At 53.1% G+C, this 115,343-nt stretch carries 101 protein-coding genes, 1 tRNA gene and 5 other RNA genes (2 of these 107 cut by a window edge); 44 read left to right on the top strand and 63 right to left on the bottom strand.

Annotated elements, in window-relative coordinates; all coding sequences use genetic code 11:
- From hmsP to GBC03_03310, 7 genes are all read right to left on the bottom strand, one after another.
- A protein-coding gene (hmsP, locus tag GBC03_03280) for a biofilm formation regulator HmsP (protein ID QFS69302.1) crosses the window boundary here: on the bottom strand, positions 1 to 925 show its 5' portion. 1,064 nt of this gene lie to the left of the window's left edge; 925 of the gene's 1,989 nt are visible here — the first part of the coding sequence; its start codon is at positions 923 to 925; its stop codon lies off the left edge, out of view.
- A 144-nt stretch (positions 926 to 1,069) separates the two neighbouring features.
- The gene (bcsC, locus tag GBC03_03285) at positions 1,070 to 4,567 is read right to left on the bottom strand and encodes a cellulose biosynthesis protein BcsC (GenBank protein ID QFS69303.1); all 3,498 of its coding nucleotides are present in this window, start codon (positions 4,565 to 4,567) and stop codon (positions 1,070 to 1,072) included.
- Positions 4,549 to 5,658, bottom strand: coding sequence for a cellulase (bcsZ, locus tag GBC03_03290; protein QFS69304.1), 1,110 nt, complete (start codon positions 5,656 to 5,658; stop codon positions 4,549 to 4,551). The genes bcsC and bcsZ overlap by 19 nt, the downstream gene beginning before the upstream one ends.
- Positions 5,659 to 5,661: 3 nt before the next feature.
- A complete protein-coding gene (bcsB, locus tag GBC03_03295) occupies positions 5,662 to 8,019 on the bottom strand; it encodes a cellulose biosynthesis cyclic di-GMP-binding regulatory protein BcsB (protein QFS69305.1) in 2,358 nt (785 codons plus the stop codon).
- A gap of 10 nt (positions 8,020 to 8,029) precedes the next feature.
- Positions 8,030 to 10,651 (bottom strand): UDP-forming cellulose synthase catalytic subunit, encoded by a 2,622-nt coding sequence (gene bcsA / locus GBC03_03300; GenBank protein QFS69306.1) that lies wholly within the window; start codon positions 10,649 to 10,651, stop codon positions 8,030 to 8,032.
- On the bottom strand, positions 10,648 to 11,400 hold the full coding sequence (gene bcsQ, locus GBC03_03305; GenBank protein ID QFS69307.1) for a cellulose biosynthesis protein BcsQ: 753 nt from the start codon (positions 11,398 to 11,400) through the stop codon (positions 10,648 to 10,650). Before bcsQ ends, bcsA begins: the two co-directional genes overlap by 4 nt.
- 11 nt (positions 11,401 to 11,411) lie before the next feature.
- Positions 11,412 to 11,600, bottom strand: coding sequence for a hypothetical protein (locus GBC03_03310; GenBank protein ID QFS69308.1), 189 nt, complete (start codon positions 11,598 to 11,600; stop codon positions 11,412 to 11,414).
- A gap of 288 nt (positions 11,601 to 11,888) precedes the next feature.
- On the opposite strand from GBC03_03310, the gene bcsE reads away from it, so the two are divergent.
- Genes bcsE through bcsG form a run of 3 tightly spaced genes read left to right on the top strand, consistent with a single transcriptional unit; the run spans position 11,889 to position 15,312 of the window.
- On the top strand, positions 11,889 to 13,448 hold the full coding sequence (gene bcsE / locus GBC03_03315; protein QFS69309.1) for a cellulose biosynthesis protein BcsE: 1,560 nt from the start codon (positions 11,889 to 11,891) through the stop codon (positions 13,446 to 13,448).
- A complete protein-coding gene (gene bcsF / locus GBC03_03320) occupies positions 13,445 to 13,636 on the top strand; it encodes a cellulose biosynthesis protein BcsF (protein ID QFS69310.1) in 192 nt (63 codons plus the stop codon). Before bcsE ends, bcsF begins: the two co-directional genes overlap by 4 nt.
- Entirely contained in the window at positions 13,633 to 15,312 is a 1,680-nt protein-coding gene (bcsG, locus tag GBC03_03325) for a cellulose biosynthesis protein BcsG (protein QFS69311.1), read from the top strand. The genes bcsF and bcsG overlap by 4 nt, the downstream gene beginning before the upstream one ends.
- Positions 15,313 to 15,393: 81 nt before the next feature.
- Here bcsG and GBC03_03330 read toward each other — a convergent pair whose 3' ends face one another.
- Positions 15,394 to 15,501 (bottom strand): type I toxin-antitoxin system toxin Ldr family protein, encoded by a 108-nt coding sequence (locus GBC03_03330; protein QFS69312.1) that lies wholly within the window; start codon positions 15,499 to 15,501, stop codon positions 15,394 to 15,396.
- A gap of 341 nt (positions 15,502 to 15,842) precedes the next feature.
- On the opposite strand from GBC03_03330, the gene GBC03_03335 reads away from it, so the two are divergent.
- Complete coding sequence (locus GBC03_03335) at positions 15,843 to 17,141, top strand: transporter (GenBank protein QFS69313.1); 1,299 nt, start codon at positions 15,843 to 15,845, stop codon at positions 17,139 to 17,141.
- Between the two features lie 55 nt (positions 17,142 to 17,196).
- Here the strand turns inward: GBC03_03335 and dppF are convergent, their stop codons facing one another.
- From dppF to GBC03_03405, 14 genes are all read right to left on the bottom strand, one after another.
- Positions 17,197 to 18,210 carry a dipeptide ABC transporter ATP binding subunit DppF gene (gene dppF / locus GBC03_03340; protein ID QFS69314.1) on the bottom strand — a complete coding sequence of 338 codons (1,014 nt, stop codon included), beginning with the start codon at positions 18,208 to 18,210 and terminating at the stop codon, positions 17,197 to 17,199.
- Positions 18,207 to 19,190, bottom strand: coding sequence for a dipeptide ABC transporter ATP-binding protein (gene dppD, locus GBC03_03345; protein QFS69315.1), 984 nt, complete (start codon positions 19,188 to 19,190; stop codon positions 18,207 to 18,209). Before dppD ends, dppF begins: the two co-directional genes overlap by 4 nt.
- A 10-nt stretch (positions 19,191 to 19,200) precedes the next feature.
- Positions 19,201 to 20,103, bottom strand: a complete 903-nt coding sequence (dppC, locus tag GBC03_03350) for a dipeptide ABC transporter permease DppC (protein ID QFS69316.1) — start codon at positions 20,101 to 20,103, stop codon at positions 19,201 to 19,203.
- Positions 20,104 to 20,112: 9 nt separating this feature from the next.
- The gene (gene dppB, locus GBC03_03355; GenBank protein ID QFS69317.1) at positions 20,113 to 21,132 is read right to left on the bottom strand and encodes a dipeptide ABC transporter permease DppB; all 1,020 of its coding nucleotides are present in this window, start codon (positions 21,130 to 21,132) and stop codon (positions 20,113 to 20,115) included.
- A 158-nt stretch (positions 21,133 to 21,290) separates the two neighbouring features.
- Entirely contained in the window at positions 21,291 to 22,898 is a 1,608-nt protein-coding gene (locus tag GBC03_03360; GenBank protein ID QFS69318.1) for an ABC transporter substrate-binding protein, read from the bottom strand.
- A 697-nt stretch (positions 22,899 to 23,595) separates the two neighbouring features.
- A non-coding RNA gene (locus GBC03_03365) (RtT sRNA) lies at positions 23,596 to 23,728 on the bottom strand.
- A gap of 31 nt (positions 23,729 to 23,759) precedes the next feature.
- A non-coding RNA gene (locus tag GBC03_03370) (RtT sRNA) lies at positions 23,760 to 23,892 on the bottom strand.
- Positions 23,893 to 23,923: 31 nt separating this feature from the next.
- A non-coding RNA gene (locus GBC03_03375) (RtT sRNA) lies at positions 23,924 to 24,056 on the bottom strand.
- 31 nt (positions 24,057 to 24,087) lie between these two features.
- A non-coding RNA gene (locus GBC03_03380) (RtT sRNA) lies at positions 24,088 to 24,220 on the bottom strand.
- Between the two features lie 31 nt (positions 24,221 to 24,251).
- A non-coding RNA gene (locus tag GBC03_03385) (RtT sRNA) lies at positions 24,252 to 24,384 on the bottom strand.
- 31 nt (positions 24,385 to 24,415) lie between these two features.
- Positions 24,416 to 24,492 (bottom strand) — tRNA-Pro (locus GBC03_03390).
- 91 nt (positions 24,493 to 24,583) lie between these two features.
- Positions 24,584 to 26,275, bottom strand: coding sequence for a kdo(2)-lipid A phosphoethanolamine 7''-transferase (eptB, locus tag GBC03_03395; GenBank protein ID QFS69319.1), 1,692 nt, complete (start codon positions 26,273 to 26,275; stop codon positions 24,584 to 24,586).
- A gap of 262 nt (positions 26,276 to 26,537) precedes the next feature.
- The gene (locus GBC03_03400) at positions 26,538 to 27,740 is read right to left on the bottom strand and encodes an oxalate/formate antiport family MFS transporter (protein QFS69320.1); all 1,203 of its coding nucleotides are present in this window, start codon (positions 27,738 to 27,740) and stop codon (positions 26,538 to 26,540) included.
- Between the two features lie 230 nt (positions 27,741 to 27,970).
- Positions 27,971 to 28,672, bottom strand: a complete 702-nt coding sequence (locus GBC03_03405; GenBank protein QFS69321.1) for an autotransporter domain-containing protein — start codon at positions 28,670 to 28,672, stop codon at positions 27,971 to 27,973.
- Between the two features lie 158 nt (positions 28,673 to 28,830).
- Here GBC03_03405 and tag point away from each other — a divergent pair, with 158 nt between their 5' ends.
- Both tag and GBC03_03415 read left to right on the top strand, forming a co-directional pair.
- On the top strand, positions 28,831 to 29,409 hold the full coding sequence (gene tag / locus GBC03_03410; GenBank protein ID QFS73902.1) for a DNA-3-methyladenine glycosylase I: 579 nt from the start codon (positions 28,831 to 28,833) through the stop codon (positions 29,407 to 29,409).
- Complete coding sequence (locus GBC03_03415) at positions 29,390 to 29,830, top strand: N-acetyltransferase (protein ID QFS69322.1); 441 nt, start codon at positions 29,390 to 29,392, stop codon at positions 29,828 to 29,830. Before tag ends, GBC03_03415 begins: the two co-directional genes overlap by 20 nt.
- Here the strand turns inward: GBC03_03415 and GBC03_03420 are convergent.
- Positions 29,799 to 32,132: a molybdopterin guanine dinucleotide-containing S/N-oxide reductase gene (locus tag GBC03_03420; GenBank protein ID QFS69323.1), complete on the bottom strand. Its 2,334-nt coding sequence runs from the start codon at positions 32,130 to 32,132 to the stop codon at positions 29,799 to 29,801. The genes GBC03_03415 and GBC03_03420 overlap by 32 nt on opposite strands.
- Before the next feature lie 145 nt (positions 32,133 to 32,277).
- Here GBC03_03420 and GBC03_03425 point away from each other — a divergent pair, with 145 nt between their 5' ends.
- From GBC03_03425 to ghrB, 6 genes are all read left to right on the top strand, one after another.
- Entirely contained in the window at positions 32,278 to 32,940 is a 663-nt protein-coding gene (locus tag GBC03_03425) for an OmpA family lipoprotein (GenBank protein QFS69324.1), read from the top strand.
- Positions 32,941 to 33,064: 124 nt separating this feature from the next.
- Positions 33,065 to 34,081, top strand: coding sequence for a substrate-binding domain-containing protein (locus GBC03_03430; GenBank protein ID QFS69325.1), 1,017 nt, complete (start codon positions 33,065 to 33,067; stop codon positions 34,079 to 34,081).
- A gap of 100 nt (positions 34,082 to 34,181) precedes the next feature.
- Entirely contained in the window at positions 34,182 to 34,931 is a 750-nt protein-coding gene (locus GBC03_03435) for a sugar phosphate isomerase/epimerase (protein ID QFS69326.1), read from the top strand.
- Between the two features lie 3 nt (positions 34,932 to 34,934).
- Entirely contained in the window at positions 34,935 to 35,873 is a 939-nt protein-coding gene (locus GBC03_03440) for a sugar kinase (GenBank protein QFS69327.1), read from the top strand.
- A gap of 69 nt (positions 35,874 to 35,942) precedes the next feature.
- Entirely contained in the window at positions 35,943 to 37,223 is a 1,281-nt protein-coding gene (locus tag GBC03_03445; GenBank protein ID QFS69328.1) for an MFS transporter, read from the top strand.
- Between the two features lie 22 nt (positions 37,224 to 37,245).
- Positions 37,246 to 38,220 (top strand): glyoxylate/hydroxypyruvate reductase GhrB, encoded by a 975-nt coding sequence (gene ghrB, locus GBC03_03450; GenBank protein QFS69329.1) that lies wholly within the window; start codon positions 37,246 to 37,248, stop codon positions 38,218 to 38,220.
- Positions 38,221 to 38,261: 41 nt separating this feature from the next.
- Here the strand turns inward: ghrB and GBC03_03455 are convergent, their stop codons facing one another.
- The gene (locus tag GBC03_03455) at positions 38,262 to 38,972 is read right to left on the bottom strand and encodes a DUF3053 family protein (protein QFS69330.1); all 711 of its coding nucleotides are present in this window, start codon (positions 38,970 to 38,972) and stop codon (positions 38,262 to 38,264) included.
- A gap of 443 nt (positions 38,973 to 39,415) precedes the next feature.
- On the opposite strand from GBC03_03455, the gene GBC03_03460 reads away from it, so the two are divergent.
- The 4 genes from GBC03_03460 to GBC03_03475 all read left to right on the top strand — a co-directional run bounded on the left by GBC03_03460 (position 39,416) and on the right by GBC03_03475 (position 42,538).
- Positions 39,416 to 40,786: an aromatic acid/H+ symport family MFS transporter gene (locus tag GBC03_03460; protein ID QFS69331.1), complete on the top strand. Its 1,371-nt coding sequence runs from the start codon at positions 39,416 to 39,418 to the stop codon at positions 40,784 to 40,786.
- A gap of 257 nt (positions 40,787 to 41,043) precedes the next feature.
- Positions 41,044 to 41,334 carry an HTH-type transcriptional regulator gene (locus GBC03_03465; protein QFS69332.1) on the top strand — a complete coding sequence of 97 codons (291 nt, stop codon included), beginning with the start codon at positions 41,044 to 41,046 and terminating at the stop codon, positions 41,332 to 41,334.
- A 272-nt stretch (positions 41,335 to 41,606) separates the two neighbouring features.
- A complete protein-coding gene (cspA, locus tag GBC03_03470) occupies positions 41,607 to 41,819 on the top strand; it encodes an RNA chaperone/antiterminator CspA (GenBank protein QFS69333.1) in 213 nt (70 codons plus the stop codon).
- A gap of 179 nt (positions 41,820 to 41,998) precedes the next feature.
- Positions 41,999 to 42,538, top strand: a complete 540-nt coding sequence (locus GBC03_03475; GenBank protein ID QFS69334.1) for a hypothetical protein — start codon at positions 41,999 to 42,001, stop codon at positions 42,536 to 42,538.
- A gap of 77 nt (positions 42,539 to 42,615) precedes the next feature.
- Here the strand turns inward: GBC03_03475 and glyS are convergent, their stop codons facing one another.
- From glyS to GBC03_03490, 3 genes are all read right to left on the bottom strand, one after another.
- The gene (glyS, locus tag GBC03_03480) at positions 42,616 to 44,685 is read right to left on the bottom strand and encodes a glycine--tRNA ligase subunit beta (protein QFS69335.1); all 2,070 of its coding nucleotides are present in this window, start codon (positions 44,683 to 44,685) and stop codon (positions 42,616 to 42,618) included.
- Positions 44,686 to 44,694: 9 nt separating this feature from the next.
- Positions 44,695 to 45,606 carry a glycine--tRNA ligase subunit alpha gene (glyQ, locus tag GBC03_03485; GenBank protein QFS69336.1) on the bottom strand — a complete coding sequence of 304 codons (912 nt, stop codon included), beginning with the start codon at positions 45,604 to 45,606 and terminating at the stop codon, positions 44,695 to 44,697.
- 96 nt (positions 45,607 to 45,702) lie between these two features.
- Positions 45,703 to 46,008, bottom strand: a complete 306-nt coding sequence (locus GBC03_03490; GenBank protein ID QFS69337.1) for a hypothetical protein — start codon at positions 46,006 to 46,008, stop codon at positions 45,703 to 45,705.
- 177 nt (positions 46,009 to 46,185) lie between these two features.
- Here GBC03_03490 and GBC03_03495 point away from each other — a divergent pair, with 177 nt between their 5' ends.
- Positions 46,186 to 47,181, top strand: coding sequence for an acyltransferase family protein (locus GBC03_03495; GenBank protein QFS69338.1), 996 nt, complete (start codon positions 46,186 to 46,188; stop codon positions 47,179 to 47,181).
- A gap of 113 nt (positions 47,182 to 47,294) precedes the next feature.
- Here GBC03_03495 and GBC03_03500 read toward each other — a convergent pair whose 3' ends face one another.
- The 3 genes from GBC03_03500 to xylA form a co-directional block, all read right to left on the bottom strand.
- A complete protein-coding gene (locus tag GBC03_03500) occupies positions 47,295 to 47,636 on the bottom strand; it encodes a hypothetical protein (GenBank protein QFS69339.1) in 342 nt (113 codons plus the stop codon).
- A gap of 167 nt (positions 47,637 to 47,803) precedes the next feature.
- Positions 47,804 to 49,258 carry a xylulokinase gene (gene xylB / locus GBC03_03505; protein ID QFS69340.1) on the bottom strand — a complete coding sequence of 485 codons (1,455 nt, stop codon included), beginning with the start codon at positions 49,256 to 49,258 and terminating at the stop codon, positions 47,804 to 47,806.
- A 101-nt stretch (positions 49,259 to 49,359) separates the two neighbouring features.
- Positions 49,360 to 50,682, bottom strand: coding sequence for a xylose isomerase (xylA, locus tag GBC03_03510; protein ID QFS69341.1), 1,323 nt, complete (start codon positions 50,680 to 50,682; stop codon positions 49,360 to 49,362).
- A 363-nt stretch (positions 50,683 to 51,045) separates the two neighbouring features.
- On the opposite strand from xylA, the gene xylF reads away from it, so the two are divergent.
- From xylF to GBC03_03530, 4 genes are all read left to right on the top strand, one after another.
- Positions 51,046 to 52,038 (top strand): D-xylose ABC transporter substrate-binding protein, encoded by a 993-nt coding sequence (gene xylF / locus GBC03_03515; protein ID QFS69342.1) that lies wholly within the window; start codon positions 51,046 to 51,048, stop codon positions 52,036 to 52,038.
- 78 nt (positions 52,039 to 52,116) lie between these two features.
- Positions 52,117 to 53,658 (top strand): xylose ABC transporter ATP-binding protein, encoded by a 1,542-nt coding sequence (locus GBC03_03520; GenBank protein ID QFS69343.1) that lies wholly within the window; start codon positions 52,117 to 52,119, stop codon positions 53,656 to 53,658.
- Complete coding sequence (locus tag GBC03_03525; protein ID QFS69344.1) at positions 53,636 to 54,817, top strand: sugar ABC transporter permease; 1,182 nt, start codon at positions 53,636 to 53,638, stop codon at positions 54,815 to 54,817. The genes GBC03_03520 and GBC03_03525 overlap by 23 nt, the downstream gene beginning before the upstream one ends.
- An 83-nt stretch (positions 54,818 to 54,900) precedes the next feature.
- Positions 54,901 to 56,079 (top strand): AraC family transcriptional regulator, encoded by a 1,179-nt coding sequence (locus tag GBC03_03530; protein ID QFS69345.1) that lies wholly within the window; start codon positions 54,901 to 54,903, stop codon positions 56,077 to 56,079.
- Between the two features lie 49 nt (positions 56,080 to 56,128).
- Here the strand turns inward: GBC03_03530 and GBC03_03535 are convergent, their stop codons facing one another.
- Positions 56,129 to 56,953 carry a protein bax gene (locus GBC03_03535; protein QFS69346.1) on the bottom strand — a complete coding sequence of 275 codons (825 nt, stop codon included), beginning with the start codon at positions 56,951 to 56,953 and terminating at the stop codon, positions 56,129 to 56,131.
- 316 nt (positions 56,954 to 57,269) lie between these two features.
- Between GBC03_03535 and malS the strand changes: the two genes are divergently transcribed.
- Together malS and avtA are read left to right on the top strand one after the other, a co-directional pair.
- Positions 57,270 to 59,300 (top strand): alpha-amylase, encoded by a 2,031-nt coding sequence (gene malS, locus GBC03_03540; GenBank protein QFS69347.1) that lies wholly within the window; start codon positions 57,270 to 57,272, stop codon positions 59,298 to 59,300.
- A gap of 172 nt (positions 59,301 to 59,472) precedes the next feature.
- Complete coding sequence (avtA, locus tag GBC03_03545) at positions 59,473 to 60,726, top strand: valine--pyruvate transaminase (protein ID QFS69348.1); 1,254 nt, start codon at positions 59,473 to 59,475, stop codon at positions 60,724 to 60,726.
- Positions 60,727 to 60,760: 34 nt separating this feature from the next.
- Here the strand turns inward: avtA and GBC03_03550 are convergent, their stop codons facing one another.
- The 3 genes from GBC03_03550 to GBC03_03560 form a co-directional block, all read right to left on the bottom strand.
- The gene (locus GBC03_03550; GenBank protein QFS69349.1) at positions 60,761 to 61,234 is read right to left on the bottom strand and encodes a 4Fe-4S dicluster domain-containing protein; all 474 of its coding nucleotides are present in this window, start codon (positions 61,232 to 61,234) and stop codon (positions 60,761 to 60,763) included.
- 241 nt (positions 61,235 to 61,475) lie between these two features.
- Positions 61,476 to 61,880, bottom strand: coding sequence for a helix-turn-helix domain-containing protein (locus GBC03_03555; GenBank protein ID QFS73903.1), 405 nt, complete (start codon positions 61,878 to 61,880; stop codon positions 61,476 to 61,478).
- Positions 61,881 to 62,361: 481 nt separating this feature from the next.
- Positions 62,362 to 63,102, bottom strand: coding sequence for a MipA/OmpV family protein (locus GBC03_03560; protein ID QFS69350.1), 741 nt, complete (start codon positions 63,100 to 63,102; stop codon positions 62,362 to 62,364).
- 123 nt (positions 63,103 to 63,225) lie between these two features.
- Here GBC03_03560 and GBC03_03565 point away from each other — a divergent pair, with 123 nt between their 5' ends.
- A complete protein-coding gene (locus GBC03_03565; protein ID QFS69351.1) occupies positions 63,226 to 64,200 on the top strand; it encodes a LysR family transcriptional regulator in 975 nt (324 codons plus the stop codon).
- Here GBC03_03565 and GBC03_03570 read toward each other — a convergent pair.
- Both GBC03_03570 and GBC03_03575 read right to left on the bottom strand, forming a co-directional pair.
- Positions 64,197 to 65,333, bottom strand: coding sequence for an HlyD family efflux transporter periplasmic adaptor subunit (locus tag GBC03_03570; GenBank protein QFS69352.1), 1,137 nt, complete (start codon positions 65,331 to 65,333; stop codon positions 64,197 to 64,199). The genes GBC03_03565 and GBC03_03570 overlap by 4 nt on opposite strands.
- A 2-nt stretch (positions 65,334 to 65,335) precedes the next feature.
- The gene (locus tag GBC03_03575; GenBank protein QFS69353.1) at positions 65,336 to 65,662 is read right to left on the bottom strand and encodes a DUF3302 domain-containing protein; all 327 of its coding nucleotides are present in this window, start codon (positions 65,660 to 65,662) and stop codon (positions 65,336 to 65,338) included.
- A 188-nt stretch (positions 65,663 to 65,850) separates the two neighbouring features.
- Here GBC03_03575 and GBC03_03580 point away from each other — a divergent pair, with 188 nt between their 5' ends.
- Both GBC03_03580 and GBC03_03585 read left to right on the top strand, forming a co-directional pair.
- A complete protein-coding gene (locus GBC03_03580; GenBank protein QFS69354.1) occupies positions 65,851 to 66,165 on the top strand; it encodes a hypothetical protein in 315 nt (104 codons plus the stop codon).
- Positions 66,166 to 66,491: 326 nt separating this feature from the next.
- Positions 66,492 to 67,559, top strand: a complete 1,068-nt coding sequence (locus GBC03_03585; protein ID QFS73904.1) for a restriction endonuclease — start codon at positions 66,492 to 66,494, stop codon at positions 67,557 to 67,559.
- 96 nt (positions 67,560 to 67,655) lie between these two features.
- Here GBC03_03585 and GBC03_03590 read toward each other — a convergent pair whose 3' ends face one another.
- The 7 genes from GBC03_03590 to GBC03_03620 all read right to left on the bottom strand — a co-directional run bounded on the left by GBC03_03590 (position 67,656) and on the right by GBC03_03620 (position 76,209).
- A complete protein-coding gene (locus GBC03_03590) occupies positions 67,656 to 69,188 on the bottom strand; it encodes an aldehyde dehydrogenase family protein (GenBank protein QFS69355.1) in 1,533 nt (510 codons plus the stop codon).
- 145 nt (positions 69,189 to 69,333) lie between these two features.
- Positions 69,334 to 70,485 (bottom strand): L-threonine dehydrogenase, encoded by a 1,152-nt coding sequence (gene yiaY, locus GBC03_03595; GenBank protein ID QFS69356.1) that lies wholly within the window; start codon positions 70,483 to 70,485, stop codon positions 69,334 to 69,336.
- Between the two features lie 185 nt (positions 70,486 to 70,670).
- A complete protein-coding gene (selB, locus tag GBC03_03600) occupies positions 70,671 to 72,518 on the bottom strand; it encodes a selenocysteine-specific translation elongation factor (protein ID QFS69357.1) in 1,848 nt (615 codons plus the stop codon).
- Positions 72,515 to 73,906: an L-seryl-tRNA(Sec) selenium transferase gene (locus GBC03_03605; protein QFS69358.1), complete on the bottom strand. Its 1,392-nt coding sequence runs from the start codon at positions 73,904 to 73,906 to the stop codon at positions 72,515 to 72,517. The genes selB and GBC03_03605 overlap by 4 nt, the downstream gene beginning before the upstream one ends.
- Before the next feature lie 120 nt (positions 73,907 to 74,026).
- Positions 74,027 to 74,635, bottom strand: a complete 609-nt coding sequence (locus GBC03_03610) for a glutathione S-transferase (GenBank protein QFS69359.1) — start codon at positions 74,633 to 74,635, stop codon at positions 74,027 to 74,029.
- A 72-nt stretch (positions 74,636 to 74,707) separates the two neighbouring features.
- Positions 74,708 to 75,844 carry a biotin/lipoyl-binding protein gene (locus GBC03_03615; protein ID QFS69360.1) on the bottom strand — a complete coding sequence of 379 codons (1,137 nt, stop codon included), beginning with the start codon at positions 75,842 to 75,844 and terminating at the stop codon, positions 74,708 to 74,710.
- A gap of 2 nt (positions 75,845 to 75,846) precedes the next feature.
- Positions 75,847 to 76,209 (bottom strand): DUF3302 domain-containing protein, encoded by a 363-nt coding sequence (locus GBC03_03620; protein ID QFS69361.1) that lies wholly within the window; start codon positions 76,207 to 76,209, stop codon positions 75,847 to 75,849.
- A 532-nt stretch (positions 76,210 to 76,741) separates the two neighbouring features.
- On the opposite strand from GBC03_03620, the gene GBC03_03625 reads away from it, so the two are divergent.
- The 3 genes from GBC03_03625 to GBC03_03635 all read left to right on the top strand — a co-directional run bounded on the left by GBC03_03625 (position 76,742) and on the right by GBC03_03635 (position 80,520).
- Complete coding sequence (locus GBC03_03625; protein QFS69362.1) at positions 76,742 to 78,655, top strand: PTS mannitol transporter subunit IICBA; 1,914 nt, start codon at positions 76,742 to 76,744, stop codon at positions 78,653 to 78,655.
- Between the two features lie 129 nt (positions 78,656 to 78,784).
- Complete coding sequence (gene mtlD / locus GBC03_03630; GenBank protein ID QFS69363.1) at positions 78,785 to 79,930, top strand: mannitol-1-phosphate 5-dehydrogenase; 1,146 nt, start codon at positions 78,785 to 78,787, stop codon at positions 79,928 to 79,930.
- Positions 79,930 to 80,520, top strand: a complete 591-nt coding sequence (locus GBC03_03635) for an MltR family transcriptional regulator (protein ID QFS69364.1) — start codon at positions 79,930 to 79,932, stop codon at positions 80,518 to 80,520. Before mtlD ends, GBC03_03635 begins: the two co-directional genes overlap by 1 nt.
- A gap of 15 nt (positions 80,521 to 80,535) precedes the next feature.
- Here GBC03_03635 and GBC03_03640 read toward each other — a convergent pair whose 3' ends face one another.
- The gene (locus tag GBC03_03640) at positions 80,536 to 80,742 is read right to left on the bottom strand and encodes a hypothetical protein (protein ID QFS69365.1); all 207 of its coding nucleotides are present in this window, start codon (positions 80,740 to 80,742) and stop codon (positions 80,536 to 80,538) included.
- Positions 80,743 to 81,029: 287 nt separating this feature from the next.
- Here GBC03_03640 and GBC03_03645 point away from each other — a divergent pair, with 287 nt between their 5' ends.
- The 6 genes from GBC03_03645 to trmL all read left to right on the top strand — a co-directional run bounded on the left by GBC03_03645 (position 81,030) and on the right by trmL (position 87,316).
- Complete coding sequence (locus GBC03_03645) at positions 81,030 to 81,392, top strand: YibL family ribosome-associated protein (GenBank protein QFS69366.1); 363 nt, start codon at positions 81,030 to 81,032, stop codon at positions 81,390 to 81,392.
- Between the two features lie 252 nt (positions 81,393 to 81,644).
- On the top strand, positions 81,645 to 83,300 hold the full coding sequence (gene lldP, locus GBC03_03650) for an L-lactate permease (GenBank protein QFS69367.1): 1,656 nt from the start codon (positions 81,645 to 81,647) through the stop codon (positions 83,298 to 83,300).
- Entirely contained in the window at positions 83,297 to 84,073 is a 777-nt protein-coding gene (gene lldR / locus GBC03_03655; GenBank protein QFS69368.1) for a transcriptional regulator LldR, read from the top strand. Before lldP ends, lldR begins: the two co-directional genes overlap by 4 nt.
- On the top strand, positions 84,070 to 85,260 hold the full coding sequence (lldD, locus tag GBC03_03660; GenBank protein QFS69369.1) for an FMN-dependent L-lactate dehydrogenase LldD: 1,191 nt from the start codon (positions 84,070 to 84,072) through the stop codon (positions 85,258 to 85,260). Before lldR ends, lldD begins: the two co-directional genes overlap by 4 nt.
- A gap of 192 nt (positions 85,261 to 85,452) precedes the next feature.
- Positions 85,453 to 86,793, top strand: coding sequence for an MFS transporter (locus tag GBC03_03665; GenBank protein ID QFS69370.1), 1,341 nt, complete (start codon positions 85,453 to 85,455; stop codon positions 86,791 to 86,793).
- 46 nt (positions 86,794 to 86,839) lie between these two features.
- A complete protein-coding gene (gene trmL / locus GBC03_03670) occupies positions 86,840 to 87,316 on the top strand; it encodes a tRNA (uridine(34)/cytosine(34)/5-carboxymethylaminomethyluridine(34)-2'-O)-methyltransferase TrmL (protein QFS69371.1) in 477 nt (158 codons plus the stop codon).
- Positions 87,317 to 87,394: 78 nt separating this feature from the next.
- Here trmL and cysE read toward each other — a convergent pair whose 3' ends face one another.
- The 5 genes from cysE to GBC03_03695 form a co-directional block, all read right to left on the bottom strand.
- Complete coding sequence (gene cysE, locus GBC03_03675) at positions 87,395 to 88,216, bottom strand: serine O-acetyltransferase (protein QFS69372.1); 822 nt, start codon at positions 88,214 to 88,216, stop codon at positions 87,395 to 87,397.
- A 78-nt stretch (positions 88,217 to 88,294) separates the two neighbouring features.
- Positions 88,295 to 89,314: an NAD(P)H-dependent glycerol-3-phosphate dehydrogenase gene (gene gpsA, locus GBC03_03680; GenBank protein QFS69373.1), complete on the bottom strand. Its 1,020-nt coding sequence runs from the start codon at positions 89,312 to 89,314 to the stop codon at positions 88,295 to 88,297.
- Positions 89,314 to 89,781 (bottom strand): protein-export chaperone SecB, encoded by a 468-nt coding sequence (gene secB / locus GBC03_03685; GenBank protein QFS69374.1) that lies wholly within the window; start codon positions 89,779 to 89,781, stop codon positions 89,314 to 89,316. Before secB ends, gpsA begins: the two co-directional genes overlap by 1 nt.
- A 62-nt stretch (positions 89,782 to 89,843) precedes the next feature.
- Complete coding sequence (gene grxC, locus GBC03_03690) at positions 89,844 to 90,095, bottom strand: glutaredoxin 3 (protein ID QFS69375.1); 252 nt, start codon at positions 90,093 to 90,095, stop codon at positions 89,844 to 89,846.
- A 76-nt stretch (positions 90,096 to 90,171) separates the two neighbouring features.
- Positions 90,172 to 90,603 (bottom strand): rhodanese-like domain-containing protein, encoded by a 432-nt coding sequence (locus tag GBC03_03695; protein QFS69376.1) that lies wholly within the window; start codon positions 90,601 to 90,603, stop codon positions 90,172 to 90,174.
- Positions 90,604 to 90,849: 246 nt separating this feature from the next.
- On the opposite strand from GBC03_03695, the gene gpmM reads away from it, so the two are divergent.
- From gpmM to GBC03_03710, 3 genes are read left to right on the top strand one after another with little or no spacing between them, the layout of a single operon-like run.
- Positions 90,850 to 92,394: a 2,3-bisphosphoglycerate-independent phosphoglycerate mutase gene (gene gpmM / locus GBC03_03700; GenBank protein ID QFS69377.1), complete on the top strand. Its 1,545-nt coding sequence runs from the start codon at positions 90,850 to 90,852 to the stop codon at positions 92,392 to 92,394.
- Between the two features lie 9 nt (positions 92,395 to 92,403).
- Positions 92,404 to 93,687: a murein hydrolase activator EnvC gene (gene envC / locus GBC03_03705; GenBank protein ID QFS69378.1), complete on the top strand. Its 1,284-nt coding sequence runs from the start codon at positions 92,404 to 92,406 to the stop codon at positions 93,685 to 93,687.
- Positions 93,688 to 93,690: 3 nt separating this feature from the next.
- Positions 93,691 to 94,650: a divergent polysaccharide deacetylase family protein gene (locus tag GBC03_03710; protein QFS69379.1), complete on the top strand. Its 960-nt coding sequence runs from the start codon at positions 93,691 to 93,693 to the stop codon at positions 94,648 to 94,650.
- Here GBC03_03710 and GBC03_03715 read toward each other — a convergent pair.
- The 3 genes from GBC03_03715 to kbl form a co-directional block, all read right to left on the bottom strand.
- Entirely contained in the window at positions 94,637 to 95,671 is a 1,035-nt protein-coding gene (locus GBC03_03715; protein ID QFS69380.1) for a glycosyltransferase, read from the bottom strand. The genes GBC03_03710 and GBC03_03715 overlap by 14 nt on opposite strands.
- A gap of 236 nt (positions 95,672 to 95,907) precedes the next feature.
- Positions 95,908 to 96,933 carry an L-threonine 3-dehydrogenase gene (locus GBC03_03720; GenBank protein ID QFS69381.1) on the bottom strand — a complete coding sequence of 342 codons (1,026 nt, stop codon included), beginning with the start codon at positions 96,931 to 96,933 and terminating at the stop codon, positions 95,908 to 95,910.
- Positions 96,934 to 96,942: 9 nt separating this feature from the next.
- Complete coding sequence (gene kbl / locus GBC03_03725; protein ID QFS69382.1) at positions 96,943 to 98,139, bottom strand: glycine C-acetyltransferase; 1,197 nt, start codon at positions 98,137 to 98,139, stop codon at positions 96,943 to 96,945.
- 215 nt (positions 98,140 to 98,354) lie between these two features.
- Here kbl and rfaD point away from each other — a divergent pair, with 215 nt between their 5' ends.
- Genes rfaD through GBC03_03745 form a run of 4 tightly spaced genes read left to right on the top strand, consistent with a single transcriptional unit; the run spans position 98,355 to position 102,585 of the window.
- Positions 98,355 to 99,287 carry an ADP-glyceromanno-heptose 6-epimerase gene (gene rfaD / locus GBC03_03730; protein ID QFS69383.1) on the top strand — a complete coding sequence of 311 codons (933 nt, stop codon included), beginning with the start codon at positions 98,355 to 98,357 and terminating at the stop codon, positions 99,285 to 99,287.
- Between the two features lie 2 nt (positions 99,288 to 99,289).
- Positions 99,290 to 100,336: an ADP-heptose--LPS heptosyltransferase RfaF gene (gene rfaF, locus GBC03_03735; GenBank protein ID QFS69384.1), complete on the top strand. Its 1,047-nt coding sequence runs from the start codon at positions 99,290 to 99,292 to the stop codon at positions 100,334 to 100,336.
- Positions 100,337 to 100,339: 3 nt separating this feature from the next.
- Positions 100,340 to 101,302 carry a lipopolysaccharide heptosyltransferase RfaC gene (rfaC, locus tag GBC03_03740; protein QFS69385.1) on the top strand — a complete coding sequence of 321 codons (963 nt, stop codon included), beginning with the start codon at positions 100,340 to 100,342 and terminating at the stop codon, positions 101,300 to 101,302.
- 11 nt (positions 101,303 to 101,313) lie between these two features.
- A complete protein-coding gene (locus GBC03_03745) occupies positions 101,314 to 102,585 on the top strand; it encodes an O-antigen ligase family protein (GenBank protein ID QFS69386.1) in 1,272 nt (423 codons plus the stop codon).
- A 26-nt stretch (positions 102,586 to 102,611) separates the two neighbouring features.
- Here the strand turns inward: GBC03_03745 and GBC03_03750 are convergent, their stop codons facing one another.
- The 10 genes from GBC03_03750 to rfaQ all read right to left on the bottom strand — a co-directional run bounded on the left by GBC03_03750 (position 102,612) and on the right by rfaQ (position 112,634).
- Positions 102,612 to 103,688 (bottom strand): lipopolysaccharide 1,2-N-acetylglucosaminetransferase, encoded by a 1,077-nt coding sequence (locus GBC03_03750; protein ID QFS69387.1) that lies wholly within the window; start codon positions 103,686 to 103,688, stop codon positions 102,612 to 102,614.
- Positions 103,689 to 103,724: 36 nt separating this feature from the next.
- Positions 103,725 to 104,579: a 3-deoxy-D-manno-oct-2-ulosonate III transferase WaaZ gene (waaZ, locus tag GBC03_03755; GenBank protein QFS69388.1), complete on the bottom strand. Its 855-nt coding sequence runs from the start codon at positions 104,577 to 104,579 to the stop codon at positions 103,725 to 103,727.
- A gap of 180 nt (positions 104,580 to 104,759) precedes the next feature.
- Positions 104,760 to 105,458: a lipopolysaccharide core heptose(II) kinase RfaY gene (gene rfaY, locus GBC03_03760; GenBank protein ID QFS69389.1), complete on the bottom strand. Its 699-nt coding sequence runs from the start codon at positions 105,456 to 105,458 to the stop codon at positions 104,760 to 104,762.
- A gap of 13 nt (positions 105,459 to 105,471) precedes the next feature.
- Complete coding sequence (locus GBC03_03765) at positions 105,472 to 106,488, bottom strand: lipopolysaccharide 1,2-glucosyltransferase (GenBank protein ID QFS69390.1); 1,017 nt, start codon at positions 106,486 to 106,488, stop codon at positions 105,472 to 105,474.
- A 20-nt stretch (positions 106,489 to 106,508) separates the two neighbouring features.
- Positions 106,509 to 107,522 carry a lipopolysaccharide 3-alpha-galactosyltransferase gene (waaO, locus tag GBC03_03770; GenBank protein QFS69391.1) on the bottom strand — a complete coding sequence of 338 codons (1,014 nt, stop codon included), beginning with the start codon at positions 107,520 to 107,522 and terminating at the stop codon, positions 106,509 to 106,511.
- A 5-nt stretch (positions 107,523 to 107,527) separates the two neighbouring features.
- Positions 107,528 to 108,607 carry a lipopolysaccharide 1,6-galactosyltransferase gene (waaB, locus tag GBC03_03775; protein QFS69392.1) on the bottom strand — a complete coding sequence of 360 codons (1,080 nt, stop codon included), beginning with the start codon at positions 108,605 to 108,607 and terminating at the stop codon, positions 107,528 to 107,530.
- Between the two features lie 19 nt (positions 108,608 to 108,626).
- Entirely contained in the window at positions 108,627 to 109,607 is a 981-nt protein-coding gene (locus tag GBC03_03780) for a glycosyltransferase family 8 protein (protein ID QFS69393.1), read from the bottom strand.
- Between the two features lie 45 nt (positions 109,608 to 109,652).
- A complete protein-coding gene (gene rfaP, locus GBC03_03785) occupies positions 109,653 to 110,450 on the bottom strand; it encodes a lipopolysaccharide core heptose(I) kinase RfaP (protein QFS69394.1) in 798 nt (265 codons plus the stop codon).
- Complete coding sequence (locus GBC03_03790; GenBank protein ID QFS69395.1) at positions 110,443 to 111,567, bottom strand: glycosyltransferase; 1,125 nt, start codon at positions 111,565 to 111,567, stop codon at positions 110,443 to 110,445. Before GBC03_03790 ends, rfaP begins: the two co-directional genes overlap by 8 nt.
- Positions 111,564 to 112,634, bottom strand: coding sequence for a lipopolysaccharide core heptosyltransferase RfaQ (gene rfaQ / locus GBC03_03795; GenBank protein ID QFS69396.1), 1,071 nt, complete (start codon positions 112,632 to 112,634; stop codon positions 111,564 to 111,566). Before rfaQ ends, GBC03_03790 begins: the two co-directional genes overlap by 4 nt.
- Positions 112,635 to 113,044: 410 nt before the next feature.
- On the opposite strand from rfaQ, the gene GBC03_03800 reads away from it, so the two are divergent.
- Together GBC03_03800 and coaD are read left to right on the top strand one after the other, a co-directional pair.
- Positions 113,045 to 114,322, top strand: a complete 1,278-nt coding sequence (locus GBC03_03800) for a 3-deoxy-D-manno-octulosonic acid transferase (GenBank protein QFS69397.1) — start codon at positions 113,045 to 113,047, stop codon at positions 114,320 to 114,322.
- An 8-nt stretch (positions 114,323 to 114,330) separates the two neighbouring features.
- Positions 114,331 to 114,810, top strand: coding sequence for a pantetheine-phosphate adenylyltransferase (gene coaD, locus GBC03_03805; GenBank protein QFS69398.1), 480 nt, complete (start codon positions 114,331 to 114,333; stop codon positions 114,808 to 114,810).
- A gap of 25 nt (positions 114,811 to 114,835) precedes the next feature.
- On the opposite strand, the gene mutM is transcribed toward coaD, so the two are convergent.
- On the bottom strand, positions 114,836 to 115,343 hold the 3' portion of the coding sequence (gene mutM / locus GBC03_03810) for a bifunctional DNA-formamidopyrimidine glycosylase/DNA-(apurinic or apyrimidinic site) lyase (GenBank protein ID QFS69399.1). It continues 302 nt past the right edge of the window; the window shows 508 of its 810 coding nt (coding positions 303-810); its start codon lies beyond the right edge, outside the window — the gene reads right to left on this strand; its stop codon occupies positions 114,836 to 114,838.

A 115,343-nucleotide genomic window follows, 5' to 3' on the forward strand; every position in this document is an offset into this window, starting at 1 on the left:
GCGACAGCACCGATTTTAGCTTCTCCACCAGCGTCAGTAGCAGGATTTCCCGCTGCGCCTCTTTCAGCACGCCCGCCGTGTCGCGCAGCGTTTCACAGGTGACAATCATCAGCGCCGTGGTTTGCTGACGCGCCACAACCTGTTCAAGCAGCCCCATCAGGAACGCTTTGTTCGGCAGTTCGGAGACCGGAAAACGCATCGCGTTGTCCGTCTGCTCTTCGCTGTGGCGCTGAACCAGCTGCTGATTGAGGTTGTAACTGCGCACCAGCAGGCCAATCTCATCGTCATGATGCAGACGCGGCAACGCCAGCTGATGTCCAATCAAATCCTGCTGCGGAATGTTATTCAGCTCGCGGGCAATTTTGCGCAGCGGGTGCAAAATCAGGCGATTCACACACCAGCTAATGGCCACCGTCAGCATCAGGGACAAAAGTAAGTAAATGGTCACTAACGTAGACAGCGTACTCATCACAAACTTATACATGCGGAAGGAGTCGGCCTGGAGCACCAGATACGCCAGCGGCTGTGGATTCGCAGGACGCTCAAGCGAATAGACGGGAAGCGAGATCTGCACCGGCAGTTCGAAGAGCCGGGTCACCATCACCGGCACGGGCCGTTCAGGGATAAAGCTCATGCGCAGCGCCTGAAACTGATTCGGCAGCACCACATCGGCCCGTTGCACCACCCCGGCCGGTTTGATACTAGCGAGAATCGCTTCGGCTCCGGGAATATCGGCTTTTAAAATTGAGGAAGAGAGAGGTTCACGTACAGAACGGGCAATACTTTCCAGTTGCGTCGCCGTGTTATAGCGGTTCTGCTGTACCAGATGAAACAGCAAAACGGTGCAAAACAAAAATACAAACACCATGACAACGGCAGCCACCATTGCCATCTGCTTAATTGTTAACGAGCGACTGACGCGCAATATTGTCTCCCCCCCGGATATCCCAGATTGCCGCCCGAGTATACCCGATCGCAGCGACATTGAGAGAGGCTGTGTCGGAAAAGGACTTTTCTGATTATTGACTGCCGGATAGCACAGCGCTTATCCGGCCTGCGATCATAACCCTTACCAGTCCGCGTAAGGCACCAGCGGCTGCGGCGGTAAATCCATATCGCCCTGCCATCCTGCGGCGGAATAGCGAACGTACAGCAGAAAATGGCTTGGCGCGTAGTCTTTAGCCTGTTGAATATCCACGGCAGTCCCGATAAACCAGTTAGAGGTCACCCGACGCTCGATCAGCGCCCGCGCGGTATAACCAAAGCCCTGGCTGCTACCGCCACCGTTGGTTTGTTCGCTGGCTTCCTGACGGTAATCCGATGGAATCAAATTCAGCAACGGATAACGTGGCATCGTTTTGGTGCGCGAATGCGACCAGGACACCGAACCGCCCAATTCCCAGGACCAGTTTTCCGTCCGCTGACGCCACATCACCGGCACGGCGAAGGACAGGTATTCCTGCGGACTGTAGTAACCGCCGTGGCCCAGTGAATAACCGCTCAGATCTTTGTCGTAGTGCCAGATCATATTGTTCAGGCCCACGGTCACGCGACGGTTGTTCTCGTTGATGATTTTGTAGTAGTAACCGGTCATCCCCCGGACGCGCCAGTTATCCTCAACGTTCTTCCCGGTCAACTGATCGGCACCAAGAGAGGCCCAGACGCCGTTGGCTTCACCTTTGTCGTAGCTGAGACTAATCCCGCCGCCGTCAGCGCGAACGCCGCCCCATTTTTTGCCCGTATTAATGTCGTTGCTGTCGCCGTTGTGGCTCTGCGCATCCTTTTGTCCGCCAAAGGCCAGCAGAGAACTGGAAATGGGGCGACGATGCGCGTTCAGGGTATAACCCAACGGCCCAATGTCATTGCTGTAACTGACGCCGCCGACAACATCGACGACATTGAAGCCCATCGGCGTGGTGCCGATATCCCAGCTCCAGGTGTCATTCTTCCAGCCGACGGCGACGCTCGCCCCCGTATCCGACTGGCTGCGGCTGCCGCTACAGTCTTCCAGCGTACAGGTGCCCCAGTTATTGTCGTAGCGGCCATTCGCATCGGTTGAGAAGCTGCCTGCATTCATGTTGACCAGATCGGTACGGAAGAACATGCGACCGTCCGAATATGGCGCATCCACATGCAGCATGGTGGTATGCGCTTTCAGATCGGAATAGCCGCCGGTGCCGCTCGATCCCCAGTAGTCATGCTCCAGCGTGACGTTCAGATCCTGCTGGCGATATAAATCCGCCGCGTCGCTGCGCACGCCGCGCTTCAGCCAGTCATCTTTCTCATCGTTACGGGTCAGACGAGTAAAGGTGTCGTTATCCTGCGGACGCGTTGGCGTGATGCCGGACGCCACCATCGCGTCTTTATAGGTATCAAGCGCCTGCTGCGGCTCGCCGCTCTGCGCCTGGAAATTCGCGGCGTCACGCAGCACCATTGCGCTTTCCATTGACGGCGGCTGCGCTTTGGCCTGCGGAATCAGAGTGTTGAAGGTCTGCGTTGCGGCAGCGGTGTCGCCAAGCTGCATCTGCGCCAGCGCAATCCGCCGCTGCATGTTGATCGACGGGGTCTGCGTTGCGGGCAGTTTTGCCAGTTGCGCTCGCGCGGCGGGCTTGTCGCCCTGGGCGATGTACACTTCTGTCAGACCCAACATCGCATCGACGTTGTCCGGTTCGCGCGCCAGCACGGCGTCGTAAGCGCCTCGCGCCGCATTGTATTCCCCGCGCTGCTGCGCCCAGTCGGCCAGCGTTAAGTCGAGACGGGTCGAAGCAGGCTGTTGACGTAACAGCGCTTCGGCCTCGGCTTCCCGGCCGCTGTCGCGCAGGCGGTTAGCCGTTTCCAGCACCTGGTTGCTCTGCAACCGTTCTGCCAGTTCCTGAATGTTGCTGTTCCACTGACTGCGCGGCAGGCTGTTGATATGCGCCAGCGCCGCCCGATCCTGATTATTGCCGGACAGGTACAGTCCGTACGCGTAAACCTGTTCCGGGTCGTTGGGTTTCTGGCGCGCCAGCGCACTCATCTGTGCGTCAGCCTGGCTGCGCTGCCCGGCCTGCCACAGGTCGCGTGACAGACGATAGGTTATCCAGACGCTGCCCGGATCCAGCGCCAGTCGACGGCGTTGCAGTTCCGCCGCCTGCGCCCAGTTGCCCTGGTTTTCCAGCGTTTCAGCCTGCTGCGCCAGGCGATCGTTTTCCAGACCGCGTTCAATGTCATCAATGCTGCGACGCTGACTGGCAGAGAGCGTGGCGATAAACGCGGAGGCTTTCTCCGGCGACTGCGCGCGATAAAGGTTTGCCAGACCGCGTACGGCATTGGTGTTGCCGCTGTCCATGCGCAGCGTCTGCTGATAGTAGCGTTCGGCAGCCGGATAATCTTTCCGCGCCATTGCCGCATCGCCCAGTCCCAGAACCGCATAGCTGTCGGTATTGTCGATGTTTCTGGCCTGCTGATAGAGGCGTTCAGCCTGGTCAACATTGTTGGCTTTCAACGCGGCGTCGCCCTGCTGAATCGCCAGCCAGTAGCTGTTCACTTTCAACAGGCTTTCCCACTTGCTGCGGCTCCCGCTTTGCGGATCCATCGCCAGTGCTTTCTTAAACTGCGCAACGGCGCTGGCGCGATCGCCACGCTGAGAATAGGCCTGCCCCAGCGCGCCCACGACCTCGCTGTCGCTTTGGTTCGCTTTCACCGCCTGCTGCAGTTCAGAGACCGCCCGTCCGCCCTGTCCGGCTTCAACTGCCGCCAGGCCCTGCGCACGCGCGCGGAATGTAGGATCGGAGAGCTGTTTTTGCTGTTCGCTAAGCTTACTGCGCGCAGCGGCCACGCTGTCCCCTTCACTGAATACCATGAGGTATTTTTGCAGCGCCTTCACGCTGGCGTCGCTGACCGGCATATCCTTGATCTGGGTGTACCAGATATTGGCTGCGGCATTCCGCCCGGAGTTGGATTTCGCCATCTGCTCCAGAATCACAAAGCCTTCCGCTGGACGATCGTTATCAAACAGCAACTGCGCCAGCGTATTTTGCAGCGTGTTATTGCCTGGACTGCGGGCGTTAATTGCCTTCAACTGATTGATCGCCTGATTGCGGCGGGCAGGAATTTTTGCCACCGCACTCCAGTATTCCACTTCCAGGTCGCCTTCCGGCGGGCTGCCTTTGAACAGCTTATCGTAGGCGGCAACCGCTTCCTCAGCATGCCCGGTCGTCGCCTGTAGACGCGCCTGCTGCAAAGACTGGCGCCCTTCTGGCGTCGCTAACAGCATGGTCGTGCGGGAAGATTGATAGGCGTTAGAACTCGGCGCTAACTGAGAAAGTCTTTCAAGCTGCTTCTGCGCGCCGTCGTTATCGCCCTGACGCAGCATGTAGCGAAAACGGGCAGCGACCACGTCCGGATTATTCGGGTCAATCAGTTCGAGGCGATAGAGCGACTGACGCACCAGATCTTCACGGTGCGTGGCTTCGCCTAACCGCACCTGCTCCAGCAACTGCTGTTGCGCCGACGGCGCCGCGTCGGCAAAAGGCATCAGGGCAATGCCGAGTGAGACCCCGAGTAAACTTAATTTGAACTTGCGCATTCCTGGCCCCAGTCAGGTAGTAGCTCACCTTTAACGGTGAAGCGATAACGATGCTGATCCCACCCTTGTCCGAAGAGGGTTAGCACGTAGCTATAGTAGGCATCGCTGCCAGGGAAATGGTCCGTCACGCGCTGTCGCTGCACCGCTTGTGCGTCGCGGTTTTGCAGGAAAGGCAGTAAGGCCGCAGAAAAGCCCACCGGGCCATTGCCCTGCGCTTTGCCGCTGGCGACGTCCACTTTCTCCGGCGGGAGACCGTTTTTAGTTGTCAGGGTTGCCATCGGTTTGAATTTTGCCAGCAGCCGCGCTTTCTGCGGGTCGCCGTCATGCATCATGCCCGCCCACAGGTAGACGCGAATCGCGTCGTAACTGCTGACCAGCGTTTTCTCTGGCTTCAGTTGCCAGCCTTTGTTTTTCTCGTAACGGACCCAATCCGGCGAGAAGCCTTTCGGCGCGGTTTCTAACAGCAGTCGCTGGTTGGTTTCGCGCAGGGTGGACCACGGCGCGCCGAAGCGGGCGAAATACTGCGCCAGCTGCGGCGGCAGATAGCTCGGGTTGAAGCGCCAGGTGTTGGCTTCGGCAAAACCAATCTTGCCGGGTAAGAGCATGGAGCCCAGCCCCGGCACCGTTACCACTTCTTCGCTGGCAATCCGCTTCAGCAGGGCTTTGCCGATATCGGTGTAGCGCGGCTCTTTCCACAAGCGTCCCGCCTCCAGCAGCGACCACGCGATCCAGATATCGCCATCAGAAGCGGAGTTGCTATCCAGCACCGCCCAGGTGGAAGGTTCTTTTTGTCCCCACAGCCAGGCGGGCAGATGCTCCTGTAACGACCCTTGCGCGAGGTTGTTCTGCGTCCAGTCAAGTAACGCATCAAAGGCCCGGCGATCGTTGGCGGCGAGGGCAAAGAACATTGCATAACTTTGCCCTTCCGAGGTGGTAATTTTGCGTGCGTCACTGGGATCAATCACCCGCCCTTCCTGACTGATGTAATCCTTTTTAAATTGCTCCCATGCAGGCCAGGTACAGGCCGCCTGTACACTCAGCGCGGCCAGCATTAACACCATGACTATCCCACTACGCAACGCGTTCATTATTTATCACTCATGATCCGGATCGAGACGGCGGCGACTGATGATGCGCAGCAGACGCCACAGCACCCAGGCCAGTAACACCACGCTGATGGCCGCCAGTACCGCTAACAGCACCGGATGGTTGGCCAGCGCGTACCACAGACGTTCAAACCACGGCAGGTGACCCACGTAGTAGATATCGCCGACGCGTAAACTGCTCACGCCAGATTCGCGGATCACAGAGACAGAACCAAACATTGCCGCCCGTTTACCGCTGTCATTGATGGCCTGGTTCAGCAATTCATAGCCGCGCGGACTGTCTGCCAGCAGCGCCACTACGCTACGCTGATCGCTGAACGGTGACTGGAAGCCGACGACCGCAGCCATCGGTCCACTTGACGTCACCGTCGCCTGCGCATCCGCTTTGCGATCGGCTTCATCCGGCATGATGCTCGGGAACGTCGTCTGGCGCATCGGGGTTTTCACCCAGCTCTCCGCCGCCTGAACTAACAGGTCAATACGCTTGTCGTCTTTCAGTTTGTCCGGGATCGACCCGATAATCAGGATGTCTGCCTCTTTGCCCTGAATCTTGCTGCTGTCATCGGTGATGGTCAGGTTAATCGCCGGGAAGCCGGTTTGCGCGCCGATGGTCCCGGTCGCGTCGAGCAGGGTTTCCATCTGCGCTTCGTTCGGGTTTTTCGGCATCACGGTGATGGTTTCGGACAAGTCCGCCATACGGCTGAACGGGAAGCCTGCGTTCGCAAACGCACGCAGATCCGGCATCGCAATGAAGTGGTAGTACTTCGAGAAGTCGATGGTGGAGTCGTCGCCAATCACCACGTGGTTCGGCACCGGCTGGAAGGTAATACAGTTTTCAATCGAGCCGCCCGGCATCGGGTTCATGTACTCGAAGTCAAACCGCAACTGGTTCATCGCGCCCAGCTTCAGCGCCGGGATGGCGACATCCGTTTTCCCGTCCAGCAGCCCTTGCAGCACCGGCAGACGCAGCAGCAGACGGTTGCTCTTCTCATTGCTGGTCAGACTAAAGGCTTGCAGGAACTGGTTGTTCAGGCTGATGTCCATGCGCGAGCTGTCTTTGGTCGGCGGCGTGGTGTAACGGTAATTGAGGTTCATATCAATACCGGTACTGCGCAGCAGATAGAGATCCGGTGGCAGGTTCAGAGAGACGTTGATGGCGGCAGGTTCCATCCCGGTGGACTGCAGTTGCTCTTCATAGGTTTTCAGTTCGCCGAAGGTCACCGGGCGATCGGTACGGACCCAGTTTGGCGCATCGTACGGTTTACGCGCCAACAGCGGCTTCACATCGTTCACCTCCACGCTGCTACCACGGAAGAGGATATTGCCCTGGGCAATGCCTTTCGCCGCCTGCAGCAGATCGTTATCGTCACGACCAAATACCACCAGCAGTTTCACATACGGGTTATCCGGATGGCCGATCATTTCGATAACCGGCGCTTTCACCGGCGGATGTTCACGCAGGAAATCAGGTCGTTTGTCGTTGGTGGCAAAGACGATAGCATTACGATCCGGCAGCGCGTTGTACAACACCGGGAAGTGCTGACCCCGCCAGCCCGCCCGGGAGCCAAACCAGGAAGACACGATCGACGCCGCCTGTTGCAGGGTACTATCTGGTGCTCCGGCAAAGACCATCGGCAGCGTCACCGCACGGCTGTCACGCGGATCGAAGAACGGTACCGGGAAGTGCGAGAGATCGTTTTGCACTTCCAGCGTCTGGTAAGTGAGGTCCAGCATGCTGCTGCGACCGACGTCCAGCCACAGCGTACTGCTGGCTGGGTTTTCACAAACCTGCTGGTAGTGACCGACAAACTCCAACCGCACGCGGTTAAAATCGGTGATAAACAGCGGGTTGATCGGCATTTGGGCCAGCGTCTTTTTACCCAACTGTTCCTGGGTGACCGGCAGCACGCCCATCAGCTCATCATTCAGGTAGACCTTGAGCTGCGACTGTACCGGTAGCAGTGAGGGTGACGGCGTGTACTCCAGGTTCAGTACGGCTCTGGAGACGACCTCATCGCTACGCATGCCAAACTCAATACTGCCGTTTGGGTTCACGCCACGCAGCACCATGCTGCCCGGCGGCGGCGCTATCTGCGCAAACGTTAGTTTCACGTCCCGGGAAGGGCCATTCTGCGCCACAATCGGCGCATCGGCTCCCGGTACACCCGGCATCACCTGCCCCACCGGCTGATTTGCATCTGCCTGTGCAGGTTCGGCCGCAGCCGGGACCACGGTTGGCTCAGCATTTATCAGTGGTTGCGTTGCAGGCGTCGCATTCGTCATGAAAGAAGGGATTGCGCTCATCCCCATTGCCACTGCACAAATCCAGGAAAGTTTTCTTTTCATCGCGTTATCATCATTGTTGAGCCATAACCTGATCCGGCTGTTGCACCGCCACCTCGTCCTGCTCAGGACGGCGTGGAATGAACGACACAACCCAGGAAACCAGAGAAGTCAGAGACCGGAAAATTATTTTGACAGAAGACGGGGAGAACTCCGCAAGATGGCGATAGCCACGGAAACCCAGCTTCAGAATATCCAACAGGCTTTCCAGCGGCTTATCTTCCGGATAGCTGTCCTGCCAGAGCGCCCATGTATCGGCACGGGCAAACGTACACTGCACAAAATCGATATGCTGTTTGGTGGTCAGCGGCATCAGCTGTAGCCCCACCTGTTCACCCCAAACGCGCGCGACCTGCGTCGGGAAGACATACTCCTGCTGACCGCGTTTGAGCAGTAAATTCACCTTCTGCCCTTCCAGCACCTGGGCCTGACCGTTGATCTTGATCCCCAGACCGCCGTCGGAGAAATCATGCACGGTGCACGAGAACAGGTGTCCGTCTTCACGGGCAATCGCCGCCGGCATGGAAATTTCAACACGGTGTGAACGGCGAACCTGTTTACTTTCTACCGACACCGCAACCGCGCCGCCGAGGATAATCAGGTTGTAGAACACCCACACCAGGCTGACGATAACGGTCAGCATTTCATTTTCCGGCCCGTAGAAGTAACGCCAGACGCCCACCGCCACGCCGAACAGGTTAATCAGCACGAGGTAGATGTACGGACGGGAAATCACCCAGTCGACATACTCTTCTTCTACCAGTCCACCCTTCGCGGTGACGTTAAACTTCCCTTTGTGCGGGTTGATCAGCGCCACCAGCGTCGGCGGCGCGATATACCAGGCCAACACCGTTTCGTAAATCTCACTCCAGAAAGAGTGACGGTACTTACCCTGAATTTTCGAGTTGGTCAGGCTGGCATGGACCATGTGCGGCAGTACGAACAGCGCAATCATCAGCGCTGGCGCATAGATGATATAGGCATGCAGCAGCAGGAACGCCAGCGGGGCGGTCAGGAAGATCAGTCGTGGAACGCCCGACAGGAAGTGGAACATGGCGTTGACGTAACATAATCGCTGGGCGAACTTCAGCCCCTTGCCGGTCAACGGGTTATCGAGACGGAAAATTTGTACCATCCCGCGCGCCCAGCGAATACGCTGACCGATGTGGGCAGATAAACTTTCGGTTGCCAGCCCCGCCGCCTGCGGAATACGCATGTACGCGGAGGTATAACCGCGACGGTGCAGACGCAGCGACGTATGCGCATCCTCAGTCACGGTTTCAACGGCAATGCCGCCAATTTCATCCAGCGGTTTACGGCGAATTACCGCACAGGAGCCGCAGAAGAAGGTAGCATCCCACATGTCATTACCGTCCTGCACCAGACCGTAAAACAGCGTGCCTTCGTTTGGCGTTTTGCGAAAACGTCCGAGGTTACGTTCAAACGGATCCGGCGAGAAGAAGTGGTGCGGCGTCTGCATCATCGCCAGATTCTTGTCTTTCAGGAACCAGCCCATCGTCATTTGCAGGAATGAACGCGTCGGCACGTGGTCGCAGTCAAAGATCGAAACAAACTCGCCTTTGGCATATTTCAACGCGTTGTTAATGTTCCCGGCTTTGGCGTGTTCATGGGTGGTACGGGCAATATATTTTACCCCTACGGTCTGGGCGAACTGGCGGAACTCTTCACGTCCGCCATCGTCGAGGATCCAGATATTGAGCTTATCTTTCGGCCAGTCGATACCCAGCGACGCGTAAATGGTGTTTTTCACCACGTGAAGGTCTTCGTTGTAGGTCGGCACAAAGATATCGACCGTCGGCCACAGCGACATGTCTTTTGGCAGCGGCACCGGCTGGCGGTTCAGCGGCCAGACAACCTGGAAGTAGCCTAATACCAGCACAATCCACGCATAGGTTTCGGCAAACAACAGGATCAGCCCGCAAACCAGGCTCACCGGGTCATCCCAGTTCAGCGTGGAGGTATAGCGCCACCAGATATAACGGCACGATACCGTCAGCGACAGCACAATCAGCATCAGCGCGGAGAAGCGCCCCGGCATGCGGCGCACGATCAGCGCAACGCCCCACAACAGCATCAGGAAGATAAATTGCGCCAGCGGGTTAAACGGTTGAGTCACACAAATCAGCGCCAGAATCAGCGAGAAGATGACGATAATCCCGATGATAAAGCGACGCGCGCCAGGGCTCAGATGGCCGAGCTCTTTTTGCTTATCCAGATGCGTGGTGTTCTGCGTCACGCGTCCCGGTAGCGCGTCCATCCACTGGTGGTAACGCCCGACGAAGCCTTGCAGGCGGGAAAAGGTCTGCCAGCGGGGTGGTGTCGTCTCCTGACGTGGCGAGGCCGCCATCAGCCAGAAGGTCTGAATGGCGTAACGAGCAGGATCTAAAGGGCGCGGGCGCGCGGCGTTAATATGGGGATAGAGCGCCTTACGTTCGGCACGGATCCGCTGCCAGCGTGGATGCTCCAGCGGGATAAAGACCCACGCGAGAATCACCCACAGACAGCCCAGCGCCGCGCTAAAAGGCGACGCGCCATGACGACGATAACCCTGATAGCGCTCGCTTAAACGGGCGCTGACCGGCGGGATAAGCAACCACCGGGACAGGACACTCATGATGCGCTCCCGACAGGGGTTTTATGGCCTGAGTAATGTAATAAACACCAGTTTGCCAGCGTCAACACTTCTTCTGCAGCCAGCGAGTCGCTGCGGTATTCACCCAGCGGCTGTTTTGTCGCCATGCACTCCGCCACGGCTTCATCGCGGTGAATCACCATTGGCAGTAGACGACGCTGACTCTGTAGCCAGACCTGGTAGAGATCGTCCTGCAACTGACTGCCAACGCGTAAGTCATTGATCAGAATATGCGCGCCCGCCGGCAGCGACTGCTGATGCAAACGAACATGGCAGTTGGTGTCAGCGTTGACAATCGTCAGCGTGTGGTCGCACTCATTGACCAGTTGCCGGGTCAACGGCGCGCACCCCGGAGGCAGATCCAGTAAAATCCACGAGTATCGTCCACTCTCTTTCAGAGCACGAATACCGGCCGCGATACCGCCCAGCTGTTCCAGCCAGCGGTCGGGATATTCACGTTCCTGAGCCGTCAGTTGACCAAACGGCAGCAAATCAAGTTGCGAGGTGTAGCGCATCCCACCGTCCTGCCAGTCACGACCATCGAGCATCGCTCTGGCCCAGCCGTCGCGATGACTGAAATCAACGTTGAATGACAGGCGCAACAAATTATCGGGGCTGGTATCAATAACCAGTACGTTTTCCCCTAATAATTGCAATGACCAGGCCAGCGCAGCAGCGATCGACGTCGTGCCTACCCCGCCTCGTATGCCCTGGAGTCCCAGAATGGCCATTCACGGCTCCCTTATTGTTGTTGCGCAAATTCAGCCAACAGCGGCCAACGTTTAATCGCGGCGGCAAGCTGTTCACGCTGGGAAATATCGGTGTAATCAAATTCTGGCAATGAAAAAGCCTGGCTTAATGCCAGGAAATCGTTTTGAAAGGTATAGCCCAATGTTGAATCAGTTTGCGTGCCGGGTTCGTTGTCAGACATTTTGTTTTATCCCTTTGAATAGACTCGCCATGCTTCAAACATTTTTTCTGTTTGCATTCCGCTTTGTCCCCACCGAAATTCGATAAGGCTAAAAGTTGCTCATTTTCTGAGTTGTTTTTTCGTGAAAATACGCGTCATGGAATCGGAAAGGCCGATGTTACAAGGCTTCTTGCTCGCCAAATTGATTCACATGCTAAATCTGATACGTTTTAATTTCAATGTTAGGTTTATTTCTGGGCTTTCGCTAGTAAACTGATAAACAGATAAAATAGCGACCCGAGGAACGCTGTGGACCCTGTATTTTCAATTGGCATCTCATCATTATGGGATGAACTACGCCATATGCCAGCCGGTGGAGTCTGGTGGATTAACACTGATCGCGTTGAAGATGCTATCAGTCTGGCGAATCAAACGATTGCTTTTCAGACCGGGACTGCAAAAGTCGCGGCCATTTCTATGGGCAGCGATCCTGGAAAAATATTCAAATTAGATGAATCTCACGGCCCGGAAAAAATTCAGTTATTTTCTATGCCAACTTCTGAGAAGGGTCTATACTTTATGACCCGAGATTTACTCTGCTCTCTGGATCCGACGCATTACTTATTCATTCTTATTTGCGCAAATAACGGCTGGCAAAATATTCCAGTTGAACGTTTGCGTCTGTGGCTGGACAAAATGAATAAATGGACGCGTCTCCATCACTGTTCTGTAGTGGTGCTTAACCCCGGGAATAATAACGATAAACAATTCTCTCTTTTAATGGGGGAATACCGATCGCTTTACGGTCTCGCCAGCATGCGTTATCAGGGCGATCAACATTTGTTTGATATTGCCTTCTGGTGCAACGAAAAAGGCGTCAGCGCTCGTCAGCAACTCACCATCCGCCATCATGACGGTCAGTGGGAACTGGCACAGAAAGAAGAGGCTGAAATCCAACCCCGTAGCGATGAAAAACAGATCCTGAGTAATGTCGCCGTGCTGGAGGGGGCACCGCCGCTCTCCGAACACTGGAAATTATTCGATAATAATGAAGCTTTATTCAATGAGGCGCGTACGGCCCAGGCGGCAACGCTGATCTTCTCGCTTCAGCAAAACAGCCAGATTGAACCCATGGCGCGTAGCATTCATACCCTGCGTCGCCAGCGGGGAAGCGCGCTGAAAATCCTCGTGCGGGAAAACATCGCCAGCCTTCGCGCCACCGATGAACGCCTGCTGTTAGGCTGCGGTGCCAATATGGTGATTCCGTGGAATGCCCCGCTCTCACGTTGTCTGACGCTGATTGAAAGCGTTCAGGGCCAGCAATTTAGCCGCTACGTGCCGGAAGACATCACGACGCTACTGTCGATGACCCAGCCGATGAAACTGCGCGGTTTTCAGAAGTGGGATGTGTTCTGTGAAGCGGTGAACAACATGATGAGCAACACCCTGCTGCCTGCCGACGGGAAAGGGGTGATGGTAGCGTTGCGGCCCGTTCCGGGTATCCGCGTTGAGCAAGCCTTAACGATGTGCCGCCCGCACCGTACCGGCGATATTGTCACCATTGGCGGCAACCGCCTGGTGCTGTTCTTGTCGTTTTGTCGCGTGAACGATCTCGATACCGCGCTCAATCATATCTTTCCGCTCCCGACCGGCGATCTCTTTTCTAACCGCATGGTCTGGTTTGAAGATAATCTCATCAGCGCTGAACTGGTGCAGATGCGTTTACTGGCGCCAGAGCAGTGGGGACAACCGCTGCCGCTGACCCAGAACGTGAAGCCGGTCCTCAATGCCGAGCATGACGGCAAGACGTGGCGCCGCATTCCACACCCGCTACGCTTACTGGACGATGAAACGGAGCGCTCATCATGATGACCATCAGCGATATCCTGCAGATCATTGTTGTTTGTGCGCTGATTTTCTTCCCGCTGGGGTATCTGGCACGCCATTCACTTCGGCGGATCAGTAATACGACCCGGCTGTTATTTGCGAAACCTCGTTATGTTAAACCGGCCGGAACATTGCGCCGCACGGTGATTTCCAGGGCAACGAAAAAATGACTCAACAAACGCAAAACGCATCACTGCCTTCACCACTCTGGCAATACTGGCGCGGCCTTTCTGGCTGGAACTTCTATTTCCTGGTGAAATTCGGCCTGCTCTGGGCGGGCTATCTTAATTTTCACCCGCTGCTGAACCTGGTCTTTATGGCCTTCCTGCTGATACCTATTCCGCGTTACAGCCTGCATCGCATTCGTCACTGGATAGCCATTCCGATCGGCTTTGGTCTGTTCTGGCACGACACCTGGCTGCCTGGTCCGGAAAGTATTATGAGCCAGGGCTCGCAGGTGGCCGGTTTTAGCGCGGACTATTTACTGGATCTTGCCACCCGCTTTATCAACTGGCAGATGATAGGCGCCGTGTTTGTCCTGCTGGTCGCGTGGCTGTTTTTGTCACAATGGATTCGGGTTACCGTTTTTGTGGTGGCGATTCTGGTCTGGCTGAACGTCCTGACGCTGGCAGGCCCCAGTTTCTCTCTGTGGCCGGCAGGTCAACCGACGACCACGGTGACCACCACGGGCGGTACGGCGGCAGAAACGGTCGCGACCGCCGGAGGAACGCCGGTCGTCGGTGATATCCCGGCGCAGACCGCGCCGCCGACCTCGGCGAATCTCAACGCATGGTTGAACACGTTCTACAATGCGGAAGCCAAGCGCAAAACGCCTTTCCCGTCAGCGCTTCCTGCGGATGCGCAGCCGTTTGAACTGCTGGTCATCAACATCTGCTCGCTCTCCTGGTCCGATATTGAAGCCGCAGGGTTGATGTCGCACCCGCTGTGGTCGCATTTTGATATTCAGTTTAAGCACTTCAATTCTGCCACCTCGTATAGCGGCCCGGCAGCGATTCGTCTGTTACGCGCCAGTTGTGGACAGCCCTCGCACACCAATCTGTATCAGCCAGCAGGCAACGAATGTTATCTGTTTGATAACTTGTCAAAACTGGGTTTCACGCAGCATCTGATGATGGGGCATAACGGCGAGTTCGGCGGCTTCCTGAAAGAGGTCCGTGAAAACGGCGGGATGCAGGCTGAGCTGATGGATCAGAAGGGCTTACCCGCGCCGCTGTTGGGCTTTGATGGTTCTCCGGTTTATGACGACACCGCCGTGCTGCAACGCTGGATGGAGACCACGGAGAAAGATAAGGATTCTCGCAGCGCCACCTTCTACAACACCCTGCCGCTCCACGACGGTAACCACTATCCGGGCGTAAGCAAAACGGCGGATTACAAAGCCCGCGCACAGAAATTCTTTGATGAACTGGACGCGTTCTTCACTGAGCTGGAGAAATCAGGGCGTAAGGTGATGGTTGTGGTCGTCCCGGAACACGGCGGAGCCTTAAAAGGCGACAGGATGCAGGTCTCTGGTCTGCGTGATATCCCAAGCCCGTCGATTACGAACGTCCCGGCAGGAGTGAAATTCTTCGGCATGAAAGCGCCGCATCAGGGTGCGCCGATTGTCATTAACCAGCCAAGCAGCTACCTGGCGATTTCTGACCTGGTGGTGCGCGTGCTTGACGGTAAGATCTTCACCGAAGACAGCGTGGACTGGACGAAACTCACCAGCAACCTGCCGCAGACGGCGGCGGTCTCGGAAAACGCCAACGCGGTCGTTATCCAGTATCAGGACAAACCGTACGTCCGTCTGAACGGTGGCGATTGGGTGCCGTATCCGCAGTAACGAAGAAGGCCGCAAGGATCGCCCTTGCGGCCTGGTTCGGGCGCATATTGCCACTGCGGCAGGCAGACGCCCATTAGCGCATTACTTCCTGCTACGTAGCCAGTTCACAACCATTCCCGCAATAATGCCGGCAATGGCTGGAGCCGCTAAATCATGCCAGAAGGCAATGCCTAACTGAGTTAGCGTCATATCGCCGCCTGTGTTGCAATGGCAACCGTTCGCGGCTATCCTTAACTTGTCTAGAGATAGGGATGCCCCCGTTGTGTTGCCTGGTTTACCGAGCAATGTGCGGGGGTTTTCTACATCTAGCGTCATTGCCGCCAGGGATCAAGCCCCCGCAACGTTGCGCCTCACCGGGTCACCCGGCTTGGAGCAGATTCTACGATAACCCGCCTTGCCCGACATCCGACACGCTTTCGCTTTGCGTGACGCCTCGCAATCAGTCAACTGGCAGAGACCCGCACTCTTCTGTAGAATTGCGTCCCCTCGCGGTCATCAAGCCGTGACGGCTATTTTTGGCAGGGGACTCCATGCAGCACGACACATCACCACTTTGCGATCACCGCGCATCCGGCAAACCGGCATCGCAGACTTTACCGTTTACCCGCTACGATTTTGGCTGGGTGCTGCTGTGCATTGGCATGGCGATTGGCGCAGGAACGGTATTAATGCCGGTGCAGATTGGGCTGAAAGGCATCTGGGTTTTTATTACCGCCTCTCTGATTGCCTATCCTGCCACCTGGATCGTACAGGATATCTATCTGAAAACGCTCTCCGAGAGCGAAACCTGTCATGACTATACCGATGTCATCAGCCATTACCTGGGGAAAAACTGGGGTGTCTTCCTTGGCGTGATTTACTTCCTGATGATCATCCACGGCATATTTATCTACTCGCTTTCCGTGGTGTTCGACAGCGCATCGTATATCCGCACCTTTGGCCTGACTGACGCCGACCTTTCACAGTCGTTGGTCTATAAAGTGGCGATTTTTGCGGCTCTGGTGGCGATCGCCTCCGGCGGTGAGAAGTTGCTTTTCAAAATCTCCGGCCCGATGGTGGTGGTGAAAGTCGGTATCATCGTGGTGTTTGGGCTGGCGATGATCCCCCACTGGAACCTGAGCAATATCACCGCTTTCCCGCAGGCGACGGTGTTCTTTCGCGACGTGTTGCTCACGATCCCCTTCTGCTTCTTTTCGGCGGTCTTCATTCAGGTTCTCAACCCGATGAATATTGCCTATCGCAAGCGTGAAGCGGACAGAGTACTGGCAACCCGCATGGCGATTCGCACTCACCGTATCAGCTACATCACGCTCATTGCGGTGATCCTGTTTTTCTCCTTCTCGTTCACCTTCTCTATCACTCACGAGGAGGCGGTCTCCGCCTTTGAGCAAAACATTTCCGCACTGGCGTTAGCCGCGCAGGTCATACCTGGCCCGATTATTCACATCACCTCGACGGTGCTGAATATCTTTGCCGTCCTGACCGCGTTCTTTGGGATCTACCTGGGATTCCACGAGGCAATGAAGGGCATTATTTTGAATGTGCTGGGTCGCGTCGTTAACGTCGGGAAAATTCCTTCACGCGTGATTACGCTGGGGATCTGCGCGTTTATCGTCACTACGCTGGTTGTCTGGGTTTCGTTTCGCGTCTCAGTGCTGGTGTTCTTCCAGTTGGGCAGCCCGCTGTACGGCATCGTCTCCTGCCTCATCCCGTTCTTCCTGATTTATAACGTCGCTCCACTGGAAAAGCTGCGCGGTCTGAAAACCTGGCTGATTTTGCTCTACGGGATCCTGTTGTGCCTGTCGCCACTGCTGAAACTGATTGAATAGAATAAAAAAAGCCCGAGGGCGTAACCGCATCCTCGGGCCTGGAGAAGTGACGAATTTACGCTACGGGTTTCTGCGCATTTTCATCCTGATCAACCGCGAAACAGGCGACCAGTTGACCGCTGTAGTCTTTTAACTGCGGCTGCAACTGGGTGCAGGGTCCGAAACGGCGACGGCAGCGGGCGTTGAAGGCACAGCCCGGCGGCGGATTCAGCGGGCTGGGTAGCTCACCGGTCAGCTTGATGCGCTCGCGGCGCTCGTCTGGATTCAGACGCGGCGTGGCGGAGAGCAGCGCCTGGGTGTACGGATGGCGCGGGTTGTTGAAGATCTGGTCCTTCGTCCCTTTCTCCACGCAACGACCTAAGTACATCACCATCACCTCATCAGCAATGTGCTCAACAACCGACAGGTCGTGAGAGATGAAGACGTAGGACAGCCCCAGTTCCTGCTGCAAATCCATCATCAGGTTCAGCACCTGCGCACGGACAGAAACATCGAGCGCGGAGACCGGTTCATCGGCAATCACCACATCCGGATCCAGCATCAGCCCACGGGCGATGGCAATACGCTGGCGCTGACCGCCGGAGAACATATGCGGATAGCGGTCGTAGTGCTCGGTTTTCAGCCCCACTTTCGCCATCATCGCCAGCGCTTTTTCACGACGCTGCTCTTTGCTGAGCGAGGTGTTGATCAGTAGGGGTTCTTCCAGAATCTGTCCCACTTTCTTACGCGGGTTCAGCGAACCGTACGGGTTCTGGAACACAATCTGGATTTTCTGCCGACGCAGTTTCTGCGCATGCGGATCGTGCTTAAGCAGATCCTGCCCCTGGTAATACAGTTCACCGCCCGTCGGCGTTTCAATCATCGTCAGCAGACGGCCAAGCGTGGATTTCCCACAGCCGGACTCGCCCACCACCGCCAGCGTTTTGCCGCGTTCAAGGGTAAAGGATACGCCGTCGAGCGCTTTCACCAGGCGTTCCGGGGAGAAAATCCCCTTCTTCACCGGGTAGTATTTTTTCAGGTCGATTGCCTGCAACAACAGCTGTTGCGAGGTGGCCTCATGCGTACTCATAGTGTGGGCCTCCCGGCATCATCGAGTGGGTAATGACATTTCGACTGGCGACCGCCATCCAACTGGGCCAGTTCAGGTTCTTCACTGCGGCATTTGTCCGTCGCATAGGGGCAACGTGGGTTCAGCAGACAGCCCATCGGGCGGTCATATTTCCCCGGCACCACGCCTGGCAGCGAGGCCAGTCGCGCTTTATCCTGAGCGAACTCCGGCAGTGCACGCAACAGTGCCTGGGTATAAGGGTGACGCGGTGCGCGGAAAATATCGTGCGCCGCCCCCGTTTCCACCACCTGACCGGCGTACATCACAATGATTTTATGCGCGGCTTCCGCCACCAGCGCCAGGTCATGGGTAATGAGCACCAGCGCCATGTTCTCTTTCTGCTGCAGTTCCAGCAGCAGTTCGATGATTTGCGCCTGGATGGTCACGTCCAGCGCCGTCGTCGGCTCATCGGCAATCAACAGTTTCGGCCGACAGGCAATCGCCATCGCGATCATCACGCGCTGGCTCATCCCACCGGAAAGCTGATGCGGATACACGTCCAGGCGCGAGGCCGGATCGGGAATCCCCACCTGGTTTAGCAGGTCAATCGCCCGCTGACGACGGGTTTTCTTGTTGCCACCCTGATGCACCTTGATCGCTTCCATAATCTGGAAACCGACGGTGTAGCACGGGTTCAGGCTGGTCATCGGGTCCTGGAAAATCATCGCCACTTCGGCACCCACCAGGTTACGTCGCTCTTTCTCAGAGATACGCTTGAGGTCCTGACCGTTGAACAGCAGGTTCTCCGCCATCACGCGGCCCGGATAATCAATCAGCCCCATAATCGCCAGTGAACTGACCGATTTCCCTGAGCCTGACTCACCGACAATACCGACCACTTCACCCTGATTCACACTGTAGCTGATGCGGTCTACGGCGCGGAATTCGGAGCCAACATCACCGAAATGCACCGATAATTTATCTACATTTAATAACGCCATCTCGAACCTCTTACTGCTTCAGTTTGGGATCGAGCGCGTCACGCAGACCGTCACCCATCAGGTTAAATGCCAGCACCGTCAGCAGGATCGCCAGACCCGGGAAGGTCACGACCCACCAGGCGCTTTGCGCAAACTGCAACACATCCGCTAGCATAGTGCCCCACTCCGGTGTTGGCGGTTGCGCACCCATGCCCAGGAAGCCAAGCGCGGCCATATCGAGAATGGCGTTAGAGAAGCCGAGCGACGCCTGAACGATCAACGGCGCAAGGCAGTTCGGAAAGATGTTGATAAACATCTGGCGCATCGCACCGGCACCCGCCACGCGGGAAGCGGTCACGTAGTCGCGGTTGACCTCCACCAGCACGGCGGCGCGCGTCAGTCGCACATAGTGCGGCAACGCGACGAACGTCAGCGCCAGCGCGGCGTTACCAATTGAGGGACCGAATACCGCCACCAGCACCAGCGCGAGCAGCAGGCTCGGCAGCGCCAGCATGATGTCGACGATACGCATAATGATGTTATCAACGATGCCGCCAAAGTACCCGGCAACCAGACCCAACACCACGCCCATCACCAGCGACAGCACGACCACCAGGCAGCCCACCAGCAGCGACAGGCGCGCGCCGTACATCAGGCGCGACAGGACGTCGCGACCCACGTCGTCGGTTCCCAACAGATGCGCCAGGCTGCCGCCTTCCTGCCAGGCAGGTGGTGCCAGCAGGACATCACGGAACTGGTCAGCCGGGTTATACGGTGCCAGGAAGTTGGCGAATACCGCAATCAGGATCATGATCGCGACGTACACCAGTCCCACTACCGCGCCCTTGTTGCGTTTAAAATAGTGCCAGAACTCCTGCATCGGCGTCATCGGCACCGGTGCAGCAACAACTTTATTTTCAGTAACCTGTGACATGATGGCCCCTTACTTCTTATGACGAATACGCGGGTTCACCACGCCGTACAACAGGTCGACCAGCAGGTTGACGAGAATAATCATCGTCGCCACCAGTAACACCCCACCCTGTACAACCGGATAATCGCGACGTTGCAGCGCATCAATCAGCCAGCGCCCAAGGCCAGGCCAGGAAAAAATGGTTTCGGTCAGAATGGCACCCGCCAGCAGCGTTCCCACCTGCAGACCAATCACGGTCACCACCGGCAGCATTGCGTTACGCAGCGCGTGAATGATGATGACGCGCATACGCGTCAACCCTTTGGCGCGCGCGGTACGGATGTAATCTTCGCCCAGCACTTCCAGCATCGACGAACGGGTCATACGCACGATCACCGCCAGAGGGATGGTGCCGAGCACCATTGCCGGCAGGATCATATGCGCCACGGCATCAACGAAGTTGCCCTCTTCACCCCAGATCGCCGTATCTATCAGCATAAAGCCGGTCAGCGGGTTAGAATCATCAAGGAACACCATATCGCTGACGCGTCCGGAGACGGGGGTCAGGTTGAGCTGTACAGAGACCAGCATGATAAGCATCATGCCCCACCAGAAGATAGGCATGGAGTAACCGGTCAGCGCCAGGCCAACAGCGGTATGATCGAAAATGGAACCGCGCTTAACGGCAGCCAGGACGCCCACGGGAATCCCCACGGCGGTGGCAAAAATCATGGCGCAGACACCCAGTTCCAGCGTCGCTTTAAAACGAGGCACGAACTCGTCCCACACCGGTAAACGGCTTTTCAGTGAAATACCTAAATCACCATGCATAACCCCCCAGATGTAATGGAGGTACTGCTGCCACATCGGCTTATCGAGACCGAGTTCAGCCAACAGTTGAGCATGACGCTCAGGGGAGATACCACGCTCACCTGCCATGATCATCACCGGATCGCCGGGGATCATATGGACAAAAGCAAAGGTGAGAAGGGTGATACCGATAAACGTGGGGATGACGAGTCCCAAACGTCGGAGAATGAACTGCAACATAACCCGGATTCTCTCTCATGACACACGGCCTGGAACCGTGAGTCTGTATTGCTCACAAATCTTATCCCCTCCTCAATGAGAAGGGGATAAAGCATTACTGCCGGGAACGCACCGCGAACCGACTTAACGGTGCGTAGCGCTCGCCGGCGTTGCTTTTATTATTCGACTGAGACGTTTTCGAAGTGGTGTTTGCCTAATGGATCAACCACATAGCCTTTGACTTCTTTACGCACTGGCTCGTACACGGTGGAGTGAGCCACGATCAGCGCCGGAGCCTGGTCATGCATCACCACCTGAGCCTGTTTGTAGAGCTCAATACGTTTGTTGTGGTCGTCGGTCGCACGCGCCGGTTGAATCAAGTCTTCAAACGGCTTGTAGCACCAGCGAGAGTAGTTGGAACCGTCTTTCGCCGCAGCGCAGCTGAACAGGGTCGCGAAGAAGTTATCCGGATCCCCATTGTCGCCGGTCCAGCCCATCATGACCGCCTGATGCTCACCCGCTTTGGCACGTTTCAGATACTCGCCCCACTCGTAGGTCACAATCTTGGCCTGAACGCCAATCTTCGCCCAGTCGGCCTGAACCATCTCGGCCATACGGCGAGCGTTCGGGTTGTACGGACGCTGTACTGGCATTGCCCACAGCTCAACGGTAAAGCCTTTATCCTGACCGGCTTCTTTCAGCAGAGCTTTCGCTTTCTCAGGATCGTAGGAGTAGTCTTTAATGTCGTCGTTATAGCCCCACATGGTTGGCGGGATCAAGTTCTTCGCGGCCACGCCAGCACCCTGATAAACGGCTTTGATGATCGCGTCTTTGTTCACCGCGTAGGTCAACGCCTGACGCACTTTTACGTCATCGAACGGTTTTTTCTCGGTATTGAAAGAGAGGTAACCAACGTTCAGACCCGCTTGTTCCATCAGGTTGATGTTTTTGTCCTGTTTCATGCGGGCGATGTCAGCCGGGTTCGGGTACGGCATCACCTGGCACTCGTTCTTCTGCAGTTTGGCGTAACGCACGGAAGCGTCAGGCGTGATGGAGAAGACCAGACGGTCGATCTGCGGCTTGGTGCCCCAGTAACCTTCGAACGCTTTGTAGAGAATACGGGAGTCTTTCTGGTACTGCTGCAACTGGAACGGACCGGTACCGATTGGGTTCAGGTCTACTTTTTCCGGCGAGCCGGCTTTCATCATGTTATCGGCATATTCTTTAGAAAGAATAGAGGCGAAGTCCATCGCCAGATCGGCGAGGAACGGGGCTTCCGGACGCGTCAGCACGAACTGAACGGTTTTGTCGTCCACTTTCTTCACTTCACTGATCAGGTCCTGCAGGCCCATGCCTTCAAAGTATTCATAGCTGCCACCGGATACTTTGTGGTACGGGTTTTGCGCGTTTTTCTGACGATCAAAAGAGAACACCACGTCATCGGCGTTGAAATCACGCGTCGGTTTGAACTCTTTATTGTCCTGCCACTTCACGCCCTGGCGCAGGTGGAAGGTATAGGTTTTACCGTCTTCACTGATTTCCCACTTCTCAGCGAGGCCCGGAATCACTTCCGTCGTCCCGGTTTTGAATTCGACCAGACGGTTATAGATAGGTACTGAGCTGGCGTCATAGGTTGTGCCAGAGGTAAACAGCTGCGGGTTGAACCCTTCAGGAGAACCTTCTGAACAATAAACCAGAGTTTTAGCCTGTACACTTGCTGCGACAGTCATAGCTACAAGGCTCAGACCAAGCTTCAGCATCCCTGACTTCTTCAAGGAAATACTCATTCTTCTGCTCCAAATGTGATGTTGTTGTTTTACCCTTTGCAATGGGTTTGCACCGCCTGGCCTTTTTTGTTTTTTAACCGGCTGGGTCGGCGTTAAGAGGTGGGGATTCCGTTCACATAAACGACTGAGTAGCAGCGCGGATTCTCCATGAAATGCCCCTCATGCCCTACAATCTGTCAACAGAATGTGAAAACGTCAATACAGGTAACCATGATTTACAACAACGGTGAGAATTAGCAAACAAAGATTAAAAAAACTTCAGGTGGGTATTTTCAGCAGAGAAATTTATGCTACGCCCTGAATACCAGAATAAATACCTTAATATTTCTCAACATTTGGTGATTAACAATTGTGCAGAATAAAAAAAATTTCTGACAAAATGGTGCATATCTGAGCGATAAATCCCACGAACGTTAAAACGCACAGCGGAAAATGCTAGCGCCAGCCATAAGTAACGCAAAAAAAGATCCATGCATAGATAAAAAAAGACAATGGAATATGTCACAAAATCGTTAATGAATAGTGAGAAGTGGTGCTCATTTTTTGTAGCAGAAATGAAGGTCGACCGTAGTCTGGGTAAGGTGCCTGCCTCACCATCCGACACTACCAGAAATGATGCAACGAATTGCCTGATGGCGCTTCGCTTATCAGGCCTACAAATGCAAAAAAACCTGCTCGCTGAGCAGGGTTTTGAATTTGGTCGGTGATAGAGAATGACTCGCCACGTCGTGGCTCGCCCTGCGGGCCGTTGCTGGCGCAACGTTCTCTCGCTCCGCTCGAGTCGAACCTCTGCCCCCGGAGGTTCTCATCCTCTCGGCCCTGAATGCAAAAAACCCTGCTCGCTGAGCAGGGTTTTGAATTTGGTCGGTGATAGAGGATGACTCGCCACGTCGTGGCTCGCCCTGCGGGCCGTTGCTGGCGCAACGTTCTCTCGCTCCGCTCGAGTCGAACCTCTGCCCCCGGAGGTTCTCATCCTCTCGGCCCTGAATGCAAAAAACCCTGCTCGTTGAGCAGGGTTTTGAATTTGGTCGGTGATAGAGGATGACTCGCCACGTCGTGGCTCGCCCTGCGGGCCGTTGCTGGCGCAACGTTCTCTCGCTCCGCTCGAGTCGAACCTCTGCCCCCGGAGGTTCTCATCCTCTCGGCCCTGAATGCAAAAAACCCTGCTCGCTGAGCAGGGTTTTGAATTTGGTCGGTGATAGAGGATGACTCGCCACGTCGTGGCTCGCCCTGCGGGCCGTTGCTGGCGCAACGTTCTCTCGCTCCGCTCGAGTCGAACCTCTGCCCCCGGAGGTTCTCATCCTCTCGGCCCTGAATGCAAAAAACCCTGCTCGTTGAGCAGGGTTTTGAATTTGGTCGGTGATAGAGGATGACTCGCCACGTCGTGGCTCGCCCTGCGGGCCGTTGCTGGCGCAACGTTCTCTCGCTCCGCTCGAGTCGAACCTCTGCCCCCGGAGGTTCTCATCCTCTCGGCCCTGAATGCAAAAAACCCTGCTCGTTGAGCAGGGTTTTGAATTTGGTCGGTGATAGAGGATTCGAACCTCCGACCCCTTCGTCCCGAACGAAGTGCGCTACCAGGCTGCGCCAATCACCGAATGCGGGGCGCATCTTACTGCGCAGGTGCGCCCTCGTCAATCCCTTCGTCGCAAAATGCCATTTGATCGGCGAGAAAGTCGTCAGCCCTTTTACTGAGCGACGCTTTTCTGCCCGTCAGGGATATGACACCAGTTGTTGTTCTCATTAATACCGCCATTCGGCGAGGTATAGCCGAGACAGCCCATGATGGTGTCGTACAGCTCCACATGACGGCGCGGCACCTTCATTTCCGCTTCCTTCTTCAGATGCGCGAACGCCTGCGCGTTGGACGGGTTCTCCAGATATTTATCAGACATCCAGACCATCATCGGCACGCGGAACTGCTCCGGTGGTGCCATCTTGCGCGGCGTACCGTGCAGGTGCTCCCGCTCGTTGATCGACTCACCGTGATCGGCTGCGTAGAACACAATCGCTTTCTTATCGCGTACCTGATCAATCACCGTATCGATAAAATGATCGACGTAGGTAATCGAGTTATCGTACGAATTAATCATCAGCTCTTTCGGACACTTACGATCGATAGCGTAGCATTCCGGCTTCCATTGGGCGAACTCGCGGGGATAACGCTGAGTGTAGTTATAGTGAGAGCCCTTGGTATGCAGCACAATCAGATGCTTACCCTGCGGATGTTCCTGCAGCGAACGATCAATCTCATTGACCAGCAGCATATCATCCACGGCTTTCCCCCGGTTACGCGGCTCAGCGGCAATCTGTTCGCGATAGGCAATGTTGTCAGCCATCGTGTTGCTGTAGAACCACATCTCACTCTGCATCGCGTAGAGATCGGAGCTGAAGCCTAACTGCTTGAGCACCGCAAAGACGTTCTGTTCTTTCAGCGTACGCTGGGGGTTGTCCTCGGCCCCACCCTGACGAACGAACATGCAGCGCAGCGACAGTTTCGTCGCGGTATCACAGGAATAGCCCCGATACATCACCAGGTTCTTCTCTTTAGCGAGCTTCGGCGTGGTGTCGCGTTCATAACCCAACATCCCCATATGATCCCAGCGCGTGGTTTCACCAATAATGAAAATCACGTAGGTGTCATCCAGGTTCTGCGTCGGAGCATAAGTGAACTTCTTCGCCGGGTTGATGAGCGATTTGTTATCAGACGATTCATCCACCTGCGCCCAGGCATACAGCCCCAGAGCAGACAGCCAGTTTGACGGCAGATAGGAGTTCGCCAGAACGCCGCCGTAGCTCGGCATATCCACGCCAGCAATACGATCGGCGCGCTTCTGATGCATCTCCAGAAGACGAATCGGCACCCAGACCAGCAACCCCGCCATCAGCACGATCAGCGCGCTGCGCCAGCGCACTTTTGGCGTACAGAGTTGACGCCAGAGGGTATCCGTCGAGCGGTTAAACCAGATAAGTATCAGCGGGATAATACTCACCGCCACCAGCCAGAGGACGAACGTCCAGCCGACCACTTCTTTAGAGAGGTCGATATCCGTGGTCATAACTGAGGCCACGATACCGTAACCGATCATCACGTTCATAAAGGTCATGTAATAACTTGCGCCGGCTGAAATCAGCACCAGCAACGAAGCCAGAACACGCCATACTGCCCTGCCAGACAGTGACAGAAGTCTTAAAAAGAAGAATGTTGCCAGCACTGTGCCAGCCAGTTCGACAACCGCGGAGATTCCATTCCAGAAGGTAAAGTCTTGCGCGTAACCGTCAAACCGACGGAGGTAAACCGCGCCATTCATAAACAGACCGATATAGATCGCGAGCAAAAAACTCAGCTTTTGCTGCGACATCGACGTAATGTATCTCATGCAAGCAAGCCCTGGAAATCGAGGGGATTAACACCGCCTGCGCAACGGCGACATCCGCCGGGCAGGTGAAATTGCGAAGGTAGTCAAATATCAAAATCGACACACGCGGCTAAGTAGACCACATGCAGCAAAGAAAGTGGCAACAGAGAATGTGATCGAAAGAGATATTTACAAAAAATCAAGTTTGAAAGCGAACTATTCACGGCAAACATAACAAAAAAGGCCAGCACGTCGGCTGGCCTGGAGAAACTCTTTTCGGCTATCAGGCGTGTGCTATTTCCAGCACCTCGCGCGTTGGCTGACGAATGGTGGTGGAGAGCGCCAGCGAGAGAATCAGCAGAGCGAAAATGACGCAGAAGGTCACGTAGAATCCACCGAACAGTGACGCGATAATCGAACCGCAGATGCTGCCAATCCCGAAGCCGAGGTAAATCACCCCGTAGTTTTTCGCCAGGTTGTTCAGACCGAAAAACTCGCTGACCAGTGACGGGAAGACGGTGATAGTCCCACCAAAGTTAAAGGCGATACAGGCAATGGCGGTAAAAAAGGTCAGCGCATTCAGCGGCGCAAACAGCAGAGCGGCCATTCCCACCAGAGAGACCACCTGACCAATGGTGATCACACGGATACGGGCAATTTTGTCGGACAGGATACCCAGCACCAGACGACCAGACAGGTTAGCAATAGAAATCACTGTCACCGCATTGGCTGCCGAAGCCACGTCCATATGCGCCAGCCCCTGAGCGATATCTTTCGCCACGCCAATCACATACAGCCCGCTCATGCACGCCGTCAGGAACATCACCGCCAGCATCCAGTACTGCGGTTTACGCATGGACTGCGCCAGGGTGTAGTCATTTTCTACCACGCCATTTTGTGTTTTGACTTCCTGATTGGGTGCATCTTTCATCAGCGTCGAGCCGAAGACGATCATCACCAGCACAATCGCACCCCAAATCACAAAGGTGTTTTCCAGACCGACGGTCGCCAGAAGTTGGCTGTCGATGAATTTGAAACCCAGGCTTCCGAGACCATAAGAACCAATGGCAAAGGCGGAGATCAGTCCTTTACGCTCCGGAAACCACTTCACGCAGTTAGACAGCGTTAACAGATAGCCCGCGCCATCCGCCAGACCCACCAGCACGCCTGCGCTCAGCCACAGCATCGTCAGGTTACTGGAGTGTGCAGTCAGGAAGAAGCCCAGCCCGAGCAGTATGCCGGACGCCATGGTGACGCGTTTCACGCCAAATCGTTCCTGCAACTTCCCGGCGACAGAAGAGGATATTGCCAGGCCTAAGCTCAACAGGCCGAAAGAAAAGGCCACCTGGCTAACGGGCTCACCCAGCTTTTCGGAAAGCACGCCATTAAACAGGCTCCAGGTATACACAGAACCTAAGGCAAATTGCGTAATGATGGTACCGATAAGGGTCAACCAACGGGTGCGCTGATACGATGCGGTTTTCATGGCAGTCTTCCTGCATAAGCAAAAGGGAAAATTCTCTGCCGTCAACCATAACGAAATGCATTTTATGCAGGGAGAAAACGGCATGAAGTGCCATCAGAACGGAATGAAATGCCTGGAATGCGGAATGAATGACGAGACAAATATTCATTGAATGAATTTTTGCCCCGTCAGTTAGTGCGTACTATCGACACAGACACTGTTATCACTGGGTTTAAATTGTAAATGACAGGTTAAAATCTGGCACTCACCCCCATCGTGTAGAGGTAGTCGGTACTGTTGGTGGTGTTTTCCGCCTGCGAGAGTGCGGCATAGGCCGCCATATGCTGATTAAGTAGCATATCGGCACCAACGGTCACGTCCAGCCAGTTACTGTCCTGAGTGGTCGCCGTCATTCGACTGAGTCCCGACTGCGCCTTCCAGACATTGTCGCCAAACTGCTGGTTGTAGCTGATTTGCGCCCACGGCCGCAGATCGCCAAATTGCGAATTCACCCGCCAGCCCAGCGTGCTGACGCTGGCATGCCATAGCGGATCGAATGATTGGCTGGTCACACTGTCGCCAAATTCGTTATAAATAGAGGAAGTGGTGCCATCGTAATGCAACGCCGCGACTGGCCCGGTGGTTACGTCGCCAGAGACAGGAAAATTCCAGCCCATGCTCATGCCGCTGGTTGCCTCCACCGGCGAAGCCTGCTCAAGATTAACGGCCAGCCCCGGCACACTTTGTGTCGTCCGGATACGTTCAGCCAGAATGTCGTCATAGCGCGGTTGGTGATCGCTGTCCCATGTATAGCGTTCAGTCGTATATCCAGGCGTGTTATCAACGATATATTCTTGCTGCCAGGCGCGGGCTGTGTTGATGTAAAGCGAACAGACCACGACGCTCGCCAGGAGAATAATTTCCCGGCGACCACTGCATTTTTTTATCATCATCAATGCGACTCCAGAAGAGAGCCGAAATCGGCGATATTATTGTCATTGTAATTTAAGGATGACAGGCGAAAGCCCTGTATTAAATATTGTCTTTTTCGCTGGCGCGTCAAGGCGTCCGGAACGATATTTTTATGGCAAGTCAAAGAGCGAGGGAAAGTATGGAACGTTGCGGTTGGGTCAGTCAGGACCCGCTTTACATTGCCTACCATGATAACGAGTGGGGTGTACCCGAGCACGACGGTAAAAAACTGTTCGAAATGATCTGCCTGGAAGGTCAGCAGGCCGGTCTTTCGTGGATTACCGTCCTCAAGAAACGCGAGAATTATCGCACTAATTTCCACCAGTTCGATCCCGAACGCGTGGCAGCCATGCAGGAAGACGATGTGGAAAGATTGCTGCTTGATGCCGGGATTATCCGCCATCGGGGGAAAATTCAGGCCATCATCGGTAATGCCCGGGCGTATCTGGCGATGGCGCAAAACGGCGAACCGTTTGCCGATTTCGTCTGGTCATTCGTAGAAAATCAGCCTCAAATCACCCGCGCCGCGACGTTGGGTGAGATCCCAACCTCCACTCCCGCCTCGGACGCCTTGTCAAAAGCGTTAAAAAAACGGGGATTTAAATTCGTCGGTACGACCATTTGCTACTCCTTCATGCAGGCCTGCGGACTGGTCAACGACCACATCACCGGCTGTTTCTGTCATCCAGGAGATAAAAATGATTCGCGAGTTTCATAGTGATGACATGACGCCGCTGCTGGCGCTATGGCTGGAAAGCACCATCTATGCGCATCCTTTTATCCCTGAACGTTACTGGCACGAGAGTGAAGAGGTTGTGCGTGATGTCTACCTGCCCGCCGCCAGAACCTGGGTCTGGGAGGAAGAAGGGGCGTTGAAAGGGTTTGTCAGCGTGATGGAACAACGCTTTTTAGGGGCGCTGTTTGTCGCCCCGGATAGGTTACGCAGTGGGATTGGTAAAGCGCTGGTGCGGCATGTTCAGCAGCGTTATAGCGTGCTGAGCCTCGAGGTATATCAAAAAAACCAGAACGCGGTAAATTTCTACCATGCGCTGGGTTTTCGTATTGAAGACAGCGCATGGCAGGAGGATACCCAGCATCCCACCTGGATTATGGGCTGGCGGGCGGATCAAACGCAGTAAGCGCGAGCGAGGGTCCGCTGTATTTCTCCATCCACGCCAGCGCGGTATTGCCTGCACAGCCGTTCCCCAGACGCGAACTGGGCAGGTCTTTGGTCAGCACATTCACCGCGCCATTTTTACAGATGCCCCCGGCCGCAGGGTCGAGATCCGGCCATGCCCCTTCATGAATGCAGATCACGCCGGGTTTGATACCGTCGGTGACCACTGCACCCGCAAGGATCTGACCACGGTGATTCCAGATACGCACCGTATCGCCCTCGCGAATGCCGCGCGCCTGCGCATCCTGCGGGTGAATCGTCACTGGCTCGCGGTTCGCGACGGCGTACCGTTCGCGCAGGTGACTGTAGTTAAGCTGGCTGTGCAGCCGATGCGCCGGGTGCGCCGACACGATCTGTAACTGCTCAGGTTCGGCATTGCCGTGCCACTCATCCGGCTCCAGCCACATCGGATGTCCGGGACAGTCCGCATAGCCATAACCGGCAATCCGCTGCGAGTATATCTCGATCTTACCGCTGTCAGTTTTCAGCGGATGCGTGTCCGGGTCACGACGAAAATCGGCAAAACGGATGAACTTCGCGTTGGCCGGATTATCCGGCATTTCAATCAGTTGGTTAGCGGCCCAGAATTCGGCAAACGGCGGCAGCGTCACCTGCTGGCTGGCACCACGCTGTCCGGCAATGGTGTAGAACGTTTCCAGCCATTCCAGCTCGCTCTTCCCCTCGGTAAAGCGTTGATAACCGCCCGCTTCCCAGCGCTCGCTCAGTTCGGCAAAGACGTCAAAATCATTACGCGCTTCTCCCTGCGCCGGTACAACCTGCTTCATCGGCACCAGATGCTGGTTGCTGTAATCCCCGGTCATGGTGAGATCGTTGCGTTCAAAGGAGGTCGTCGCCGGCAGCACGATATCGGCATGCTTTGCGGCTGCGGTCCAGAAGCATTCCGAGATGACCACCAACTCCGGTTTTTGCCAGGCGCGGATCAGTCGGTTCGTGTCCTGATGATGGGTAAAATTCGCCCCGCCCGCCCACCAGATGAAGCGGATATCCGGGAAGTGACGGTTCATACCGTTGTGCTGATACGGCGCACCGGGGTTTTCCAACGCTTCAACAATGCGCGCCACCGGGATTTTCTCCACCGCGTCGGTACCCCCTTGCAGACTGCCCTGCATTGACGCCAGCACAGCAGAACGGCGAGTCGGGTTACCGCCGTTGGCAAAGTGATAAGAAAAGCCAAAACCGCCGCCGGGCGTACCTATATGTCCCAGCATGGCGGCCAGGGTGACAATCATCCAGTGCTTTTGTTCGCCAAACTGCTGACGCTGCATGCCCCAACCGGCCATCAGCATAGTGGTATTTTTATGGAACAATTCCGCCAGTTCACGGATTTTGGCTGCCGGAACGCCGCAAATCGCGGCCGCCCACTCGGCCGTTTTAACGATCCCGTCGCTTATACCCAGCAGATAGTCTGAGAAGACCGTATAACCCGTGGTACAGCGGGCAAGAAACGCCTCGTCATGCCAGCCATTTTCCACCAGCGTATGCGCGATGCCGAGCATCAGCGCCACGTCGGTACCCATATGCGGCGCAATCCATTCCATCTTGTCGCCGAAGAAATCGACACTTTCCGATCGCATGGGATCAATACAGATCAGTCGTTTTCCGCTGTTACGCAGCGCGTCAAAGTAAGGTATCCCCTGTTCATCCGACGCGTTCCAGGCAATCTTAAGTGTATTCAGTGGGTTGGCACTCCACAATACCACCACATCGCTGTGTTCCAGAATCACCGGCCAGCTGGTCTGCTGCTGGTACACCTCGCTGCCGCCCACCACGTACGGCATGATGGCCTGCGCTGCGCCGGTGGAGTAATCGCCCAGATGCCCGGTGTAGCCGCCCGCCAGCGCCATATAGCGTTGTAACAGCGTCGCCGATTTGTGCAGGACGCCGTTGGAACGCCAGCCGTAAGAACCGGCAAAAATAGACGAGGGGCCCCAGGTGTCGCGGATCCGCGTATGCTGCGCATGAATCAGCGCCAGCGCATCGTCCCAACTCACGCGCACAAACTCATCCTGTCCGCGCACGCCCTGCGGCTGTGCAGGCGATGCAAGAAACCCTTTACGCACCATCGGATAACACACCCGGGTTTTACTGTGCACCTGATCGCGGACCGCGCTTTGCAGTGAATTCGGATGCGAGGTGGACAGCGCGCCCCGGGAGGAGAGCACCCTTTCTCCGTCCGTTTCGACAAGAATGGGTCCCCAGTGGGCGGCGGTTAACACCGGATTGTGCGTCGTCAAGTCAGGCACTCCTGCAGATGGGCTGATGTATTACGGCGTTCAATGTTACTTACAAATTTCAGAGAGTTCCCTGGAATTTTCTTCATCTTCACACGTCATAATCAACCGCCACGGTTGCTGTGGCAAAAAATAAGAATGTCATTAAGGAATTAAGATGAAGAAACGTGTTTTAGTCATTGCCGCTATTGTGAGTGGCGCCCTGGCGGTTTCTGGCTGCACAACCAACCCTTACACCGGTGAACGCGAAGCGGGTAAATCCGGTATTGGCGCGGGCATTGGTTCGTTGGTCGGCGCGGGTATCGGCGCCCTCTCCTCCTCGAAGAAAGATCGCGGTAAAGGCGCACTGATTGGCGCAGCGGCGGGTGCGGCGCTCGGTGGCGGCGTCGGTTATTACATGGACGTGCAGGAAGCAAAACTGCGCGACAAAATGCAGGGAACCGGCGTGAGCGTGACGCGAAGCGGCGATAACATCATTCTGAACATGCCGAATAACGTCACCTTCGACAGCAGCAGCGCGACCCTGAAACCGGCGGGCGCGAACACGCTGACCGGCGTGGCGATGGTGCTGAAGGAGTACGATAAAACGGCCGTCAATGTGATCGGCTATACCGATAGCACCGGCGGCCAGGACCTGAATATGCGTCTGTCGCAACAGCGTGCGGACAGCGTGGCCAGCTCGCTCATCGCTCAGGGTGTTGCCGCCAACCGCATCCGCACCCGCGGCCTGGGCCCGGCAAATCCGATCGCCAGCAACAGCACGGCGGAAGGGAAAGCCCAGAACCGTCGTGTCGAAATTACCTTAAGTCCTGTGCAATAAGTTTCCTGCCGGGTAGCGACGTTGCCTTACCCGGCCGACAAAACCCAACAGTGTGCCCGGTAAGCGTAGCGCCACCGGGCATTTTCGCGCTAAGGTATGCTCACCCAAGGCAAGGAAATCAGCGATGAGCAAATCAACACGCCCTACCATCAGCGATGTCGCGAAAGCGGCAAAAACCGGTAAAACCAGTATTTCACGTTATCTCAACGGCGAAAAACACCTGCTCTCTGATGCTCTGTTGGCGCGTATTGAAAAAGCCATTGCCGATCTCGACTATCGCCCCAGCCTGATGGCTCGCGGCCTGAAACGAGGTCGTACCCGCCTGATTGGCCTGATCATTGCCGATATCACCAACCCCTATTCCGTCCACGTCTTAAGCGGTATCGAAGCCGCCTGTCGCGAGAAAGGCTTTACGCCGCTGGTCTGTAACACCAATAACGAGGTGAACCAGGAACTGCACTATCTCGATCTGCTGCGCAGTTATCAGGTAGAAGGCATCGTGGTCAACGCCGTGGGGATGCGCGAAGAGGGGCTGAATCGCCTGCAACAGTCTGCGTTGCCGATGGTACTTATCGATCGCAAAATCCCTGACTTCGCCTGCGACGTCGTCGGACTGGACAACACCCAGGCCGCCACCACGGCCACCGAACACCTGATTGAACAAGGCTTTGAGGCCCTGCTGTTTCTCAGTGAACCGCTGGGCATGGTCAATACCCGCCGTGAACGACTGAGTGCTTTTCGGGCAACGCTGGCGCGCTATCCGGGCGTTGTCGCCGAAAACGCCGAAGTCCCGCTCAGCGAGAATACGCAGCTCGATAACACTTTACGTCAGTTCCACCAGCAGCATCGCGGGATGCGTAAGGCGGTGATCTCCGCTAACGGCGCGCTCACCCTTCAGGTCGCCCGCTCGCTGAAACGCATTGGCCTCAACTGGGGCAGCGATATCGGCCTGCTGGGGTTTGATGAGCTGGAATGGGCCGAACTGGCAGGCGTCGGGATTACGACCATGAAACAGCCCACATGGCAGATTGGTTATGCCGCCGTCGAACAGGTGGTACGCCGGATCGAAGGCGGTAGCGATGCCATCCATGAACAGGTTTTTTCCGGCGAACTGATCGTTCGCGGTTCCACCGCCCGCTAATTTTCCTTCGTGATGGTGATCATAATTTCGACACATGATGCTTTTCTTTGGAACCGGTTCCATCTAGCGTAATCACAATAGCGTTAGTTCTGGAGTTCCCATGCAGAGAAAAATTATGGTGGTCACCGCCGCCTATGGCTACGACACCGTCCGCGCTGCCGGCGGACAAACCGCGATGCTGCCGGTCATTGCCGGTGCAGGCGCAGACGGCGTCGAGATTCGCCGTGAACTGTTTACTGACGCTGAACTCAGCGCCCTGACCACACTGGCTGCAGCCATCGAACGCGTCGATCTGCTGGCCTGCTATTCCGCGCCACAACCGCTGTTCATGGAAGATGGCCGCCTTAATCCGCAACTGCCGTCTCTGCTTCAGGAAGCGCAAACGCTGCGCGCGCTGTGGCTGAAGGTTTCTCTGGGCCATTTCGTCCACGCAGATCAGTTTGACACCCTGCGCGACTGGCTGGAAAGCAGCGGTATGGCTCTGGTGGTCGAAAATGACCAGACCGCCTGCGGACGACTGGCTCCGATGCAACGTTTTAACGCCGCCAGTCAGCAACATGCGCTGCCGGTACAACTGACGTTTGATATGGGCAACTGGCTGTGGGTGGGCGATTCGCCGGAAGAGGCCGCTCGTCAACTGGCCGCATCAGTCGGTTATGTTCACGTCAAAGCCGCCACCGCGCACCATGACAGCTATCGCGCGATTCCCCCGGACGACGCCGAGCCTCGCTGGCTCGGGCTGCTCAACCAATTGCCCACCGACGTTCCACGCGGCATTGAATTTCCACTGGAAGGGGCCGACCTGACTGCGGTCACTCGCCGCTACGTCGATTTGTTACGTAAGGAGTAAGGCATGAAGCATTCACTGGATGTCATCACCATCGGCGAAGCGATGGCGATGTTTGTTGCGACACAGACCGGCGATCTGGCCGAGGTCGAGCCGTTTATCAAGCGCGTCGCCGGTGCCGAACTGAACGTTGCCACAGGCCTGGCGCGACTGGGTATGAAGGTGGGCTGGGTGAGCCGCGTAGGTAATGACAGCTTTGGTCGTTTTGTTCTCAACTCGCTGAAAAAAGAGGGTATTGATGCGCAAGGCGTGACGCTGGATGAGCGCTACGCTACAGGCTTTCAGTTGAAATCTAAAGTTGAAAATGGAACCGATCCCATTGTGGAATACTTCCGCAAAGGCTCCGCAGCCAGCCACCTTTCCGTGGCGGATTACAACGAAGCGTACTTCTCCGCGGCCCGCCATCTGCATCTTAGCGGTGTCGCAGCAGCACTTTCCGCCAGCGCTTATGAACTGCTGGCACACACGGCGCGCACCATGAAAGCGCAGGGTAAAACGCTCTCTTTTGACCCCAACCTGCGTCCGGTGCTGTGGAAAAGTGAAGCGGAGATGATTGAGAAACTGAACCGTCTCGCGTTCCAGGCCGACTGGGTGTTACCCGGTCTTAAAGAAGGGATGATTTTAACCGGACAACAGACGCCGGAAGGGATTGCGGATTTCTATCTCCGCCACGGCGTGAAAGCCGTGGTGCTGAAAACGGGCGCAGACGGTGCCTGGTATAAAACCGCCGACGGCGAAAAAGGCAGTGTCGCTCCGGTAAAAGTAGACAACGTGGTCGATACGGTCGGTGCCGGCGATGGCTTTGCGGTCGGCGTCATCAGCGCCCTGCTGGAAGGCCGGACGCTGCATCAGGCCGTCACACGCGGCAACAAAATTGGCGCGCTGGCCATTCAGGTACAGGGCGACAGCGAAGGTTTACCCACACGTGAAACGTTAGGCGAATAACGCGTTACGTAATGATAACGGCCCCCTGTACCCTACAGACAGCGGCGGCAGAAACAACAGAGGTTGATTATGGCAAACTCAACAAATGCAGCAAAACGCTGGTGGTACATCATGCCTATCGTGTTTATCACGTATAGCCTGGCGTATCTTGACCGTGCAAACTTCAGCTTCGCCTCCGCTGCGGGCATTAACGAAGATCTCGGCATCACCAAAGGGATCTCATCCCTGCTCGGCGCCCTGTTCTTTCTCGGCTATTTCTTCTTTCAGATCCCCGGCGCGGTGTATGCCGAACGCCGGAGCGTGCGCAAGCTGATCTTTGTCTGCCTGATTTTATGGGGGGGTTGCGCATCGCTAACCGGGATGGTCAGCAATATCCCGGCACTCGCCGCCATTCGCTTTATTCTCGGGGTGGTAGAAGCCGCTGTTATGCCAGCGATGCTGATTTACATCAGTAACTGGTTTACAAAATCGGAGCGTTCGCGGGCGAATACCTTCCTGATCCTCGGTAACCCGGTAACGGTCCTGTGGATGTCGGTGGTGTCCGGTTACCTGATCCAGGCGCTCGGCTGGCGTGAGATGTTCATCATCGAAGGGGTTCCCGCCATCCTGTGGGCCTTTTGCTGGTGGGTGCTGGTGAAAGATAAACCGGCGCAGGTCGGCTGGCTGACCGAGTCAGAAAAAACGGCGCTGCAAACGCAACTCGAACAAGAGCAGCAGGGCATTAAGGCGGTACGCAACTACAGCGAAGCATTCCGCTCCCGCAACGTTATCCTGCTTTGCATGCAGTACTTCACCTGGAGTATTGGCGTCTACGGCTTCGTGCTGTGGTTGCCGTCAATCATCCGCGAAGGCGGCGCGAATCTGGGGATGGTCGAAGTGGGCTGGCTCTCTTCCGTACCGTATCTGGCGGCCACCGTGGCGATGATTGTTGCCTCCTGGGCCTCGGATAAACTACAGAATCGTAAGCTGTTCGTCTGGCCCCTGCTGCTGATTGCTGCGTTCGCCTTTATCGGTTCCTGGGCCGTTGGCACGAATAACTTCTGGGCGTCTTATACCCTGCTTGTGATTGCCGGCGCGGCGATGTACGCCCCATATGGCCCGTTTTTCGCCATTATTCCGGAGATGTTGCCACGCAACGTTGCCGGCGGCGCGATGGCGCTGATCAACAGTATGGGCGCGCTCGGATCGTTCCTCGGCTCCTGGTTTGTCGGTTACCTCAACGGCGCGACCGGCAGTCCATCCGCCTCGTACATTTTTATGGGGGTGGCGCTTTTCGCCTCAGTATGGCTAACTTTAGTCGTCAAACCCGCGAATAATCAGCAAGTACCGGTTGGCGCACGCCACGCGTAAACTTTACCTCATGGAGAGTCGTATGAAGCCGTCCATTATTCTCTACAAAGCGTTACCCGACGATTTACTGCATCGCCTGGAAGAACATTTCACCGTCACGCAGGTGCCGAACCTGAGTCCGCAGACGGTTGAACAACACGCGCAAGCCTTTGCCAGTGCCGAAGGTCTGCTGGGCTCCAGCCAAACCGTCGATACCGCGCTGCTGGAGAAAATGCCTAAGCTCCGCGCGACCTCAACGATCTCCGTGGGGTATGACAATTTCGATGTGGATGCGCTGAACGCACGCAAGGTGCTGCTGATGCATACGCCTACCGTGCTGACGGAGACCGTCGCCGATACAATCATGGCGCTGGTGCTGTCGACCGCTCGCCGTGTCGTGGAAGTGGCCGAGCGTGTGAAGGTCGGCGAATGGACCTCCAGCATTGGTCCCGACTGGTTTGGTATCGATGTGCACCACAAAACGCTGGGTATTGTCGGTATGGGACGCATTGGCCTTGCGCTGGCGCAGCGCGCCCACTTCGGCTTCAACATGCCGATTCTCTACAACGCCCGCCGTCACCATCAGGAAGCGGAAGAACGCTTCAACGCCCGCTACTGCGATCTCGATACGCTGCTGCAGGAATCGGACTTTGTCTGCCTGATCCTGCCGCTGACCGACGAGACCCATCATCTGTTTGGGGCAGAACAGTTCGCCAAAATGAAGTCCTCTGCCATCTTCATCAACGCCGGGCGCGGTCCGGTCGTCGATGAAAATGCGCTGATTGCCGCGCTGCAAAAGGGCGAGATCCATGCTGCTGGACTGGATGTGTTTGAACAGGAGCCACTGCCGGTTGACTCGCCGCTGCTGTCGCTGAACAACGTCGTGGCGGTGCCGCACATTGGTTCGGCTACGCATGAAACGCGCTATAACATGGCGGCCTGCGCGGTAGATAACCTGATTGATGCACTGCAAGGGAAGGTCGAGAAGAACTGCGTGAACCCGCAGGTAGCAGGATAACAAAACGGCCGGGAGGCGCTATCGCCTGCCCGGCAACTTCATCACTGGATGGCGTTTACCGCCGCAGTCCAGGCCTGATTAAATGCCTGATGCTGCGAGGCCAACGGCCCAATCAATGTGTTGTACTGACTTGCCTGTTGCGAAGTCGGGAACTGAATACCATTCGCCACAAAGCTAACCTGCGTATCCTGCTGCGCGACAAAGTCACCCACCTGGACCAACTGCTGAGTGAAGATCTGTGCGGCTGGGATCAGCGGCTGTAACGCGTCTGCTGGCGTCGTCACCACTTTCTTATACACCTGATCAAACACCGGCTTCAGGTCATCGGTCTGTTTCAGTGCGCCATGCGCCGCATCCGCCTGTAGTTTCGCATTTTGCAGTTGCTGGCCCAGTACGCCGAGAGAACCGTTCAGGTCACGTAGCGGCCCACGTTGTGTCACATAATCCTGTGGCACACGGATGGCGTTAACGCTATCAACGACCGGACGCAACGCGGAATCCATCGCCTGATTCACCTGCTGCGAGTAGCCATACAGAATGGCGTAATCAGAAACAAACGGGCCGAACTGTTTTTTCTGATCGGCAGTCAGGGTGGGTAGACGCTCGCCGCTACGCATCACCGTATTCTGTAGAAAATCGACAAATGCCTTACGCTGATCGCCTTCTTTATCAAAACACCCACTCAGGCTAACTACCATTAATAACGCCGCAAGAGGCGCAAACCAGCGAGAGCAGGACTTACCTGTCGCCATTTTAATACTCCTTTCACCCAAAAATGCGCACAACGCAACACGCGTGCCTTACGGCTTACAAGGATAGTCCAGGTCAGGCTCGCAGGATACCCCTTACGCGTAATCTTGTGGCGGAAATTCGCATGGCGGAACGACGATCGTTGATTTGTTGCTTTATTGTTAATCGCATCACATTTACCGCCTCTGCCGCGGGGGTATTACCATGAAGTAGTCCTATGATTTTAATAGAGTTTCATCGTTAGCAAAGCCAGTGCAGGGGCAATTCGTACGATTATCGCACGTTTACCACGGCAGGATGATTGCCGAACAAGGACTTCGATGTTTTGATTAGTTGAACGATTACCGAATAAACGTTCGATAATCGCACAATTAATCCAAACGCTAGCGGTGGAGAAAATAAAAACGCCCTCTGTCCCCCGCGTTGCTTTCGCAGGAATGACCGCATGACAAACAGAACAACTGATATTCAAGCGTTTATTAACGAGCATCCCTTTTCAAAATACCAGTGGATGATCCTCGTGCTGTGTTTTGTGACCGTCGCGATGGACGGGTTCGATACCGCGATTATTGGGTTCATCGCCTCCGATCTCGTTCAGGAGTGGGGGGTTGAAAAATCCGCACTCGGCCCGGTCATGAGCGCGGCGCTGGTTGGTCTCGCCGTGGGAGCGCTCACTGCGGGTCCACTGGCCGATCGTATCGGTCGCAAAAAAGTCCTGATCATGTCGATTCTGGTGTTTGGCGGCTTCAGCCTGCTCACCGCCTTTGCCGGCACGCTGAACCAACTGACGGCACTGCGCTTTTTAACCGGTCTGGGCCTGGGGGCGGCGATGCCCAATGCCGCAACCCTGATGAGTGAATATGCGCCTGAACGCCGCCGTGCGCTGCTGGTGAATCTGATGTTCGTCGGATTCCCGATTGGGTCGTCGATGGGCGGGTTTATTTCCGCGTGGTTAATTCCGCATTACGGCTGGCAAAGCGTGCTGATCCTCGGCGGCGTGATGCCGTTGGCGCTGGCGGTGGTGCTGATCTTCCTGCTGCCAGAATCCGCCCGTTATCTGGTCGTAAAGAACAAATCACAACAGCAGATAGGCACCATTCTGCGCCGTATCGCCCCGCTGCCGGAAGCAACGCACTTTGTCCTGCGTGAAACCGGCCAGATTAAAGAGAAATCGGCACTGGGCGTCATCTTCTCGCCGCGTTACGCGCTGGGCACGGTGATGCTGTGTCTGACCTACTTTATGGGATTGCTGATCTTCTATCTGCTGACCAGTTGGCTACCGCTGCTGATCCGTGAAACGGGGGCCACGCTGAGTCAGGCGTCCATCATAACCGCCCTGTTCCCGCTGGGCGGCGGGATTGGCGTCCTGGTGCTGGGTGCGCTGATGGACAAACTCAACCCGAACAAAGTGGTCGCGGTCGGTTGGTTGCTGACCGGGGTGTTCGTCTGCCTGGTAGGGTTCTCCACCAGCAGCCTGGTGCTCATGGGAGTGATGGTCTTTATCGCCGGGACGATCATGAATGGCGCACAATCGTCCATGCCCGCGCTGGCGGCAGGTTTTTACCCCACGCAGGGCCGTGCGACCGGCGTGGCATGGATGTTAGGTCTGGGCCGTTTTGGTGGCATTCTCGGTGCGTTTAGCGGTGCCTTCCTGATGCAGGCACAGCTCGCGTTTGAAACCATCTTCACATTCCTTGCGATTCCGGCACTGGTTTCTGCATTTGCCTTAATGGTGAAATACTGGGCTGGTAAACGCCAGCTCTCTACTTCCTCAACACTGGCAGAATCGCCGACTCACGCCGCGCAAAAAGCCTGATCTCCCCTTCCTGGCAGGTAACAACCTGCCAGGAAATAGTCAGATTTTCGTAATCTTTACAATTCTCTCTGTCACGCGTGATATAGCGCCCGTTATCAGATCTTTAGCAGGCTACTCATCCGCCTTCCCCTCGTCGCTGAAACGAGTCTTTCTCTCCCCTGAAAATGTGACGCCCTCCATACTTTCTCTTTTGCGACTATTCTTAACTGGCTTCGATGAAATTCACGATCCCGCAGTGTGATTTAGAGGAGTTCTCAATGGAATCTAAAGATCCTATGTTTGAGCTGCTGAGCAGCCTGGAACAAATTGTTTTTAAAGAAGAATCATCAAGAATCACCCTGACAAATAAGCCAAGCCCCTTTAGCGAAGTTGAACAGCTACGACGAGGGAGTGGACTTAAAACAGATGATTTCGCCAGAGCGTTAGGCGTAACGGTTGCACTGGTACAGGAGTGGGAATCAAAACGCGTTAAACCCTCCAGTACGGAATTGAAGCTGATGCGCCTGATACAGGCTAACCCGGCATTGAGTAAGCAGTTGATGGAGTAGTCGACAATGATTAATGAACGGTCCTGATACAGGGCCGTTTTCTGACCACTTAACCCACCAGGAGCAAAATAACAGTTGCATCAACTGGCGTTACATGAGTTAATGCGTCCCACGGTTTGACGTACAGACCATTAAAGCAGTTTAGTAAGGTAGTCCCCTTCAAGAGTTATCGTTGATACCCCTCGTAGTGCGCATTTCCTTAACGCTTAAAAAATCTGTAGAGCACGCCATATCGCCGAAAGGCACACTTATTTTTTAAAAGGTAATACACTATGTCCGGTAAAATGACTGGTATCGTAAAATGGTTCAACGCTGACAAAGGTTTCGGCTTCATCACTCCTGACGATGGCTCTAAAGACGTGTTCGTACACTTCTCTGCTATCCAGAACGAAGGCTACAAATCTCTGGATGAAGGTCAGAAAGTTTCCTTCACCATCGAAAGCGGCGCTAAAGGCCCGGCAGCTGGTAACGTAACCAGCCTGTAAGCTTACATAAGCTCAGAATTCAAGATCCCTGCCAGACGGCGGGGATTTTTTTTATCTCTCTCCCACCTTTTGCCATCCCCATTCCCCTTCTTTGCATTACTTTACCTGTCCAGGCTTTGACCTTTCCCTAAGGGTAAGCTTTATAGTAAAAACCTTGTTTTACACATGGAATTGACACTATGTCCAGACTCCCTTTGTTCCTTACGTTAGGTTTACTCGCCAGCAGCACCGCATTTGCTGCATCACCAGAAGCCGCGTTCCTTGCCGAACATGGTCTTGCCGGTAAGTCAGTCGAACAGATCGTGGATACCATCGATCAAACGCCGCAGTCCCGTCCGCTACCGTATTCGGCTTCCATCACCAGTACCGAGTTAAAACTCGCCTCTGATGGGCAGATGTATACCCTGCCGCTGGGCGAAAAGTTCTATCTCTCCTTTGCGCCTTACCAACAACAGACGCACCCGTGCTTTAACCACAGCCTTTCCGGCTGTCAGGGTGAAATGCCGGATACCACGTTCAACGTTAAAGTGACGGATAAGAAAGGCGATGTGTTGATTCAGAAACCCATCAAAAGCTATCAGAACGGGTTTATCGGCGTCTGGTTGCCGCGCAACATCGAAGGGACAATAGAAGTGAGCTACAACGGCAAAACGGCGTCACACGCGATTGCCACGAAGGATGACAGCCAGACCTGTCTGACGGAACTGCAGTTGCAGTAAGCGCGCAGACAGCGCTGCCCAAACTGAACCCATAAAAAAACCTGCCCAACGGCAGGTTTTTATTGCTGGCACTACGCTTATTGCAGCAGCGAAATATCCGCCACGCGCAGGAACAGCTCGCGCAGTTTTTCAAGCATCGAGAGACGGTTAATACGCAGGTCTTTATCCTCGACGTTCACCATCACTTTTTCGAAGAATAAATCAACCGGCTCACGGAGTTCAGCCAGTTCCACCAGCGCGTCCTGGTAACGACCTTCGGCAAAGTACGGTTCAAGCTTGTCACGCAGCACGACAACCTGCATCGCCAGCGCGATCTCTTCCGGCTCTTTCAGCGTCGCGGCGTTAACACGCTCGTTCAGCGTCTCATCAGACTTCGCCAGAATGTTGGAAACACGCTTATTGGCAGCCGCCAGCGCAGAGGCCGCTTCCAGAGTGCGGAAGTGGGAGACCGCCTTCATACGCGCATCGAAATCTGCCGGGCGAGTCGGACGACGCGCCAGTACCGCCTGGATGGTATCCACCGTGTAGCCTTCATCCTGATACCAGGCGCGGAAGCGGCCGAGCATGAAGTCGATGACGTCATCAACGACGTTAGCGTTGGTCAGCTTGTCACCGTACAGACGCACCGCTTCTTCGGTCAGCGTCTGCAGGTCGAGGTTCAGGTTCTTCTCAACGATAATGCGCAGCACACCCAGCGCAGCACGACGCAGGGCGAACGGGTCTTTGTCCCCTTTCGGGTGCTGACCGATACCGAAGATACCCGCCAGGGTATCCATCTTGTCCGCAATCGCCAGTGCGCAGGCAACCGGGTTAGACGGCAGGTCATCACCGGCAAAGCGCGGCTGATACTGTTCGTTCAGGGCAACAGCGACATCTTCCGCTTCACCATCGTGGCGGGCGTAGTGCATGCCCATCACGCCCTGGGTGTCGGTGAACTCGAAGACCATGTTGGTCATCAGGTCACACTTCGACAGCAGGCCCGCGCGGGTAGCATGGTTAACGTCTGCGCCTATCTGACCAGCAATCCAGCCCGCCAGCGCCTGAATACGATCGGTCTTGTCGCGCAACGTACCCAGTTGCTGCTGGAACAGCACGGTTTGCAGACGCGGCAGATTGTCTTCCAGACGTTTTTTACGGTCGGTATTAAAGAAGAACTCGGCATCCGCCAGACGCGGGCGCACCACCTTCTCGTTACCGGAGATGATTTGCTGTGGATCTTTCGATTCGATATTCGCAACGAAGATAAAGTTCGGCAGCAATTTGCCGTCGTTGGCGTAGACCGGGAAGTACTTCTGGTCACCTTTCATGGTGTACACCAGCGCTTCAGAAGGTACCGCGAGGAATTTCTCTTCGAATTTCGCCGTCAGTACGACGGGCCATTCCACCAGCGAAGTCACTTCTTCCAGCAGACTTTCGCTCAGATCGGCATTCCCGCCAATGGTGCGCGCCGCGTCTTCCGCATCCGCTTTGATTTTGGCTTTACGCTGTTCGTAGTCGGCAATGACCTTACCGCGCTCCAGCAGGATCTGCGGATACTGGTCGGCATTGTCGATGGTAAATTCCGGCTCGCCCATAAAGCGATGGCCGCGAATGACGCGATCGGACTGGATACCCAAAATGGTTGCCGGAATGACTTTGTCGCCCAGCAGCAGGGTGACGGTGTGTACCGGACGCACGAAGTGCACGTCGCTCGCTCCCCAGCGCATCAGTTTCGGGATCGGCAGTTTCGCCAGCGACGTGGCTACCATGTTCGGCAGCAGTGCTTCGGCGCTTTCGCCTTTCACGAGCGCACGATACAGCAGCCATTCGCCTTTATCAGTCGTCAGGCGCTCGGCCTGATCAACGGTAATGCCACAACCCCGAGCCCAGCCTTCTGCTGCTTTGCTCGGTTTGCCTTCGGCATCAAATGCCTGGGCAATCGCCGGACCGCGTTTTTCAACTTCGCGATCGGGCTGGGATTCTGCCAGATTAGCGATTTTCAGCGCCAGACGACGCGGCGCCGCAAACCATTCGACTTGACCGTGTGCGATGCCGGCGTTGTCCAGCTCCGCAGTCACATTCGCAGCAAAAGATTCCGCCAGGCTGCGCAGGGCTTTTGGTGGCAGCTCTTCAGTGCCGATTTCCACCAGGAAAGTTTTCTCAGACATGGCCGCCTCTTATTTGTCTTTATTGCACATCGGGAAGCCGAGGGCTTCACGGGACGCGTAGTAAGCTTCTGCCACCGCTTTTGTCAGGGTACGAATACGCAGAATGTAGCGCTGACGTTCAGTGACGGAGATGGCCTTACGCGCATCCAGCAGGTTGAAGCTATGGGCGGCCTTCAGAATACGCTCGTAGGCAGGCAGCGGCAGTGGGGTTTCCAGCGCCAGCAGTTGCTGCGCTTCTTTCTCGTACTGCTCAAAGCAGGTGAACAGGAAGTCCACATCCGCGTATTCGAAGTTGTAGGTGGATTGCTCCACTTCGTTCTGATGGAACACGTCGCCGTAAGTGGTTTTACCCAACGGGCCGTCGCTCCAGACCAGGTCGTAAACGCTGTCTACGCCCTGAATGTACATCGCCAGACGTTCCAGACCATAGGTGATTTCACCGGTGATCGGCTTACATTCCAGTCCGCCAACCTGCTGGAAGTAAGTGAACTGCGTCACTTCCATCCCGTTCAGCCACACTTCCCAGCCCAGACCCCAGGCACCCAGCGTTGGGTTTTCCCAGTTATCTTCCACGAACCGAATGTCGTGAATGGTGGGGTCCATGCCCAGCTCTTTCAGCGACCCGAGATACAGCTCCTGGATGTTGTCCGGAGAGGGCTTAATCACCACCTGGAACTGATAGTAGTGCTGTAAACGGTTTGGGTTTTCGCCGTAGCGTCCATCAGTGGGACGACGAGAAGGTTGCACATACGCGGTTGCCATCGGTTCTGGCCCCAACGCGCGCAGGCTGGTCATCGGGTGCGAGGTACCTGCGCCCACTTCCATGTCCAAAGGTTGAACAATGGTGCAGCCCTGGCGAGCCCAGTAATCCTGTAATGTCAGGATCAGGCCCTGGAAGGTCTTGGTATCAAACTTTTGCATAGTATTTCGTGCTGGATACGTGTGGTTTTAAAAGGAAGGGATCAGTATACCCGCTGACTGCAAGATATACAGTACGAAACGGGAAAAAGGCAGGACTCAGCGCATGGAAAGATGTAAAAACTGCCCATCCGCGTCAAAAGAGCAGACAAAACTCTCTTTACGGAAGGTAGCACCGCGCATCTCATAACTCCCCTGAAATTGTTCAAAGCCCGTGACATCAATTTTCTGCGTGCCGGTGTTATAGCGCCGCGCGGCCTGATCCTTGCACAACGCTTCCATATCCAGCGTGCGCGTGGGGCTGACTTTCGCTTTCTGCGCCTTTTGCATCGGCGGTTGTTGAGAGGTTGTACATCCTGCCAGCAGAAGCATCACCATTGCTGGAAAGAAAGATTTCATCATCATTTTATTACCGCCTAATTTACTGATCAGTCTTATTATTATTACGTTCGGTGTGGCAGACGCATTTTGCGAATCTCATCGGACCATCACAAGCTTTAGTGTAAAAACTCAGATTAATCCAGCGAGACAGGCTGACAAAATGTGAGTCAGAGCATTTTTGAAACGAAAACAGAGGAACTGATGCAGCCCAAAATTTTCTGGATTGATAACCTGCGAGGGATCGCCTGTCTGATGGTGGTGATGATTCACACCACAACCTGGTACATTACAAATGCACAGAGCGTCAGTTCCGTTAACTGGGATCTTGCCAACATACTGAATTCGGCATCCCGCGTCAGCGTACCGCTGTTTTTTATGATTTCGGGCTATCTCTTTTTTGGCGAGCGCAGCGCGCAATCGCGCCATTTTTTACGCATCGCGCTGTGCCTGCTGTTCTACAGCGCCGTCGCCCTGCTCTACATCACGCTATTTACCTCGATTAACGCCGGACTCTCCTTAAAAAACCTGCTGCAAAAGCCGGTGTTTTATCACCTGTGGTTTTTCTTCGCGATTGCCGTAATCTACCTGGTCTCACCGCTGATTCAGGTAAAAAACGTCAGCGGCAAAATGCTGCTGGTGCTGATGGTGGTCATTGGCATTCTCGCCAACCCAAACACCGTGTCGCAAAAAGTGGGCGGGTTCGAGTGGCTCCCCATTAATTTGTATATCAACGGCGATACCTTTTACTACATTCTGTACGGAATGCTGGGGCGCGCCATTGGCATGATGGAGACGCAAAAAAGTGCGCTTTCCTGGCTAAGCGCGGGGCTTTTCGTGGTTGCGGTGTGGGTTATATCTCGTGGGACGCTGCATGAATTGCAGTGGCGCGGTAATTTTGCCGATACCTGGTATCTCTATTGCGGGCCGATGGTTTTTATCTGCGCCGTCACACTGCTTACTCTGGTCAAAAACACGCTGAACACACAAACCGTCCCTGGCCTGGGATTGATCTCCCGCCATTCGCTCGGCATTTATGGTTTTCATGCGCTCATTATTCATGCGTTACGCACTGGCGGACTGGACATCAAACGCTGGCCACCGCTGGATATACTGTGGATCTTTAGCGCCACCCTCGCAGGCAGTTTACTGCTTTCAATGCTGTTACAACGACTCGATACGCGCAGACTGGTCAGTTGACGTTGAAATGCCCGGTCTTTTGAACCGGGCATTGGGGGAAATTAGACCGAACGCCGTTTCAGGCGGCGAAGCAGATAGCAGACCAGACAGCACCACAGCAATGTGATCTCCTTTTATTTAACCCGAACCACGCGTACGAATCCCTGCAAACTCACGCACAGCGCCACGAGATAGACTGCCCGTTCACTCAGCGAAAGCGGCGCATTGATAATCCCAACCAGAAATAAGCCAAGCGTAATCAGCGCCACCATTTGACATGTGGAGACAAAGCGGTCGTCGAGTTGCTCGCGCATAGCCTCACGCAGATAAACGTACGTAACAAACATTGCGGTCACCAGGATACTGAGAAAATAGCCCTTTCCGCTCAGTGACGGACATGCCATCCATAAGCCGATAACGTAAGTCGATATGCCGGAAATGAGCAACAACCATGAAATCAACGTTGAGCTTTTCACTGAGTCCCCTTATCCAATAGGGGATCAGAGTAGGGACAACCCCGTAAAGACAACAACGAAAAATAGTGTCAGCAGGAGAATTCAGAATTCATTCATGCGATTAATCTATTATTTTGATTTTCTTATCGATTAGATAAATCCCTCCTGCGACCAGGAGGGATTCAGGCTCAGGACATGAGTGGAAGTAATTGCTGATAAAGACGACGGAAGATTTCGCGGCGCTGTTGATAAACGCTATGACGTTGCGCATCGGGCATATGCGTCTGCTCAAGCGAGAGTTGTGGCAACAGTTCCACTAACGATCTCTCCGGGTTCATCGCTATTTGCGCCAGACGGGCGGCGCCCAGCGCCGGCCCCACGTCGCCACCGGTGCGATAATCCAGTTGCAGACCGCTGATATCCGCCAGCATCTGCCGCCAGTACGCGCTGCGTGCACCACCGCCGATCAGCGTGATGCTACGCGGCTTAACGCCACAGGCGTGTACCACGTCCATCCCGTCAGCCAACGCATAGCCCACCCCTTCCAGCACCGCGCGCGCCAGTTCAGCAGGCCCATGCTGATGGGTCAGACCAAAGAAAACGCCTTTCGCCTGAGGATTGTTATGCGGCGTACGCTCACCTGAAAGGTACGGCAGAAACCAGATGGGGTCTGCGGCATCATCAGCCTGCTGCGCCGCATCAATCAGCGCCGGCACCGTCACCAGACCGGTTAACGTCGCCGCCCAGTCCAGACAGGAGGCCGCACTTAACATCACCGACATCAGATGCCAGCGCTCAGGCAACGCATGGCAAAAACTGTGTACCGCGCTTTCGGGCTTGCTCAGGAAACCGTCGCTAACGGCAAAATAGACGCCGGACGTCCCCAGAGACAGCATGGCCTGATCGGCGTTGAACATTCCCACGCCCACCGCACCTGCGGCATTGTCGCCACCGCCCGCAACAACAGAAACCGCAGGCATATCCCACGCCATTGCGACATCAGGCAGCAACCTGCCGGTAATCTCACTCCCTTCGAATAGCGCGGGCATATGGTCACGAGTCAGGCCACAGGCATTCAGCATCACGTCACTCCAGTCACGTTTTTCCACATCCAGCCACATCGTTCCCGCGGCATCAGACATGTCGCTGGCAAACTCACCCGTCATGCGTAAACGCAGATAATCTTTTGGCAGCAGCACTTTCGCTACCTGGCGGAAAACCGCAGGCTCGTGACGCTGTACCCACAGCAGCTTCGGTGCTGTGAATCCAGGCATCATCAGGTTACCGGTGATAGCCCGCGACTGCGGCACCATTGACTCCAGCAACGCGCACTCCTCGCCACAGCGTCCGTCATTCCACAGAATGGCCGGTCGCAGTACCTGCTGCTGGCTGTCGAGCAACGTCGCGCCGTGCATCTGCCCGGCAATCCCCAGCGCTTTTACTTTGCTTAATGAATGCTGTTTGCCCAGCGCCTTCAGGGCGCGGTCCGTCGCCAGCCACCACTGTTCGGGATCTTGTTCCGACCAGAGCGGATGAGGACGGGAGACAGTGAGTTTTTCCGTTTGCGATGCGACCACCTCGCCTTGCTCATTGAGCAAAATCGCTTTCACGCCCGAGGTGCCAAGATCGATCCCGATATACATAAAGTGGGTTCCTTAAACTGAAAATGCCCGGTGACACAATGCTCACCGGGCCTGTAAAAAACAACCGACCGGGAAAGCACTGCGTCACCCGGTGACGTCGATTACTTATCGAACAGGTAATGATTCACCAGGTTTTCCAACTGCTCCTGATGGCCGCTCTGATGTACCGGTGCCAGGTTGTGCTGTTCAGCATAATGCGCCAGTTCGCTTAGCGACATCTGTCCTTTCAGGATCTGCTGACCCAGTTCGCTACTCCAGCCGGCATAACGCTTCGCGACGCGCTTATCCAGTTCGCCACCCTCAATCATGCGTGCCGCGATTTTCAGCGACAGTGCCATCGTGTCCATCGCGCCGATGTGGCCATAAAACAGATCGTACTTATCTGTACTCTGACGGCGCACTTTGGCGTCAAAATTCAGACCACCGGTGGTGAAACCGCCCGCTTTGAGAATTTCATACATCACCAGCGCGTTCTCTTCTACGCTGTTCGGGAACTGGTCGGTATCCCAGCCCAGCTGTGCGTCCCCCCGGTTGGCATCCACAGAGCCGAACAGACCCAGCGCAATTGCCGTCGCGATTTCGTGGTGGAATGAGTGGCCCGCCAGCGTCGCGTGGTTAGCCTCGATATTCAGTTTGATCTCTTTTTCCAGACCGAACTGCTTGAGGAAGCCGTAAACGGTCGACGCATCGTAGTCATACTGATGCTTGGTCGGTTCCTGTGGTTTCGGCTCGATCAACAGCGTGCCCTGGAATCCCGTTTTGTGTTTGTGCTCAACCACCATCTGCATGAAGCGGCCAATTTGCTCACGCTCCTGACGCAGGTCGGTATTGAGCAAGGTTTCGTATCCTTCACGTCCCCCCCACAGCACATAGTTTTCACCGCCCAGTTTGTGCGTGGCATCCATCGCTGTCACCACCTGAGTGGCCGCCCAACTGAAGACTTCCGGATCCGGGTTCGTGGCCGCCCCGGCGCCATAACGTGGGTTGGTGAAACAGTTTGCCGTGCCCCATAGCAGCTTCACGCCGCTCTGTTCTTGCTTCTCAGCCAGCACATCCACCATTTGAGCAAAGTTATTTTTGTACTCTTTTAGCGACGCGCCTTCCGGCGAAACATCAACATCGTGGAAGCAGTAGAACGGAACATGCAGCTTGTGGAAGAACTCAAACGCGACATCAGCTTTACGTTTCGCCAGCGCCAGCGCATCGCCCGGTTGCTGCCACGGACGATTAAACGCCCCAACACCAAACATATCAGCCCCGTTCCAGCAGAAGGTGTGCCAATAGCAGGCCGCAAAACGCAGATGATCTTCCATCCGTTTGCCCAGAACGATCTCATCAGGATTGTAATGACGGAATGCTAACGGATTAGTGGATTGGGAACCTTCATAACGAACGCGATCGAGTTGGTCAAAATATGCCTGCATAATGAACTCCATAATCAGGAAATACGGCGGTGATAGGTCATGCCGTAATATTGGTCACTCTATTCCCGTTGCTCAATTATGTTATTTCACACTGCTATTGAGAGAATTCACAAGTGTGCGCCACCTCGCAAAATAAAAATATCCATTTGCAAAAAATGGGTACTCTGCTGGCATAAATGCAACATCCAGTCCCCACGGTAAAAAGTAAGATCCTGGTCATAATTCAGGAAATAAACCAAATTTCGTAACCGCAAGATAAAAATCTGTAATTGTCTTCCCCGTATGAATTGCTAAATTCTGCAACGTCTTATGCTGTGATTGTTACTTTTATTGTTGCTCCCTCTAACAAAAGGCATCACGATTATGAAGATGAAGAATCTCTTACTCACTGTCTGCACCTCCCTTTTGCTTACCAGCGTGGCGGGACATGCCAAAGAAATTAAAATCGGCATGGCGATTGATGACCTGCGCCTCGAGCGCTGGCAGAAAGATCGCGATATTTTCGTCAGCAAAGCCGAATCGCTTGGCGCTAAAGTCTTTGTGCAATCCGCGAACGGGAATGAAGAAACCCAGATGTCGCAGATTGAAAATATGATCAACCGAGGGGTGGATGTCCTCGTTATTATTCCTTATAACGGACAAGTATTAAGTAACGTGGTTAAAGAGGCGAAACAGGAAGGTATTAAAGTTTTAGCTTATGACCGCATGATCAATGACGCTGACATTGATTTCTATATTTCATTTGATAACGAAAAAGTGGGTGAGTTACAGGCTCAGGCATTAGTTGAGCGCGTCCCTCAGGGAAATTATTTTCTGATGGGCGGTTCGCCGGTCGATAATAATGCCAAACTCTTCCGCGCCGGGCAGATGAAAGTCTTAAAACCGTATATCGATTCCGGAAAAATAAAGGTGGTGGGCGATCAATGGGTTGACGGTTGGCTGCCGGAAAATGCGCTGAAAATAATGGAAAACGCCTTAACCGCGAACAATAACAACATTGACGCGGTTGTCGCCTCCAATGACGCAACGGCAGGCGGGGCGGTTCAGGCGCTCAGTGCGCAGGGGCTTTCAGGGAAAGTGGCGATTTCAGGTCAGGACGCCGACCTTGCGGGTATCAAACGCATTGTCGCAGGAACACAAACCATGACCGTCTATAAGCCGATTACGCTGCTGGCCAATACCGCCGCCGAAATCGCCGTAGAACTGGGTAACGGACAGCAACCTAAAGCCGACGCTACGTTAAATAACGGTCTGAAAGATGTCCCTTCCCGCTTATTGACGCCGATTGACGTTAACAAAAACAACATCAATGAGACCGTGATTAAAGACGGATTCCATAAGCAGAGCGAACTGTAAGCGCAGCGCCCCGGCAACCGCTGAGGGCGCGCATTTCCCATCACGCCGGGATCTCTCATTGGCTACTGCGGAGTCGCTATGTCCTGTCTACTTGAAATGAAGAACATCACCAAAACCTTCGGTGTCGTCAAGGCGATTGATAACGTCAGCCTCAGACTGAATGCCGGTGAAATTATTTCATTATGCGGCGAGAATGGCTCGGGTAAATCGACGCTGATGAAGGTACTGTGCGGTATTTATCCCCATGGTAGTTACGAAGGTGAAATTACATTTGCCGGAGAAACACTGCAGGCCAACCATATTCGTGATACCGAACGCAAAGGAATTGCCATCATCCATCAGGAGCTAGCACTGGTTAAACACTTAACCGTGCTGGAGAATATTTTCCTCGGCAGCGAAATAAGCCGTCATGGCGTGCTTGATTACGACATGATGACCCTGCGCTGCCAAAAATTGCTCAATCAGGTCAGCCTGGCTATTTCTCCCGATACCCGGGTAGGCGATCTGGGACTTGGTCAGCAACAGCTGGTTGAAATTGCGAAAGCACTGAATAAACAGGTGCGCCTGCTGATTCTGGACGAGCCGACAGCGTCACTCACCGAGCAGGAAACGACCGTGCTGCTGGAGATCATCCGCGATCTGCAACAGCACGATATCGCCTGCATCTACATTTCACACAAGCTGAACGAAGTGAAGGCCATTTCCGACACGATCTGCGTGATCCGTGATGGCAAGCATATTGGCACCCGCGACGCGGCTGGCATGAGCGAAGACGATATCATCACCATGATGGTTGGTCGCGAGCTCACCGCACTCTACCCCAGCGAACCTCACACCATGGGTGAAGAGATTTTACGCGTTGATCATCTCACTGCCTGGCATCCCGTCAATCGCCATATTCGGCGCGTGAATGACGTCTCCTTCTCGCTTAAGCGCGGTGAAATTCTGGGGATCGCCGGTCTGGTGGGCGCAGGACGCACAGAACTTGTTCAGTGTCTGTTTGGCGTATGGCCCGGACGCTGGGAAGGTGAAGTCGTGATTGACGGCCAGTCCGTCAATATCCGCAACTGTCAGCAAGCCATCGCCCACGGGATCGCTATGGTCCCGGAGGACCGTAAGCGCGATGGCATTGTGCCGGTCATGGCGGTGGGGAAAAACATTACTCTCGCCGCGCTCGATCAGTTTACCGGCAAGGTGAGCCAGCTAGACGATGCTGCCGAACACAAATGCATCCTCGAATCCCTGCAACGTCTGAAAGTCAAAACCTCCTCTCCTGAGCTGGCGATCGGACGTCTGAGCGGCGGGAATCAACAAAAAGCGATTCTGGCGCGCTGCCTGTTGCTCAACCCGCAAATTCTCATCCTTGATGAGCCCACCCGGGGTATCGACATCGGCGCGAAATATGAAATCTACAAGCTCATTAACCAGCTCGTTCAGCAGGGCATCGCCGTTATCGTCATCTCGTCGGAACTGCCCGAAGTTCTGGGGCTCAGCGACCGCATTCTGGTGATGCACGAAGGAAAACTGAAAGCCAACCTGGTCAATCATAACCTGACGCAAGAGCAGGTGATGGAAGCCGCTTTGAGGAGCGAACATCATGTCGAAAAACAATCCGTCTGAAGTCAAACTCACCGCCCCACTGACGGGCGTTTTTCCCGGGGTTAAATCGCTAAATCTCCAGGTGTTCGTGATGATCGCGGCCATCATTGTGATCATGCTGTTCTTTACCTGGACAACGGACGGTGCGTATCTCAGCGCACGTAACGTCTCCAACCTGCTCCGCCAGACCGCGATTACGGGGATCCTGGCGGTCGGCATGGTGTTCGTCATCATCTCAGCGGAAATCGATCTCTCTGTCGGTTCCATGATGGGACTGCTGGGCGGCGTCGCGGCTATCTGCGACGTCTGGCTGGGCTGGCCGCTGCCGTTTACCATTATTGTAACGCTGGCGCTGGGGTTACTGCTCGGCGCCTGGAATGGCTGGTGGGTCGCCTACCGCAAAGTCCCGTCGTTTATTGTGACTCTGGCCGGGATGCTGGCGTTTCGCGGTATCCTGATCGGCATCACCAATGGTACAACCGTATCGCCGACCAGTTCTGCTATGTCGCAAATTGGGCAAAGCTACTTATCCAATGGGTTGGGCTTCACCCTCGGCGCGATCGGTTTGATGGCGTTTATCGGCTGGCAGTGGCGTGGACGCATGCGTCGGCAGTCCCTGGGGCTCGGTGCCCCGGCATCAACCAGCGTCGTGGGTCGCCAGGCGTTGACCGCCATCATTGTGTTAGGTGCCATCTGGCTACTGAATGATTATCGCGGCGTGCCGACGCCCGTTCTGCTGCTGGTGTTCTTGCTGCTCGCCGGGATGTTTATGGCCACGCGAACCGCATTTGGCCGACGTATTTATGCCATCGGTGGCAATCTGGAGGCCGCCCGTCTTTCCGGCATTAACGTCGCGCGGACCAAGCTGGCGGTATTTGCCATCAACGGTCTGATGGTGGCGATTGCCGGGCTTATCCTCAGTTCGCGTCTCGGTGCCGGGTCACCATCGGCGGGAAATATCGCTGAACTGGATGCCATTGCCGCCTGCGTCATTGGCGGAACAAGCCTAGCTGGCGGTGTCGGCAGCGTCGCAGGCGCGGTCATGGGCGCATTTATTATGGCTTCTCTGGACAACGGAATGAGTATGATGGATGTCCCAACGTTCTGGCAGTACATCGTGAAGGGCGCAATTCTGTTGCTGGCAGTGTGGATGGATTCGGCGACAAAACGCCGCGCCTGAACTGCAGAAAAATAGGGCTATTTTCATGCCGGTCACACCTGTCCGGCATTGTCGTTTATGAAAGATTGAGCAGAGACAGAAACATGTTTGATAAACGTCACCGTATTACCCTGTTATTTAATGCCAACAAAGCCTACGACCGTCAGGTTGTGGAAGGGGTCGGTGAATATCTACAAGCCTCGCAATCCGAATGGGACATCTTCATAGAGGAGGACTTCCGCGCCCGTATTGATAACATCAAAGAGTGGTTAGGTGACGGCGTTATTGCTGACTATGACGACGACGAGATCGCGCGATTGTTAGTTGATGTCCATGTGCCCATCATCGGTGTCGGAGGCTCCTATCATCTGGCGGAAAATTATCCCCCCGTCCATTACATTGCCACCGATAACCATGCCCTCGTTGAAAGCGCCTTTCTGCACCTGAAAGAAAAAGGTGTCAACCGTTTTGCCTTTTACGGCCTGCCCGCCTCCAGCGGAAAGCGTTGGGCTGCTGAACGCGAGCATGCCTTCCGCCAGTTGGTGGCGGAGGAAAAGTATCGTGGCGTGGTGTATCAGGGACTGGAAACCGCGCCGGAACTCTGGCAACACGCACAGAACCGGCTGGCAGACTGGCTGCAAACCCTGCCGCCACAGACGGGCATTATAGCGGTCACCGACGCCCGCGCCCGTCATGTGCTTCAGGTCTGCGAACACCTGCATATTCCGGTACCCGAAAAGCTGTGCGTCATTGGCATTGATAACGAAGAACTGACCCGCTATCTGTCACGGGTTGCGCTGTCGTCGGTGGCTCAGGGCGCGAGGCAAATGGGTTATCAGGCGGCAAAGCTGCTGCATCGCCTGCTGGCAAATGAGGAACTGCCGCTTCAGCGCATTCTGGTCCCCCCGGTACGCGTCGTTGAACGCCGTTCGACAGACTATCGCTCCCTCTCCGATCCCGCCGTCATTCAGGCGATGCACTATATCCGTAACCACGCCTGCAAAGGCATTAAAGTGGATCAGGTTCTGGATGCGGTCGGAATTTCACGTTCTAATCTGGAGAAGCGGTTTAAAGAAGAAGTGGGGGAGACCATTCACGCGGTGATTCACGCGGAAAAGCTGGAGAAAGCGCGCAGCCTGTTGATTTCCACGACGCTGTCGATCAACGAAATCTCGCAGATGTGCGGCTATCCTTCGCTGCAATATTTCTATTCTGTCTTTAAGAAAGAGTACGACACTACGCCGAAAGAGTATCGCGATCTGAACAGTGAAGTGTTGGTATGATGCGGTAAGGTAGAAACAAAAACGCCTTCTTTGCAGAAGGCGTTCGGGATTACATATGAGCTGCGATTAATCGCTGGTTATCCTGGTACATCGCGAACAGATAGTTGTTGTAACTCTGTCCCTTCGTTGAATAACCCTTAAGCTTATGAATCATCGCCGTCGCCGTCACTTCCTGATCCGCTTTACGCAGCTGCGCGCGCGATTTACGGAAAGAGGCGTAAGCCGGATGCGTGTTCAGGTTGATCACATAGGCGTTGACCGACTCTTTGACGGAATCGAACTGAGAGTAACCTTTCACTTTACCTGGCGCATTGTTACAACTCCCTTTCGCACACTTCATGCCGAACAGGTTGTTATTGCTACGCGCAAGCTTAGAGGTACCCCAACCGCTTTCTGCCGCAGCCATCGTCGCCACCATACTGGTCGGGATAATGTCTACGCGTTCCAGCAACGTATTCCACGGAATGCTCCGCGTGTTGCCAGACCATTTCACCTTGTAGCGCTTCGCGATGTCTTTCATACGCGCACGCTCGGTCGGTGACCAACGGTTCTGATACTGCTTTGAGATCAGCCAGTTACGATCGGCCGTGATCGCAGCATTTTGACTGGTAATATAAGGCATAACGGTCCGGAGAAACGCTTTTTTTCTTGGTGTTCCGGAAGGGTATTTTCGCAAATCAGGAAGTGAACTGCTCTTTGCACTATTGCGAGAATACTCTTGTTTACTGCTTACCTGTTTATGACTTGTCTTGGTTACGTGGGACTTCTGACTCGATGTTGTTGTGTGCGTCTTTGCCAGCACCTCACCCGAAAATACCATGGTGAGTAACATAAGAATCATTGCCCCATATCGTCGCATGGGAGTCAATATCATTAGGTCTCCTGGTCGGATTGAATCATTCCAACACCTTTTATTTTTCACAATTTTGAGATTCGAATCTCAAATCATATCAAAAATAGCGATCAAGAGCACCCTAATGAATAGGCCAATTCCGAAACCGTGTCACGCATAAACTATCCCGCGAGGGACTAATTCGAAAGATTTGTGGTGGTTATCGCAAATCAAGGCTATTTTTTGCCCTAAATCACTCATCCGTACCCCTCATCCTGATTGAATGCGGTTGAAGGATGAGTTTCGTCAGCGGGTTCTCAGGCAAACTGATTAAAATCGCCGCAAAAAGGACCGCATCATGAAACTTGCCGCCATTGCCCTCGCGCTGCTGCCAGGTATCGCGAGCGCCGCAACATGGACGTCTCAGGGCTTCCCCGCCTTTACCGCCGAGGGAACCGGTAAGTTTGCCAGCCACGCTGAGCTGACAAAGGGTACACGCTCATTAACGCTAAATTTTGACCAACAGTGCTGGCAGCCGGCTAACGCGATAAAGCTCAATCAGATGCTTTCGCTGATCCCGTGCGAAGGCGCCCCGCCGCAGTGGCGTCTGTTCAAAGACGGCAGTTACACGCTGGAAATCGATACCCGCTCTGGCACGCCAACATTGATGATTACGGTGCCGCGCGAGGCCGAACCGACAGCAAATGTGGTGCGCCAGTGTCCGACGTGGGAGGGTTCGCCACTGACGTTAGAGGTCGCACAGACCTTCCCGGAAGGCAGCGTGGTGCGCGATTTTTACAGCGGACAGACCGCCATGGTTAAAAACGGACGAATAACCCTGCAACCCGCTCCGGCCAGTAACGGTCTGTTACTGCTGGAACGGGCAGAGACCGATGCGCCTGCTCCGTTCGACTGGCACAACGCCACGGTCTATTTTGTGCTGACCGACCGTTTCGAGAACGGCGATCCCTCGAATGACCAGAGTTACGGTCGCCATAAAGACGGCATGGAGGAAATCGGCACGTTTCACGGCGGCGATTTGCGCGGTCTGACCCGCAAACTGGATTATCTGCAACAGTTGGGCGTGAATGCGTTGTGGATAAGCGCGCCGTTCGAACAAATCCATGGCTGGGTGGGCGGCGGCACAAAAGGCGATTTCCCGCACTATGCCTATCACGGTTATTACACCCAGGACTGGACCACCCTTGATGCCAACATGGGCAGTGAGGACGATCTGCGCGCGTTGATTGACGGCGCACATCAGCGTGGGATCCGCATTCTCTTTGATGTGGTGATGAACCATACCGGCTACGCCACTCTGGCAGATATGCAGGAATATCAGTTCGGCGCGCTCTATCTTTCTGGCGATGAACTGAAAAAAACGCTCGGCGATCGCTGGACAGACTGGAAACCCGCTGCCGGACAAAGCTGGCACAGCTTCAATGATTACATCAACTTTAGCGATAAGGCCGCCTGGGAAAAATGGTGGGGGAAAGCGTGGATCCGTACTGATATTGGCGATTACGACAACCCTGGCTTTGACGATCTCACGATGTCGCTGGCTTTTCTGCCGGATCTGAAGACCGAGTCGACGATCCCCTCCGGCCTGCCGGTGTTTTATCAACACAAAATCGATACACGCACGAAAGCCATTGAAGGCTACACGCCCCGGGATTATCTGACCCACTGGCTGAGCCAATGGGTGCGCGATTACGGTGTCGATGGATTTCGCGTCGACACCGCGAAACACGTCGAACTTCCGGCCTGGCAACAGCTAAAAACGCAGGCCAGCGCGGCGCTGGTGGAGTGGAAAAAAGCCAACCCGGACAAAGCGCTCGATGATAAGCCGTTCTGGATGACCGGCGAGGCCTGGGGCCACGGCGTGATGCAAAGCGATTACTATCGCCACGGCTTTGACGCCATGATCAACTTTGACTATCAGGAGCAGGCTGCAAAAACAGTCGATTGCCTGTCTGGTATGGATCTCACCTGGCAACAGATGGCGGAAAAATTACAGGGTTTTAATGTGCTGAGCTACCTCTCTTCGCACGATACTCGCCTGTTCCGCGAAGGTGGTGATAAAGCGGCTGAGTTGCTGTTGTTAGCCCCCGGTGCCGTTCAAATATTCTATGGTGATGAATCCTTACGGCCTTTCGGTCCTACGGGTTCCGATCCGTTACAGGGCACGCGTTCAGATATGAACTGGCAGGATGTCAGCGGTAAATTAGCCGACAATGTCACCCACTGGCAGCGCCTCGGTCAGTTCAGAGCCCGACATCCGGCCATCGGCGCAGGCCGACAAACCACGCTCTCACTCAAACAAGGGTACGGTTTCGTGCGCCAGCACGGCGACGACACCGTAATGGTCATCTGGGCGGGTCAGCGCTAACGTGAACCGGCGTCTGAGGGTTGAACCCCTCAGACACCACAGAACAAAACACCACCTTTATGAAAATTATAAGCGTAAAACGCCAAAACACGCATTTCAGCTCGATTTGCACCCTGCCAGTGCTAGCGTTAAGGTAACCCACTTCGACTCAGCGTTTGACAGACCATCCGTTATGACATTTTCACTTTTTGGCGACAAATTCACCCGCCATTCAGGCATTACCCGCCTGATGGAGGACCTCAATGACGGTTTACGCACCCCAGGCGCAATCATGCTGGGCGGCGGAAATCCGGCACAAATCCCGGCGATGCAGGATTACTTCCATACGCTCCTGACTGAGATGCTGGAAAACGGCAAACTCACTGATGCGCTTTGCAATTATGACGGTCCGCAGGGGAAAACCGAGCTGCTGACCGCGCTCGCTTCGCTACTCCGTGAGAATCTGGGTTGGGATATCGAACCGCAGAATATTGCACTAACAAACGGCAGTCAGAGCGCATTTTTCTACTTGTTTAATCTTTTTGCTGGCCGTCGCGCCGATGGGACCACCAAAAAGGTGCTATTCCCTCTTGCACCGGAATACATCGGCTATGCAGATTCCGGGCTGGAGGAGGATCTGTTCGTCTCGGCGCGACCGAATATTGAACTGCTGCCAGAGGGCCAGTTCAAGTATCACGTTGACTTTGAACATCTGCACATTGGCGAAGAGACCGGGATGATCTGCGTCTCCCGACCAACCAATCCGACGGGTAACGTCATCACAGATGAAGAGCTGATAAAACTCGACACGCTTGCCAACCAGCACGGTATTCCGTTGGTGATTGATAATGCCTATGGTGTACCGTTCCCGAGTATTATTTTTAGCGAAGCGCGTCCGCTGTGGAATCCCAACATTGTGCTGTGCATGAGCCTCTCCAAGCTAGGCCTGCCTGGCTCACGCTGCGGCATCATCATCGCCAATGAAAAAATCATCACGGCTATCGCCAATATGAACGGCATCATCAGCCTCGCGCCCGGCGGGATTGGACCGGCGATGATGTGCGAGATGATTAAGCGCAACGACCTGATGAGACTGTCAGAAACGGTTATCAAGCCGTTTTACTTACAGCGCGTTCAGCAGACTATTGCGATCATCCGCCGCTATTTACCTGAAAATCGGTGCTTAATTCACAAACCTGAAGGGGCGATTTTCCTCTGGTTGTGGTTCCAGGACCTGCCCATCACCACCGAACTGCTCTACCAGCGCCTGAAAGCACGTGGTGTGCTGATGGTACCGGGACATTACTTCTTCCCGGGGCTTGATAAGCCCTGGCCGCACACGCACCAGTGTATGCGTATGAACTATGTTCCCGATCCGGAGAAAATTGAAGCTGGGGTAAAAATTCTGGCTGAAGAGGTAGAACGCGCCTGGGCGGAAAATCAGTAACGCTGTCCCGGCCCAACCAGGCCGGGTGACGCGCTTATAAAGGCTGAGCGTGTAAACGCTGACGTTGCACGCTCGCCGCATCCAGACAATTCAATGCCCCCGTCGGGCAAGCCTCCACGCAGGCAGGTCCCGTATCACGATGCCAACAGAGATCGCATTTCACTGCCTGTACGCGCGAGGTTTGCGCGACGACGTTCATTGCGCCGAACGGGCAAGCCAGCATGCAACTTTTGCAGCCAATACAGTGCGCCTGTTCAACAAAAATATGTCCACGATCGCGACGAATGGCCTGGGTCGGGCAGACATTGGCACACGGCGCATCTTCACACTGGTGGCAGGCAACGGCGGTGGTGAACGTATTTTCCTTAATAACCCGGATGCGTGAGACAAAATGTCCTGCTGACACCGCGGCACAGTCCTGATTCTCCTGATGCGAGACCACGCATGCGACTTCGCAGGTACGACAGCCAATACACTTTGCCGCATCCGCCATGATAAACCGGTTCATTGCTCCCTCCCTCCGCCGTAAAACCACAGAGTGCCAGAGAGAATGACGCGGCTGCCTTGATCAAACAAGGGAAATGGTCGAATTTTGTCAGATGCCTGAAACGTTCAGGGGATTCGCCTTATGTTTGCGACTCGTTTTCTGCCTGACATATAAAAAAAAACCCTGGGCGTTGACGTCCAGGGGTAATAATCCGCAGGCGACATCACGCTACGGAATAAGCTGGCACTCGATTGAGTGATACCTATATTTGATAATCTGCCTCATCTACCACACTGTAGAGCGGTTGAATATTATCCAGTGCCAGTATGTATCCGCTTCCTTTTACGCTGACGATGGAATGCTGGGGTAATCCCAGCAAATATAATTTGTTGTTGAGATTTTTTACCATCGTAGACAAACGCTGTGTCGAAGCACTTAATTCATTTTTTTCCCAGACGTTGACGAGTAACTCATCTTTTGAAACATAATGGGTCCGGGCGTTCAGTAAAAGATAAACAAACAAGCGTAACATCGTGTGGTTAAAAAATACGCCACCAAATGCAATTACACTGTCCATTTTATTTACCGGAAGCCTGAAAATTCTCGACTCATTGATGTCAAAAAATATTTCCCGACCTATCATAAATCCATGTAACTGGTATTCCATCATTACATACTCACGTTTTACTGAACTATCGATAGCTAAACATGTGTAAGTCCTTGTAGATATTGTCTTACGCAAGTTTAAAAAAAATAGAGTTAATTTCAATAGATACCTGAAGCGATCATTTTAATCTCGCCATTGGTAAAGTGCAGAATGAATAGCTGAAGGATAAATTCAGACGCTGTTAAATAATATCTAAAAACAAATTATCAGAGCGTTACTCTATTTCGGTGTGAATATTCGACGGCGCAAGTTAAACGGGCATATTTATCACAAACTACAGTTTAATATGCTGTATGGGTCAACTATGCTTCATGGAGAGGGGGAGTGACTCCCGGCAACAGGCAGTTCCGGGACAATTACCATTACAGTGTAGTTCTCTTATCAGAATAGCGGTAGAAATATGCCGAATGGCGGCAGACCTCGAATTTACACAATCCCAGGCTGGGGTAACGGCCACCATCCGGCAAGTCTTCTCACGTCTTTAGAAGCGCCAGCTCACACCTGACAGGAAGGTGAAGCTATCGTCACGATCGATCATCGGGCTGTCTTTAATTTCATCCGGCAGCACGCTGTAAGCCGCGCTCGCCATCAGAACAATATTGTCGGTGACGGGGTATTTCGCGGTCAGACTGACGTAAGGAACCCAACTGTCCTGCGCGGAATAACGGTCTAAGCCGCTGTGGCGGGATTCGCTACCTGAAACACCATAATAGTAATTGTTAAAATTTTCATCGTAGTAGAAAACGCCGACGGATGGGATCAGAGAAAGTTGGCCGACAGGAATTTTGCGGAACAGCGATAATTCCCCCATCCAGCCGTTGCTGTTATCCAGGACATCGGCGGCGGCAGAGACCTTCACGCTGCCCCAACTTTCATGGTGATACCATGCCGCGCCCGCCATTATTGTGCTGTCGCGCTTGTCGAGCTTTTTCATGGCGTGGTCGTCGTTATCAGAAGGATCAAATTCCAACGGCATCCAGGAGGCGGTCACGCTGAATTCATTTTGTTCACTCTTAGACAAAATGTAGCCCAGAGCGGTCTGCCGGACATAGAATGATTCACCTTCATAGCTAATGAGGGGAATGGCATGGGTATTTTCATTATACCCACGATAAGGAGATTCATTATATACCGCACCCGCACCGATGGATAATTCTGAAGCTGATGCACTGGCGATAAAGGAGAAAGCAAATAGTGCTACTATATTGCGTTTAATTAACATGCCCGACATTCCATTTAAAATAAGCCACAAATCGTCGGAAATAATAATGCTTACAAATTCTTCGGTGCAAGGACCATATTTATATAGTAATATATAAAAACTTATATATATTGAGCTGCTGCGATGAATAAATTACAACTCAAGCACCGGGAGTTAAAGATCATTTCGGTAATAGCTGCCAGTGAAAACATCAGCCATGCTGCTACCGTACTTGGCATCGCACAGGCCAATGTCAGTAAGTATCTTGCTGATTTTGAATCAAAAATCGGTCTTAAGGTCTTTGACAGGACAACCCGGCAACTCACCTTGACGCCTTTTGGCGTGGCGCTCCTGCCCTACATTAATGACATGCTCGACAGAAACGAGCAGCTTAACCATTTCATTGCTGATTATAAGCACGAAAAGCGGGGACGGGTAACGGTGTACGCGCCGACAGGCATTATCGCTTACTTGTCTAAACACGTCATTGCGCAAATCAAAGATATTGGCGACATCACTTTGTCGCTGAAAACGTGTAATCTTGAGCGGAAAGCCTTTTTTGAAGGCGTTGAATTCCCTGATGACTGTGATGTGTTAATTACCTATGCCCATCCCAAGGACGAATCGCTGGTTGCCAGCTTTATCACCAAATATGCAGTAACCGCTTTCGCCAGCCCCACTTATCTTGAGATGCATCCCATTCATCAACCTGACGATCTTGAGCATCATTCCTGTATTCTGATTGATTCCATGATGATTGATGACGCTAATATCTGGCGGTTTAACGTCACCGGAAGTAAAGAGATTCGTGATTATCGCGTCACGGGAAATTATGTTTGTGACAACACCCAGTCGGCGCTGGAACTGGCGCGTAATCATCTGGGCATTGTCTTTGCCCCTGATAAAAGCGTACAAGGCGATCTCCAGGCCGGTACGCTGGTACCTTGCTTTCCTGCACAAAATGAGTGGTGGCTGGACCTGGTTGCAATCTTCCGAAAGCGGGAGTACCAGCCCTGGCGAGTGCAGTATGTGCTTGATGAAATGCTGCGTGAAATACGCAACCAACTTGCTCAAGCACACTTGTTGCGGCCCGAGCAAGCATCCGTCAACGACAATTAATGGTCGAGATAGAGGTAATGTACCCAACTGGTCATACGTAACAGTACTTTACGCATGACAGAGACATGGCTGAAATGGTCGGAGTAGACTGCTACCTGCGCATAGATCCCATCCGGTAATGCGCTTAAATCAGCATGTTCGTTCAACTCAATCGTCGCAATGACGCCTTCCGATCCCGGCACCGTATTCAGCGACTGCAACGTCCCGCCAGCCTGGTATGTCCCGCCCGGCACCACGGGGCTTATCGCAGCCAACTTACCGCTGAATACTTTGCCCGGTAAGGCATTAAACACCACTTCCGCTTCATCGCCTGGCGCCAGTCGCAGCAGCGAGTTCTGGCGGAATTGCGCAACAATTTGCCGCTTCTGAGCAGGAATAAACACCATCACCGGGCGCAGGGGCAACGAGGCTGCATAGGTTCCCGGGCGAATCAGCACCTGGGTCACATAGCCATCACTCGGCGCGCGGACGATGGTCTGTGCAAGGTTATATTCCGCCTCGGCCAGCTGCGCTTTCAGACTGGCGATTTGCGAATGCTCACCCAACACCTGGCTGTCTAACTGGCTTTGAATCTGCTGTTGCTCCGCCGTTGACGATTTCACCGAGGCTTCTTGCGCCAGATAGTTCTGCCGCGCAACATCAATATCTCTCTCAGAAAACGGATTCACCTTCGCCTGACTTCCCTGCGCATAGCGTTGATACTCTTTCGCAAACTTGTCCCGCGTGGCTTTTGCCTGCTGCGTATTAGCGGCCATTTCATCCAGTTCAGCACCCAACGCATGCTGCTTATGCTGCGCCGTCACAATATCCGCCAACAGACGATCCACCCTGGCCTGATAGCGCGTGGGATCAAGCCTGAACAACACCTCACCTTTTTTAATCAGCGTATTTTTCTTGTCCGTCACTTCAATCACCATGCCGGTGACCTGCGGAACAACAGGAATAGACACCACCGCTTTTTGCGCATTAAACGTATAGGGGTGGTTATAATTCATTAATAAGATTAAGCCGCTGACAATAAATATCCCACCCAGCGCCGCTGTCGGGATCGTCCATTTATTGGCGGGAATTTTGAAGATCTTAAAAATCGCCCATGCGAAAGCCACATAGGTCAGGATAATCAGTAAATCCATAATTAATACCCGGCAGTGGAGGATTTCAGGTCAGCCAGTTGTTTTTCCAGTCCGGCAATACGTTCCTGGAGTTGCACAACGCCAGGCTCAGTGCTTTGCATTCCCCACCCGCGCTCCGGACGATATAGCGTGGCCCAAATCCACAAGAAAGGCCAGATAACGTGTAATGTAAACAAACTCACCCACCCTGCGACATGAATGGCATCGGCATGAGGATGATTGCGTTTTTTTGCAATTAAATAAGGGATATCATGCAAAATAATAATTCCGTAGAAAACGACCAGGAATACAAAAATAAGCACCCCAAGTGCAAAATAATCAAGAAACATATTCCCCCCAGAGGATATAGTCAAAAATAAAAGGGTTTAAGAATGATAGTGGAATGACCAGATGCCATGCAATTCTCATATTTATATATCGACATATGGTTTTTTATATACTGTACATTTTTTAGTGTATTGTTTTTTATGCAAGTCGCAGTTTATTATGTTTTAACACTAATACAACAGGAACAAAAATGAACAACGCGGAAGCCTCATCCACCGTTAGCCTCAAGCGCATCAACGCTGCCATCATCTACCGGTTATTACTCATTGGCCTTGGTATCCCGATGATATCTTTCAGTTTTGTTTGCGGTGTTCTGAGTCTCTTTGGCTTCGACCTGGTGAAATGGAACGATCAACCCGTACACGGTTTGCTGGCTATTCCTGCCGCGCTGTTCAGCGGCGTGTTTATCACGGTACTGTTTACCGTTTTTATCGGGTCGATTGCGTGCCTGGGACTGTGGGTTTACAGCCGTTTCCGTCCGTTACAGGTGAAGGTGATGGATTAATCGTCATGTAGGGTAGCAACACTCCAGCCTGCTGCTACCCGTTCAATTTCCTATCACCCAACACTGTATGAAGTCGACTTTTAGGCAAACTTAATCCTTGAGAGTCTCATCAAAACTAATCCTACATTAAAAGTAGCGCTATTTTTCGATTACGTGACGAATCTCATGTACGGAAAATTGCTACTTTGTGCATTATAGCTTTAGTGTTTTTACTTGTTTATCAACCGTTATCATGAGTTTAGTGTGAATAAATTTACGGTTGTCAGGTATCAACGTAGTGATTCGTTACCAATATAATAGCAATGTACCATGAGGATATTATGACTATAGAATTTATGGAAAAGTTAAACTCATTAGCCTCAAAAATAAAGCAACAATCAGGTGCTATTGAGACGGAGGAAGCCACGAAAAATGCTTTCGTCATGCCCTTCATCAATAATGTGCTAGGCTACGATGTCTTTGATCCTACGGAAGTTATTCCTGAATTTGTTTGCGACATTGGTACAAAAAAAGGTGAAAAAATAGACTATGCAATACTGAAAAATGGCGAAGTTCAAATATTGATTGAGTGTAAAAAAATAGGTGAGCCTCTCAATATAAATCATGCCTCCCAACTTTTCCGTTATTTTCATGTAACCAATGCCAGAATATCTATTTTAACTAACGGACAAGAGTATAAATTTTTTACTGATTTAGATGCACAAAATAAAATGGATGAAAAACCATTTTTAGAAGTCAATCTTCTTGATTTAGATGAGCTTGTTATTCCGGAAATAAAGAAACTAACAAAATCAGCCTTTGACCTGGAATCTATCATTAACTCTGCCGGTGAATTAAAATATGTCAGCATGATTAAAAAAATTCTTCATACACAGCTTAACAATCCTGAAGAAGATTTTGTTAAATTTTTTGCATCAAGAATTCATGACGGCATTTTGACGCAAAAAGTTAAAGATACCTTTACAGTGCTAACACAAAAAGCCGCCAGCCAGTATATAAACTCTCAAATCAATGAGCGGTTAAAATCAGCAATGGGTGGTAATGTTCCTCCAGTAGCAGAATCGCCAGAACCTGAGATGGAAATCATCACTAAAGATGAAGTCGACATTCAAACAACAGCAGATGAACTTGAGGGGTTTCATATAGTTAAAGCAATAACCAGAGCAGTTATCGATGCTCCAAGAATTGTGCACCGAGATACAAAAAGCTACTTTGGCATATTGATTGACGACAATAACCGAAAACCCATTTGCCGGTTACACTTCAATCGAAATCAGAAATATATTGGATTGTTCGATTTAGAAAAGAACGAAACACGCCATCCAATCGAAACGCTGGATGATATTTACACGTTTAGTGATGAACTTAAGGCAACCGCTGCATTATATAATTAGCCCGGAAATTCTCTGAAAAGTAACTTATCAGGCCTACGAGTCACGATATTATCGTAGGCCCGACAAGCAAAGCGTCATCGGGCATAACGCCGTCAGTTAAAAAAGTCCCAGCGGTTTATCGGAGTAACTCACCAGCAAGCATTTCGTCTGCTGATAGTGTTCCAGCATCATTTTGTGGGTTTCGCGTCCGATCCCAGACTGCTTATAGCCACCAAAGGCCGCGTGGGCCGGATAAGCATGGTAGCAGTTGGTCCACACGCGTCCTGCCTGAATGCCGCGTCCCATTTTATACGCCAGATTGCCATTACGGCTCCAGACGCCCGCGCCAAGACCGTACTGGGTGTCGTTGGCTAACTCCAGCGCCTCGTCCATTGTTTTGAACGTTGTGACCGCCAGTACCGGGCCAAAGATCTCCTCCTGGAACACGCGCATATTGTTCTTACCAAACAGGATCGTCGGTTCGAGGTAATAGCCGTCTTTCAGGTCACCTTCAAGCTGCTTACGCCGTCCGCCAGTCAGGACATCCGCCCCCTCTTTCTTGCCGATATCAATGTAATTCAGGATGGTTTCCATCTGTCCATGAGAGACCTGCGCCCCCATTTGCGTCACGCTATCCAGCGGGTTACCGCTGCGGATGCTTTCTACGCGGCGAATGGCGCGCTCCATAAAGCGTTCATAGATGGATTCCTGTACCAGTGCGCGACTCGGGCAGGTGCAGACCTCGCCCTGGTTAAAGGCAAAGAGCGCAAAGCCTTCCAGCGCTTTATCGAAGAAGGCATCTTCTTCGTCTATCACGTCGGCGAAGAAGATGTTTGGCGATTTCCCGCCCAACTCCAGGGTGACCGGGATGATATTCTGCGTGGCATACTGCATGATCTGCTGCCCGACTTCCGTTGAGCCGGTGAATGCCACTTTGGCAATGCGTTTCGAGGTCGCCAGATACTCACCAATCTCACCGCCAGCGCCGTTCACCACGTTCACCACGCCGGGGGGAAGGAGATCGCCAATCACTTCCATCAACAGTAAAACGGACAGCGGCGTCAGGCGCGCAGGCTTGAGCACCACGCAGTTACCCGCCGCCAGCGCGGGCGCCATCTTCCAGCTCGCCATCAATAAGGGGAAGTTCCACGGGATAATTTGCCCAACCACACCGAGCGGTTCGTGGAAGTGATAAGCCACCGTATCGCTATCCACTTCGCTGATCCCACCCTCCTGGGCACGAATACAGGAGGCGAAATAGCGGAAGTGGTCGATCGCCAGCGGGACATCCGCTGCGCTGGTTTCACGGATCGGTTTACCGTTATCCCAGGTCTCCGCCGTCGCCAGCAGTTCGAGATTCTGCTCCATGCGGTCAGCAATTTTGAACAGAATCGCTGCCCGATCCTGAACAGAAGTATGCGCCCACTTGTCTTTCACCTTGTGAGCCGCGTCAAGCGCCAGGTCAATGTCCCTTTTACCGGAAGAAGCCACTTCGCATAGCAGTTGCCCGGTAACGGGCGTCAGGTTCTGGTAATACTCGCCATCACTCGGGGCAACCCAGCCGCCACCGATAAAGTTGTCGTAACGGGCCTTTAACTTCAGGGGAAAACCATACTCGCCGGGTTGAATACGGGGGGGATTATTGGTCATGATCGTCTCCTTGCTACAGGGGTATAACAAGGGTAGTCGGCGCTGGCGATTTTCTCGCCAGGTCGTGATAGCTTTACGACTGTGGTCACGTTATCCGGCTTGCAAATCCAGTCCGATCGGCAAGCCAGATAATCAGATAAACGAATTACATCGCCGCACGATAGATAGCCATGATCTCGTCGTGTGTAGCCTGGATTGGGTTGGTCAGACCGCAGGCATCTTTCAGCGCATTGGTCGCCAGCACCGGAATATCCTCTTCTTTCACGCCCAGGTCACGCAGGCCTGCCGGGATATTGACCTGCCGCGCCAGCGCGCGGATCGCACCAATACAGGCTTGAGCGCCTTCGGCGTCGGTCATCCCCGCGACATGCACGCCCATTGCTGTCGCGCAGTCACGCAGACGCGCGGCGGCCACCTGACTGTTGAACACCTGAACGTGTGGCAGCAAAACGGCATTACACACGCCGTGCGGCAGGTCATAGAAACCGCCTAACTGGTGCGCCATCGCGTGGACATAGCCTAATGACGCGTTATTGAAGGCCATCCCCGCCAGGAACTGCGCATAGGCCATCGCTTCGCGCGCATGTACATTGCCACCCGATTCCACCGCGATGCTCAGATTGTCAGAAATCATGGTCACCGCTTTCAGCGCACAGGCATCGGTGATCGGCGTGGCAGCCACCGAGACATACGCTTCGATCGCATGGGTCAGTGCATCCATGCCGGTCGCCGCCGTCAACGATTTCGGCATGCCGACCATCAGCAAAGAGTCATTTACCGACAGCAACGGCGTGACGTGTTTATCCACTATCGCCATTTTGATGTGACGATCGACGTCAGTGATAATGCAGAACCGCGTCATTTCAGACGCAGTTCCTGCCGTGGTGTTAATCGCAATCATCGGCAACTGCGGTTTTGCCGAGCGATCAACACCTTCATAATCGCGGATATCTCCCCCATTCGCGGCCACCAGCGCAATCCCTTTGGCACAATCATGTGGGGAACCGCCACCCAGCGAAATAACGCTATCGCAGTCATTTTCTTTCAGGATCTTCAGGCCGTCGGCGACGTTTATTGTCGTCGGATTAGGATGTGTGCCATCAAAAATGACGCTGAAAATATCATGTTCCTGCAATGCCTTTTGAATATGACCCGCCATGCCTAACTGCATCAGCACGCTGTCCGTTACAATTAACGTCCGACGAAAGCCATATTCCGTCATTGTATTCATTGCATCTTTTAATGAATCAGCTCCTATTATATTCACGGAAGGAATATAAAATGTTGAAGCGGCCATATGCTCAATCCTTAATAGTTTCAGAAGGAATTGCAGCATACGAACGAATCTCAGGATAAAATATGATCGCAGCGGTCATTTATTTAATGAAAAAATAAAAGAGCACATTAGGCTACAAATTAATGGGCTCTTTTCGTTTCAAACTATTTATTGTATCAATTCATTCTTATTTTAAATAAATTGTATTATCCCTTTTCCGGAAATAATAACGCATCACGTAATAGATGATCGTTTCCACGGCGACGAGTAAAGCCAATCCGGTCGAAGTATTCCAGAATTTGAATCGCTAGTTTTCGCCCTACGCCCAACCGATCGCGAAAATCGGCTGCGCAGGTTGAGCCTTTCTCCAGATCCAGTTCGCGGATCATGCTGGCGAAAGCCACAATGCGATCGTTACGGTAGTAACGATCTTTTACGATCGCCGTAATCATCCCCTGCTGTGCTGCCTGACGCAACACCAGACGCATCGTTTGCTCATCGGTGGCGGTTTCGCGGGCGAGATCGCGGACCCACCAGGGTTCGTCACCAAATAACGGCGCGGTCTTAAGCCAGGTCGTCTGCTGTTCGTCAGTAAAGCCAGCCTTGTGATCCGGCAGGTGCAGCCAGCCGTGGTGGCTGTGAATATCACCGCTGTCGCGCATTTGCTCAATCAACAACAGCACCAGCGCTTCATCTTCCATCGGCAGCGCCATGCGGCGCAGGCGTTCACGCCCCGGACCTGGCTCATCGCGATGCTGTTCATGATAAGTCGCCAGCGTGTCGAGAATTTTGCGCTGCCAGCGCGCGGCGACCTCCGCATTCAGCAGGCTGTAACCCGCCTGAATAAAACCATGCTGGTGAATGAGTGAGCGCATGCCATCGCCATTCAACTGGCGTGCCCACGCAAAGTCGGGCAAATTTACCGCCCCGCGTTGCAGATGCACAGCCAGTGCGGCACCGTCATCTTTCGCCACCGCCAGCGTTGCCAGCCATTGCAGATATTCCGGTTTACGTTTGCCGCGACGTGGCGGATTGAGAGTGACCACCCGCGCCCCGGCAAGCGTCGCGCGCGCGGAGATATCGCGCAGCACCAGGCGGTCGTTATCAACCAGCAGCAGCGGTGTATCAAATACCAGTTCCGCCAGATTATCTTCCAGCAGCGATACGCGCCCGGTCACATGGCTGGCCGCATGGTGAATGTGTAGCGGCTGCCACTGCGTGAGTGGAACGTGACTTTCCAGCGCCACAATCACCCGCGTAAACGGTTCAGGTGGGGCGTCTGAAAGCAACCAGTCACCACGGTTAAGCTGTTCTTTTTCGGCATCGCCAGCGATATTCAACGCGATGCGCTGCCCGGCATGGGCATGCTCGCTCGCCTGGTTTTGCGCGTGAAGTCCGCGCACACGCATAGACGTATTCACACCGGTCAGCCACAACGTATCCCCGACGTTCACTTCGCCGCTCAACGCGGTACCGGTCACCACCAACCCGGCGCCTTTTACAGTAAAGGCGCGGTCGATAGCCAGTCGGAACGTCTGATCCCTGGCGTGTTCGCGGGCGGGCAGTTGCAGCAAATGTTCGCGCAACGCGTCAATCCCGCGGCCTTCATTGGCGGCCGTCACAAATAACATCGCCTGTGCAAAGCCATACTCGCGCAGGACATCCTGCACCTGCTGCTGAACCTCCAGCACCCGCGCGTCATCCACACGATCGGCTTTGGTCAACGCCACCGTCAGCGTTGGATTCCCGGTCAGTTGTAGAATCGCCAGGTGTTCACGCGTTTGCGCCATCACGCCATCGTCGCAGGCGACGACCAGTAACGCATGATCGATACCGCCCACGCCCGCCAGCATGTTTGAGAGAAATTTCTCGTGACCGGGGACATCGATAAACCCCAGCACGCGCCCGTCCGGCTGCGGCCAGTAGGCATAGCCCAGATCGATAGTCATTCCGCGCTTTTTCTCTTCCGGCAGGCGGTCGGCATTCACGCCGGTAATGGCCTGCAGCAGCGTCGTTTTCCCATGGTCGACATGTCCGGCGGTCGCAATAATCATTTCAACAACATCTCCATAAACCGGGTCTCATCTTCAAGACAGCGTAAATCCAGCCACAGGCGACCTTCGTAAATCCGACCGATGACCGGAACCGGCAGCTCACGCCAGCGGGTCGCCAGGGCTTCAAGACGGCTTCCGCGACCGTCATGTGGTGTAAAGGTTAATGCCGCGCTGGGGAGTCTATCAACCGGCAAAGAGCCACTGCCGATTTGCGACAGGCAGGGCAGCACCTTCACCGCAAACTCGGCGTCGTAGTGCGCGGTTAACGGAGCCAGAAGCCGCTCCGCCTGAGCCAGAATCGCGTCTTTGCTTCGGGTTAACAGGCGCAGCGTCGGCAGCTTCTCGGCCAGCGCTTCCGGATGCAGATACAGACTCAACGTCGCTTCCAGTGCCGCAAGGGTCATTTTATCCGCCCGCAGCGCGCGTTTAAGCGGATGGCTCTGCAATCGTGCAATCATCTCTTTCTTACCGACGATGATCCCAGCCTGTGGACCGCCCAACAGCTTATCGCCCGAGAAACTCACCAGGCTGACGCCTGCGGCGATCAGTTGCTGCGGCATCGGCTCTTTCGGCAGACCGTACTGACTCAAATCGACCAATGAACCGCTGCCGAGATCGGCCACGACCGGAATATCCAGCGTCTGGCCGATTTGGGCCAGTTCCGACTCATCAACAGTGTGGGTGAAGCCTTCAATGCTGTAATTACTGGTATGCACCTTCATCAGCAGCGCGGTGTTTTCATTCACCGCCTGACGATAGTCGTCGGCATGCGTCCGGTTGGTGGTACCGACTTCATGCAGTGTGCAACCCGCCTGACGCATCACATCCGGGATACGAAACGCGCCGCCAATCTCCACCAGCTCACCGCGTGAGACCACCACCTCTTTACCGGCAGCGGAGGCGGCCAGCATCAGCAGCACCGCCGCTGCGTTGTTATTCACAATACAGGCATCTTCCGCACCGGTGATGCGGCAGAGCAATTCTGCCAGCGCACGGTCGCGATGCCCGCGTCCCGCGCCGTCCAGGTCATACTCCAGCGTTACCGCCGAGCGCATGGCCTGCGCGACAGCCGCGACGGCCTCTTCGGCCTGTAAGGCGCGCCCCAGATTAGTATGCAACACCGTGCCCGTCAGGTTGATAACCGGACGCAGCGCACTCTCGGCCTCTTTTTCCAGCCGGACATTCACTTCCTGCGCCCAGTCTTCGCACCATGCAGGCAACGCTTGCGTATCGCGAATCACCTCTCTCGCTTCATCAAGCAGTTGGCGGAGCAGATCAACGACACGGGTATGCCCGTGAGTCTCACGGAGGGTAAGAAATTCACTTTCACGCAATAAGCGATCAATGGCGGGGAGTTGACTATAGAGCGAACGCGTTTCGATCGTCATGAATAGGCCTGGCTGTTGGTGGCCCTCTCCACAACGGAGAGGGATATCGACATAGAGGGGATTGTAACGTGAGATTGCTCAGACGGACATAATACGTATCAAGCCTTTGGCGAATAGGCGTTAAGCCTTTGGCGGTTCAGTTCGGGCAAAACTTTCACGCTGGAACAGCGTCTCCACCAGCTTAACCAGATGGGGCCTGCTCACACACCAGCCCGGCGAGACGCGGCGGAAATTGAGATAGCCCACCGCGCAGGCAATCGCGATAGTCGCCAGATTGACCGTGTCAGGTTTAATCGTCCCGTCCACCAGGTACCCTTCCAGCGCATCCAGACTACGGTTGATTTTCTCGCGCTGGCGCAACAGTTCGGTTTCCGATTGCTGCGCGGCAGGACGCGCCTGTTCTCGTACCGACACCAGACCGGCGTCCATTATCCCATCGGCCAGCGACTCAAGTTGTCGGACTTTCAGCGAGGCCAGCGGTTCGCGAGGCAGCATCGCTGGCGCAATATTCAGCAGTTCAATGTATTCCGCGATAATCGGCGAATCGAACCAGTACTCTCCATCGTCAGTCACCAGCGCCGGGACTTTTCCTAGCGGGTTGTACTGCGCTACACCGTTTTCCGCATTGTAGGGCAGTTCATTAACAAATTCGAAAGTGATGCCTTTTTCCAGCAGCAGGATCGAAATCTTACGTACAAACGGGCTGGTGTAGCTACCAATGAGTTTCATGCTCGGTCCTTTTCGCCAACACAAAACAATGAGTATGGCTCACGCAGCGGGAAAAGGCAGGTGACAGAGTTCTCAATGATCCAAATAAAGGTAGTGCATCCAACTGGTCATACGCAGCAACACTTTACGCATCACCGAAACATGGGCGAAATGGTCGGAATAGACCGCCACCTGTGCGTAGATACCGTCGGGCAACGCATCCACATCGGCATTTGGATCCAGTTCAATCGTCGCCAGGACGCCATCGGTCCCGGGTACCACCGTCAGGGACTGTAGTGCGCCCTGAGCCTGATACGAACCGCCCGGCACCACGGGCAATATGCTGGTCAACTTACCGTGAAAAACCTGCCCGGGCAGCGCGTTAAACACCACCTCCGCGTCATCGCCCGGTTCAAGGCGAAGCAGTGAATTTTGCCGGAACTGAGCGACAATTTGCCGTTTTTGTTCAGGGATAAAGACCATCACCGGACGCAATGGCAGCGCAGCGGCGTAAGTACCGGGTCGGATCAGCACCTGGGTAACGTAACCGTTGCTGGGAGCACGAATAATGGTCTGATCAAGGTTGTATTTAGCCTCTGCCAACTGTGCCCGCAGGCTGACAATTTGCGACTGTTCACCGTTGACCATGCTGTCCAGTTGGCTTTGGATTTGCGCCTGCTCAGCAACGGAACCTTTTACCAGCGCATCCTGCGCCAGAAAGTTTTGCCGCGCCGTATCAATATCGCTTTCCGAGAAGGGGTTAACCCGTGCCTGACTGCCTTTCAGGTAACGCTGATAATCTTTATACAATCGATCGCGCTCGGCAGAAACGCGCGTCGTATTGGCCTGCGCTTCGGTCAGTTGGGCTTTCAGCGTCTGGATATTGTGCGTTGCGGTGACCAGATCGGCCTGTAGCCTGTCCACGCGCGCTTGATAGCGAACGGGGTCAAGTTTAAACAGCACTTCCCCCTTTTTAATCAGTTGGTTATTTTTATCGGTAACCTCGCTGACAATCCCGGTAACCTGCGGCGTAATGGGAATGGAAATAACGGCTTTTTGCGCAGTAAAAGTGTACGGGTGGTTATAGTTCATTAACAGGATCAGACCGCTTACCAGAAATACGCCGCCTAATGCTGCCGTTGCCAGAGTCCATTGATTCACCGGAATGCGAAAGAGTTTGAAGACCGCCCACGCCAGTGCCACATAGGTTAATACAATCAATAGATCCATGGTCAGATCTCCGGAAACGTCGTCTCATCAGCCGTTTTAACCCCGGCCAGCTTTTTTTCGAGTTGTGTAATACGCGCGGATAACGCCGCAATCTCCGGATCGGTCTCCTGCCCTGCAGGCGTAGCGTGTGACTGCATGCCCCAACCGCGTTCTGGCTGGTAGAGGGTTGCCCAAATCCACAAAAACGGCCAGATCACATGGAGCGTAAACAGGCTCACCCAACCTGCAGTATGAATAGCATCGGCATGCGGGTGGTTACGTTTCTTCGCAATTAAATAGGGGATATCATGGATGGCAATAACGCCGTAAAAAATCACCAGAAAGACAAAGATCAGCACACCCAACGCGAAATAATTTAGAAACATATCTGCCCCGGCTTCACGCTAATCAGAATATTAATTGCAGGCAGCCGAAAGCAAACTGGCTGATGATTTGAACATAATTCGAGTTCTGCATTTTCGCCATCACGCCAAAGACTATTTTTCACGCTGAATGGTTACTTAATGACATCCGACGATCTGACGGTGAGAAGAATCTGCTCAGGATCACATCGGAACAAAGCCGGACGAAAATTTTTCGTGATTAAGATCACAAACATTCAACAAATCGCCAAAGACAAAACGTGAGACTCATCACAAATTAATGTCAATAATGGGTTAAAACCGAGGTTTGTTGTTTTTCTACACAAATATTTTGTGATGCGCATCACATCAATTACCTCCCTACCCCCTATATTTGTGTGACGCAAATCACAACAAAGGTCACTGACTGGACAGTTTACCGATTCAGTGCCAGATTTCGCAGTATCTACAGGGTCCGGCTACCTCTGCCGCTACATTAACAAAACCTCGGGCTTCCAGCCTGCGCGTCAGCAAACACATAAGAAGGGGTGTTTTTATGTCATCCGATATTAAGATCAAGGTGCAAAGCTTTGGTCGATTCCTCAGCAATATGGTGATGCCAAATATCGGCGCGTTTATCGCGTGGGGTATTATCACCGCACTATTTATTCCGACAGGGTGGTTGCCAAACGAAACGCTGGCGAAGCTGGTCGGTCCAATGATCACTTATCTCCTGCCGCTGCTGATAGGTTTCACCGGCGGTAGACTGGTGGGCGGCGACCGTGGCGGCGTGGTGGGTGCAATCACCACCATGGGCGTTATCGTCGGCGCAGACATGCCGATGTTCCTCGGTGCGATGATCGCCGGTCCGCTGGGCGGCTGGGCAATCAAACATTTCGATAGCTGGGTAGACGGTAAGATCAAATCCGGTTTTGAGATGCTGGTGAATAACTTCTCCGCTGGCATCATCGGTATGATCCTCGCCATTCTGGCATTCCTCGGCATTGGGCCGGCGGTTGAAGTTCTGTCAAAAATACTGGCAGCGGGCGTTAACTTCATGGTTGTCCATGAGATGCTGCCGCTGGCGTCTATCTTCGTTGAACCAGCGAAAATCCTGTTCCTGAACAACGCCATTAACCACGGTATCTTCTCACCGCTGGGTATTCAGCAGTCCCATGAGATGGGTAAATCCATCTTCTTCCTGATTGAAGCCAACCCGGGTCCGGGGATGGGGGTTCTGCTGGCGTACATGTTCTTTGGTCGCGGTAGTGCTAAACAGTCTGCGGGCGGTGCGGCAATCATTCACTTCCTGGGGGGTATCCACGAAATTTACTTCCCGTATGTACTGATGAACCCGCGTCTGATCCTCGCCGTTATCCTCGGTGGTATGACTGGCGTGTTCACGCTGACTATCCTGAACGGTGGTCTGGTTTCTCCGGCGTCTCCTGGTTCTATCCTGGCCGTGCTGGCGATGACGCCAAAAGGGGCTTACTTCGCTAACATCGCGGCAATCTGTGCGGCAATGGCGGTCTCCTTTGTTATCTCTGCCATTCTGCTGAAAACCAGCAAAGTGAAAGAAGATGACGATATTGAAGCCGCAACTCGTCGTATGCAGGACATGAAATCAGAATCCAAAGGCGGTACTCCGCTGTCTGCTGGCGATGTCACCAACGACCTGAGCCACGTCCGTAAAATCATCGTAGCCTGTGATGCCGGTATGGGTTCCAGCGCAATGGGTGCCGGCGTACTGCGTAAGAAAGTGCAGGATGCAGGTCTGAGCCAGATCTCTGTCACCAACAGCGCAATTAACAACCTGCCGCCGGATGTTGACCTGGTCATCACCCACCGCGATCTGACCGAACGTGCGATGCGTCAGGTCCCGCAGGCGCAGCATATTTCGCTGACTAACTTCCTCGACAGCGGCCTGTACACCAGCCTGACCGAGCGTCTGGTTGCCGCTCAGCGCCACACTGACAACGAAGTAAAAGTCCGTGATAGCCTGAAAGACAGCTTCGATGAAGGGGATAACAACCTGTTCAAACTGAGCGCAGAGAACATCTTCCTCGGTCGCACCGCGACGACCAAAGAAGAAGCGATTCGCTTCGCCGGTGAGCAACTGGTGAAAGGCGGCTATGTTGAGCCAGAATATGTCGATGCGATGTTGGAACGTGAAAAACTGACCCCAACCTATCTGGGTGAGTCTATCGCCGTTCCGCACGGCACGGTGGAAGCGAAAGACCGCGTACTGAAAACCGGCGTCGTGTTCTGCCAGTACCCGCAAGGCGTTCGCTTCGGTGAAGAAGAAGACGACATCGCCCGTCTGGTGATTGGTATCGCGGCCCGTAACAACGAGCACATTCAGGTCATTACCAGCCTGACTAACGCGCTGGATGACGAATCTGTTATCGAACGCCTGGCGAACACCACCAGCGTGGATGAAGTGCTGGCGCTGCTGGCGGGTCGTAAGTAAACCCCGTAGCCCGATGGCGCTACGCTTATCGGGCCTACAAAATCCTCTCCCTTGTGGAGAGGGTTTGGGTGAGGGCCTCCTCCCTCACCCCAGCCCTCTCGGGTAAAAACATTAATGAAGGTTAATACTATGAAAGCATTACATTTTGGCGCAGGTAATATCGGTCGTGGCTTTATCGGCAAACTGCTGGCGGACGCGGGGATACAACTGACATTCGCTGATGTAAATCAGGTCGTGCTCGACGCCCTGAATGCCCGTCATAGCTATCAGGTTCATGTCGTGGGTGAAAATGAGCAGGTGGATACCGTAAGCGGCGTCAACGCAGTAAGCAGCATTGGCGATGAGGTTGTTGAGCTGATCGCGCAGGTTGACCTGGTCACCACCGCCGTGGGCCCGGTCGTGCTGGAGCGCATCGCCCCGGCCATCGCCAAAGGCCTGGTCAAACGCAAAGCGCAAGGGATCACCACCCCGCTGAATATCATCGCCTGTGAAAACATGGTACGGGGCACCACCCAACTGAAAGGCCATGTGATGAACGCACTGGCAGAAGACGACAAAGCCTGGGTTGACGCCCATGTTGGTTTCGTGGATTCCGCCGTTGACCGCATCGTGCCGCCTTCAGCCTCTGCCACCCACGATCCGCTGGAAGTGACCGTCGAAACCTTTAGCGAGTGGATCGTCGACCAGACCCAGTTCAAAGGCGAGTTGCCGAACATCCCGGGAATGGAATTAACTGATAACCTGATGGCATTTGTCGAACGTAAACTCTTCACGCTGAACACCGGGCATGCTATAACCGCGTACCTCGGAAAATTGACCGGTCATCAGACCATCCGTGACGCGATTCTCGACGAGAAAATCCGCGCAGTGGTCAAAGGGGCGATGGAAGAGAGCGGCGCGGTGCTGATCAAACGCTACGGTTTTGATGCCGAGAAACATGCGGCATACATTCAGAAAATCCTCGGTCGTTTTGAAAACCCGTATCTGAAAGATGACGTTGAGCGCGTTGGCCGCCAGCCGCTGCGTAAACTGAGCGCGGGCGACCGTTTGATCAAGCCGCTGCTGGGTACGCTGGAATACCATCTGCCGCACGCTAACCTGGTCAAAGGGATCGCTGCCGCGATGCACTTCCGTAGCGAAGACGATCCGCAGGCGCAGGAACTGGCTGCGCTGATCGCCGATAAAGGCCCACAGGCTGCGCTTGCGCAGATTTCCGGACTGGATATCAACAGTGATGTCGTTGCCGAGGCCGTTAGCGCATATAACGCAAAGTAATGCTGCTGGAACTGGCGCAGGAGCCCCTGCGCCTGATTAATAGATTGTCAGATATGCAGGCAATAATGGAACAAACCCAGGCCTTTGAAAATCGTGTGCTTGAGCGTCTGAATGCTGGCAAAACCGTACGGAGCTTCCTGATCACCGCCGTGGAGTTACTTACCGAGGCGGTAAATATTCTGGTGCTTCAGGTGTTTCGCAAAGATGACTACGCAGTGAAGTACGCTGTAGAACCGTTACTCGACGGCGACGGACCGCTGGGCGATCTGTCTGTGCGTCTGAAACTGATCTACGGTCTGGGCGTACTGAGTCGTCCTGAGTATGAAGATGCAGAACTGCTGATGGCGATGCGTGAAGAGATGAATCATGACGGCAATGAGTATGCCTTTACGGATGATGAAATTCTCGGACCGTTCGCAGAACTCCATTGCGTCGTCGCGTTGCCGCCGCCGCCACAGTTTGATGCCGCCGACCCCAGCTTGTATGCGATGCAAATCCAGCGCTACCAGCAAGCGGTGCGCTCGACGATGGTTCTCTCCCTGACTGAGCTGATTTCTAAAATCAGCTTAAAAAAAGCCTTCCAGAAGTAAGCCTCTCCCTGCCTGCTACTCTTTTTCCTGTACTGGCTGATACAGGCGCCGGTAATATTTCAGCCGTTGCAGGTACATCTGCGCATTTTCTGCAGGCACTTCGCTCGGAACGTCGTCACGCTCAGGCATTTTATTCAGATACTCTTTAAACGCCTGACTTGAGGCCATAAAATCCACAGCTTTATCAATCAGAAGCGGAACATTCTCACCTATTTTCGCCATGTTACATCCTCCATACGTTCCCGCTGTGCTTCAACGCAGCGGTCAATTTTAGTGTAGGATCGCCCGCGTCATGATATTAAGGAAAACGTGCTTAATCCATCGGCGGCAAATTATCTCTTACATGATCCTGTTATCGTCTAAAATTCTTAATTAATCAGTCCATTAGAAAAATAGTTAGCAAATGAATACTCGCGGCATTTGATTATTCTTATCCCATTAGTTGTGAATAAACCCGCTCTGCGCGCATACTATAGGCTATTCACCTTATTTCTATCAGAAGCCATCCCATGAAAGAAGTCGAAAAAAACGAAATCAAACGTCTGAGCGATCGCCTTGACGCCATCCGCCACCAGCAAGCCGATCTGTCACTGGTTGACGCTGCCGATAAATACGCTGAGCTGGAAAAAGAGAAAGCCACGCTGGAAGCGGAAATCGCCCGCCTGCGTGATGTTCATAGTCAGAAACTGAGCAAAGAAGCGCAGAAACTAATGGACCTGCCGTACCGCCGTGCGATCACCAAAAAAGAGCAGGCCGATATGGGCAAGCTGAAGAAAAGCGTGCGGGGTCTGGTAGTGGTTCACCCGATGACCGCTTTAGGTCGCGAAATGGGCCTGAAAGAGATGACCGGCTTCGCAAAGACCGAGTTCTGATTTTCTACCGGGCAGCGCGTCCGCTGTCCGGTCCCTCCAATTGGCCCTACCAATCCCCAGCTGTTACGACCACTGGTTCACAATTCATTAATTTGAACCTACACTACTGTTGCCAATAAATAACATTTGATTAACTATTCGTTGTCATTATCCCTACACAACAATATTGGCAGGACCACTTTTACACATAATGTGACGACGAGATGAGCACAGACTCATTGCATTGTGCGTGTGGCCCTCAGGAGACCTGCAATGAATCTCTGGCAACAAAACTACGATCCGGCTGGTAACATCTGGCTTTCCAGTCTGGTCGCATCGCTCCCGATTCTGTTCTTCTTTTTCGCACTGATTAAGCTCAAGCTGAAAGGCTATGTTGCCGCCTCGTGGACGGTAGTTATTGCGCTGGCCGTGGCGTTGCTGTTCTACAAAATGCCGGTCGATCGCGCGCTGGCCTCGGTGGTGTACGGTTTCTTCTACGGTCTGTGGCCAATTGCCTGGATCATCATTGCCGCCGTGTTTGTCTACAAAATCTCGGTGAAAACCGGGCAGTTCGACATCATCCGCTCATCGATATTGTCGATCTCCCCTGACCAACGTTTGCAGATGCTGATTGTCGGGTTCTGCTTTGGCGCATTCCTCGAAGGGGCGGCAGGATTTGGTGCGCCGGTCGCCATCACCGCCGCACTGCTGGTGGGCCTTGGGTTTAACCCGTTGTATGCCGCCGGACTGTGCCTGATTGTCAATACCGCACCCGTGGCGTTTGGCGCAATGGGGATCCCGATTCTGGTCGCCGGTCAGGTTACCGGGCTGGACAGCTTTGAAATCGGCCAGATGGTCGGTCGTCAGTTACCGTTCCTGACGATTATCGTGCTGTTCTGGATCATGGCGATTATGGACGGCTGGCGCGGCGTGAAAGAGACGTGGCCTGCCGTCATGGTGGCGGGCGGTTCGTTTGCTATCGCCCAGTACCTCAGTTCAAACTTTATCGGTCCGGAACTGCCGGACATCATCTCCTCGCTGGTATCGCTGGTCTGTCTGACCTTGTTCCTGAAACGCTGGCAGCCGGTTCGCATCTTCCGCTTTGGCGACATGGGCGCATCGCAGGTCGATCAGACGCTGGCACGTACGAACTATACCGCCGGACAGGTCGTTCGCGCCTGGTCGCCGTTCCTGTTCCTGACGGCCACCGTGACCCTCTGGAGTGTTCCGCCGTTTAAAGCCCTGTTCACCCCCGGTGGCGCGCTGTACGACTGGGTGATTAACATACCGGTCCCGTTCCTCGACAAACTGATTGCCCGCATGCCGCCGGTGGTCCACGAAGCCACCGCCTACGCGGCCGTGTATAAATTTGACTGGTTCTCCGCGACCGGCACCGCAATCCTGTTCGCTGCGCTGCTGTCCATCGTCTGGCTGAAGATGAAGCCTTCCACCGCCATTCAGACATTCGGCAGCACGCTGAAGGAACTGGCGCTGCCCATCTACTCCATCGGGATGGTGCTGGCCTTTGCATTTATCTCCAACTATTCCGGGCTTTCCTCGACGCTGGCGTTAGCGCTGGCGCACACGGGCAGCGCCTTTACCTTCTTCTCGCCGTTCCTCGGCTGGCTGGGGGTGTTCCTGACCGGTTCAGATACCTCTTCTAACGCGCTGTTTGCCGCCCTGCAGGCCACCGCCGCACAGCAAATCGGCGTGTCCGATGTACTGATGGTAGCGGCAAATACCACCGGTGGCGTCACCGGCAAGATGATTTCGCCGCAGTCTATCGCCATCGCCTGTGCGGCGGTCGGACTGGTCGGCAAAGAGTCGGATCTGTTCCGTTTTACCGTCAAACACAGCCTGATTTTCACCTGCATGGTGGGCGTGATCACCACGCTTCAGGCTTACGTCTTAACCTGGATGATTCCATGATAGTGATGCCCAGACGCCTGTCGGACGAGATTGCCTCTCGTGTGCGGGCGCTGATTGAAGAACAACAGCTGGAAGCGGGCATGAAACTGCCCGCCGAGCGCCAGCTGGCGATACAGCTTGGCGTCTCGCGCAACTCGCTGCGCGAAGCGCTGGCGAAGCTCGTCAGTGAAGGCGTGCTGCTCAGCCGTCGCGGCGGCGGCACGTTTGTCCGCTGGCAGCATGAAGAGTGGTCTGAACAAAACATCGTTCAGCCGCTGAAAACCCTGATGGCCGACGACCCGGATTACAGTTTCGATATCCTCGAGGCCCGGCACGCCATCGAAGCCAGCACGGCCTGGCATGCGGCGATGCGCGCTACTGCCGCCGACAAAGAGAAAATCAAACTCTGCTTTGACGCCACGCTCAGCGAAGATCCGGATCTCGCCTCACAGGCCGACGTCCGTTTTCATCTGGCTATCGCCGAAGCCTCGCACAACGTGGTGCTGTTACAAACGATGCGCGGGTTCTTCGACGTGCTGCATTCATCGGTGAAGCAGAGCCGACAGCGCATGTATCTTGTTCCGCCCGTCTTTTCCCGGCTGACGGAGCAACATCAGGCCGTATTAGATGCCATTCTCGCGGGCGACGCCGACGGCGCGCGTAAGGCGATGATGGCACACCTCAGTTTCGTCCATACCACCATTAAACAATTCGATGAAGACCAGGCCCGCCAGGCGCGAATTACCCGCCTGCCCGGTGACCACAATGAAAATTCCAGGGAGAACAAAGCATGATTATTTCAGCCGCCAGCGATTATCGCGCCGCAGCCCAGCGCATTCTGCCCCCATTCCTGTTCCACTACATCGATGGCGGAGCGTATGCGGAACACACCCTGCGTCGTAATGTGGAAGACTTATCGGACGTGGCGCTACGCCAGCGCGTACTGAAAAACATGTCTGACTTAAGCCTGGAAACCACGCTGTTTAAAGAAAAACTGTCGATGCCGGTGGCGCTGGCACCGGTCGGCTTGTGTGGCATGTATGCCCGTCGCGGTGAAGTGCAGGCCGCTGCGGCAGCCGATGCGAAAGGGATCCCGTTTACCCTTTCCACCGTCTCCGTGTGCCCGATTGAAGAAGTCGCGCCAACCATTAACCGTCCGATGTGGTTCCAGTTGTATGTTCTGCGTGACCGTGGGTTCATGCGTAACGCGCTGGAACGCGCAAAAGCGGCGGGCTGCTCAACGCTGGTCTTCACGGTCGATATGCCAACACCGGGCGCACGCTATCGTGATGCCCACTCCGGAATGAGCGGCCCGAACGCCGCACTGCGCCGCTACTGGCAGGCGGTTACCCATCCGCAGTGGGCCTGGGACGTCGGCCTGAACGGTCGTCCGCACGATCTCGGCAATATCTCCACTTACCTCGGCAAACCGACCGGGCTGGAAGATTACATCGGCTGGCTGGCAAACAACTTTGATCCGTCAATTTCATGGAAGGACCTTGAGTGGATCCGGGAATTCTGGGACGGGCCGATGGTGATCAAAGGGATCCTCGACCCAGAAGACGCCCGCGACGCGGTTCGTTTTGGTGCCGATGGGATTGTGGTCTCTAACCACGGAGGTCGTCAGTTGGACGGCGTGCTCTCTTCTGCGCGCGCCCTGCCCGCCATTGCCGACGCGGTGAAAGGTGACATCGCCATTCTGGCGGACAGCGGCATCCGCAACGGGCTGGACGTGGTGCGTATGATTGCGCTGGGCGCTGATACCGTCTTGTTGGGCCGTGCATATCTGTACGCGCTGGCAACAGCGGGTCAGGCCGGTGTGGCCAATCTGCTGAATCTGATCGAGAAAGAGATGAAGGTTGCTATGACGCTGACCGGCGCGAAATCCATTAACGAAATCAGCCGTGATTCTCTGGTGCAGGAGCTGGGCAAGAGTCTACCCGCCGCGCTGGCTCCGCTTGCCCGTGGCGATGCCGCCTGATCCTGACCTCGCATAACCTCTGCCGCTATAGGGTCGGTCTGTTTTTCAGCCCGATCCTTTTTTATGCAAAATTAACGATTGGTTAACAGTTATGACCAATATATTTGACAAGTTTTTATTCCGCTGTCAAATGTATAGACAAGCTAATACAAGAACAACACAACATCGACAATCATAACGGGCGAGGGCGACATGGTTTATACCGGAAAAGTGAATATCCAGCAGGCGATAGATGACAGTCCTTTTTCGCGCTTTCACTGGGTCATTATTGTCCTGGGTTTCCTCATTCTGGCCATTGACGGCTTCGATACGGCGGCGATGGGCTATATTGCCCCCACGCTCTCAGCCGACTGGGGCATCAGAAAACAGGATCTTGGGCCAGTATTAAGTGCTGCACTGTTGGGACTCTCATTTGGCGCACTGCTGGCCGGGCCAGTTTCGGATCGTATGGGTCGTAAGCGCGTGCTGGTCTTTTCCTGCCTGTTCTTTGGTCTCGCCAGTCTGGGAACGGCGTATGCCCAGACGCTGAATATGTTAACGTTCTGGCGGTTTCTCACCGGGCTCGGGCTGGGTGCAGCAATGCCTAACGCCATCACTCTGGTTTCAGAATTTGCGCCTAAGCGCTGCCGCTCAATGGCCATTAACACCATGTACTGCGGCTTTCCTCTTGGCGCAGCAGGAGGTGGAGTGATCTCCTCCTGGCTCATTCCTAACTACGGCTGGCACAGTGTACTGCTTGCCGGTGCGATCGCACCGCTGGTGCTCACCGTGCTGTTGGTACTGTTTCTGCCAGAATCGGTGAAGTATCTCGTTCACCGTGGCAAAGAGGTTTCACACGTCAAACGTATTGCCCAACGTTTTATGTCGGGGAATCTGGAGCAGGTTACCCAGTTTTATCTGGATGAAGAGCGCATCGCGACCCAAAAAGGGAGCGTGGCGCAACTCTTCAGCATGCCGTGGTTGCCGGGCACGCTGATGCTCTGGATGACCTACTTTATGGGGCTGGTTATCTATTATGTGCTGCTCAGCTGGATGCCAACATTGATGCTGGGAATGGGTTATCCACTGGCGGAATCCGCCTGGCTGACGTCGCTGTTCACGTTCGGCGGTACGGCGGGGATCCTGCTGGCTGGGTGGCTGATGGATCGTTGGGAAGCACACAAAGTGGTCTCTCTCGGTTTTGTCCTGACGATGCTGTTTGCCCTCGCGCTTGGGTTTGAAAACAACCACATCGTCCTGTTCGGGGCATTAATCTTCCTGATGGGAATTACCATGAACGGCGCGCAATCTGGGCTCCAGACGCTGGCCGCCACGTTTTATCCAACCCACTGCCGCGCGACGGGCATTGCCTGGATGCAGGGCGTGGGCCGCTTTGGCGGTGTTGCCGGGACCATGATGAGCGCCCAGTTGCTTTCCCTGCAATGGCAGGCTGACAGTATACTGATGTTCCTCAGTCTTCCGGCGCTGGTCGCTGCTGCCGCGACGATTTATAAGCTGCAACGCTATAAACCGCACCGTCTGACCGTCGCATAGTACCTGCCCTTTCTGCTATTCTGCCCCCCGTTATTAAGGGGGCAGTATGCTTAACATCGTTTTATTTGAACCAGAAATCCCGCCGAACACGGGCAATATTATTCGCCTTTGCGCCAATACCGGTTTTCGTCTGCATATCATTGAGCCGATGGGCTTTACGTGGGACGACAAGCGCCTGCGCCGCGCCGGTCTGGATTATCACGAGTTCGCTGCCGTCCAGCGCCACCACGATTATGACGCCTTTGTCGGCGCAGAAAATCCGCAGCGCCTGTTTGCCCTCACCACGAAAGGAACGCCGGCGCACAGCGCGGTGAGCTATCAGGATGGCGATTACCTGATGTTTGGTCCGGAAACGCGCGGCCTGCCAGCCAGCATTCTCGATGCTCTGCCCGCTGAACAAAAAATCCGTATTCCGATGATGCCGGACAGTCGCAGTATGAACCTGTCAAATGCGGTGTCGGTGGTGGTGTATGAGGCGTGGCGCCAGTTGGGATATCCTGGTGCCGTATTGCGCACACTTTGAATTGTCGGATGGCGGCTGTCGCCTTATCCGACCTACGGTTTTATAGGCCCGGTAAGCACAGCGCCACCGGGCAAGAGGTCAGATACCGTCGCCGTATTCGAAAGTATGGTGAATCCCGTTGAAGTGCTGATCCATATCCATTGACGGCTTATCGCTGTCTGGCTTGCCGACGATGCGCGCCGGAACGCCAGCGGCGGTGGTGTGCGGCGGAACGGGCTGTAACACCACGGAACCGGCACCAATTTTCGCCCCACGCCCGACTTCGATATTGCCGAGGATCTTCGCCCCCGCGCCAATCATCACACCTTCACGAATTTTAGGATGGCGATCGCCGCTGGTTTTACCAGTACCGCCGAGGGTGACCGATTGCAGGATCGACACGTCATCTTCGATCACCGCTGTCTCACCGACCACGATGCCGGTGGCATGGTCGAGCATGATCCCACGGCCAATTTTCGCCGCCGGGTGAATATCCACCTGGAACGTCACGGAGACCTGGTTTTGCAGGAAGATTGCCAGTGCGCGACGGCCTTCATTCCATAGCCAGTGACCAATGCGGTAGGCCTGCAAGGCATGAAAACCTTTCAGGTACAAAAGCGGGGTGGAGTATTTGTCGACTGCCGGGTCACGCGTGCGGACTGCCTGAATATCACAGGCTGCCGAGGCGATCATTTCCGGGTCTGCCGCGTACGCTTCTTCGACCACTTCACGAATTGCAATAGCGGGCATAATGGGCGATGCCAGTTTGTTCGCCAGCATATAGCTCAGCGCACTGCCCAGATTCTCATGCTTGAGTAGCGTTGCGTGGTAAAAACTGGCCAGCATAGGCTCACAGTCTGCCAGAGCGCGGGCTTCGGCTTTTATATTTTTCCAGACGATATCCAGTTCTTCACACGGCATTGCGGGCTCCAGGTAATGAGGCTAACGACCGGCCCGTTCTTCGCGGGCCGGGTCGTTTTTAAAAACGGATCCTTGAGACTAGTGGCTGCTACGCTCATCCTTGCGTGCACGACCTAATAACGTCAATGCTGCCTCGCGCGCGTTTTTTCCGCAATATAATACTTGATAAATTTCCTCGGTTATTGGCATTTCGACACCAAAACGGTGCGCCAACTCGCGAACTTCTTTCGTATTGCGGTAGCCTTCAACCACCTGTCCAATCTTGTCCTGCGCGCCTTGTACATCCATGCCCTGACCGAGCATCATGCCAAAACGACGGTTTCGCGACTGGTTGTCGGTACAGGTCAGCACCAGATCGCCTAATCCGGCCATCCCCATAAAAGTTGCCGGATCGGCACCCAGCGCCGTGCCCAGACGTGACATTTCCGCCAAACCGCGAGTAATCAGTGCGGTACGAGCATTAGCACCAAAACCAATGCCATCAGACATTCCCGCGCCAATCGCAATCACGTTCTTCACCGCACCACCCAACTGGACGCCGATGAAATCCGGGTTGCTGTAAACACGGAAGCTCTTGCCACAGTGCAGCAGTTGCTGCAAATCGTCAGCAAAGGTGTCGTCAGTAGAGGCCAGAGAGATAGCCGTCGGCATTCCTGCCGCCAGTTCTTTTGCGAACGTCGGGCCGGAAATTACCGCCAGCGGGATTTGATCGCCCAGCGCTTCACGGGCAACGTCCTGCAACAGGCGTCCCGTTTCCGCTTCCAGCCCTTTGGTCGCCCATACCAGACGCGCGTCAGGACGCAGCAGTGGTTTAATCTGTCGTAGCACTTCGCCAAAGACATGGCTTGGCACTACCACCAGAATATCGCGACTGGCCGCCAGCGCAGTGGCTAAGTCACTTTCGAGGCGCAGCGTATCGGGAAAAGGCACATCCGGGAGGAACGCGACATTGCAGCGATCGTGCTCAAGGGTCGCGATATGTTTAGGATCGTGGCCCCACAGGACAACCTGATGGCCATTTCTTGCCAGAGTGATGGCAAGAGCGGTGCCGTACGAGCCGGCACCGATCACAGTCATTGAAGCATTACTTTGGTTCATCAGGCATCCTGATGTTCTTCAGTACCTTCGCCAGACTGCTGCTGTAAATAGTTCATGAACAGCGCATCAAAGTTAACCGGCGCAAGGTTCAGTTGCGGGAATGTACCACGTGAAACCAGGCTGGTGATGCATTCGCGGGCATACGGGAACAGGATGTTCGGGCAGTATGCGCCCAGGCAATGCGCCATCTGGGTGCCTTCGATTCCGCTGATAGAGAAGATACCGCCTTGCTGAACTTCGCACAGGAACGCCGTTTCTTCACCCAGGGAAGCCGTTACGGTAACACGCAGCACCACTTCGTATACGTCGTCTGCCAGTTGGGTAGATGCCGTATCCAGATCAAGTTTAACCTCTGGCTGCCAATCTTTCTGGAAAACATGCGGCGCATTTGGCGCTTCAAAAGAGACATCTTTGGTGTAAATACGCTGGATCTGGAAAGCCATTTCGGTGTTGTTTTGTTCTGACATGTGTAGAAAACCCTTTAGTGTTGTCCTTAAATACCGCTTGATGCCAATAACATGGCCCAGCGTTAGCTCAGCAGGGGATCAAGTCCACCACGCGCATCCAACGCATACAAGTCGTCACAGCCACCAATGTGCTGTGCATCAATAAAAATCTGCGGAACCGTCGTACGACCACTGCGCTTGATCATCTCTTCACGCTTTACGGCATCGCCGTCGATCGGAAGTTCCTGGAAGCTCACACCCTTGCTGCTCAACAGCGCTTTCGCACGATGGCAAAACGGGCAGGTTGCTTTGGTGTAGATCTCGATGTTGGCCATACTTATCTCCAATTTCATTTTACTCTGGGGATTTCATATTGCAGGCAGCCCTGCCCCGTGAAAGACGACGGGTAAATTACTTACCGCGAACCAGCGGCAGGTTCTCGCCACTCCAGCCCGCAACGCCTTCTTTCAGCACAGACACTTTCTCAAAGCCCGCTTTGAGCAGCGCGTTTGCCGCTTCCTGGCACTGCATGCCGGAACCATCGACCACGATAACCGGTTTGTCTTTGTGCTTTTCCAGCTCGCCCACGTTGTTCGCTTTGATTTCGCTTGGCAGCAGGTTAATTGAACCCGCGATATGGCCTTTGCGGAAATCATCACGCTGACGTAAATCCACGATAACGGCGTCTTCTTTGTTGATAAGACGCGTGGCTTCACCGCGAGTGATAACCTTTACTTTCGACGTCAGGCCTTTAAACGTGGTGAACAAAACCGCCACCAGTAACGCAATCCAGGCGATACTCAGTATGGGATGGCGACTAACAAATTGCATAATTTCTTGCATGGGGGGTAACAACTCCCGACTCAGTGATTAAAAAAACCAGGACAGGAGTATACCTGCGCGTTGGCGCAAATACAGCCAGCGCGTGCAATGGATTGCATTTTTGCGGGGCACTACGGAAAAAAAAGCGCAAATCCGTGCCATCCAGGAACTACCCTGCCCCATTCTTTGATCTTCTGAGGCTATTTTATCGATTCAGCTGTAGTAAAATTACGCAATTATTTTGTCTCTTGAGTGTGAGGTTTCGCAATGTCGGTTTCTAAAAAACCTATGGTACTGGTGATTCTGGATGGCTATGGCTACCGTGAAGAGAGCCAGGACAACGCCATTTTTAATGCCAAAACCCCGGTAATGGACGCGCTGTGGGCAAAACGCCCGCATACCCTGATCGATGCTTCCGGCCTGGAAGTCGGCCTGCCCGATCGTCAGATGGGTAACTCCGAAGTCGGTCACGTTAACCTAGGCGCGGGCCGCATCGTGTATCAGGACCTGACCCGTCTGGACGTTGAAATTAAAGAACGGACTTTCTTTGCTAATCCAACGCTGACCGCGGCTGTTGACCAGGCGAAAAATGCCGGTAAAGCCGTGCACATTATGGGCCTGCTCTCTGCTGGCGGCGTCCACAGCCACGAAGATCACATCATGGCGATGGTTGAACTGGCAGCAGAACGTGGCGCAGAAAAAATCTATCTGCACGCTTTCCTCGACGGTCGCGATACGCCGCCGCGCAGTGCAGAGTCCTCCCTGAGAAAATTTGAAGAGAAATTTGCCGGGCTGGGCAAAGGTCGCGTCGCCTCCATTGTGGGTCGTTACTACGCCATGGACCGTGACAACCGTTGGGATCGCGTGGAAAAAGCGTATGACCTGATGACGCTGGCGCAGGGTGAATTCCAGGCCAATACCGCCGTTGAAGGTTTGCAGGCTGCCTACGCCCGCGATGAAAACGATGAGTTCGTGAAAGCGACCGTGATCCGCGCGGAAGGTCAGGCTGACGCCGCCATGGAAGACGGTGATACCCTGATTTTCATGAACTTCCGTGCTGACCGCGCGCGTGAAATCACCCGTGCCTTTGTTAACGCTGACTTCGACGGTTTCGCACGTAAGAAAGTGGTTAACCTGAATTTCGTCATGCTGACCGAATACGCAGCCGACATCAAAACGGCCGTTGCTTATCCACCGGCTTCGCTGGCAAACACGTTTGGCGAGTGGATGGCGAAGAACGATAAAACGCAGTTGCGTATCTCCGAAACCGAAAAATACGCCCACGTCACCTTCTTCTTCAACGGCGGCGTCGAAGAACCGTTCACCGGTGAAGACCGCATCCTGATCAACTCACCGAAAGTGGCGACCTACGATCTGCAGCCGGAAATGAGCTCTGCAGAGTTGACCGAAAAACTGGTTGCGGCTATCGAGAGCGGAAAATACGACACCATCATCTGTAACTACCCGAACGGCGACATGGTCGGTCACACGGGTGTGATGGAAGCGGCGGTTAAAGCGGTTGAAGCGCTGGATCACTGTGTTGAGCAGGTGACGAAAGCGGTTGAGTCCGTTGGCGGTCAACTGCTGATCACCGCTGACCACGGCAATGCCGAGCAGATGCGCGATCCGGCAACCGGTCAGGCGCACACCGCGCACACTAACCTGCCGGTACCGCTGATTTATGTCGGCAACAAAAATGTGAAAGCGATGGAAGGCGGCAAACTTTCCGATATCGCCCCAACCATGTTGACACTGATGGGCATGGAAATCCCGCAAGAGATGACTGGTAAGCCGCTGTTCATCGTGGAATAATCCGTCCCCATGAGGGGAAAGACGATAAATAGCAAAAATGGGGCCATGAAGCCAAGACGGTTTTCAGTCAGGCCCCTGATTTACGCCAGCGTGGTGAGCGCTGGCGTATTGTTGTGCGCCTTTTCCGCCCACGCGGATGACCGCGATCAGCTTAAATCCATTCAGGCGGATATCGCCGCCAAAGAACGTGCGGTACGTCAACAACAGCAGCAGCGTTCAGGCCTGCTTGCGCAACTGAAGGCGCAGGAAGAGGCCATCTCTGCCGCCGCACGCCAGTTACGTGAAACGCAAAACACCCTCGCGCAACTGAACAAGCAAATCGATGAAATGAATGCGTCTATCGCGAAGCTGGAACGGCAGAAAGCCAATCAGGAGCGCAGCCTTGCCGCGCAACTGGACGCGGCGTTTCGCCAGGGTGAACACACCGGCATTCAGCTTATCCTCAGCGGTGAAGAGAGTCAGCGCGGCCAACGTTTGCAGGCCTACTTCGGTTATCTGAACCAGGCGCGCCAGGAGACGATCAACGAGCTGAAGCAGACTCGCGAAGAGGTCGCCGCCCAGCGTACTGAACTGGAAGAGAAGCAGAGTCAGCAACAGACCCTACTGTATGAACAGCGCGCCCAGCAGGCGAAGCTTGAGCAGGCGCGTAACGAACGTAAGAAAACCCTTGCCGGGCTGGAGTCCTCTATTCAGCAGGGTCAGCAACAGCTCAGTGAACTGCGCGCCAACGAATCCCGTTTGCGCAATAGCATTGCCCGAGCCGAGGCGGCCGCCAAAGCACGCGCCGAACGCGAAGCACGCGAGGCGGAAGCGGTACGTAATCGCCAGAAAGAGGCTACCCGCAAAGGCACCACTTACAAACCCACTGACAGTGAGAAATCGCTGATGTCGCGTACCGGCGGACTGGGTTCGCCACGCGGTCAGGCATTCTGGCCGGTTCGTGGTCCCACGCTGCATCGCTATGGCGAACAGCTGCAAGGTGAGCTACGTTGGAAAGGGATGGTTATCGGTGCGTCTGAAGGCACTGAAGTGAAAGCCATTGCCGATGGTCGTGTCATTCTGGCGGACTGGCTGCAGGGGTATGGGTTGGTTGTCGTCGTTGAACACGGCAAGGGCGATATGAGTCTTTATGGCTACAACCAGAGCGCGCTGGTCAGCGTCGGTACGCAGGTTCGCGCCGGTCAGCCAATTGCGCTGGTGGGTAGCAGCGGTGGTCAGGGCCGACCGTCGCTCTATTTCGAAATTCGTCGCCAGGGTCAGGCCGTCAATCCACAACCGTGGTTGGGAAGATAAGTTTTGCCTCAATTTCGCCGTACCGTTCTTTCATTCGCCAGCCTGCTGGCATTCGCATCCCCTGTTTTTGCTGGCAAACTCGCCATCGTCATTGACGATTTTGGCTATCGTCCACATTACGAAAATCAGGTTCTGGCGATGCCGGCCCCGATCTCCGTTGCCGTTTTGCCGAATGCACCTCATGCGCGCGAAATGGCGACCAAAGCGCACAACAGCGGTCATGAAGTGCTGATCCATCTGCCGATGGCGCCGCTGAGTAAACAGCCGCTGGAGAAGGACACGCTGCGCCCGGAGATGAGCAGCGACGAAATTGAACGGATCATCCGCGAGGCGGTTGGTAAAGTGCCTTACGCGGTGGGGCTCAACAACCACATGGGCAGCGCAATGACCTCCAGCCTGTTTGGTATGCAGAAAGTGATGCAGGCGCTGGAACGCTACGATCTCTATTTTCTCGACAGTATGACCATCGGCAACAGTCAGGCGATGCGTGCCGCATCCGGGACCGGCGTGAAGGTGATTAAGCGGAAAGTGTTTCTCGATGACACGCAAAACGAAGGAGACATTCGCCGCCAGTTTACCCGCGCGATTGATCTGGCTCGCCGCAATGGTTCTGCCATCGCAATAGGCCATCCTCATCCGTCGACGGTGCGTGTGTTACAGCAAATGGTGTATAACCTGCCAGCCGACATCACCCTTGTGCGCCCGAGCAGCCTGCTCAATGAGCCGCAGGTGGATACCTCCACGCCGAATCTGACACCGCCGAAAACCAATGATGCCCCGCGAAATCCGTTCCGCGGCGTGAAGTTGTGTAAACCGAAGAAACCGTTAGAACCGGTCTACACCAGTCGATTCTTCAGCGTGTTAAGCGAAAGCATCAGCCAGAGTACGCTGGTGAACTGGTTCCAGAATCAGTGGCAGGGTTGGGGAAAATCGCCCCGCGACAACACCGCTAACCCAGGTTAAGCGCTTTACGCGCGGTACGATGGTGCGAACGCGTTTTGTCGCGCCATTGGTACAATCGTACTGACCACAGTAACGTCTGATACGCGACTTTAGCGCTACGTACGTTCATCACCATACGTTTATACATCCCCGAGGTAAAAATCTCGGCAATCATTCGCTGACGCGTCAACGTATCCGGCTCTTTGCGCACGGAATGACAAACACGCAATGCTTCATACGTTATTTGTTGATGAAATTCAGGATAGATCGTAATCCGGTCGGCATAATTCCGGTTCAGCTTCTCTAATAAGCGGGTAATCTTAATGTAATGCCGCTGATAGTTCAGATTTTTATTACCCTGACGTTTCAGTCGGCTGACAGAATTATTATGCAGAAAATACTTATACAAAGATTCTTCGGTATAACGGGCACGCAGCGCGTTAAACATAAACTCCGTGGTCCACACAATATCCTGATGATGTAATCCGGAAATAAAGCGGATGTTATTCTTTTCAATCACATCCCGACGGTAAACGCCCATCCACACCACGTGAGTCCAGCGGCGGGAAGAGAGCGCCATACGCAACCAGTCCGGACCGGTTAATACGCCGGTTGAGCGAATACGGTCGGTTGGAATGGATTGCCAGGTCACGCCGGTATCCCGCTCGCTCCAGTCGGCGTTGCACTGCGCAACATCCAGATCGTCTTCCAGCGCCATCGTCATCAGCGTTTCGTACATGTGCGGATAGACGAGGTCATCCGCATCGACAAACGCGATATACTTGCCGGTGGCAACGTCCATCCCCCGGTTGCGGGCAACCGAAGCCCCGGCGTTCGCCTGGTGCAGCAGTCGTACATGGGGATAGTTTTCGGCGTAATACTTTGCTATATCAACAGAATTATCCGTTGACCCATCATTAACAATAATAATTTCCAGGGCAGTCCACGTTTGCGCGATGAGAGATTCCATGCAGGCTTTAAAATCATTACCCGCATTATATAACGGGATAATAACACTGAGTCTGTTTGTACTGTTCATCATAATAAATTACCGAATACCTTTGAAGTTATCTGCCTTTTTACAGCCTTTGTATTAAGAAACGATTAAGGCTGAAAATAATATTTGTAAAGGCTCCAGGAGACTTCAGCGTAGAGGCATCAGGTAAACAGCAATATAAGACTACGACGTGATTACGAATTATTTATGACAATGACAATTCTTTACAGCTTTCCAGATATTCCTCAGGAAATAAGGCCGGACATTCCGGCCTTTTCTGATTAATTCCAACTGAGAATGACTTTCCCGGACTGGCCTGAGCGCATTGCATCAAAGCCTTTCTGGAACTCATCAATCGAGAAGCGATGGGTGATAATGGGCGACAGATCCAGACCAGACTGTATCAGCGCAGCCATTTTGTACCAGGTTTCGAACATCTCGCGACCGTAAATGCCTTTAATGAACAGCCCTTTAAAGATCACTTTCGTCCAGTCGATAGACATGTCTGAGGGAGGAATGCCCAGCATGGCAATCCGGCCACCGTGGTTCATGGTGTCCAGCATCGCGCGGAAGGCTGGCGGCGCACCGGACATCTCCAGACCGACGTCAAACCCTTCGGTCATGCCCAGTTCTTCCATCACTTCGCTCAGGCTCTCTTTTGACACGTTAACCGCACGGGTGATACCCATCTTACGCGCCAGTTCAAGACGGTACTCGTTAACGTCGGTGATCACCACGTTGCGTGCGCCCACGTGCTTCGCAACCGCAGCCGCCATGATGCCAATCGGACCGGCACCCGACACCAGCACGTCTTCGCCGACCAGATCGAACGACAGCGCCGTGTGCACCGCATTGCCAAACGGGTCAAAGATGGAGGCCAGATCATCCGAGATATTGTCCGGAATTTTGAACGCGTTGAACGCCGGGATCACCAGATATTCTGCGAAACAGCCCGGACGGTTCACGCCTACGCCCGTGGTATTACGACACAGGTGGGTACGTCCGCCACGACAGTTACGGCAGTGTCCGCAGGTGATGTGACCTTCGCCAGATACGCGGTCGCCGATCTTAAAGCCTTTCACTTCCTGACCGATACCGACCACTTCGCCAACGTACTCATGGCCGACAACCATAGGAACCGGAATGGTTTTTTGCGACCACTCATCCCAGTTATAGATGTGAACGTCAGTGCCGCAGATGGCTGTTTTACGGATTTTAATCAGCAGATCGTTGTGGCCAACTTCCGGTTCCGGAACGTCGGTCATCCAGATGCCCTCTTCCGCTTTCAGTTTGGATAACGCTTTCATCTCACATCCTCAGGCAATAACGCCCAGTTGTTTACCAATGCGGGTGAAGGCTTCCACCGCGCGGGTGATTTGTTCCGGGGTGTGCGCCGCAGACATCTGAGTACGAATGCGCGCCTGACCTTTCGGAACAACCGGATAGAAGAATCCTGTGACGTAAATACCCTCTTTTTGCAGCTCGCGGGCAAATTCTTGTGCAATCACCGCGTCGCCCAGCATTACCGGGATAATCGCGTGATCGGCACCAGCCAGAGTGAACCCGGCGGCAGACATTTGCTCGCGGAACTGGCGCGCGTTTGCCCACAGGCGATCGCGCAATTCGCCGCCAGACTCGACCATCTCCAGCACTTTGATGGAAGCAGCGACAATCGCCGGGGCCAGCGAGTTGGAGAACAGATAGGGGCGAGAGCGCTGACGCAGCCACTCAACGACCTCTTTGCGCGCGGCAGTATAGCCACCAGAAGCCCCGCCAAGCGCTTTACCCAACGTCCCGGTGATGATGTCCACACGGCCCATCACATCGCAATATTCGTGGGAACCACGACCGTTCTCACCAACAAACCCTACCGCATGGGAGTCATCGACCATCACCAGCGCGTTGTATTTATCTGCCAGATCGCACACGCCCTTCAGGTTGGCTATCACACCATCCATTGAGAACACGCCGTCGGTGGCAATCAGCACATGACGAGCCCCGGCATCGCGCGCCTCTTGCAGACGAGCTTCCAGTTCCTGCATATCGTTGTTGGCATAACGCAAGCGCTTCGCTTTACACAGTCGCACGCCGTCAATGATAGAGGCATGGTTCAGCGCGTCAGAGATAATCGCATCTTCAGCACCCAGCAGCGTTTCGAACAGACCGCCATTGGCATCGAAACAGGAGGAGTAAAGAATGGCATCTTCCATGCCGAGGAATGCAGCCAGTTTTTGTTCCAGCTGTTTATGGCTGTCCTGAGTGCCACAGATAAAGCGCACCGACGCCATCCCAAATCCGTGAGAGTCCATACCGGCTTTCGCCGCGGCAATCAGCTCCGGATGGTTCGCCAGCCCCAGGTAGTTGTTGGCGCAGAAGTTAATGACGTGGCTACCATCCGCCACAGTGATATCTGCCTGCTGAGCAGATGTGATAATGCGCTCTTCTTTAAACAATCCTTCCGCACGGGCGGTTTGCAGATCGTTAGTTAACTGTTTGTAAAAATCCCCACGCATTGCGATTCTCCAGACTGGGCAAATTTCAGCACATCTTACCTAACCCTGGTCGCTGATACGAGATGACGCATTATCACTTCTTTAAAATGCAGGATAAATCACGCGTACCCACACGACCATTCGGTGAATGGCTGAAGCCAACGCTATGTAGTGATATGATAAGAGATATTCGTGTCTGAGATAGTCTCTGACTCCATAATTCATAGGTTACAGTTATGATCATCGTTACCGGCGGCGCGGGCTTTATCGGCAGCAACATCGTTAAGTCCCTGAATGATAAAGGCATCACCGATATTCTGGTGGTGGACAACCTGAAAGACGGCACCAAATTTGTTAACCTGGTGGATCTGAACATTGCCGACTACATGGATAAAGAAGATTTCTTAATCCAGATTATGGCGGGTGAAGAGTTCGGCGAGATCGAAGCGATTTTCCACGAAGGTGCCTGCTCTTCCACCACCGAGTGGGACGGTAAGTACATGATGGATAACAACTATCAGTACTCCAAAGAGCTGCTACACTACTGCCTGGAGCGCGAAATTCCGTTCCTGTATGCCTCTTCTGCGGCCACCTATGGCGGTCGTACTTCTGACTTCATTGAATCCCGCGAATATGAGAAGCCACTGAACGTCTACGGCTACTCAAAGTTCCTGTTTGACGAGTACGTGCGTCAGATCCTGCCAGAGGCCAATTCACAGATCGTGGGTTTCCGTTACTTCAACGTCTACGGACCGCGTGAAGGCCATAAAGGCAGCATGGCAAGCGTGGCTTTCCATCTCAATACGCAGCTCAACAATGGTGAAACGCCGAAGCTGTTCGAAGGTAGTGAAAACTTCAAGCGCGACTTCGTGTATGTTGGCGACGTAGCTGACGTTAACCTGTGGTTCTGGGAAAATGACGTCTCCGGCATCTTTAACCTGGGCACTGGCCGTGCTGAATCCTTCCAGGCCGTAGCCGATGCCGCGCTGGCGTACCATAAGAAAAGCGAGCTTGAGTACATTCCATTCCCGGAAAAACTGAAAGGTCGTTACCAGGCATTTACTCAGGCCGATCTGACCAACCTGCGCGCTGCGGGCTACGATAAGCCCTTCAAGACCGTTGCCGAAGGCGTAACGGAATATATGGTCTGGCTGAACCGCGACGCGTAAGTATGAAAATTTTGGTGGTAGGCCCGTCATGGGTGGGCGACATGATGATGTCGCAAAGTCTCTATCGCACGCTCAAGGCGCGCTATCCCCAGGCGGTAATCGACGTGATGGCACCGGCATGGTGCCGTCCGCTGTTATCGCGGATGCCGGAAGTCAACGAGGCGATTCCAATGCCGCTTGGACATGGGGCGCTGGAACTGGGCGAACGTCGCAAACTCGGTCACAGCCTGCGTGAAAAACGCTACGACCGTGCGTATGTACTGCCCAATTCGTTTAAATCCGCACTGATTCCTTTCTTTGCCGGTATCCCTCATCGTACGGGTTGGCGCGGCGAAATGCGCTACGGCCTGCTTAACGACGCGCGCGTACTGGATAAAGACGCATGGCCCTTAATGGTCGAACGCTATGTCGCGCTGGCCTACGACAAAGGCGTGATGCGCACGGCAAAAGATCTGCCGCAGCCGCTGCTATGGCCGCAACTCCAGGTGAGCGAAGGCGAGAAGTCGTTAACCTGCAGCGCGTTTTCGCTTTCTGACGAACGTCCAATGATCGGCTTTTGCCCCGGTGCAGAGTTCGGTCCGGCAAAACGCTGGCCGCACTACCACTATGCAGAGCTGGCAAAACAGCTCATTGATGAAGGCTATCAGATTGTGCTGTTTGGCTCGGCGAAAGATCATGAGGCCGGAAACGAAATTCAGGCAACGTTAAGTGACGAACAGCAGGCCTGGTGCCGTAATCTGGCAGGTGAAACACAACTGGAACAGGCGGTCATATTGATTGGCGCGTGTAAGGCCGTTGTCACCAATGATTCCGGCCTGATGCACGTCGCCGCGGCGCTGAACCGTCCGCTGGTCGCCCTCTATGGACCAAGCAGCCCGGATTTCACCCCTCCACTGTCACATAAAGCGCGCGTGATTCGCCTGATTACGGGCTATCACAAAGTGCGTAAAGGCGATGCCGCCGAGGGCTATCATCAGAGCCTGATCGACATTACACCTGCGCGCGTACTGGAAGAACTCAACAGCCTGTTACTGCAAGAGGAAGCCTGACGAATGCGGGTTCTGATCGTCAAAACATCCTCAATGGGTGATGTGCTACATACGCTGCCGGCACTCACGGATGCACAACAGGCCATCCCGGATATTCAGTTTGACTGGGTGGTTGAAGAAGGATTTGCGCAGATACCGTCCTGGCATGCCGCGGTGAACCGCGTCATCCCCGTGGCGATTCGCCGCTGGCGTAAAGCCTGGTTTTCAGCACCGATTAAAGCGGAGCGCAAAGCCTTTCGTGACGCCGTACAGGCCGAACGCTATGACGCGATCATCGACGCTCAGGGGCTGGTGAAAAGCGCGGCGCTGGTCACGCGTCTGGCGCATGGAACAAAACACGGCATGGACTGGCAAACCGCGCGTGAACCGCTGGCCAGTCTGTTCTATAATCGCCGCCATCACATCGCCAGACAACAGCATGCCGTAGAGCGTACGCGTGAACTGTTCGCGAAAAGCCTGGGCTATCAGAAACCGATGTCACAGGGCGATTACGCCATCGCGCAGCATTTCCTTACCTTCGGAAATACGGATGAACAGCCCTATGCGGTATTTTTGCATGCCACTACGCGCGATGATAAACACTGGCCGGAGTCGAACTGGCGAACGTTAATCAGTCTGTTGGCTGACAGTGGGATAAGCATTAAATTGCCCTGGGGTGCGCCTCATGAAGAAGCACGGGCGAAGAGGTTATCGGAAGGATTCGCTCACGTTGAGGTATTACCGCGAATGACGCTGGAAGGTGTCGCTCGAGTGCTGGCTGGGGCAAAATTTGTCGTTTCAGTCGATACGGGGTTAAGCCATCTGACCGCTGCACTCGATCGACCCAATATCACGTTGTACGGTCCTACGGATCCGGGGCTCATTGGTGGTTATGGGAAGAACCAGGTGGCGTGTCGCGCGCCAGGAAATCAATTAGCAACGCTAAGCGCTGATTCCGTCCGCGACGAGCTCACATCATTATTATAAAAGGTAAATGAATGCCAACCTTGAGTCTTATAAGTCCGTGGCGTCACTACGCCGCGAAGACGTCTTCAGCGCTGGAAATAACAACCTATTTGCTCTGCACCATCACGCTGATTGTTGCACTATTTGATAATACGCTGAGCATGAAGCTCTATAATGTCACCGCGATACTGGGTCTGTTGGCGCTACTGTTGCGCGGTAAGCCTGAAAGCTATTCAGTACAGTACTGGTTGCTGCCGCTCGCTATTTTTATCATCGGCGCGCTGGACGTTGCCTGGTATTCTGCCTTTAAGGTTGATCATTCTCCCTTTCGCGCGACGTACCACAGTTACCTGAACACCGCGAAGATCTTTCTTTTTGGCGCATTTCTTACCCTGCTGGCACTGACGTCCAGAATTCGCTTTAAGAAAGAATTACCGCTTTATATCCTGTATTCACTGTCATTTTTTATCGCGGGATATGCGTATTATATCAAAGCCACCACCGGCATAATTCGTCTTGATTTCGGCATTGGTTCGGCCACGGGCGCAGCCTACTCTATTATGTTTGTTGGCATTGTCAGCGGTATATCGATTCTCTATACCCAACGGAATCACCCGATATTATTCTTACTGAATGCTATCGCAGTATTCTACGCCCTGGCGCTCACCCAGACGCGCTCCGCGCTGCTGATCTTCCCGGTGATATGTGCGCTGTCGTTGGTTGCCGGGTATATCAAGTCGCCGAAAAAACTCTTCTTTTCAGTGATTGGCTTTTTCATCGCGCTGGTTGTGCTGGTTGCCCTGTTTAGCAAGCCGATTTATAACCGTTACCACGAAGGCGTCTCGGATCTGACGCGCTATAGCCAGGGCAATAGCAAGAGTTCCCTGGGCGCGCGACTGGCGATGTATGAAATTGGCTTCGACATCTTTAAAGAGGCTCCGCTTGCGGCAAGATCGGCCGATACACGGGCTCAGCGGATGACCGAACTCGCAAATGAAAATAAATATCTGCAAGGCGCGCTGGAGTTTTCGAATGTCCACTTACACAACGAGTTTATCGAAGCCGCTTCACTGAAAGGGATCACAGGGGTACTATCGACGCTGTTATTCTATGTCGCGTTGTTCTTTACGGTCTATTACCACCGTTCGCTGGGACTCTTTGCGCTAACGTTAGCGATCGTCGGGACTGGACTCAGTGATGTTATTCTCTGGTCTCGCAGTGTGCCCATCATCTTAATAACCGCGATCGTTTTAATGCTCTTCCTCAAGAAAAACCGCCAGCACGGCGATATTTCGCCACAATAAGTTGACCGTCAGAAGTGGCTATTCCCTCACTTCTGACGCGTTGACAGCAAATCTTCTACCGATTCAGCCAGAACGTCCAGGCTAATATCCTTCACCGTATACGTCGGAGAGATCACCTGTAAGGCATTGCAGTTATTCGGTGCCCAGACAAGATGTGAGGGGTAGGTCTCTTGTCGCGCATTCGGATAAAGTGCGAGCGTGGGAATTTCATATGCCGATGCAATATGGACCAGTGCGGTATCTACTGAGATCACGTACTGACTGAATTTTGTCAGGGCGACGGTATAAATGAATTCCTTAAAGGGGAGAGATTCAATACCCGGTAGTGGAATAGACCGAATATCTTCGGCCAGGCCGGTAAAGATAATCCTGTATTCCGGGTAATGTTCGCAAAGATGCGAATAAATCGTACTAATCTGCTCATCGGATAATCGACATATTTTTTTTGCGCCCAACGCATTGATAATAACTATTTTTGAGTCGCCGACAAATTTCTGAACGTCTTTTTCAACCGACTCCGGCAGGGGTAAATCATAACTGACATCAAATTCATTACGCTCATCGCCATAAAAATGACGCAGTATCTCACCTGCCCGCGTACACATATGCGCCGTTAACATCTCATCATGCGGATGATAAACGGTGTAGTAACGTTTATACCACTTATCAAAACCCAGGATATACGAGTGTCTGACACCAGACAACAACACGCTATGGCCAAATGAGGGCATGGTTTCAAAAGGGTCAAGTACGATGTCGAAAGACTCGCCGGAAAGTTGTTTACGTAATGCCAGTACATCACTGATGGCATTTGATTTTTTAATATAAAATTGATGTATTCTGCTATTACCGGAAAGAAATGCTTTTCCCGCTGCGGTGGTTAAAATTGACAGTTTGACACCACGATTAGACAGTTCGCGATACAGCGAACTCAAAACAATCAAATCGCCTAACTTGTTGTTATCATGGATTAGCAAGCAGGTCTGAATATTATCTGCATTAATTTTATTATTCTTTTTCCGGGTGAAGAAAAAAGACAAAAAATTAATCTTAAGTTTATTAATGCAGTATCTTTTTTTCTTATGAAAAGCACCTAAACCCATGCGAGTTACCACACTACAATAAATAAAAGGTTAACACTAACTGACATAAGAATCGGCACGATCGTGAAGATCGTGCGCGTTGTTCATGAAGCGCAGTTTGGATGACAACGTTGCGACGTCCGTTGCCTTGATATAAGGAATAATATCGTAGCTAATTGCGGTATCGTCAGACAGATTGTAGATACTAAAGTCATCAACATTCTCACACATAAACTGGAAAAACGGCAGAATTTTGACTAAATCCTTGCTCAATTCAGAAGGCATCGGGTTACGGCTTTCATCATAAAAACGCGCGCAACTCCCGGTGATATCTAACCCGGAGCAGATCGTGTTGTCATAACCTAATGAATACGCAATCTGCATCGCCGTATACGCCACGGTATGGCATGAGCAGTAACCTAAGCTGATATCCTTACTAAATCCAACCAGTCTTTTACGTTTAGAAACGGGCACTCGAATCAGTAACTTTTTATTCCATTTTGAAAGCATTTCCAGTTTCAGCTTCTTGAAAAAACCGCCTTTTTCACGCTTATAAAATGCACGTAAAATAAAACAATGAGCCCGCATATATTTCTTATCATCTTCCGTAGCGGCTTCATAAACATCCATATTGACGACAGTGAATTTGCTCGCCCGACTGAATTGATAAAAATCATGGCGTCTTTGTAGCAAAAAACGCGCATCTGTTAAGACATAAATGAAGGGAGTAATACTATTACTGAGCAAGTATTCCGCTGCGCCGTTAACGGTAATGACATCATTGTTCTGCAAAAGAGAAAGCGGAGTCCCTCGGGAGGTGGGTCCCGATAAGAAAATGATCGCGTTATCAGATGTTCTGCTGGCAATAAGTTGCTGAACACCTGCTCGAGTTATAAACTTAACATTACTCATATGAAACCTGTAGGCTTGTCATGCAACTTAAATCACGATGAATCTTTGAGGAAAGTGTTCATGGTTTATCTTTAGCGAGGATGAACAAAATAGAATGAACAAATTTGCTCACAAAATATACAAATCCATTCTTGCATTTAGAACGACCAAATGCAACGTTCTAAATATTCACATTGAAACTTAGCGCACACTTTTACCTTTTAGACGGCGCAGAAAGTTCCGCCACTTTTTCTTATACACCAGGAGATAAAAACCGAGGTCTTTTTTGTTATTTTCAATACCATAGTGACGTTCTAAATCAATACGATCTTTTGCCATTCGCTGTCGTGAAGGTCTTTTCCCGGACAGATCAATGATCCTTATCTCTTCATTTTGTAATATGAAGTTACCTTTATGTGGATCGCCTGAGACCATACCATGCCGATGTAACCCTTGAATGGACTGTTTTATCTTCTCTTTCACATCAGAAGAAATGACGGGCAGGTCAACCAGTTCAACACCCTCGATATACTCAATAATCATTATGTAAGTATGCACATAGCGCAGGGTCTTCACTTCGGCAAGCAGATAAAAGTCATTTAACGCGTCAAAACCTTCCTGTCGAACGCGATCGGTCTGATAAAAAAGCTTTTCGTAGTAATCCCCTTTTACCAGTGATTTAAAAAATCGCTCAGTATTTTTAACTTTAGGATGAAATACTTTCAGAATATATTTCCCATGGTCAGTATCGATTAACACGACCTTGGTATCCTCAATACTACGAAAGACTTTTAGTACCTTAAGATTATGTGTTAAAAAATCATTGAAAATATCAATGTATTTTTCACCACCTTGTTTTACGAATACAGTATAGTTTTTAATTTTTGTTTCAGTGATCATAAGTATAAAGGTATCATTTTGCTAAAAATTTACGATAGAGGTATGCAGCCCCCGCAATCATTCCACGCAGATAATGTTTTTGGACCAAAAGGTGTTTATATCTTTTTTTATATTCAACCAGCGTTCGCGCATCTTTGGCAGGAACATCTTTCCACGGTGACTTAATGAAAGCATTGGTATAATAAATTACAGAAGGGTAACTTGCCCAGGCATGCCAGGGCTTCGTCGCACCTGTAAAGTGAATCAACTTAGTATCAGCATGGATTATATCTAAATACTTCTCATGTGTTTTATCGCTTAACTCGCTTTTAATGGTATAAATTGTATTATATTCACGAGGCAAAAAATAAACTTTATCACGAAGTAATATATTCAGGACATCCTGATCGGGATATTTAAAAAATGTTGCACTCCCGTCTTTACCCGTTAGCAGGGATAATGCTTTTTCAGTTAATCGATTTTTAGCCCATTCCTGGAGGTTTATAAAAACAACACCGGAATTAAAATATCGTCCCTGAAGATTAAACGAGGGGAGTCTTTCATTTACCCTGGACTGAATAGAGTCAACGTCTTTTACTACTGCGGCGACATTATCATTAAGGTCAAGGGTCAGAAGAAGATCCAGAGGACCTTTGCAGATGACATCTGCATCAAGATACAATAATTTATCCAGTTTATGATACAGATAATCAAAAGCGAAAAGTCGGAAGTACATAGCTCTTGACCAGACCTGCGTTTTCGGCAATATCTCAAGGCATTTGACATTGATAAGATATAATGAAATTTTAATCTTATGTTCTTGCGCCAGCACCCCAATCTTATCAACGAAACTTTTTGTGTATTTGTCACAGATGATATGAAAATCAACATTAATATCATTATGAATTAACACCGAGGTAATAGACACCCCGACACCATCAAGATAGTTCTCATCGATTCCATAAGAGATATTTAATGTGTTACCATTATTATCATAGCGCTCATCAAAAACTTTATATTCTGCTATCTCTATTTCCGGAAAAGAGTCCACTGCGTCACCTATAATTATTTTTATTTAACAATTTTGCTTTTAAAATAAAGTGCATAATCAATCAGGCCAGCGAAGTACTGCTTCTGATTAAACATATGCTTTGCCGCATAACGTAACTGATGACTGTTTTTAGGTTTCAGCAATTCAACATCACACCAGGGTGATAATTTTTTCGCATTCAAAAAGCTCTGCGCAATAGGGTAGTTACCCCATTGATGCCAGGGCTTAGTCGGCCCAATATAATGAATGAATACCGTGTTTACATCCACGGGATTGACCACGTCATGCTTTAACTCGTAATTTATGCTGAATTGGGTGTTAAATTTTTTACCGACAAAACGCGCCTTGCCAACAAGCAACATATTCAGCACATCCTGATCCAGGTGAGTAATGCGCTGTACCACATCCGGATCGCGTAGCATCTCAATAGCCTTGCGAGAAATATCCTCAGCGGTCCAGATGGGGAGGTTAATCAGCAAAAAACCCGCATTAAAGTAGCCAGAAACCAGTCCCGGTGTTGCCAGACTGATTGAGCGCTTAGTCCACCACTCTGACTCACCCTCCGCAACCACGGCCGCAATTTCATGCTCAGCAAACTCGAGGTCAATCAACTCTTGTATACTTCCCTGACAGGCAATATCTGCATCCAGATACAGTACCTTATCCATTTTTCCCGCGAAGTGGTCAGCGATAATAAATCGGAAGTACGTTGCGTAAGACCAGTTTTTAGTACTCGGTAACGATTTCAATTGCTCGCAGTCAATGAGATACACCACGATTTGGGTGGCATATTGCTTTGCGAGTGCATTAAATCGAGCCTGTTCTTCATTGCTAAATGAATCTGTAAATACATGAAAAGCAAACGGCGTATTGGGGTTGGCAATCAGTATCGACGCGATGGAAACACCACAACCAAAAAGGAAGTTCTTATCAATGCCATAGGCAATATTAAACTTATCAACATCACTATGTTCTGCATAGTTATAATCTAAAGTCTTCTGAATGACTTTTTCTTCAAAATATTTTTGAGTCATAGTGATCACTTATTGATTTTCGAAAATATCGCACTTCTTAAATGTTGGAAATAGACTTCATTATAGAAGTTATCTATCGTCTCAGGGATCAGATTACTATCATACTTCATCTGACCAGAGAGGATTTGGTTGAGTAGGTGGATAAACTGTTTGAGATCGCTCGGCGGATACAAATCGCCATTAATACCCGGTTTGATCATATCCCGGGGGCCAGACATACAGTCTGAACTGATGCACGGGATACCATACGACATGGCTTCCAGCAGGGTCATCGGGAAGCCTTCGAATGACGATGTCAGCAACAGTGCCGTGACGTTCTTTACCTTGTTTTGCACAACATCCCAGGGAGAGACCTGCCAACCATGCCAGGTAATACGATTGTCAATCCCCAGTTCTCGCCCATAGGCCTGACATTTTTCAAAATCTGAGCCGTCACCAACCACATGCAACCGCCATTCGCCTTCCGCATGGGATAATCCATCCAGCAGGTCCTTAACTCTTTTTTGCCCCTCAAACTTCATCCTTCCGACATACAGAAAGACGGCGGGCTGGCCTTCTTCTGGTTGTGGAATAATCTCTGATTTTCTGGATACGGGATTATAAACAACGGTAATGTTCTTTTGATCAATACCCCGCGCAATCATCTGTTGTTTGATACCGCTACTGATTGCCAGATGATAATCAGCCGAGCTAACACATTCGGCGTGTTTTTTATGATCCAGCGAAAAATGCGGCCAGGAGAATATCGTGAAATTCTGGCCTGATTTCTTCCGTGCTTTACTGGCAAACAGGCAGGACAGCACATCAATACAGATAACAACATCGGGTTCTGTTTTCTTTAACCAGCGGCTAAACGTATGGATATGCTTTGCCCGACGCAAAAAGCCCAGACGGATAGTGGATAACGAACATGAATAGTTAATATCGCTTAACCATGCCTTATCCATTTTGTCATGTCGACAAAAGAAGAACATCTCACACTGGATTGCAGAATGTTCGGCCTGAAAGTTATTGATAACATTCCGGATAACCGTTTCCATTCCACCAAAGCCGGAAACGGATTCACCTACAAATAAAATTTTCATATAGATAATCCCTTCCCTGCTAAAATTTTATTCTAAATATCTTCATCAATAAATAGCTCAGATAGTAATATATTGCCTCACCATATTGACTATCTTTCCATAGCATTTTAGATTTCAATCTAATTTCACTTGCCGACGGCGCTAGATGTCGCTTAGCCTTACACCAAGGAGATTGAGAAAAATATCGGCTAAAATTACTAGCATTGAAAATAAGATACCATGGTTTATTTGGCGTTACATAATGCATGATAACTGTATTTTGTATGTTTTCATCTTCTGCATCATGATATATACTTAACGTTGTTTTATTGTTGAATTTCGCGTCAAGATATTGTAATTTCCCGTTAAGTAAAATATTTAGAACATCCTGATCTGCGTATCTAAAAACTTTACCGCTATTAATCATGGTTAATGCATTCTGCGTAATGTTATTTTTCCGCCACTCTTTATTATTGATCAACATAACACCGGCATTGAAATATTTATTAAACTTTATGCCATAATCTAACTTATCAATGCGCGCTTGCATTTCTATAGAATCTGAAATTACCCCAGCAATATTATTCTGCAAATCGTAATCAATCAACTCAATTAAGCAGCCATAACAAATTATATCACAATCCAAATACATTATATTATCAATGGATTGATCAATGACTTCAGGGATTAGAAAGCGCAAACATGTTGATAATGGAATACCCAGAACTAATGTGTCCGGATTTATATTAAAATCTCTATTTATATGATAAATCGTGATTAAAACATTTGGCCTATTTAGTTTATAGAATAATGTCAAATCATTATCTGATACATCAGAAACTAAAAGATGAAAATGTAAGTTGATATTTTTATTATTTCCAATGATAGAAAATATCGCCACTCCTGCGGGCATTACGAAACCACGATCAAAACAGAATGAGATATGAAGCGTATTCGTTAATGCCTCGCTGTTAAGGAATAGTTCTTCTTTGCTCGTGACGAAATTGCTAACATTAGTCAATTTAGAAAATCCTGCTTAATTGAGATAACCAATCATGTGAATTAATTATAATTTTTTCCGAATTGTTCTTTCTTTTATTTTTTCTGCTCTTTCTGCAGCCTGGGCGAGTAGTCCAGCTTCTGACTGCAAAATTTTTTTCAGCGGTATGCCAAAATAAACCCGCATAAACCGCCAGATATCCCGCTGCGTCAACCCAATGTTTAGCGACGAAAAATAGAGACCAATCAGATCTTTATCACGCCAGCGACGAGGAACTTTCGTACGAATCTGTGCCCTGTGTAGATCAATAACCGAAATCTTTAAGTCTTCTTTATTGCCTGAAAAAGGCAGATGCAGCAGGAAGTGACAGATATAACAATCACGGTGATTGATTCCGCCTGCGTGCATCTTGCGTACCATCGTGGCCACGCGGTCAATAAGCATCCACTTCACGTTGACGTCCGGTGGATTCGTTGCCCAATCCGCACAATAGTCTTCCAGACTGATGGTCGGAGTGAGATCTTCGGTAATAATGAACGAGGTTTTGGTCAGAGGATTGAGCCCCTTCTCACCAAACCCAACGCCATACATGGTATCCACCCCCAAATTCTGAAGGCGATGAATAGCGTTCCACTCTCTGTCGGCGCCCAAAACCGGCATCCGCAGTGAGAGAAGATTTTTGACGATTTCCTTGAGAGAAGTCCCCCGATGCCATTTAAGGAAATAGCTTTTCCCCGCCAGTTCAAATCGCAGCGTACGACGGGTTTCCAGTTCCCTGAAGACTTCACCCTGCAGCGTTTTGACTTCCTTAAACGCATCCTTACCGCGCCATAATGTGGCTAACGGTTCTTTCAATTCAACCATCCAGACCACCTGTAATAATGTCCGCCGCCTTTTCCGGCAGACTGTACAAATCTTGCGTATCCGCGAAATGCCGTGCGTTTTCTGCCCACGCGGCGCGCAATGACGGCTGGGTCAACGCTTTACGTAAAATGTCGTTCAACGCGTCCTGCCGCCAGGGCTCTTCAATAACGTCACCACAGTTAGCCTGCGCAATATAATGCGCATAGCCACAGACGGCAGAGGTCAACACCGGCAGACCTGCGGTAATGGCCTCCAGCAGAACAATTCCTGCCGCTTCCTGATAGGCCGGGTGCAGCAATAAATCGGCTGCGGCCATCAACTCCGCGACATCATTGCGCCCAGAGAAAAAATGCACATTGCTACGCACACCGCGTTTTTCCGCCAGCGCTTCAAATTTTCGCGGTTTATCCTGGCCGACAATATACAGAAGCGTATTATGCCGCAGCGCCGCCGGCAGTGAAGCAAGTGCTTCAATCGAGCGATCCACCCCTTTGCGGGTAAAATCAGAACCGACCTGCAACAATAAGTTTTGCTGCTCAGTAATACCGTTCTTCTGGCGAACTATTTCGCGGGCATTCGGGATTTGCGCACTGTATTTTCTGTCCGGGTAAATACCCGGAGGGAGAATATGAAAACGCTCCGCTTCGGTTTGATAGTGCTTCTGAAAATCAGCAATCTGTGTATCCGTCAGCATTAATAACTGCGTTGACTTACCCTGCTCAAACGTTGCCCGTTCAAACGCCGCATAATGGCGATAACGAGAGGTCAGGCGGTAGAAAAAGCCTTTTTCCTGTGCAACCTTTTCGGCGTAACAAACATCAGCGGCAAAATAGACATCCAGACCAGGCATTTTGTTAAAACCCACGACCCGATCAACAGGATGTTCACGCAAATGTGCCTGCACCCAGGCGTAATATTCCGCATTGCGCCCATGGTTGGTTCGCGATTTAACCGGTACGCGAATGAGTTCAAAAACATCCGGACATTCTCCGTCCCAGGATTGGGTATAAATACGGACCTGATGGCCGCGTGCGGCTACGGTCTGCGCAATGCGCATAAAGTCACGTTGTAATCCGCCGAACGGAAAATACTTATACAAACAAAAAGCCACGATCATACCGGCGCATCCATTTCGATAATTTGCGCGTTCTGCGGCAACATTTTTTCCGTTGCTGCAATCACATCCTCAGCAGGAATAACGGACATATATTTTTTGTCACGGTCCAGTTCAGATCGTTTAGGCATGGCCTGATAGTCCCCAGCCCAAAACTGAATAATATTGTCGGTCCAGGGACGCCAGAAGACGTGATCGGTCGCACCAAACAGACATATCACCGGCGTTTTGACCGCTGCAGCAATATGCCCGGGCGCTGAATCGACACCAATGAAAAGTGCGGCATGATCAATCAGCGCGCCTAATTCCGGGAATCGGGTTTTACCCGCCAGTCCGGTGACCGGTTTGGTTTCACATCCCTGCGCAATCTCTTCCACGCACGCTAAATCGTCTGCAGAAGGACCTGATGTCAGCACCACCTGGTAGCCGCGACGCTCAAGAGCATCAATAACGCGGGAAAATTTGTCATTATCCCAGCACTTAAATAACTGCCTTGCCGTGGGTTGAATCACCACATACTGACGATTCACGCCGAGTTGATGCAACTGTCGACGCATATTTTCCCAGTGCTCAGGCCGATAGCTCATGGTCGTTTCGGTAACAACATGCTCCAGCTCCAGTGGTTTGAGCGCTGACAGCGTGCGTTCGACGACGTGTTCACCGGCGTAGGGAACGAGATGGGTAAAACTCTGTTTCCAGAATGCAGACTGCCGGTTGGCGAAATCCTGGGATATTTTTACTCTTGCACGTAAAAAACGGACAATCAGCGCCACAATCCACTGATCGGTCAGATTGATGACCAGATCATATTGGTTGTTGCGTAAAGTCTTAATCAGCGAAAGCGTATTTTTAATTTTCTCTGCCGCCCCCGTTCCCTTATTACTGATGCCATAGAGGGCATTAATCTCGGGGTTTTCCGACAAAATAGGCATCGTATCCTGGTAAAGAAGCATATCGATTTTGGCGTCAGGATAGTTCTGCTTCAACGTACTGATGACGGGAGTGGTTAATAGCATATCCCCGTGGAAACGCATCTTGATGACCAGAATTTTTCGAAAAGGCTTTTCCACACGCGACTCTTTTGTTGTGATTGTCCGATAAAGTTAAGCAGAAAACAGCACGCTACCGCCCCAGGCTCAACAGCTACCCGATCACTGATATTGCACCGACTTTTACGCGCTAGTGTATCACTTCTTTCGCTGCGATCCGACTCGAATAAATTAACCACAAATAGGAGTTTTTTCTTTTTTAAATCAAATTGATATTAATCTAATCATCGCTTTTTACGTCACTGATTGACTCTGCAAACAACGGCAAGGCGGCAAAAATCAATAAATGGCATAAAAATGCAAAAAATCTGGGCCAGGCTGCCGGAATTAGTCGAACTTAAAGCTATTTAAGTCAAAAACGGGAAAAGTAATGGTAAAGCCCTGTCTAAATACATAGAATCCCCAGCACATCCATAAGCCAGCTATTTACTATGCTCGAATTGCTTTACACCGCCCTTCTCTACCTTATTCAGCCTTTTATCTGGATACGGCTTTGGGTGCGCGGACGTAAAGCCCCGGCCTACCGTAAACGCTGGGGTGAACGCTACGGTTTTTATCGCCGCCCCCTGAAACCGGGCGGAATTATGCTCCATTCCGTCTCTGTCGGCGAAACGCTGGCAGCCATTCCTTTGGTTCGCGCCCTGCGGCATCGCTATCCCGACCTGCCGATCACGGTCACCACGATGACGCCGACCGGCTCCGAGCGTGTCCAGTCCGCCTTCGGTAGCGATGTTCAGCACGTCTATCTGCCTTATGATTTACCTGATGCGCTGGGACGCTTCCTGAACCAGGTCGATCCTAAGCTGGTACTGATCATGGAAACGGAGCTGTGGCCGAACCTGATTGCCGCGCTGCATAAACGCCATATTCCGCTGGTCATCGCCAATGCGCGTCTTTCTGCTCGCTCCGCTGACGGTTACGCGAAGCTGGGGAAATTTATCCGCCGAATCCTCCGCCGTATTACGCTAATTGCGGCGCAAAATGAAGAGGATGGTCAGCGCTTTGTGACGCTGGGCGCGAAGAACAACCAGGTGACCGTCACCGGCAGTCTGAAGTTCGATATCTCCGTGACGCCACAGCTCGCTGCGAAGGCGGTTACGTTACGTCGCCAGTGGGCGCCGCATCGCCCGGTATGGATCGCAACCAGTACCCATGATGGCGAAGAGAGTATTGTGATCGCCGCGCATCAGGCATTGCTACACCAGTTCCCCAACCTGCTATTGATTCTGGTCCCGCGTCATCCGGAACGTTTCCCGGATGCGATTAACCTCGTACGTGAAGCCGGACTAAGCTATACAACACGTTCCTCCGGTGAAGTTCCTTCAGCCAGTACACAGGTCGTTGTGGGTGATACGATGGGTGAACTGATGCTACTTTACGGAATTGCAGATCTGGCGTTTGTCGGGGGATCTCTGGTTGAGCGTGGCGGACACAATCCGCTGGAAGCCGCGGCCCACGCGATTCCCGTGCTAATGGGGCCTCACACATTCAACTTCAAAGATATCTGCGCCCGTCTGGAGCAGGCCAGCGGTTTGATTACGGTCACGGATGCCACAAGCCTCGCTAAAGAGGTTTCCTCTTTACTGACCGATGCCGATTATCGTAATTTCTATGGTCGTCACGCAGTTGAAGTTCTCTATCAAAACCAGGGCGCACTACAACGCCTACTGCAACTGCTGGAACCTTATCTGCCACCGAAAACGCATTGAGGGCTGTTATGCAAAAACGGGCGATTTATCCAGGCACTTTTGATCCGTTGACGAACGGCCATATCGATATCATCACGCGTGCTACGCAGATGTTTGACCATGTCATTCTGGCAATTGCGGCAAGTCCCGGTAAAAAACCAATGTTCACCCTTGAAGAGCGCGTTGCGCTGGCTCAGCTGGCTACAGCCCATCTGCCCGGCGTTGAAGTCCTGGGCTTTAGCGATCTGATGGCAAATTTTGCGCGTGAGCAGCAGGCCAATATCCTGATTCGTGGATTGCGCGCCGTTGCGGATTTTGAATACGAAATGCAACTGGCCCATATGAATCGTCATTTGATGCCGGAACTGGAAAGCGTCTTTCTGATGCCTTCTAAAGAGTGGTCCTTCATCTCGTCGTCACTGGTGAAAGAAGTGGCCCGCCATCAGGGTGATGTCACCCACTTCCTGCCAGAGAATATTCATCAGGCGCTGCTGGCTAAGCTCAAATAGCGTCCCTGGGCCGGGACGCTTCACCTTACTTCTGGCACTGACGGCAATAGTACGTCGCGCGCTGTGCGTGTTTCGATGCCACGATCGGCGTTCCACACACCCTGCACGGTTCGCCTTTGCGGCCATAGACCTGTAGCTCCTGAGCAAAATAGCCCGGTTTACCGTCGCTTTGCAGAAAATCTTTCAATGTCGTCCCGCCCTGTTCTATTGAGCGCAGCAAAACGGCCTTAATCACGCGCGCCAGCAGCTCATATTCGGCCTGCGACAGCGACGACGCCAGACGGTCAGGATGAATGCCGGCAGCAAACAGGGATTCACTGGCATAGATGTTCCCAACTCCCACCACCAGTTTGTTATCCATCAACCAGGGTTTAATCGCCGTTTTCTTCTTCGCACACTTCTGTTGCAGGTATTCACCATTGAAATCGTCGCTCAACGGTTCAGGGCCGAGATGCGCCAGCACGTTGTGCCCTTCCAGCGCTTTCGTCCACAGCCAGGCGCCAAAGCGACGGGGATCGGTGTAGCGCAGGACT

The sequence above is a fragment of the Citrobacter telavivensis genome, from assembly GCA_009363175.1.
GTDB classification, from domain to species: domain Bacteria; phylum Pseudomonadota; class Gammaproteobacteria; order Enterobacterales; family Enterobacteriaceae; genus Citrobacter_A; species Citrobacter_A telavivensis.

Excerpts from the sequence above, each read along its gene's own strand:
- bcsC (QFS69303.1), bottom strand. The coding sequence starts at position 4,567 with ATGCGCAAGTTCAAATTAAGTTTACTCGGGGTCTCACTCGGCATTGCC.
- bcsB (QFS69305.1), bottom strand. The coding sequence starts at position 8,019 with ATGAAAAGAAAACTTTCCTGGATTTGTGCAGTGGCAATGGGGATGAGC.
- bcsA (QFS69306.1), bottom strand. The coding sequence starts at position 10,651 with ATGAGTGTCCTGTCCCGGTGGTTGCTTATCCCGCCGGTCAGCGCCCGT.
- bcsQ (QFS69307.1), bottom strand. The coding sequence starts at position 11,400 with ATGGCCATTCTGGGACTCCAGGGCATACGAGGCGGGGTAGGCACGACG.
- GBC03_03310 (QFS69308.1), bottom strand. The coding sequence starts at position 11,600 with ATGTCTGACAACGAACCCGGCACGCAAACTGATTCAACATTGGGCTAT.
- bcsF (QFS69310.1), top strand. The coding sequence starts at position 13,445 with ATGATGACCATCAGCGATATCCTGCAGATCATTGTTGTTTGTGCGCTG.
- bcsG (QFS69311.1), top strand. The coding sequence starts at position 13,633 with ATGACTCAACAAACGCAAAACGCATCACTGCCTTCACCACTCTGGCAA.
- GBC03_03330 (QFS69312.1), bottom strand. The coding sequence starts at position 15,501 with ATGACGCTAACTCAGTTAGGCATTGCCTTCTGGCATGATTTAGCGGCT.
- GBC03_03335 (QFS69313.1), top strand. The coding sequence starts at position 15,843 with ATGCAGCACGACACATCACCACTTTGCGATCACCGCGCATCCGGCAAA.
- dppF (QFS69314.1), bottom strand. The coding sequence starts at position 18,210 with ATGAGTACGCATGAGGCCACCTCGCAACAGCTGTTGTTGCAGGCAATC.
- dppD (QFS69315.1), bottom strand. The coding sequence starts at position 19,190 with ATGGCGTTATTAAATGTAGATAAATTATCGGTGCATTTCGGTGATGTT.
- dppC (QFS69316.1), bottom strand. The coding sequence starts at position 20,103 with ATGTCACAGGTTACTGAAAATAAAGTTGTTGCTGCACCGGTGCCGATG.
- dppB (QFS69317.1), bottom strand. The coding sequence starts at position 21,132 with ATGTTGCAGTTCATTCTCCGACGTTTGGGACTCGTCATCCCCACGTTT.
- GBC03_03360 (QFS69318.1), bottom strand. The coding sequence starts at position 22,898 with ATGAGTATTTCCTTGAAGAAGTCAGGGATGCTGAAGCTTGGTCTGAGC.
- eptB (QFS69319.1), bottom strand. The coding sequence starts at position 26,275 with ATGAGATACATTACGTCGATGTCGCAGCAAAAGCTGAGTTTTTTGCTC.
- GBC03_03400 (QFS69320.1), bottom strand. The coding sequence starts at position 27,740 with ATGAAAACCGCATCGTATCAGCGCACCCGTTGGTTGACCCTTATCGGT.
- GBC03_03405 (QFS69321.1), bottom strand. The coding sequence starts at position 28,672 with ATGATGATAAAAAAATGCAGTGGTCGCCGGGAAATTATTCTCCTGGCG.
- tag (QFS73902.1), top strand. The coding sequence starts at position 28,831 with ATGGAACGTTGCGGTTGGGTCAGTCAGGACCCGCTTTACATTGCCTAC.
- GBC03_03415 (QFS69322.1), top strand. The coding sequence starts at position 29,390 with ATGATTCGCGAGTTTCATAGTGATGACATGACGCCGCTGCTGGCGCTA.
- GBC03_03425 (QFS69324.1), top strand. The coding sequence starts at position 32,278 with ATGAAGAAACGTGTTTTAGTCATTGCCGCTATTGTGAGTGGCGCCCTG.
- GBC03_03430 (QFS69325.1), top strand. The coding sequence starts at position 33,065 with ATGAGCAAATCAACACGCCCTACCATCAGCGATGTCGCGAAAGCGGCA.
- GBC03_03435 (QFS69326.1), top strand. The coding sequence starts at position 34,182 with ATGCAGAGAAAAATTATGGTGGTCACCGCCGCCTATGGCTACGACACC.
- GBC03_03440 (QFS69327.1), top strand. The coding sequence starts at position 34,935 with ATGAAGCATTCACTGGATGTCATCACCATCGGCGAAGCGATGGCGATG.
- GBC03_03445 (QFS69328.1), top strand. The coding sequence starts at position 35,943 with ATGGCAAACTCAACAAATGCAGCAAAACGCTGGTGGTACATCATGCCT.
- ghrB (QFS69329.1), top strand. The coding sequence starts at position 37,246 with ATGAAGCCGTCCATTATTCTCTACAAAGCGTTACCCGACGATTTACTG.
- GBC03_03455 (QFS69330.1), bottom strand. The coding sequence starts at position 38,972 with ATGGCGACAGGTAAGTCCTGCTCTCGCTGGTTTGCGCCTCTTGCGGCG.
- GBC03_03460 (QFS69331.1), top strand. The coding sequence starts at position 39,416 with ATGACAAACAGAACAACTGATATTCAAGCGTTTATTAACGAGCATCCC.
- GBC03_03465 (QFS69332.1), top strand. The coding sequence starts at position 41,044 with ATGGAATCTAAAGATCCTATGTTTGAGCTGCTGAGCAGCCTGGAACAA.
- cspA (QFS69333.1), top strand. The coding sequence starts at position 41,607 with ATGTCCGGTAAAATGACTGGTATCGTAAAATGGTTCAACGCTGACAAA.
- GBC03_03475 (QFS69334.1), top strand. The coding sequence starts at position 41,999 with ATGTCCAGACTCCCTTTGTTCCTTACGTTAGGTTTACTCGCCAGCAGC.
- glyS (QFS69335.1), bottom strand. The coding sequence starts at position 44,685 with ATGTCTGAGAAAACTTTCCTGGTGGAAATCGGCACTGAAGAGCTGCCA.
- glyQ (QFS69336.1), bottom strand. The coding sequence starts at position 45,606 with ATGCAAAAGTTTGATACCAAGACCTTCCAGGGCCTGATCCTGACATTA.
- GBC03_03490 (QFS69337.1), bottom strand. The coding sequence starts at position 46,008 with ATGATGATGAAATCTTTCTTTCCAGCAATGGTGATGCTTCTGCTGGCA.
- GBC03_03495 (QFS69338.1), top strand. The coding sequence starts at position 46,186 with ATGCAGCCCAAAATTTTCTGGATTGATAACCTGCGAGGGATCGCCTGT.
- xylB (QFS69340.1), bottom strand. The coding sequence starts at position 49,258 with ATGTATATCGGGATCGATCTTGGCACCTCGGGCGTGAAAGCGATTTTG.
- xylA (QFS69341.1), bottom strand. The coding sequence starts at position 50,682 with ATGCAGGCATATTTTGACCAACTCGATCGCGTTCGTTATGAAGGTTCC.
- xylF (QFS69342.1), top strand. The coding sequence starts at position 51,046 with ATGAAGATGAAGAATCTCTTACTCACTGTCTGCACCTCCCTTTTGCTT.
- GBC03_03520 (QFS69343.1), top strand. The coding sequence starts at position 52,117 with ATGTCCTGTCTACTTGAAATGAAGAACATCACCAAAACCTTCGGTGTC.
- GBC03_03525 (QFS69344.1), top strand. The coding sequence starts at position 53,636 with ATGTCGAAAAACAATCCGTCTGAAGTCAAACTCACCGCCCCACTGACG.
- GBC03_03530 (QFS69345.1), top strand. The coding sequence starts at position 54,901 with ATGTTTGATAAACGTCACCGTATTACCCTGTTATTTAATGCCAACAAA.
- GBC03_03535 (QFS69346.1), bottom strand. The coding sequence starts at position 56,953 with ATGATATTGACTCCCATGCGACGATATGGGGCAATGATTCTTATGTTA.
- malS (QFS69347.1), top strand. The coding sequence starts at position 57,270 with ATGAAACTTGCCGCCATTGCCCTCGCGCTGCTGCCAGGTATCGCGAGC.
- avtA (QFS69348.1), top strand. The coding sequence starts at position 59,473 with ATGACATTTTCACTTTTTGGCGACAAATTCACCCGCCATTCAGGCATT.
- GBC03_03550 (QFS69349.1), bottom strand. The coding sequence starts at position 61,234 with ATGAACCGGTTTATCATGGCGGATGCGGCAAAGTGTATTGGCTGTCGT.
- GBC03_03555 (QFS73903.1), bottom strand. The coding sequence starts at position 61,880 with ATGGAATACCAGTTACATGGATTTATGATAGGTCGGGAAATATTTTTT.
- GBC03_03560 (QFS69350.1), bottom strand. The coding sequence starts at position 63,102 with ATGTTAATTAAACGCAATATAGTAGCACTATTTGCTTTCTCCTTTATC.
- GBC03_03565 (QFS69351.1), top strand. The coding sequence starts at position 63,226 with ATGAATAAATTACAACTCAAGCACCGGGAGTTAAAGATCATTTCGGTA.
- GBC03_03570 (QFS69352.1), bottom strand. The coding sequence starts at position 65,333 with ATGGATTTACTGATTATCCTGACCTATGTGGCTTTCGCATGGGCGATT.
- GBC03_03575 (QFS69353.1), bottom strand. The coding sequence starts at position 65,662 with ATGTTTCTTGATTATTTTGCACTTGGGGTGCTTATTTTTGTATTCCTG.
- GBC03_03580 (QFS69354.1), top strand. The coding sequence starts at position 65,851 with ATGAACAACGCGGAAGCCTCATCCACCGTTAGCCTCAAGCGCATCAAC.
- GBC03_03590 (QFS69355.1), bottom strand. The coding sequence starts at position 69,188 with ATGACCAATAATCCCCCCCGTATTCAACCCGGCGAGTATGGTTTTCCC.
- yiaY (QFS69356.1), bottom strand. The coding sequence starts at position 70,485 with ATGGCCGCTTCAACATTTTATATTCCTTCCGTGAATATAATAGGAGCT.
- selB (QFS69357.1), bottom strand. The coding sequence starts at position 72,518 with ATGATTATTGCGACCGCCGGACATGTCGACCATGGGAAAACGACGCTG.
- GBC03_03605 (QFS69358.1), bottom strand. The coding sequence starts at position 73,906 with ATGACGATCGAAACGCGTTCGCTCTATAGTCAACTCCCCGCCATTGAT.
- GBC03_03610 (QFS69359.1), bottom strand. The coding sequence starts at position 74,635 with ATGAAACTCATTGGTAGCTACACCAGCCCGTTTGTACGTAAGATTTCG.
- GBC03_03615 (QFS69360.1), bottom strand. The coding sequence starts at position 75,844 with ATGGATCTATTGATTGTATTAACCTATGTGGCACTGGCGTGGGCGGTC.
- GBC03_03620 (QFS69361.1), bottom strand. The coding sequence starts at position 76,209 with ATGTTTCTAAATTATTTCGCGTTGGGTGTGCTGATCTTTGTCTTTCTG.
- GBC03_03625 (QFS69362.1), top strand. The coding sequence starts at position 76,742 with ATGTCATCCGATATTAAGATCAAGGTGCAAAGCTTTGGTCGATTCCTC.
- mtlD (QFS69363.1), top strand. The coding sequence starts at position 78,785 with ATGAAAGCATTACATTTTGGCGCAGGTAATATCGGTCGTGGCTTTATC.
- GBC03_03635 (QFS69364.1), top strand. The coding sequence starts at position 79,930 with ATGCTGCTGGAACTGGCGCAGGAGCCCCTGCGCCTGATTAATAGATTG.
- GBC03_03640 (QFS69365.1), bottom strand. The coding sequence starts at position 80,742 with ATGGCGAAAATAGGTGAGAATGTTCCGCTTCTGATTGATAAAGCTGTG.
- GBC03_03645 (QFS69366.1), top strand. The coding sequence starts at position 81,030 with ATGAAAGAAGTCGAAAAAAACGAAATCAAACGTCTGAGCGATCGCCTT.
- lldP (QFS69367.1), top strand. The coding sequence starts at position 81,645 with ATGAATCTCTGGCAACAAAACTACGATCCGGCTGGTAACATCTGGCTT.
- lldR (QFS69368.1), top strand. The coding sequence starts at position 83,297 with ATGATAGTGATGCCCAGACGCCTGTCGGACGAGATTGCCTCTCGTGTG.
- lldD (QFS69369.1), top strand. The coding sequence starts at position 84,070 with ATGATTATTTCAGCCGCCAGCGATTATCGCGCCGCAGCCCAGCGCATT.
- GBC03_03665 (QFS69370.1), top strand. The coding sequence starts at position 85,453 with ATGGTTTATACCGGAAAAGTGAATATCCAGCAGGCGATAGATGACAGT.
- trmL (QFS69371.1), top strand. The coding sequence starts at position 86,840 with ATGCTTAACATCGTTTTATTTGAACCAGAAATCCCGCCGAACACGGGC.
- cysE (QFS69372.1), bottom strand. The coding sequence starts at position 88,216 with ATGCCGTGTGAAGAACTGGATATCGTCTGGAAAAATATAAAAGCCGAA.
- gpsA (QFS69373.1), bottom strand. The coding sequence starts at position 89,314 with ATGAACCAAAGTAATGCTTCAATGACTGTGATCGGTGCCGGCTCGTAC.
- secB (QFS69374.1), bottom strand. The coding sequence starts at position 89,781 with ATGTCAGAACAAAACAACACCGAAATGGCTTTCCAGATCCAGCGTATT.
- grxC (QFS69375.1), bottom strand. The coding sequence starts at position 90,095 with ATGGCCAACATCGAGATCTACACCAAAGCAACCTGCCCGTTTTGCCAT.
- GBC03_03695 (QFS69376.1), bottom strand. The coding sequence starts at position 90,603 with ATGCAAGAAATTATGCAATTTGTTAGTCGCCATCCCATACTGAGTATC.
- gpmM (QFS69377.1), top strand. The coding sequence starts at position 90,850 with ATGTCGGTTTCTAAAAAACCTATGGTACTGGTGATTCTGGATGGCTAT.
- envC (QFS69378.1), top strand. The coding sequence starts at position 92,404 with ATGAGGGGAAAGACGATAAATAGCAAAAATGGGGCCATGAAGCCAAGA.
- GBC03_03715 (QFS69380.1), bottom strand. The coding sequence starts at position 95,671 with ATGATGAACAGTACAAACAGACTCAGTGTTATTATCCCGTTATATAAT.
- GBC03_03720 (QFS69381.1), bottom strand. The coding sequence starts at position 96,933 with ATGAAAGCGTTATCCAAACTGAAAGCGGAAGAGGGCATCTGGATGACC.
- kbl (QFS69382.1), bottom strand. The coding sequence starts at position 98,139 with ATGCGTGGGGATTTTTACAAACAGTTAACTAACGATCTGCAAACCGCC.
- rfaD (QFS69383.1), top strand. The coding sequence starts at position 98,355 with ATGATCATCGTTACCGGCGGCGCGGGCTTTATCGGCAGCAACATCGTT.
- rfaF (QFS69384.1), top strand. The coding sequence starts at position 99,290 with ATGAAAATTTTGGTGGTAGGCCCGTCATGGGTGGGCGACATGATGATG.
- rfaC (QFS69385.1), top strand. The coding sequence starts at position 100,340 with ATGCGGGTTCTGATCGTCAAAACATCCTCAATGGGTGATGTGCTACAT.
- GBC03_03745 (QFS69386.1), top strand. The coding sequence starts at position 101,314 with ATGCCAACCTTGAGTCTTATAAGTCCGTGGCGTCACTACGCCGCGAAG.
- GBC03_03750 (QFS69387.1), bottom strand. The coding sequence starts at position 103,688 with ATGGGTTTAGGTGCTTTTCATAAGAAAAAAAGATACTGCATTAATAAA.
- waaZ (QFS69388.1), bottom strand. The coding sequence starts at position 104,579 with ATGAGTAATGTTAAGTTTATAACTCGAGCAGGTGTTCAGCAACTTATT.
- rfaY (QFS69389.1), bottom strand. The coding sequence starts at position 105,458 with ATGATCACTGAAACAAAAATTAAAAACTATACTGTATTCGTAAAACAA.
- waaO (QFS69391.1), bottom strand. The coding sequence starts at position 107,522 with ATGACTCAAAAATATTTTGAAGAAAAAGTCATTCAGAAGACTTTAGAT.
- waaB (QFS69392.1), bottom strand. The coding sequence starts at position 108,607 with ATGAAAATTTTATTTGTAGGTGAATCCGTTTCCGGCTTTGGTGGAATG.
- rfaP (QFS69394.1), bottom strand. The coding sequence starts at position 110,450 with ATGGTTGAATTGAAAGAACCGTTAGCCACATTATGGCGCGGTAAGGAT.
- GBC03_03790 (QFS69395.1), bottom strand. The coding sequence starts at position 111,567 with ATGATCGTGGCTTTTTGTTTGTATAAGTATTTTCCGTTCGGCGGATTA.
- GBC03_03800 (QFS69397.1), top strand. The coding sequence starts at position 113,045 with ATGCTCGAATTGCTTTACACCGCCCTTCTCTACCTTATTCAGCCTTTT.
- coaD (QFS69398.1), top strand. The coding sequence starts at position 114,331 with ATGCAAAAACGGGCGATTTATCCAGGCACTTTTGATCCGTTGACGAAC.